General features: G+C 68.4%; 83 protein-coding genes and 2 tRNA genes (1 of these 85 only partly in view). 36 read left to right on the forward strand and 49 right to left on the reverse strand.

All coding sequences use genetic code 11. The features are described from left to right. The 6 genes from ACT6XY_RS00240 to urtA form a co-directional block, all read right to left on the reverse strand. Positions 1 to 452 carry the 5' portion of a gamma-glutamyltransferase family protein gene (locus ACT6XY_RS00240; RefSeq protein ID WP_444746341.1) on the reverse strand. The gene continues 1,147 nt to the left of window position 1, outside the view, so only the first 452 of its 1,599 coding nucleotides appear in the window; its start codon is at positions 450 to 452; the stop codon falls past the left edge of the window. Between the two features lie 87 nt (positions 453 to 539). Next, positions 540 to 1,235, reverse strand: coding sequence for an urea ABC transporter ATP-binding subunit UrtE (gene urtE / locus ACT6XY_RS00245; protein WP_444746342.1), 696 nt, complete (start codon positions 1,233 to 1,235; stop codon positions 540 to 542). A 2-nt stretch (positions 1,236 to 1,237) separates the two neighbouring features. Beyond that, positions 1,238 to 2,032, reverse strand: coding sequence for an urea ABC transporter ATP-binding protein UrtD (gene urtD, locus ACT6XY_RS00250; RefSeq protein WP_444746414.1), 795 nt, complete (start codon positions 2,030 to 2,032; stop codon positions 1,238 to 1,240). A 26-nt stretch (positions 2,033 to 2,058) separates the two neighbouring features. Further along, positions 2,059 to 3,201, reverse strand: coding sequence for an urea ABC transporter permease subunit UrtC (gene urtC, locus ACT6XY_RS00255; RefSeq protein WP_444746415.1), 1,143 nt, complete (start codon positions 3,199 to 3,201; stop codon positions 2,059 to 2,061). Beyond that, on the reverse strand, positions 3,201 to 4,751 hold the full coding sequence (gene urtB / locus ACT6XY_RS00260; RefSeq protein ID WP_444746416.1) for an urea ABC transporter permease subunit UrtB: 1,551 nt from the start codon (positions 4,749 to 4,751) through the stop codon (positions 3,201 to 3,203). The genes urtC and urtB overlap by 1 nt, the downstream gene beginning before the upstream one ends. 148 nt (positions 4,752 to 4,899) lie before the next feature. Further along, positions 4,900 to 6,144 carry an urea ABC transporter substrate-binding protein gene (urtA, locus tag ACT6XY_RS00265; RefSeq protein ID WP_444746417.1) on the reverse strand — a complete coding sequence of 415 codons (1,245 nt, stop codon included), beginning with the start codon at positions 6,142 to 6,144 and terminating at the stop codon, positions 4,900 to 4,902. Positions 6,145 to 6,527: 383 nt separating this feature from the next. Between urtA and ACT6XY_RS00270 the strand changes: the two genes are divergently transcribed. The 4 genes from ACT6XY_RS00270 (at position 6,528) to ACT6XY_RS00285 (ending at position 10,859) form a co-directional block, all read left to right on the forward strand. Further along, complete coding sequence (locus ACT6XY_RS00270) at positions 6,528 to 7,571, forward strand: acyltransferase family protein (protein ID WP_444746343.1); 1,044 nt, start codon at positions 6,528 to 6,530, stop codon at positions 7,569 to 7,571. A 91-nt stretch (positions 7,572 to 7,662) separates the two neighbouring features. After that, positions 7,663 to 9,048 carry an AmpG family muropeptide MFS transporter gene (locus tag ACT6XY_RS00275; protein ID WP_444746344.1) on the forward strand — a complete coding sequence of 462 codons (1,386 nt, stop codon included), beginning with the start codon at positions 7,663 to 7,665 and terminating at the stop codon, positions 9,046 to 9,048. Continuing rightward, complete coding sequence (locus tag ACT6XY_RS00280) at positions 9,048 to 9,977, forward strand: class I SAM-dependent DNA methyltransferase (protein ID WP_444746345.1); 930 nt, start codon at positions 9,048 to 9,050, stop codon at positions 9,975 to 9,977. Before ACT6XY_RS00275 ends, ACT6XY_RS00280 begins: the two co-directional genes overlap by 1 nt. Positions 9,978 to 10,019: 42 nt before the next feature. Continuing rightward, positions 10,020 to 10,859 carry a 23S rRNA (adenine(2030)-N(6))-methyltransferase RlmJ gene (locus tag ACT6XY_RS00285; protein WP_444746346.1) on the forward strand — a complete coding sequence of 280 codons (840 nt, stop codon included), beginning with the start codon at positions 10,020 to 10,022 and terminating at the stop codon, positions 10,857 to 10,859. 7 nt (positions 10,860 to 10,866) lie between these two features. On the opposite strand, the gene ACT6XY_RS00290 is transcribed toward ACT6XY_RS00285, so the two are convergent. From ACT6XY_RS00290 to ACT6XY_RS00305, 4 genes are all read right to left on the reverse strand, one after another. After that, entirely contained in the window at positions 10,867 to 10,989 is a 123-nt protein-coding gene (locus ACT6XY_RS00290) for a hypothetical protein (RefSeq protein WP_281260364.1), read from the reverse strand. A gap of 161 nt (positions 10,990 to 11,150) precedes the next feature. Then, complete coding sequence (locus ACT6XY_RS00295; RefSeq protein ID WP_444746347.1) at positions 11,151 to 12,038, reverse strand: SDR family oxidoreductase; 888 nt, start codon at positions 12,036 to 12,038, stop codon at positions 11,151 to 11,153. A 32-nt stretch (positions 12,039 to 12,070) separates the two neighbouring features. Then, on the reverse strand, positions 12,071 to 13,183 hold the full coding sequence (gene queG, locus ACT6XY_RS00300; RefSeq protein WP_444746418.1) for a tRNA epoxyqueuosine(34) reductase QueG: 1,113 nt from the start codon (positions 13,181 to 13,183) through the stop codon (positions 12,071 to 12,073). Continuing rightward, positions 13,180 to 13,872 carry a glutathione S-transferase family protein gene (locus ACT6XY_RS00305; RefSeq protein ID WP_444746348.1) on the reverse strand — a complete coding sequence of 231 codons (693 nt, stop codon included), beginning with the start codon at positions 13,870 to 13,872 and terminating at the stop codon, positions 13,180 to 13,182. The genes queG and ACT6XY_RS00305 overlap by 4 nt, the downstream gene beginning before the upstream one ends. Positions 13,873 to 14,153: 281 nt before the next feature. Between ACT6XY_RS00305 and ACT6XY_RS00310 the strand changes: the two genes are divergently transcribed. Continuing rightward, a complete protein-coding gene (locus ACT6XY_RS00310; protein WP_444746349.1) occupies positions 14,154 to 14,957 on the forward strand; it encodes an undecaprenyl-diphosphate phosphatase in 804 nt (267 codons plus the stop codon). Between the two features lie 6 nt (positions 14,958 to 14,963). On the opposite strand, the gene ACT6XY_RS00315 is transcribed toward ACT6XY_RS00310, so the two are convergent. Next, positions 14,964 to 15,926, reverse strand: coding sequence for a complex I NDUFA9 subunit family protein (locus tag ACT6XY_RS00315; protein WP_444746350.1), 963 nt, complete (start codon positions 15,924 to 15,926; stop codon positions 14,964 to 14,966). A gap of 97 nt (positions 15,927 to 16,023) precedes the next feature. Next, positions 16,024 to 16,497 (reverse strand): YqaA family protein, encoded by a 474-nt coding sequence (locus ACT6XY_RS00320; protein ID WP_444746351.1) that lies wholly within the window; start codon positions 16,495 to 16,497, stop codon positions 16,024 to 16,026. A 121-nt stretch (positions 16,498 to 16,618) separates the two neighbouring features. Between ACT6XY_RS00320 and ACT6XY_RS00325 the strand changes: the two genes are divergently transcribed. Together ACT6XY_RS00325 and ACT6XY_RS00330 are read left to right on the forward strand one after the other, a co-directional pair. Then, a complete protein-coding gene (locus ACT6XY_RS00325; protein ID WP_444746352.1) occupies positions 16,619 to 16,969 on the forward strand; it encodes a MarR family transcriptional regulator in 351 nt (116 codons plus the stop codon). A gap of 33 nt (positions 16,970 to 17,002) precedes the next feature. After that, the gene (locus ACT6XY_RS00330) at positions 17,003 to 17,869 is read left to right on the forward strand and encodes a C40 family peptidase (RefSeq protein ID WP_444746353.1); all 867 of its coding nucleotides are present in this window, start codon (positions 17,003 to 17,005) and stop codon (positions 17,867 to 17,869) included. A 3-nt stretch (positions 17,870 to 17,872) separates the two neighbouring features. Here ACT6XY_RS00330 and ACT6XY_RS00335 read toward each other — a convergent pair whose 3' ends face one another. From ACT6XY_RS00335 to ACT6XY_RS00380, 10 genes are all read right to left on the reverse strand, one after another. Then, complete coding sequence (locus ACT6XY_RS00335; RefSeq protein ID WP_444746354.1) at positions 17,873 to 18,565, reverse strand: DsbA family protein; 693 nt, start codon at positions 18,563 to 18,565, stop codon at positions 17,873 to 17,875. Positions 18,566 to 18,664: 99 nt separating this feature from the next. Then, positions 18,665 to 20,758 (reverse strand): methyl-accepting chemotaxis protein, encoded by a 2,094-nt coding sequence (locus tag ACT6XY_RS00340; RefSeq protein ID WP_444746355.1) that lies wholly within the window; start codon positions 20,756 to 20,758, stop codon positions 18,665 to 18,667. Between the two features lie 134 nt (positions 20,759 to 20,892). Continuing rightward, positions 20,893 to 21,843, reverse strand: a complete 951-nt coding sequence (locus tag ACT6XY_RS00345) for a 2-hydroxyacid dehydrogenase (RefSeq protein WP_444746356.1) — start codon at positions 21,841 to 21,843, stop codon at positions 20,893 to 20,895. Continuing rightward, positions 21,840 to 23,474 (reverse strand): ABC transporter ATP-binding protein, encoded by a 1,635-nt coding sequence (locus ACT6XY_RS00350; protein ID WP_444746357.1) that lies wholly within the window; start codon positions 23,472 to 23,474, stop codon positions 21,840 to 21,842. Before ACT6XY_RS00350 ends, ACT6XY_RS00345 begins: the two co-directional genes overlap by 4 nt. After that, positions 23,471 to 23,923 carry a type II toxin-antitoxin system VapC family toxin gene (locus ACT6XY_RS00355; protein WP_444746358.1) on the reverse strand — a complete coding sequence of 151 codons (453 nt, stop codon included), beginning with the start codon at positions 23,921 to 23,923 and terminating at the stop codon, positions 23,471 to 23,473. Before ACT6XY_RS00355 ends, ACT6XY_RS00350 begins: the two co-directional genes overlap by 4 nt. Before the next feature lies 1 nt (position 23,924). Continuing rightward, a complete protein-coding gene (locus ACT6XY_RS00360; protein ID WP_444746359.1) occupies positions 23,925 to 24,152 on the reverse strand; it encodes a hypothetical protein in 228 nt (75 codons plus the stop codon). A gap of 20 nt (positions 24,153 to 24,172) precedes the next feature. After that, positions 24,173 to 25,339, reverse strand: coding sequence for an ABC transporter permease (locus tag ACT6XY_RS00365; RefSeq protein WP_444746360.1), 1,167 nt, complete (start codon positions 25,337 to 25,339; stop codon positions 24,173 to 24,175). A 2-nt stretch (positions 25,340 to 25,341) separates the two neighbouring features. Beyond that, positions 25,342 to 26,436 (reverse strand): microcin C ABC transporter permease YejB, encoded by a 1,095-nt coding sequence (locus ACT6XY_RS00370; RefSeq protein WP_444746361.1) that lies wholly within the window; start codon positions 26,434 to 26,436, stop codon positions 25,342 to 25,344. Between the two features lie 44 nt (positions 26,437 to 26,480). Next, positions 26,481 to 27,032, reverse strand: coding sequence for a glyoxalase superfamily protein (locus tag ACT6XY_RS00375; RefSeq protein WP_444746362.1), 552 nt, complete (start codon positions 27,030 to 27,032; stop codon positions 26,481 to 26,483). Between the two features lie 265 nt (positions 27,033 to 27,297). Beyond that, complete coding sequence (locus ACT6XY_RS00380) at positions 27,298 to 27,957, reverse strand: aspartate/glutamate racemase family protein (RefSeq protein ID WP_444746363.1); 660 nt, start codon at positions 27,955 to 27,957, stop codon at positions 27,298 to 27,300. Between the two features lie 71 nt (positions 27,958 to 28,028). On the opposite strand from ACT6XY_RS00380, the gene hydA reads away from it, so the two are divergent. From hydA to ACT6XY_RS00395, 3 genes are all read left to right on the forward strand, one after another. Further along, positions 28,029 to 29,510, forward strand: a complete 1,482-nt coding sequence (hydA, locus tag ACT6XY_RS00385) for a dihydropyrimidinase (RefSeq protein ID WP_444746364.1) — start codon at positions 28,029 to 28,031, stop codon at positions 29,508 to 29,510. After that, positions 29,507 to 29,950, forward strand: coding sequence for an NUDIX hydrolase (locus ACT6XY_RS00390; protein WP_444746365.1), 444 nt, complete (start codon positions 29,507 to 29,509; stop codon positions 29,948 to 29,950). Before hydA ends, ACT6XY_RS00390 begins: the two co-directional genes overlap by 4 nt. Positions 29,951 to 30,115: 165 nt before the next feature. Beyond that, positions 30,116 to 32,164, forward strand: coding sequence for a M3 family metallopeptidase (locus ACT6XY_RS00395; RefSeq protein WP_444746366.1), 2,049 nt, complete (start codon positions 30,116 to 30,118; stop codon positions 32,162 to 32,164). A gap of 13 nt (positions 32,165 to 32,177) precedes the next feature. Here ACT6XY_RS00395 and ACT6XY_RS00400 read toward each other — a convergent pair whose 3' ends face one another. Then, on the reverse strand, positions 32,178 to 32,993 hold the full coding sequence (locus ACT6XY_RS00400; protein WP_444746367.1) for a S1 family peptidase: 816 nt from the start codon (positions 32,991 to 32,993) through the stop codon (positions 32,178 to 32,180). Positions 32,994 to 33,259: 266 nt separating this feature from the next. On the opposite strand from ACT6XY_RS00400, the gene ACT6XY_RS00405 reads away from it, so the two are divergent. Next, positions 33,260 to 33,937: a response regulator gene (locus ACT6XY_RS00405; RefSeq protein ID WP_444746368.1), complete on the forward strand. Its 678-nt coding sequence runs from the start codon at positions 33,260 to 33,262 to the stop codon at positions 33,935 to 33,937. A 146-nt stretch (positions 33,938 to 34,083) separates the two neighbouring features. Next, the gene (locus ACT6XY_RS00410; protein ID WP_444746369.1) at positions 34,084 to 35,676 is read left to right on the forward strand and encodes an EF-hand domain-containing protein; all 1,593 of its coding nucleotides are present in this window, start codon (positions 34,084 to 34,086) and stop codon (positions 35,674 to 35,676) included. 29 nt (positions 35,677 to 35,705) lie between these two features. On the opposite strand, the gene ACT6XY_RS00415 is transcribed toward ACT6XY_RS00410, so the two are convergent. After that, on the reverse strand, positions 35,706 to 36,533 hold the full coding sequence (locus tag ACT6XY_RS00415; RefSeq protein WP_444746370.1) for a class I SAM-dependent methyltransferase: 828 nt from the start codon (positions 36,531 to 36,533) through the stop codon (positions 35,706 to 35,708). 107 nt (positions 36,534 to 36,640) lie between these two features. Next, positions 36,641 to 37,339, reverse strand: a complete 699-nt coding sequence (locus tag ACT6XY_RS00420) for a winged helix-turn-helix transcriptional regulator (protein WP_444746371.1) — start codon at positions 37,337 to 37,339, stop codon at positions 36,641 to 36,643. A 199-nt stretch (positions 37,340 to 37,538) separates the two neighbouring features. Between ACT6XY_RS00420 and ACT6XY_RS00425 the strand changes: the two genes are divergently transcribed. Further along, positions 37,539 to 38,513: an MBL fold metallo-hydrolase gene (locus ACT6XY_RS00425; RefSeq protein WP_444746372.1), complete on the forward strand. Its 975-nt coding sequence runs from the start codon at positions 37,539 to 37,541 to the stop codon at positions 38,511 to 38,513. Between the two features lie 37 nt (positions 38,514 to 38,550). On the opposite strand, the gene ypfJ is transcribed toward ACT6XY_RS00425, so the two are convergent. Beyond that, complete coding sequence (gene ypfJ / locus ACT6XY_RS00430; protein ID WP_444746373.1) at positions 38,551 to 39,456, reverse strand: KPN_02809 family neutral zinc metallopeptidase; 906 nt, start codon at positions 39,454 to 39,456, stop codon at positions 38,551 to 38,553. A gap of 228 nt (positions 39,457 to 39,684) precedes the next feature. On the opposite strand from ypfJ, the gene ACT6XY_RS00435 reads away from it, so the two are divergent. The 5 genes from ACT6XY_RS00435 to ACT6XY_RS00455 all read left to right on the forward strand — a co-directional run bounded on the left by ACT6XY_RS00435 (position 39,685) and on the right by ACT6XY_RS00455 (position 44,274). Further along, positions 39,685 to 40,845: a site-specific DNA-methyltransferase gene (locus ACT6XY_RS00435; RefSeq protein WP_444746374.1), complete on the forward strand. Its 1,161-nt coding sequence runs from the start codon at positions 39,685 to 39,687 to the stop codon at positions 40,843 to 40,845. 91 nt (positions 40,846 to 40,936) lie between these two features. Beyond that, positions 40,937 to 41,935 carry an efflux RND transporter periplasmic adaptor subunit gene (locus ACT6XY_RS00440; RefSeq protein WP_444746375.1) on the forward strand — a complete coding sequence of 333 codons (999 nt, stop codon included), beginning with the start codon at positions 40,937 to 40,939 and terminating at the stop codon, positions 41,933 to 41,935. After that, entirely contained in the window at positions 41,932 to 43,167 is a 1,236-nt protein-coding gene (locus tag ACT6XY_RS00445) for an ABC transporter permease (protein WP_444746376.1), read from the forward strand. The genes ACT6XY_RS00440 and ACT6XY_RS00445 overlap by 4 nt, the downstream gene beginning before the upstream one ends. Continuing rightward, the gene (locus tag ACT6XY_RS00450; protein ID WP_444746377.1) at positions 43,164 to 43,880 is read left to right on the forward strand and encodes an ABC transporter ATP-binding protein; all 717 of its coding nucleotides are present in this window, start codon (positions 43,164 to 43,166) and stop codon (positions 43,878 to 43,880) included. Before ACT6XY_RS00445 ends, ACT6XY_RS00450 begins: the two co-directional genes overlap by 4 nt. A gap of 64 nt (positions 43,881 to 43,944) precedes the next feature. Beyond that, positions 43,945 to 44,274, forward strand: a complete 330-nt coding sequence (locus ACT6XY_RS00455) for a hypothetical protein (protein WP_444746378.1) — start codon at positions 43,945 to 43,947, stop codon at positions 44,272 to 44,274. A gap of 3 nt (positions 44,275 to 44,277) precedes the next feature. Here the strand turns inward: ACT6XY_RS00455 and ACT6XY_RS00460 are convergent, their stop codons facing one another. From ACT6XY_RS00460 to groES, 5 genes are all read right to left on the reverse strand, one after another. Next, entirely contained in the window at positions 44,278 to 45,849 is a 1,572-nt protein-coding gene (locus tag ACT6XY_RS00460) for a TRAP transporter large permease (RefSeq protein WP_444746379.1), read from the reverse strand. After that, a complete protein-coding gene (locus ACT6XY_RS00465; protein ID WP_444746380.1) occupies positions 45,849 to 46,535 on the reverse strand; it encodes a TRAP transporter small permease subunit in 687 nt (228 codons plus the stop codon). The genes ACT6XY_RS00460 and ACT6XY_RS00465 overlap by 1 nt, the downstream gene beginning before the upstream one ends. Positions 46,536 to 46,628: 93 nt before the next feature. Then, the gene (locus ACT6XY_RS00470; RefSeq protein WP_444746381.1) at positions 46,629 to 47,753 is read right to left on the reverse strand and encodes a TRAP transporter substrate-binding protein; all 1,125 of its coding nucleotides are present in this window, start codon (positions 47,751 to 47,753) and stop codon (positions 46,629 to 46,631) included. Between the two features lie 512 nt (positions 47,754 to 48,265). Beyond that, positions 48,266 to 49,906: a chaperonin GroEL gene (groL, locus tag ACT6XY_RS00475; protein WP_444746382.1), complete on the reverse strand. Its 1,641-nt coding sequence runs from the start codon at positions 49,904 to 49,906 to the stop codon at positions 48,266 to 48,268. Between the two features lie 55 nt (positions 49,907 to 49,961). After that, complete coding sequence (groES, locus tag ACT6XY_RS00480) at positions 49,962 to 50,252, reverse strand: co-chaperone GroES (RefSeq protein ID WP_106749553.1); 291 nt, start codon at positions 50,250 to 50,252, stop codon at positions 49,962 to 49,964. A 219-nt stretch (positions 50,253 to 50,471) separates the two neighbouring features. On the opposite strand from groES, the gene ACT6XY_RS00485 reads away from it, so the two are divergent. The 3 genes from ACT6XY_RS00485 (at position 50,472) to ACT6XY_RS00495 (ending at position 54,017) form a co-directional block, all read left to right on the forward strand. Further along, positions 50,472 to 50,987, forward strand: coding sequence for a MarR family winged helix-turn-helix transcriptional regulator (locus ACT6XY_RS00485; protein WP_444746383.1), 516 nt, complete (start codon positions 50,472 to 50,474; stop codon positions 50,985 to 50,987). A gap of 97 nt (positions 50,988 to 51,084) precedes the next feature. After that, positions 51,085 to 53,433, forward strand: a complete 2,349-nt coding sequence (locus ACT6XY_RS00490; protein ID WP_444746384.1) for a putative bifunctional diguanylate cyclase/phosphodiesterase — start codon at positions 51,085 to 51,087, stop codon at positions 53,431 to 53,433. A 77-nt stretch (positions 53,434 to 53,510) separates the two neighbouring features. Beyond that, positions 53,511 to 54,017 (forward strand): PaaI family thioesterase, encoded by a 507-nt coding sequence (locus ACT6XY_RS00495; protein WP_444746385.1) that lies wholly within the window; start codon positions 53,511 to 53,513, stop codon positions 54,015 to 54,017. A 116-nt stretch (positions 54,018 to 54,133) separates the two neighbouring features. On the opposite strand, the gene ACT6XY_RS00500 is transcribed toward ACT6XY_RS00495, so the two are convergent. The 3 genes from ACT6XY_RS00500 to ACT6XY_RS00510 all read right to left on the reverse strand — a co-directional run bounded on the left by ACT6XY_RS00500 (position 54,134) and on the right by ACT6XY_RS00510 (position 56,329). Next, positions 54,134 to 55,015, reverse strand: a complete 882-nt coding sequence (locus ACT6XY_RS00500; protein ID WP_444746386.1) for a DMT family transporter — start codon at positions 55,013 to 55,015, stop codon at positions 54,134 to 54,136. Continuing rightward, positions 55,012 to 55,791: a TSUP family transporter gene (locus ACT6XY_RS00505; protein ID WP_444746387.1), complete on the reverse strand. Its 780-nt coding sequence runs from the start codon at positions 55,789 to 55,791 to the stop codon at positions 55,012 to 55,014. Before ACT6XY_RS00505 ends, ACT6XY_RS00500 begins: the two co-directional genes overlap by 4 nt. A 196-nt stretch (positions 55,792 to 55,987) precedes the next feature. Then, complete coding sequence (locus ACT6XY_RS00510; RefSeq protein WP_444746388.1) at positions 55,988 to 56,329, reverse strand: DUF1127 domain-containing protein; 342 nt, start codon at positions 56,327 to 56,329, stop codon at positions 55,988 to 55,990. 201 nt (positions 56,330 to 56,530) lie between these two features. On the opposite strand from ACT6XY_RS00510, the gene ACT6XY_RS00515 reads away from it, so the two are divergent. Then, entirely contained in the window at positions 56,531 to 57,412 is an 882-nt protein-coding gene (locus tag ACT6XY_RS00515; protein WP_106749546.1) for a LysR substrate-binding domain-containing protein, read from the forward strand. Positions 57,413 to 57,852: 440 nt separating this feature from the next. On the opposite strand, the gene ACT6XY_RS00520 is transcribed toward ACT6XY_RS00515, so the two are convergent. Continuing rightward, a complete protein-coding gene (locus tag ACT6XY_RS00520) occupies positions 57,853 to 59,223 on the reverse strand; it encodes a glutamate--cysteine ligase (protein WP_444746389.1) in 1,371 nt (456 codons plus the stop codon). A 287-nt stretch (positions 59,224 to 59,510) separates the two neighbouring features. On the opposite strand from ACT6XY_RS00520, the gene ACT6XY_RS00525 reads away from it, so the two are divergent. From ACT6XY_RS00525 to hisS, 3 genes are read left to right on the forward strand one after another with little or no spacing between them, the layout of a single operon-like run. After that, positions 59,511 to 60,164 carry a hypothetical protein gene (locus ACT6XY_RS00525; protein ID WP_444746390.1) on the forward strand — a complete coding sequence of 218 codons (654 nt, stop codon included), beginning with the start codon at positions 59,511 to 59,513 and terminating at the stop codon, positions 60,162 to 60,164. Further along, a complete protein-coding gene (locus ACT6XY_RS00530) occupies positions 60,161 to 60,886 on the forward strand; it encodes a hypothetical protein (protein ID WP_444746391.1) in 726 nt (241 codons plus the stop codon). The genes ACT6XY_RS00525 and ACT6XY_RS00530 overlap by 4 nt, the downstream gene beginning before the upstream one ends. Positions 60,887 to 60,919: 33 nt before the next feature. Then, positions 60,920 to 62,491, forward strand: coding sequence for a histidine--tRNA ligase (hisS, locus tag ACT6XY_RS00535; RefSeq protein ID WP_444746392.1), 1,572 nt, complete (start codon positions 60,920 to 60,922; stop codon positions 62,489 to 62,491). Between the two features lie 313 nt (positions 62,492 to 62,804). On the opposite strand, the gene ACT6XY_RS00540 is transcribed toward hisS, so the two are convergent. From ACT6XY_RS00540 to dnaN, 5 genes are all read right to left on the reverse strand, one after another. Then, positions 62,805 to 63,425 carry a trimeric intracellular cation channel family protein gene (locus tag ACT6XY_RS00540; RefSeq protein ID WP_444746393.1) on the reverse strand — a complete coding sequence of 207 codons (621 nt, stop codon included), beginning with the start codon at positions 63,423 to 63,425 and terminating at the stop codon, positions 62,805 to 62,807. 5 nt (positions 63,426 to 63,430) lie between these two features. Next, entirely contained in the window at positions 63,431 to 64,039 is a 609-nt protein-coding gene (gene grpE, locus ACT6XY_RS00545; RefSeq protein WP_444746394.1) for a nucleotide exchange factor GrpE, read from the reverse strand. 81 nt (positions 64,040 to 64,120) lie between these two features. Beyond that, positions 64,121 to 65,149, reverse strand: coding sequence for a 2-dehydropantoate 2-reductase (locus tag ACT6XY_RS00550; RefSeq protein WP_444746395.1), 1,029 nt, complete (start codon positions 65,147 to 65,149; stop codon positions 64,121 to 64,123). A gap of 11 nt (positions 65,150 to 65,160) precedes the next feature. Then, the gene (gene folD / locus ACT6XY_RS00555) at positions 65,161 to 66,060 is read right to left on the reverse strand and encodes a bifunctional methylenetetrahydrofolate dehydrogenase/methenyltetrahydrofolate cyclohydrolase FolD (RefSeq protein WP_444746419.1); all 900 of its coding nucleotides are present in this window, start codon (positions 66,058 to 66,060) and stop codon (positions 65,161 to 65,163) included. 14 nt (positions 66,061 to 66,074) lie between these two features. Next, complete coding sequence (gene dnaN / locus ACT6XY_RS00560) at positions 66,075 to 67,193, reverse strand: DNA polymerase III subunit beta (protein WP_444746396.1); 1,119 nt, start codon at positions 67,191 to 67,193, stop codon at positions 66,075 to 66,077. Between the two features lie 251 nt (positions 67,194 to 67,444). On the opposite strand from dnaN, the gene ACT6XY_RS00565 reads away from it, so the two are divergent. After that, entirely contained in the window at positions 67,445 to 67,849 is a 405-nt protein-coding gene (locus ACT6XY_RS00565; protein ID WP_444746397.1) for a hypothetical protein, read from the forward strand. 12 nt (positions 67,850 to 67,861) lie between these two features. Here ACT6XY_RS00565 and dnaA read toward each other — a convergent pair whose 3' ends face one another. From dnaA to rpsT, 3 genes are all read right to left on the reverse strand, one after another. Continuing rightward, a complete protein-coding gene (dnaA, locus tag ACT6XY_RS00570; RefSeq protein WP_444746420.1) occupies positions 67,862 to 69,268 on the reverse strand; it encodes a chromosomal replication initiator protein DnaA in 1,407 nt (468 codons plus the stop codon). Positions 69,269 to 69,423: 155 nt separating this feature from the next. Beyond that, the gene (locus tag ACT6XY_RS00575) at positions 69,424 to 69,870 is read right to left on the reverse strand and encodes a rhodanese-like domain-containing protein (protein WP_444746398.1); all 447 of its coding nucleotides are present in this window, start codon (positions 69,868 to 69,870) and stop codon (positions 69,424 to 69,426) included. 729 nt (positions 69,871 to 70,599) lie between these two features. Beyond that, a complete protein-coding gene (gene rpsT / locus ACT6XY_RS00580; RefSeq protein ID WP_106751058.1) occupies positions 70,600 to 70,866 on the reverse strand; it encodes a 30S ribosomal protein S20 in 267 nt (88 codons plus the stop codon). 206 nt (positions 70,867 to 71,072) lie between these two features. On the opposite strand from rpsT, the gene ACT6XY_RS00585 reads away from it, so the two are divergent. The 4 genes from ACT6XY_RS00585 (at position 71,073) to ACT6XY_RS00600 (ending at position 75,144) form a co-directional block, all read left to right on the forward strand. After that, on the forward strand, positions 71,073 to 71,966 hold the full coding sequence (locus ACT6XY_RS00585) for a DMT family transporter (protein ID WP_444746399.1): 894 nt from the start codon (positions 71,073 to 71,075) through the stop codon (positions 71,964 to 71,966). Between the two features lie 502 nt (positions 71,967 to 72,468). Then, the gene (locus tag ACT6XY_RS00590) at positions 72,469 to 74,040 is read left to right on the forward strand and encodes a 2-isopropylmalate synthase (RefSeq protein ID WP_444746400.1); all 1,572 of its coding nucleotides are present in this window, start codon (positions 72,469 to 72,471) and stop codon (positions 74,038 to 74,040) included. 10 nt (positions 74,041 to 74,050) lie between these two features. Next, positions 74,051 to 74,965 (forward strand): ROK family protein, encoded by a 915-nt coding sequence (locus ACT6XY_RS00595; protein WP_444746401.1) that lies wholly within the window; start codon positions 74,051 to 74,053, stop codon positions 74,963 to 74,965. 103 nt (positions 74,966 to 75,068) lie between these two features. Then, a tRNA-Lys gene (locus tag ACT6XY_RS00600) sits at positions 75,069 to 75,144 on the forward strand. A 113-nt stretch (positions 75,145 to 75,257) separates the two neighbouring features. On the opposite strand, the gene ACT6XY_RS00605 is transcribed toward ACT6XY_RS00600, so the two are convergent. Then, entirely contained in the window at positions 75,258 to 75,896 is a 639-nt protein-coding gene (locus ACT6XY_RS00605) for a hypothetical protein (protein WP_444746402.1), read from the reverse strand. Between the two features lie 195 nt (positions 75,897 to 76,091). Between ACT6XY_RS00605 and ACT6XY_RS00610 the strand changes: the two genes are divergently transcribed. Beyond that, positions 76,092 to 76,709, forward strand: coding sequence for a GbsR/MarR family transcriptional regulator (locus ACT6XY_RS00610; RefSeq protein ID WP_444746403.1), 618 nt, complete (start codon positions 76,092 to 76,094; stop codon positions 76,707 to 76,709). Between the two features lie 88 nt (positions 76,710 to 76,797). After that, positions 76,798 to 77,661, forward strand: coding sequence for a helix-turn-helix domain-containing protein (locus ACT6XY_RS00615; protein ID WP_444746404.1), 864 nt, complete (start codon positions 76,798 to 76,800; stop codon positions 77,659 to 77,661). A gap of 6 nt (positions 77,662 to 77,667) precedes the next feature. Here the strand turns inward: ACT6XY_RS00615 and ACT6XY_RS00620 are convergent, their stop codons facing one another. Both ACT6XY_RS00620 and ACT6XY_RS00625 read right to left on the reverse strand, forming a co-directional pair. Then, on the reverse strand, positions 77,668 to 78,447 hold the full coding sequence (locus ACT6XY_RS00620; protein ID WP_444746405.1) for a DUF1365 domain-containing protein: 780 nt from the start codon (positions 78,445 to 78,447) through the stop codon (positions 77,668 to 77,670). Then, positions 78,444 to 79,811, reverse strand: a complete 1,368-nt coding sequence (locus ACT6XY_RS00625; protein WP_444746406.1) for an NAD(P)/FAD-dependent oxidoreductase — start codon at positions 79,809 to 79,811, stop codon at positions 78,444 to 78,446. The genes ACT6XY_RS00620 and ACT6XY_RS00625 overlap by 4 nt, the downstream gene beginning before the upstream one ends. Positions 79,812 to 80,010: 199 nt before the next feature. Between ACT6XY_RS00625 and ACT6XY_RS00630 the strand changes: the two genes are divergently transcribed. From ACT6XY_RS00630 to ACT6XY_RS00645, 4 genes are read left to right on the forward strand one after another with little or no spacing between them, the layout of a single operon-like run. Next, positions 80,011 to 80,550 carry a sigma-70 family RNA polymerase sigma factor gene (locus tag ACT6XY_RS00630; RefSeq protein ID WP_444746407.1) on the forward strand — a complete coding sequence of 180 codons (540 nt, stop codon included), beginning with the start codon at positions 80,011 to 80,013 and terminating at the stop codon, positions 80,548 to 80,550. Between the two features lie 2 nt (positions 80,551 to 80,552). After that, positions 80,553 to 81,179, forward strand: a complete 627-nt coding sequence (locus tag ACT6XY_RS00635) for a ChrR family anti-sigma-E factor (protein WP_444746408.1) — start codon at positions 80,553 to 80,555, stop codon at positions 81,177 to 81,179. Then, positions 81,176 to 81,985, forward strand: coding sequence for a DUF1295 domain-containing protein (locus ACT6XY_RS00640; RefSeq protein ID WP_444746409.1), 810 nt, complete (start codon positions 81,176 to 81,178; stop codon positions 81,983 to 81,985). The genes ACT6XY_RS00635 and ACT6XY_RS00640 overlap by 4 nt, the downstream gene beginning before the upstream one ends. Before the next feature lie 5 nt (positions 81,986 to 81,990). Next, positions 81,991 to 83,022: an SAM-dependent methyltransferase gene (locus tag ACT6XY_RS00645; RefSeq protein ID WP_444746410.1), complete on the forward strand. Its 1,032-nt coding sequence runs from the start codon at positions 81,991 to 81,993 to the stop codon at positions 83,020 to 83,022. Between the two features lie 7 nt (positions 83,023 to 83,029). On the opposite strand, the gene ACT6XY_RS00650 is transcribed toward ACT6XY_RS00645, so the two are convergent. The 3 genes from ACT6XY_RS00650 to secA form a co-directional block, all read right to left on the reverse strand. After that, complete coding sequence (locus ACT6XY_RS00650) at positions 83,030 to 83,443, reverse strand: DUF2177 family protein (RefSeq protein ID WP_444746411.1); 414 nt, start codon at positions 83,441 to 83,443, stop codon at positions 83,030 to 83,032. A 108-nt stretch (positions 83,444 to 83,551) separates the two neighbouring features. Next, positions 83,552 to 83,627 (reverse strand) — tRNA-Ala (locus tag ACT6XY_RS00655). A gap of 123 nt (positions 83,628 to 83,750) precedes the next feature. After that, a complete protein-coding gene (secA, locus tag ACT6XY_RS00660; protein ID WP_444746412.1) occupies positions 83,751 to 86,540 on the reverse strand; it encodes a preprotein translocase subunit SecA in 2,790 nt (929 codons plus the stop codon). Positions 86,541 to 87,020 lie beyond the last annotated feature (480 nt).

Genomic DNA, 87,020 nt, shown 5'->3' on the forward strand with positions numbered 1-87,020 from the left:
AGGCTGGCCTGGGAGCGGCTGACCTTGTAGCCCTCGCGTGCGGCGCGGATGGCGGGCTCCAGCATGACGGAGCGCGGCAGGGTTCCGCCGGAAGCCTTGGCCATGGCGTTGGCAAGGCGCCAGCCGCCGACGGCGCCCGGCACGGTGAGGGCCGCCAGCGGTCCGCGCGCGGGGATCTCATAGTGCCCCTTGTCGAGATAGGACTTGAGCGTCGCCCGCTCGCCCGCGAAGCCGCAGGCCTCGATGCCGTGGACGCGGCGGCTCGGCTGGTGGATCAGCCAGAACCCGTCGCCGCCGACATGGGTCATGTGCGGATAGACCGCCGCGATGGTGGCCGCCGCGGCGATCATCGCCTCGATGGCATTGCCGCCCTCGGCGAGGATCTGCCGGCCCGCCTCGGCGGCGGCGTGAGGCGCGGCGACGACGCCGCGCGAGAAGGGACCCTGAGCCATCTATGCATTCTCCATGGCGGCACGATAGACGATGCGCCCGGGACATTGAATCGGCAAAGGGACGGATCGTGCAGCGGCGGTGGAGGGTCAGATCGCCATGCTGCGGTGCAGGGCGTCGCGGTCCACCTGGCCCTTCAGCCCCTCGACCACGACGCGGCCGCGCTCCATGACGTAGAAGCGGTCGCCGAGCGCCTCGGCGAAGTCGAGATACTGCTCGACCAGCAGGATGCCGATGTTGCCCTTGCCGCGCAGGTAGTCGATGGCGCGGCCGATATCCTTGATGATCGAGGGCTGGATGCCCTCCGTCGGCTCGTCCAGCACGATGAGGCGCGGGCGGGTGACGAGGGCCCGGCCGATGGCGAGCTGCTGCTGCTGGCCGCCGGAGAGGTCGCCGCCGCGTCGGCCGAGCATCTCCTTGAGCACGGGGAAGAGCGAGAAGATGTCGTCGGGGATGGTGCGGTCGGCGCGCTTCAGCGGTGCGAAGCCGGTCTCGAGGTTCTCCTTGACCGTCAGCAGCGGGAAGATCTCGCGTCCCTGGGGCACATAGGCGATGCCGCGGCGTGCCCGCTCGAAGGGCGGCATGCGGGTGATGTCGCGGCCCTCCCACAGGATCTCGCCGCCCGAGATCGGCTGATGGCCGATGATGGCGCGCATCAGCGAGGTCTTGCCGACGCCGTTGCGGCCGAGCACGCAGGTGACCTTGCCCGGCTCGACAACGACCGAGACGTCGCGCAGGGCCTGGGCCGCGCCGTAGTGCAGGTCGACGTTCTTCACTTCAAGCATGGTCACCGCCCAAGATAGACCTCGATCACCCGTTCGTCGGAGCTGACCTGGTCGAGCGTTCCCTCCGCGAGGACCGAGCCCTCGTGCAGGCAGGTCACCTTCACGCCGAGCTCGCGGATGAACCCCATGTCGTGCTCGACCACCACGACGGAATGGGTCTTCGCGATGTCCTTGAGGAGATCGGCGGTGGCGCCGGTCTCGACGTCGGTCATGCCGGCTGCCGGCTCGTCGACGAGGAGGAGCTTGGGGTCCTGCGCCAGCAGCATGCCGATCTCCAGCCACTGCTTCTGGCCGTGGGAGAGGTCGCCCGCGAGGCGCTTCCTGTGGTCGCCGAGGCGGACGATGCCGAGGAGCTCGTCCACCCGGCGCCAGATCTCGGCGGAGTGGCGCGAGAACAGCGTGCCGAAGACGGTGCGGTCGGCCTTCACCGCCATCTCGATATTGTCCTCCACCGTGTGCATCTCGAAGACGGTCGGCTTCTGGAACTTCCGGCCGATGCCGAGATTGGCAATGGCCGTCTCGTCGAGCTGGGTAAGGTCGACCTGGCCGTCGAAGATGACGTCGCCGGTGTCCGGTTTGGTCTTGCCGGTGATGATATCCATCATCGTCGTCTTGCCGGCCCCGTTCGGGCCGATGATGGCGCGCATCTCGCCGGGGGCGATGATGAGCGAGAGATTGTTGATGGCGCGAAAGCCGTCGAAGCTCACCGACACGCCGTCGAGATAGAGCAGCGACTGGGTCACCACCTGCGGCCGCTCGATGGCCTGGACCGGATCGGCGGGAAGCTGGGTTTCCATCGGATCGATCAACATGGGGCCCATCCTCACTCGGCCGGCTGGCGGGCTGGCGAGGCGGCCGGCGGCTCGCGGCGCTCGCCGCGGCGTTTCCACCAGTCGGTGAAGGTGCCGAGGATGCCCTTGGGCAGGAACAGGGTCACAAAGATGAAGAGGCCGCCGAGGGCGAAGAGCCAGCCCTGCGGGAAGGCGCCGGTGAACCAGCTCTTGGCGAAGTTGACGAGGCCGGCCCCGAGGGCTGCGCCGACCAGCGTGCCGCGTCCGCCCACCGCCACCCAGACGATGGTCTCGATGGAATTGGCGGGGGAGAATTCGCTGGGATTGATGATGCCGACCTGCGGCACGTAGAGCGCTCCAGCGATGCCCGCCATGACCGCCGAGACGGTCCAGACGAAGAGCTTGAAGTTCTCCACCCGGTAGCCGAGGAAGCGGGTGCGCGCCTCGGCGTCGCGGATGGCGATGAGGATCTTGCCGGCCTTCGAGGTGACGATGGCGCGGGCGACCAGATAGCCCGTCATCAGGGCGAGGACCGAGAGCGAGAAGAGCACCGCGCGCGTCACCTGGCTCTGGATGTTGAAGCCGAGGATGTCCTTGAAGTCGGTGAGGCCGTTGTTGCCGCCGAAGCCCATGTCGTTCCGGAAGAAGGCGAGCATGAGCGCATAGGTCAGTGCCTGGGTGATGATGGAGAGATAGACGCCGGTGACGCGCGAGCGGAATGCGAACCAGCCGAAGACGAAGGCGAGGAGGCCGGGGACGAGGGCCACCATGAGCATGGCATAGGGGAAGGAGGAAAAGCCCCACCAGGTGACCGGCAACTCCGTCCAGTTCAGGAAGACCATGAAGTCGGGCAGGACCGGGTGGGAGTAGACGCCGCGCGGGCCGATCTGCCGCATCAGGTACATGCCCATGGCGTAGCCGCCGAGGGCGAAGAAGGCGCCGTGGCCGAGGGAGAGGATGCCGCAATAGCCCCAGACCAGATCGACCGCGAGGGCGAGCAGGGCATAGGTCATGTACTTGCCCCAGAGCCCCACGGCCGTGTTCGACACGTGGAACATGGAGCCAGGCGGCACGGCGAGGTTCAGCACCGGCACGAGGACAGCGGCAATGCCGAGCAGGACCAGGAAGACCCAGCCGGCACGGTCGATCTTCTCGAAGAGGAAGCGGGTCAGCATCATTCCACCGCCCGGCCCTTGAGGGCGAAGAGGCCCCTGGGACGCTTCTGGATGAACAGGATGATGAAGACGAGGAGCAGGATCTTGCCCAGCACCGCGCCGGCATAGGGTTCGAGGAACTTGTTGGCGATGCCCAGCGTCATGGCGCCGACGAGGGTGCCCCAGAGATTGCCCACCCCGCCGAAGACCACGACCATGAAGCTGTCGATGATGTAGCCCTGGCCGAGGTTGGGCGAGACGTTGTCGATCTGGCTCAGCGCGACGCCGGCGAGGCCGGCGATGCCCGAGCCGAGGCCGAAGGTGAAGGCGTCGACCCAGTTGGTGCGGATGCCCATGGCGCCGGCCATGCGGCGGTTCTGCGTGACGGCGCGGGTCTGCAGGCCGAAGGGCGTGCGCTTCAGGAAGAGCAGCAGCGCGGCGAAGACCATGGCGGCGAAGATGATGATGGCGAGGCGGTTGGCGGTGATGGCGAGGTGGCCGACCTCGAAGGAGCCGGACATCCAGGAGGGCGTCGTCACCTCGCGGTTGGTGGGGCCGAACCAGGAGCGCACCGCCTGCTGGAGCACGAGGCTGACGCCCCAGGTGGCGAGCAGCGTTTCAAGGGCCCGCCCGTAGAGATGGCGGATGATGAGCCGCTCGATGGCGACGCCGATGGCGCCGGCGACGAGGAAGGCCATGGGCAGGGCGATGAAGAGCGAGGCATCCATGAGGCCGGGAGCGACCGACCGGATGGTCTGCTGCACGACGAAGGTCGTGTAGGCGCCGATCATCACCATCTCGCCGTGGGCCATGTTGATGACGCCCATGACGCCGAAGGTGATGGCGAGGCCGATGGCGGCGAGGAGCAGGACCGAGCCGAGGGAGATGCCGTACCAGACGTTCTGGCCGGCCTCCCAGACCGCCAGAGTCCGGCGGATGGCGACGGAGGCGCTCTCGGCCGCCTCCCGCACCCGCGGCGGCGCATCGGCCGGCAGCGAGCCGAGCATGGCGAGCGCGTCCTGGTCGCCGCGGCGCTGGATGATGCCGATGGCGGCGATGCGGTCGGCTTCGGCGGCTTGCGGGTTGGCGACGAGAATGGCGGCGCGCGCCTCTTCCATCAGCGTCTTGATACGGGCGTCGCGCTCCTGGCCGATGGCGGTCTCCAGCGCGGCGAGGGCCGTGCCGTCACGCGACTTGAACACCGCCTCGGCGGCGCTGGTGCGGCGGGCCGGGTCGGGATGGAGGAGGGAGAGGGCGCCGACGGCCGCATCGATGGCGCGGCGGACATTGTTGTTGAGGCGAACCGGGCGGGTGGCGCCGACGTCGGAGGCGGGCTCGCCGGTGAGGGCGGAGACGAAGGATCCGTCGGGGCGGCGGATGAAGACGGTGCGGTCGGCCTGCCGGTAGACGAGGCGACCGTCGCGCAGCGCCTCGATGACGGGGGCGGCGCGCGGCGAGCCGGAGGTGGCGAGCCCGTTCACCGCACCGACGATGTCGTTGAAGCCCTCGGTGGCGAAGCGCTGGACGAGAGGTCCGGCGTCCTGCGCCCGGAGGGGGCTGGCGAAGAGCATGAGGGCGGCGAAGACCGCCGTGACGAGGGCAAGCTGCCAGGGGCGTCGGATGGTCTGGTTCAAGCTCGGCCCTCGTTCCGAAGCACTGCGGGGGATCACGAGGGCGCGCCGCGGACGGCGCGCCCTCCGGTTCGTCGGGACGAGAGACTCAGCGCTGGGCGCCGCCGCAACGTCCGGTGCGGACGTTGAAGTTGCCGCAGCTCATCGGCGGACGGTGGTCGGCGATGAGGTCGCGCGAACCCTCGAGGTGGGGCGACCATTCCTGCGCCACCACGGTGCCCGGGGTCTGCCAGACCGTCTGGATCTGGCCGTTCTCCTGGATCTCGCCGATCAGGACCGGCTTGGTGATGTGGTGGTTCGGCATCATGGTGGAGATGCCGCCCGACAGGTTCGGCACGGCGATGCCGATCATGGCGCGGCGGACCGCGGTCGGATCGGTGGTGCCGGCGGCCTCTACGGCCTTCACCCACATGGCGAAGCCGATGACATGGGCCTCCATGGGGTCGTTGGTCACGGCCCGCTCGTTCTTCTTGAAGGCGCGCCAGCGGGCGATGAAGTCGCGGTTGGCCGGGTTGTCGACGGACTGGAAGTAGTTCCAGGCGGCGAGGTGGCCGACGAGCGGCTTGGTGTCGATGCCGGCGAGCTCTTCCTCACCCACGGAGAAGGCGACGACCGGGATGTCGGTGGCCTTCACGCCCTGGTTGCCGAGCTCCTTGTAGAAGGGAACGTTGGCGTCGCCGTTGACGGTGGAGACCACCGCGGTCTTCACGCCGGTCGAGCCGAAGCGCTTGATGGCCGCGACGCGGGTCTGCCAGTCGGAGTGACCGAAGGGGGTGTAGTTGACCGAGATGTCCTCGGCCTTGATGCCCTTGGAGAGCAGATAGGCCTCGAGGATGCGGTTGGTGGTGCGGGGATAGACGTAGTCCGTGCCTTCCAGCACGAAGCGCTTCACGCCCTCGGCGAGGAGATAGTCGATGGCGGGGATGGCCTGCTGGTTCGGGGCGGCGCCGGTGTAGAAGATGTTCGGCGAGGATTCCTCACCCTCGTACTGCACGGGGTAGAAGAGGATCGAGTTCAGCTCCTCGAAGACCGGCAGGACCGACTTGCGCGACACCGAGGTCCAGCAGCCGAAGGTCACCGCGACCTTGTGCTGGGCGATCAGCTCGCGGGCCTTCTCGGCGAAGAGCGGCCAGTTCGAGGCCGGGTCCACCACGACGGCTTCCAGCTTCTTGCCGAGAACGCCGCCGCGCTTGTTCTGCTCCTCGATGAGCATGAGCATCACGTCCTTCAGCGTCGTCTCGCTGATGGCCATGGTGCCGGAGAGCGAATGCAGGATGCCGACCTTGATCGTCTCCTGCGCCTTGGCCGGCGCGGCGAGGACGCCGGCTGCCATAGCGGCGCCGGCGACGAGGCCGAGCACTTTTGATTTGAGGTTCAACATGGAGAGTTCCCGTTACTGGTTCCGCCTCGGGCCTCGGCAGCCAGACCATTGCCCGATGGCCAAAGTGCTGTCGCAACAGCCGTGCCAGCGTCGGTTGTGGGGACCAATCCTTTGACTCTGTTTTCGAATCATCCCGGACCCTGCCGCAGGGGCATGTCGTACCCGCTGTCGTCGCCCGGACCGCGATGCAATACGCCTAAAAAATAGGCAACAGCGATTGCCTCCGATTGCGGCAGATGCAACGGTCTCCCGCGACGGTGGGATTAGCGAATGGGAAGGGGTTGCCGCGCTAGGGTTCGCGCCGGTGCGGCACCGGCCGCTCACCGGGATTGGTCATGGTTTCGCCCGCCCTCGCAGCCCAGGGACATGGTCAGGAGGCCGCCGGCCCGGCGAGCCCCGCCCGCGCGCGTCTCCTCGACATCGACACGGCCAAAGGGATCGGCATCGTGCTCGTCGTGGTGGGCCACGTCGTCTCCCAGCAGGTGCCAGCGGGCCACGAGTGGTACCAGCAGCTGAAGACGGCGATCTATCTCTTCCACATGCCGTTCTTCATGTATCTGAGCGGCTACGTGCTCGGTTATGCCGGCAGCGACCGCAGCGAGGGCGCCGGCCGTTTCATCGCCCGGCGGGCGGACCGCCTGCTCCTGCCCTTCTTCGCCTTCGGGCTGCTGATCATCGCGGGGAAGGTCGTCTTCTCCCAGATCGTCCACGTCGACAACACGCAGGACAGCCTCCTCGCCTATCTCGACGGGCTCTTCATCCATACGAGCCGCAGCCCGGCGACCTCCGTCTGGTATCTCTACGCCGCCTTCGTCTATGCGCTGCTCTTCCGCTTCGTGGTGGTGCCCTTCCCGCGCACGCTGCCGGTGCTCATCGCCGCCGGGCTGGTGCTGACCCAGCTGGAGGTGGAGAGCCTCCTCTACGCCGACCGGGTGCTGCGCCATGCCGCCTTCTTCTTCATCGGCGTCTGGGTGGGTCAGCGCCGCGGCGTGATGGCGGAGTTGCTGGCGCGCCGGGGGTGGATCGCGGTCGCATTCTTCGCCGCGCTGCTCGGCCTCGCACAGTGGCTGGCGAGCCCGCTCACCGGCCTCGCCGTGGCGCTGGCGTCGATCCCCGCCCTGCATTTCGCGGCGACCCGGCTCGCCGCGGCGAACGATCCGGTCTTCCTGTTCTTCGGCCGCTACACCATGGCCATCTATCTCTTCAACACGATCTGCATCGGCCTGGTGAAGGGCTTCGGCTTTCTCGTGGTGAAGTGGGACGGCAACGCCTTCTATGCCTATTTTCTGGTCCTGACCCTCGCCGGCCTCTTCCTGCCGGTGCTGATCCGCCTCGTCGTCGAGCGCGTGACGCCCGGCCTCGCCCGCTACATCAAGTAGGCTGGACGGCCGCTCCCAGCCGCGCCATTGAGGCTTCGTTAACCATGATCGCGTCACCTGCCTCCATGGGGCGGAGATCGCGGAGGACGAGATGAGCACGGGTCAGGCCGCGGCCGAGCCTGCCGCTCCGGCGAAGCGCAGCTGGCGCGAGGCGGCGGGGGTCTATCTGCGCCGCGACGTCCTCGTTGTGCTGTTCCTCGGCTTTTCCGCCGGCCTGCCGCTGGCGCTCTCCGGCTCCACCCTGCTGGTCTGGATGGCCGAGAGTTCGGTGAACCTCTCCACCATCGGCCTCTTTGCCCTGGTCGGCACGCCCTACACGATCAAGTTCCTCTGGGCGCCGGTGGTGGACGCGCTCGACATTCCCATCCTGTGCCGCCTGTTCGGCCGCCGCCGCGGCTGGCTGATCTTCAGCCAGATCATGCTGATGGCGGCGATCGTCTTCCTCGGCTTCCAGAACCCCGACGTCTCGCCCTTCATGATCGCGCTCGGCGCGGTGCTGGTGGCGCTCGCCTCGGCGACGCAGGACATCGTCATCGACACCTATCGCGTCGAGAAGCTCGATGTGTCGGAACAGGCCGCCGGCGTCGGCGCCTATGTCGCCGCCTACCGGATCGGCATGCTCGTCTCGACGGCGGGGGCGCTGTTCATCGTCTCCTTCTTCGAGAAGGTGCAGGGCTTCGACAAGGCGACCGCCTGGACCTTCGGCTACATCGTGATGGCGGCCTTCGTCGCGGTCGGGATGGTGACGACGCTGATGGCCCGCGAGCCCGCACGCTCCCAGGAGGCGGCCAAGGTCCTCACCGGCGAGAACCAGCTCGCGCGGGTCTGGAAGGCCGCTGTCGGCGCCTTTTCGGAATTTCTCACCCGCGACGCCGCCCTCGCGGTGCTGGCCTTCGTCATCCTGTTCAAGCTCTGCGACGCCTTCGTCGGCGCCATGACCGGCCCCTTCGTCATCCGCGGCATGGGCTACACGCGGGAAGAATATGCCGCCATCGTCAAGGGCCTCGGGCTCGCCGCGACCCTCGCGGGCGGCTTTGCCGGCGGCTTCGTCGCGCGCGGCCTCGACCTGCGCACCAGCCTCTGGCTCGCCGCCTTCCTGCAGATGGGCTCGAACCTCGTCTTCGCGCTGCAGGCGGTGGTGCCGGCGAGCTATGGGATGCTCGCCTTCGTCATCGTTGCCGAGAACTTCACCGGCGCCATCGGCACGGTCATCTTCGTCGCCTATCTCTCCGCGCTATGCCAGTCACCGCTGCACACCGCGACGCAATATGCGCTGCTCTCGGCCCTCTCGGCGGTGGGGCGCACCTATATCTCGGCGCCTGCCGGGTTCGTTGCCGCCGAGACCGGCTGGTTCTGGTTCTTCGTGCTCTCCTGCCTCACCGCGCTGCCGAGCCTCGCCCTCCTCTGGTGGCTACAGAGCCGCGGCCATTTCGAGGCCCTGATCCGGCCGACGGGCAAGCTCTCGGCCGACGACTGATGCTTCCCCCGGCCTTCCGCTCCTCGGGGGACCTTCTCGCCGACCGCCGCTACGACTACGCCATGGCGGCGAAGGCGGACGGCGATCTCGCCGCCGCGGCCGACCTTCTCGTGCAGGCCCTGGAGATTGCGCCTGGCTGGGCCGCCGGCTGGTTCACCCTCGGCGAGGTGGAGGCGGCGCGCGGCGCCGTCGAACCTGCGGCGCAGGCCTTGCGGCGGGCGCTCGCCATCGACCCCGCCGACACGCTCGGCGCGCGGCTGATCCTTGCCCGGCTTGGGCTGGGCGATCCCGTGGGGGCGATGAGCCCCGCCTATGTCACCGCCCTCTACGAGGACTACGCGCCGCGCTTCGAGGAGGCGCTGCGCCGCCGTCTCTCCTACCGCGGGCCGGAAAAGCTGCTCGACGCGGTGACGCGCGCCTGTGCGGCGGCGGGCCTGCCGCTGCGCTTCGGGACCATGCTGGATCTCGGCTGCGGCACAGGCCTCGCCGGAGAGGTTTTTGCGCCGGTCGCCGGCTTCATCGACGGTGTCGACCTGTCGGAGCGTATGGCTGCGCAGGCGCGCCGCAGGAGTGCCTATCGCAGCGTCGAAGTCGGCGACCTCGGCGCCTTCCTTGGCGCACGGGACGGCGCCTCGGCCGATCTCGTGGTCGCCGCCGACGTCTTCATCTACTGCGCCGACATCGCGGCGATCCTCGGCGAGGCCGGGCGCGTCCTCTCGCCCGGCGGCCTCTGCACCTTCACGGTGGAAACCCATGGCGGGGATGGCGTCGTGCTGGGCGCTGCCTTGCGCTACGCCCATGGCGAAGCAACGGTGCGGGCCTCGCTCGCCGCGGGCGGGCTGCATCCGCTGCTGGTCGAACCGGCGGCGATCCGCAACGAGGCCGGCGAGCCCGTTCCGGGGCTCGCGGTGGTGGCGGCAAAGGGATGAGTCGTTGACCGCGGCGCGATTGCCGGTCACAGCCTGTCGCCCATGAACTATCGCCACGCCTTTCACGCCGGAAACCCGGCCGACGTCATCAAGCACGCGGTGCTCGCCTCCATCCTCGCGCACATGATGCAGAAGGAGCCGCCGATCCGTGTTGTTGATACCCATGCCGGCATCGGCCGCTACGACCTCACCTCCGATCCGGCGGAGCGGACGGGCGAATGGGTGGAGGGCATCGGCCGCCTGTGGGGCAAGGAGCTGCCCGAGGCGCTGGCGGATTTCCTCGACCCCTATCTCGACGTCGTCGCGAGGCTCAACCCCGACGGGCGGCTGACCCATTATCCCGGCAGCCCGGAGATCGCGCGGCTGATGACCCGGGCGACCGACGGGCTCACCTTCTGCGAGCTGCATCCGGAGGATTCGCGCACGCTCGCAGCGCTCTATGCGCGGGAGAAGCGGGCGAAGGTCATCGAGATCGACGGCTGGCTGGCGCCCAAGGCCTTCCTGCCGCCAAAGGAGACCCGCGGGCTCATCCTGATCGATCCGCCCTTCGAGCGGCGCGGCGACTACGACCGCTTGGCCGAGGCGCTGGCCCAGGGCGTGCGCCGGTTCGCCACCGGCGTCTTCGTGCTCTGGTATCCGGTGAAGGACCCGGTCGAGGTGAAACGCTTCCACCGGATGATCGCCGAGCTCGCGATTCCGAAATGCCTCACCATCGAGGCGACCTGGCGCGTCGTGGACGGACAGCGGCTGTCGGGCGCCGGTCTCGTGACCGTCAACGCGCCCTACACGCTCGCGCCTCAAATCCGCGCGGCCGGTCAGTTGCTGTGGAACGCCCTGAACGTTCCCGCGGGCCGGCTTCTCGTGTCCGGCGACGCGTCCTGATCCGAGCTTACGGGTCGGTGCGCAGGTTCATCTGCTTGGCTGTGTCGACGACGAAGAGCGCGAGAGCCGCGCCGACGCCGAGACCGATGAGGATGATGGCCAGGTCTGCAATGCCGATGTCGATCATCATGACATACCCCTAAGGCTCGGGTGACGGTCGTCATCCGCTGCACCGGCCGTCGGGAGGCCTGCGGCTGACGATCGAGGGGTATGGTTCCGTGATTTGTGCGTCGCAGCAATACTGTCGTGGCTATGCTGCAATGCAATAACAAGATGACTCTGCGGAACTCCCTAGCGCCTGCCGTCGCCCCCGGCGGCCAATGCCCGGAGCGCCGCCTTGAAGTTTGGATGCAACAGCTTAACGAAGAGTTCACCCTTCAGCCTCATGTTGCTGACCCTTTTGCACTCGCCATAGAAGCTCCGCCCCATGGGCGACAGGCCGCTTTCCTCGAAGGGCACCTCGGGCGGCGGGGGTACGCCCATCAGTTCCGCCGCATAGGCGATGACGTCCTGGGGCGGCGAGGGCTCGTCGTCGGTGACGTTGACGATGCCGTCATAGCCGCGGGCGAAGCTCGCCAGCACGGCCTGGGCGATGTCGTCCACGTGGATGCGGTTGAAGACCTGGCCCGGCTTGATGATTCGCCGGGCCGTGCCGCGGGCGAGGTTGACGAGCGCGTTCTGTCCCGGCCCGTAGATGCCGGAGAGGCGCAGGATGGCCACCGGCACGCCATGCGCCGCGCCATAGGCTGCCCAGGCGCGCTCCGCCTCCAGCCTCTCGAAGCTGCGGGGGCTCGCGGGCCGCGGCTCGGTGGTCTCGTCGACCCAGCCGCCGGCGTGGTCGCCATAGACGCCGACGGTGGAGAGATAGGCGACGGATTTCGGCGGATGGGCGGCCAGCACGCCGGCACAGGCCTTCAGGACGGGATCGCCGGAGGCGTCGGGCGGCGCCGAGACCAGAATGTGGTCCGCCGTGGCGACGGCTTCTGCGAGGGCCTCCGGCATGGTGGCGCCGTCGAAGGGCAGCACGGTCACGTCGCGTCCCTCCACGGGGGCGGCGGAGAGGGCAGCGGCACGCTCGGGCGCGCGCACGGTGGCGGTGATGCGGGTGATTCCGGGCGGTGTGGCCCGGACGACCGCGCGCGAGGAGTAGCCGAGGCCGAAGATGAGGAGATGCGTCATGGATGGGCTTGCCGTTGATGTCCTGGCGAAGCTTACGGGCTCTGCCGCCATTCGGCGAGCACGTCCGGATCTGTTTCACCGCCGGGAGGGGAGGCGGGAAGGCGGCCGGGGTCGAGCCGCCTGAGCGCCCAGACGGCTGCGCCGCGCACGACCGGCGCGGGGTCGGCGAGGAGATCCGCGGCGACGGGCGCCAGGCCGGTTTCCCCGCTGTTGCCGATGGCGATCAGGACATTGCGCACGAAGCGATCGCGGCCGATGCGCTTCACGGGGCTCTTCGTAAACAAGGCCCGGAAGGCGGCGTCGTCGAGCTGCGCCAGGTCGGCGAGGGCAGGACGTTTCAGGTGCTCGCGCGCCGCGAGCTTCATGTTCCGGCCGGTCTCGGCGAACTTGTTCCACGGACAGACGGCGAGGCAGTCGTCGCAGCCGTAGATGCGGTTGCCCATGGCGGTGCGGAATTCCCTGGGGATCGGACCCTTGTGCTCGATGGTGAGGTAGCTGATGCAGCGCCGCGCATCGAGGGCATAGGGGCGTGGGAAGGCGTCCGTGGGGCAGGCCGACAGGCACGCCGTGCAGGAGCCGCAATGGTCCCGCTCGGGCGCGTCGGGGGCGATCTCCAGGGTGGTCATGACGGCGCCGAGGAAGAGCCAGGAGCCGAAATCGCGGGAGACGAGATTGGTGTGCTTGCCCTGCCACCCGAGGCCGGCGGCCGCCGCCAGCGGCTTTTCCATGAGGGGCGCCGTGTCGACGAAGACCTTGAGCTCGCAGCCGGTCTCCTCCACCAGCCAGCGGGCGAGGGCCTTGAGCCGGGCCTTGATGATCTCGTGATAGTCGTCGCCGCGGGCATAGACAGAGATGAGGCCGCTGGCGGGGTCCTCGAGCCCGTCGAGCGGGTTCTCGTCCGGCCCGTAGTTGACGCCGAGCATGATGAGAGTGCGCCCCTCCGGCCACATGGCGTTGGGGTGGGAGCGGCGCTCCAGAGTCTCGGCCATCCAGTCCATGGAGCCGTGGCGTCCGGCCGCGACGGCCTCGGCCAGGCGCGGGCCGGCTTCGGCGATGGCGTCAGGCCGGGTGAAGCCGACGGCATCGAAACCCTCGGCGCGCGCCTGTGCCGCGATGGCCTCCCTCAGGGCGGAGGGATCGCTCAGAAGTCGAGATCGGCGTAGCTCGCGCTCGGCTGCATGCCGACCACGCGGTCGTTCAGCAGGGTGCGGAAGGACGGCCGGGACTTCACCCGCGCGTACCAGTCCCTCGCCGCCGCGTCGTCGTTCCACGGAACCTCGCCCAGATAGTCCACCACCGAGAGATGCGCGGCGGCCGCCAGATCGGCGTAACTCATGGTGGGGCCGGCGAGCCAGTCGTTGCGCGCGGCGAGCCAGCCTACATAGGCCAGATGATAGCGGATATTGGCGCGCGCCGCGCGCAGCGCCGTCGTGTTGGGCGCACCGCCGCCATATTCGGCCGGGATGAAGCGCTTGTCGATCTTCTCCTCGACCAGCGGTCCCGAGACCTCCTCGAAAAACTTGCCGTGGAACCAGCGCATCAGCCGGCGCACCTCGATGCGGTGAGCGATGCTCTCCGGCATCAGGCGGCGACCGGCGGGAAGGGTGTCGGTGTCGTCGAGCCAGCCGGCGACGCCGTCGGGGCCGGGAATGGCGACGCCGTCCGCCAGTTCCAGCACGGGCGTCGTGCCTTCGGGATTGATCCTGAGGAAATCGGTGCGCCGCTCCCAGGGCCTCTCCTCGACCAGGTCCGCCTCGAAACCCCGCTCGGTGAGCACGAGGCGCACGAAGCGGGAATGCGGGCAGAAGTAGCGATGATGGAGGATCAGTCCCATGCGCTCCAGACCTGAAGGGCCCGCAATCGAGGGCCCCGATATGGTTTTTCGATGACAATGCGGGAGGCGGGTGCATAGCGCCATGAGGGCGGCGAAACAACCGGCGGATTCAGCGGAGAGCCTTCACGATCCGTCATGGTTGATGGAGCGTGAACGCCGCCTCCCGCTCCGGGCCTCAGCATTTTCACGGAGGCGCATGCTTAACCGGACATGAAGACAGTCGCGCCTATGACACGAGCAGAGGCCGGCGTTCCGGCCGTTGTGAGGCGACCGGGGTCATCATGGACATCGTCAATCTGGCCAAGGCGCTGGTCCTCGGCGTGGTGGAGGGGGCGACCGAGTTCATTCCGGTCTCCTCCACCGGCCATCTCATTCTGATCGGCCATTTCCTCGGCTTCGAGTCGACGGGCAAGACCTTCGAGGTGCTGATTCAGCTCGGCGCCATCCTCGCGATCCTGCTGGTCTATTTCTCCCGCCTGCTCGGCGTCGTGCTGTGCCTGCCGACCGATGCCTGGGCGCGGCGCTTCGTCGTCTCCGTCATCGTCGCCTTCCTTCCGGCCGCGGCACTCGGGGCGGTGCTGCACAGCCGCATCAAGGCACTGTTCGAGCGGCCGGACCTCGTCTGCGTCGCCCTCATCCTCGGCGGCATCGTGCTGCTGGTCGTCGACCGGCTGAAGCTCGAGGCGCGGGAGGACAACGCCTTCCGCTTCTCGCCCTGGCTGGCGCTGAAGATCGGCCTGTGCCAGTGCGCCGCGCTCTTTCCCGGCGTCTCGCGCTCGGGTGCAACGATCGTCGGCGCGCTGCTCATGGGCACGACCAAGCGCGCCGCGGCCGAGTTCTCCTTCTTCCTCGCCATGCCGACCATGGCGGGGGCCTTCGCCTACGATCTCTACAAGAACTACCGGGTGCTGGACTTTTCCGACGTCACGACGATCGGCGTCGGCTTCGTCGCCGCCTTCATCTCCGGGCTCTTCGTCGTGCGCTTCCTGCTCGATTACGTCAGCCGCCACGGCTTCACGCTCTTCGCGGTGTGGCGGATCGTCGTCGGCTCGGCGGGCCTCGCCGGGCTCTACCTGATGCGCTGAGGCCGGTCAGGCGACCGGGGCGGTGAACTGCCCCTGCCTTCGGAACCGCCACAGATAGGTCGGCACCACCGCCTCCACCGACTGGGCGTGAATACCGAGACCGTCCAGCGTCCGGCCCTCCGCCTTCGCCGTCTCGCCGACGACGTTGTCGTGGCGCAGCAGTTCCACCTGATCCTCGGTCAGCAGCGGCTTCGGCAGGAGCTGGAGGACCTTGGCCTGCAGCGTCGCGAGGCCAAAGGACAGCGGCACCAGCAAGCGCTTGCGCTGGGTCGTCGCCAGCACGAACTCCATCAGGTCGCGGAAGCTCTTCACGGCGGGACCGCCGAGCTCATAGACCGCCCCGGGCTTCGTCCGGCCATCCACGGCGGCCATCACGGCCTCGGCGACGTCGCCGACGAAGACCGGCTGGAACTTCGTCTCGCCGCCGCCGACGAGGGGGAGGACCGGCGACATCTGCGCCATGCCGGCGAAGCGGTTGAAGAAGTCGTCCTCGGGGCCGAACACGATGGAGGGCCTGAGGATCACCGCGTCCGGCACCTCCTGCAGCACGGCGGCCTCGCCGGCCGCCTTGGTGCGGGCATAGACCGACTCGCTCTCGGCATCGGCGCCGATGGCGGAGATGTGGATCAGGCGGGCGCCGGCCTCGGCCGCGGCCCGTGCCACGGTCGCCGCGCCACGCGCCTGGACGGAATCGAATTTCTGCCGGCCGGTCTCGTAGAGGATGCCGACGCAGTTGATGACGATCTCGGAGCCGGCCGCCGCCTGGCGCACCGAATCCGGGTAGCGCAGGTTTGCCTGGACGGCGTGGATCTGGCCGACCATGCCGAGCGGCTGCAGGTGGCCGGCGAGATCGGGGCGGCGGACGGCGACGCGGATGCGGAAGCCGCGCCTGGCGAGGGCGCGGACGATGTGCCGCCCGACGAATCCCGAGCCGCCGAAGACGGTGACGAGCCGGTCGTAGGTCTGCATCGCGATAGCCTCTCGCAGTCACGGGGAACGGGCCGTGATTAGTGCATTTCAAAGGTGAGGTACAGGGGCCGCGCCGCGGGCCGGGGGCGCGATCGGCTCATCCCCACCAGGCGATGACGCCGGCTGCCGCGGCCCAGACGGCGGCATAGCGCAGGGTGCGTGCGAAGCCGGTGATCAGCACCGTTGGCAGGGCGGGATAGCGGGCCATGCCGGCGACCAGCGTGACGGGATCGCCGATCACCGGCATCCAGCACAACAGCAGGGTGGCCCAGCCCCAGCGCGTGAAGAGCCGCGTGGCGCGGGCGAAGCTCTCCGGTGGCAGGCGGAAGCGCCGCATCCAGGCATGGCCGCGCTCGCTGTCGGCACCCCGGGCGATCTGCGTGCCTATCCACCAGCTGGTCATGCCGCCAGCCGTGTTGGCCAGAGCCGCCACGACGAACAGCGCCCAGGGATCGGCGGTGCCCGCCGCCAGTAGCGCAACGAAGACGGCCTCGGACCCTCCGGGCAGAAGGGTGGCGGCGGAAAAGGCGGCGAGCGCCATGGTGGTCAGCGTGGCGAGGTCGGCGACCACGGGGCGCTCCGGGTTAACCCTCGCCTCATGCCATGGCAGGGCGAGCTTGCACAGTGGGCCGGGGGGCCGTTTAATACGGGTCCGAAACGAGTTCCTCCCGCGTCTCCCGGTTGCGTTCCCCATGGCCGTCGCGTTGCGCCCGTCCCAGGCGATGAAGCTGATGCACGACGTGTCGCTGGCCCTGGTGCGCGACGGCGAGCCCGACCTGTCGTCGCGCCAGCTCGCCATCCTGCTGACCATCTATCTCGAGCCGCCGCCGCACCATGTGCGCGATCTCGCCAGGAAACTCGGCGTCACCAAGCCGGTCATCACCCGGGCTCTCGACAGCATGGGCAAGCTCGAGCTCGTCTCGCGCCGCCGCGACGAGAACGATCGCCGCGACGTGGTGATCCAGCGCACGGTGAAGGGCGCGCTCGCCGTCGAGAGGCTGGGAGACCTCGTCGCCCGCCAGGCTGGCCTGCTGCCGCCCTGAGCCGTTAACCGCCGCCGTGATAGCATTCGACCCATGACCTTCGCCCTGCCGCCCGGCCTCGACCGCCGCCTCACCCCCGCCCGCGCCGACCTCGCCGCCGCCCACCTGAAGGGACAGGTGGAGAGCGCCCGCTTCGTCGAGGGGCGGCCCATGCGCGTCGAGCTCCCGCTGGTGCCGCTCGCTCCCTCCCGGCTGATGAACGCCGCGCGCGACAGCGAGCTGCTGCTCGGCGAGGAGGTCACGGTCTATGACGAGGACGGCGGCTTCGCCTATGTGCAGTCCGACCGCGACGGCTATGTCGGTTATGCCATCGCCGGCGCTTTCCGGCCGCGGCGGGGACCTGCCACGCACAGGGTGAAGGTGGCGCGCACCCATCTCTATCCGGGGCCCAGCATCAAGCTGCCGCCGAACTGGGCGGTCCATCGCAACAGCCTCCTGACCATCGAGCGCGAGACCAGCGAATTCGCCGTCACCGACACCGGCGCGCACGTCATCGCCGCCCATCTCGCCCCCATCGGCGAGGTCGAGAAGGATTTCGTCGCGGTGGCGGAGACCTATCTCGGCACGCCCTACCTCTGGGCCGGCAGGACCACGTTCGGCATCGACTGCTCGGGCCTCGTGCAGACGGCGTTCGAGGCCTGCGGCACACCCGTGCCGCGCGACACCGACATGCAGGAGAAGGCGATCGGAACGCCGCTTCCGTTCGCCGGCGACGTGGCGGCGCTCTCCCGCGGCGATCTCGTGTTCTGGAAGGGCCATGTCGGCATCGTGTCGGGCCCCGACGAACTCCTCCACGCCAACGGTCACCACATGATGGTGGTGAAGGAGTCGCTGAGCGGAGCCATCGCCCGCATCCGCGACAAGTCCTACGGTGAGGTCACCAGCGTGCGGCGGCCCTGACCGTCAGCTGCAGACCGGCTTGTCGCAATCGCGGACAGCGGCGACGATCCGCTCCATCGTCGGTCGTCCGGGCCAGCCGATGACGGCGGTGCCGGCGACCAGCCAGGATGGCGTCGCGGCAAGGTTGCTGGCATTGGCGAGGCGCACCGCCCGAGCCACGACCTGACCGGTTTCGGTGCGGTCGGCCATCTCCTCCACCTTCGCCCGGTCGAGACCCATGTCGGCGGCGAGCTCCAGGGCGCGGCGGCCGTCGAGAACGCCGCGGATCCTCATCGAGGCCTCGTGGAAGGCGCGGGCCTTGTCCGTGCCGCCGAGCAGCTTCACGGCGAATTCCACCCGTGCTGCCAGGACGGAGGCGAGGCCGAGGCTCGGCGCGTTGATCACCGTGACGGCGAGTTCGCGGTCGCGGGCGATCATCTGCTTCATCTCGCCCACGGCCGTGCGGCAATAGGGGCAGTTGGAGTCGTAGACCTCGATCAGCGTCAGATCGGCCTGTCGGGCGCCGAAGGTGACGGCGTTCTCCAGCGCCATGATCTCGGTCTGCAGCTCGATGGGCACGCGGAAATTCTGGATCGGCCGGCCGGCCTCGTCCTTCAGCGGATACCAGCCCTCCTGGGCGCCGAGCGGATGCAGGCCGGCGAGCCCGGCCAGGGCGGCGACGCCCCCGAGGGCGACGGAACGGCGCGTGATGGCCATGGACGGTCTCCGACATGCGATCGGCCGCACCATCGTGGTGCGGCCGTCCCATGGACAATCAAGCCTGCGTGACGGCAGGCCCGCCCGACGCGAAAATCGTCAGGCGGCCTTCACCGTCTCGATGAACCGCGCAACCTCGCGCTGCAGGATCTCGCTCTCGCGGGAGAGGGACTGGGCGGAGCTGAGCACCTGGCTCGAGGCCGAGCCGGTCTCGGCGGCGCCGCTGTTGACGCTGGCGATGTTGCTCGCGACCTCGGCGGTGCCCTGCGCGGCTTCCTGGACGTTGCGGGAGATCTCCTGCGTCGCCGCGCCCTGTTCCTCCACCGCTGCGGCGATGGCCGCGGCGATGCCGGCGAGATGGTCGATGGTCGAGCCGATCTCCTTGATGGCGGACACCGAGTCCTGCGTCGCCGCCTGCATGGTGGCGATCTGGGCGCCGATCTCCTCGGTGGCCTTCGCCGTCTGGGTGGCGAGCTGCTTGACCTCGGAGGCGACGACCGCGAAGCCCTTGCCGGCCTCGCCGGCGCGGGCCGCCTCGATGGTCGCGTTGAGGGCGAGGAGATTGGTCTGCTCGGCGATGGCGGTGATCAGCTTCACCACGTCGCCGATGCGGCCGGCGGCAAGGGAGAGCTCGGCGATGCGCTGGTCGGCCTTCTCGGCCTGCTTGACCGCCTCGCCCGACATGCGGCTGGATTCCTCCACCTGACGGCCGATCTCGCTGACCGAGCTCGCCATCTCCTCGGCGGCGCCGGCCACCGACTGGACATTGGCCGAGGCCTCGTCGGAGGCGGAGGCGACGACGGCGGCGAGGCCCTGGGTGTTCTCGGCAGTCTTCGACAGGCTGGTGGCGGCGGCCTCCAGCTCCGCGGAGGCGCGTGAGACGGTCTGGACGATGCCGCCCACCGTGCCCTGGAAGGCGTCGGCGAGCTGGAGCATGGCGGCGCGGCGCTCGGCGGCGAGGCGCGCTTCCGCGGCGCCCTGCTCGCTCCTCAGCCGCTCGGCCTCGAGCATGTTGTCCTTGAAGGTCTGCATGGCGCCGGCAAGGGCGCCGATCTCGTCACGGCGCGAGGCGAAGCGGCTCTCCACCGTCGTGTCGCCATTGGCGAGACGCAACATGGAGTCCTTGATCTCGGTCAGCGGTCCGATGACCCGGCGCGACACGAGGACGAGAGCGCCGATGGCGAAGGCGAGCGCGAGGCCGAGGGCCGTCACCTGCATGACGAAGCTGCGGAACGCGGCCGTGCGGGAGGCGTCCGCATGGCTGCGGGCGGTGTCCAGGGCGGCGTCGGCGGCGGCCAGGATGGTGCCGAGCTTGGGGACCGCCATCAGCGACCACTGATTGGCCGTGAATGCGGGCTGCTGCTTGTTGATCAGCGCGTTGAGCGTCGCCAGGCGGACCTTGCCGAACTCGGGATCGAGGAAGCCGCTGCGGGCCTGCTGGAGGGCGGCGTTGAAGCTCGGCGGCAGGGCAAGGCTCGCCGCCAGCTGCTCGACGCCGGCCCAGGCGGTCTCCATGCGCGTCGTCAGGACGGTGTAGCCGACCAGCGGGTTCTCGGGCAGCGGCAGGCCGGCCAGCGGGTTGGAGATGAAGACCGAGGTATCGCCGGCCGCCTGGCGGGCAATCCAGGCGTTCTGCTTGATCTCCATGAGCTGGTCGATCAGCGAGTCATCGAGCTTGATCAGCTTGGTCAGCTCGCCGGACAGGCGGTCGAGGAGGTTGATCGCGCCGTCGGTGAGGTTGAAGTACTCGTCGGCGATGCCAGCCCGGCGCTGCGCCTTCGGCTGGGCCATGGCGCGGGCCGTCTCCGCCTGCATCTCGTCGATACGCTTGATCGTCTGGTCAAGCTGGGAGATCGCGGCGGCGGCGCCGGGATACTCGATGGTCCGCAGCGTGGCGAGCGCCGCGCGCAGCGCCGGCATCTCCGCCTCGCGGTGCGGCGCGATGGTGCGCGGCACGGTCGGGTGGACGTCGTCCAGGATCAGGGCGCGCCGCGAATTCGACCGGTCGACGCGCAGATTGTGGAGCGCGGTGAACATGTGGGTCGTGGTATCGACCACCGCCGCGATGCGCTCAGACTTGCGATACTGGGTCCAGGACGACCACGCCCCGTACGACAGCTGGGCGACCAGCACCAGCGCGAGGACGGACACAACGGCCCTGACGAGGCCGCTGACGGTGAGGCGATTGAGCACGGGTGATCTCCGGGACGACGGCGTATTGCCGATCACCATCTGAGACCTGCGTAAATTTACTCCTAAGGTATTATGTGGCGCTCAGAAAAAACCGTTCTGGAACGGCATCTTAGCTTACCTTAGGGAAATTTGTATCAATAGCCGTGCGCGGGGTCGACGACGTTCACCAGCGGCTGGCCGTCCATATGCGCCTTGATCTGGGCCGCGACATAGGCGGCGATGGCCGGCGGCGAGGAGATCGCCGAATTGTGCGGCGTCACCGTCACGTGCGGGTGCGACCAGAGCGGGCTGTCCTCGGGCAGGGGCTCCGTCTGGAAGACGTCCAGGATCGCCGTGCCGAGGGTGCCGCTCTCGAGGGCTGCGAGGATGTCCGCCTCGTTCTGCAGGCCGCCGCGGCCGACATTGATCAGCACGGGTCCGCCGATGGCCTCCGCCTTCGGCAGCCTGGAAAAGAGCTTCGCGTCGAGGATTCCCGCGGTGTCGGCCGTCAGCGGCATCATTGCGACGAGGATGTCGGAGGCGGCGACGAGCGCGTCGAGGCCCTCCGCCCCGTGGTGCATGGCGACGCCCGCAACCGCCTTCGGCCGGCGGCTCCAGCCGGCGACCTGGAAGCCCATGGTCTTCAGCTTGGCGGCGGCGTCCTGGCCGAGCACGCCCATGCCGAGCAGGCCGACGCGGATGTCGCTGGCCTGCGGCTGGTCGCGCAGGTCGATCCATTTGCGCTCGCGCTGGAAGCCGTCATAGACGCGCACGCGTCGCAGGGCCATCAGGCAGTGCATGACGACATATTCGGACATGCGCGTGGTGAGGTCGGGATCGACGACACGGACCACCGGCACGCCCTCAGGCAGCCGCCGGTCCTTGAACAGGTGGTCGACGCCGGCGCCGAGGGAGAAGATTGCGTCGAGCAGCGGCAGGTCTGCAAAGGTGCCCTCGGGCTGCTTCCAGGCCGCGGCATAGCGCACGGCGCGGCGGTCGAAGATCTCCCCCGGCAGGACCACCTGCCAGCCGGGGAGCACCGCCTGGAAACGGGCGCGCCAGGGTTCCGGGTCCCAGGCGCCGGTACCGAGAAGCAGCGTATTCACGTCGACGGTCTCTCATGCGTTGTGGCGGCGAGGTCGAAGGCCGCCGCGAAAAGTGCCTTGGTGTAATCGTTCTGCGGCGCCTTGAACACCCGCTCGGCCGCACCGCTCTCCACCACCTTGCCGCCCTTCATGACGATGATGTCGTCGGCGAGCGCGGAGACGACCTTCAGGTCGTGGGAGATGAAGAGATAGGTGAGGTTCCGCTTCGCCTGAAGGTCGCGCAGCAGGTCGACGATCTGCGCCTGCACGATGCGGTCGAGGGCCGAGGTTGGCTCGTCGAGCAGGACGAAGGTCGGCTCCAGCACCATGGCGCGGGCGATGGCGATGCGCTGGCGCTGGCCGCCGGAGAATTCGTGCGGGTAGCGGTGGCGGCTTTCCGGGTCGATGCCGACATCGCGGAGGGCGGCGACGACCCGCGCATCGCGCTCCCCGGCGTCGAGGCCCGGGTGGTGGACGGCGAGGCCCTCGGCGACGATCTCGGCCACCGACATGCGCGGCGACAGCGAGCCGTAGGGATCCTGGAAGACCACCTGCATGAATCGCCGGTTCGGACGCATCGCCTTGAACCCCAGCCCCTGGATCGGCCGGCCCATGAAGACGATCGGCCCGTCAGAAGCGATGAGACGGAGCAGGGCGAGGCCGAGCGTCGTCTTGCCCGAGCCGGATTCCCCGACGATGCCGAGGGTGTGGCCCTCGCGAACGGCGACCGAGATGCCGTCGACCGCCTTGATGTGGCCGACGGTGCGGCGCAGGAGGCCGCGCCTGATCGGGAACCAGACCTTGAGATCGTCGGCCTGCATGATGGTGCCGGCCTCGGGGCGCGTGGTGCGGGTGCGGCGCTGCGGCTCAGCCGCCATCAACGCGACGGTGTAGGGGTCCTGCGGCCGCTCGAAGATGTCGGCGACGGCTCCCTGCTCGACGATGTGGCCGCTCTTCATGACGCAGACGCGGTCGGCGAGGCGGCGGACGATGCCGAGATCGTGGGTGATGAACAGGATCGCCATGCCGAGCTCGCTCTGCAGGTCCTTCAACAGGGCGAGGATCTGCGCCTGCACGGTCACGTCGAGGGCGGTGGTCGGCTCGTCGGCGATGAGCAGGTCCGGCTCATTGGCGAGCGCCATGGCGATCATGACGCGCTGGCGCTGGCCACCGGAGAGCTGGTGCGGATAGGCGTCGAGCCGGCCGGCGGGATCGGGAATGCCCACCTTGCCGAGGAGCTCGATGGTGCGCGTGCGGGCGGCCTCGGCCGTCATGCCACGGTGCAGGATCAGCGTCTCGGCCACCTGCTGCCCGATCGTGTGCAGCGGATTGAGCGAGGTCATCGGCTCCTGGAAGATGATGGTGACGGCATTGCCGCGCACCCGCCGCATCGCGGCCTCGTCGGCGGCCAGCAGGTCCTCGCCCTTGAAGAGGATTCGGCCCGAGGGGTGAGACGCGGCGGGATAGGGCAGGAGCTTCATCACCGAGAGCGCCGAGACGGACTTGCCCGAACCGGATTCGCCGACGATGGCGACCGTCTCGCCGCGGTGGACGTCGAAGGAGACCCGGTCGACGGCGAGCGAGGCCCGGCCGCCCTGGGTGAAGGCGACGGAGAGGTCCTGGACGGAGAGGAGGGGCGTGTCTGCGGTCATGGGATGGCCGTCAAGTATCGGTCGACGTCGACGTCGTTGTCCGGATCGATGACGAATGGCGCGTCGGCGATCCGCAACCGGCGGTCGCCAGACACGAAGACATCGCAGTCGGCCTTCTCCGCCGAGGCGAGATGGACCGCATCGGGAAGCTTCAGGGCCGGCCAACGGGCGCGCAGCCGCGCGGCGGACGTCAGAACGTCTACGCTGACGTCGATCAGGGTGATGGGCACCATCTGGCCGGCGAACAGGTCCTGGTAGGTCATGACCAGCCCGTCTTCCTGGTCGCGCATCGGTACGACGAGGACCTCGCCGAATGTCAGCCAGCTTGTGACGACAGAGATCCGGCCAGCCCCTGCCAAGTCCCACAGGCGCTCATGCCCCGACAGCGTGTGGCCGGGGCTTTCGACGATGCGGATGAGAAAGTTTGCGTCGAGATAGGCCAGGGTCACGTCAGATCGGCCCGCCGTCCCGAATGCGACGGACGCGCTCCACGGCTTCCTCGGTCGAGCGGACGCGCTTGAATCCGAGCTTGTCCACCCGCTCCCGCAGACGCTGTGAAGCGGTCGTCGCGGCGGCGACTTCCTGCACGATCTCGACGGGGCGTGCCGGGTCGAGACCCGCCCGCAGATGCTCCGGCAGGTCGGCAACCGAGACGATCTTCCTGACGACCTCGTTCATGCCCGGACCCTATCACGATCTCACGCGAAGGTCTTGCGCGGGTCGAAGGCGTCGCGCACCGCCTCACCGACGAAAATGAGCAGCGAGAGCATGACGGCGAGGGTGCAGAAGCCCGTCAGCGCCAGCCAGGGCGCCTGCAGGTTCGACTTGCCCTGCTGCAGGAGCTCGCCGAGCGAGGGCGAGCCGACCGGCAGTCCGAAGCCGAGGAAGTCGAGGGCGGTGAGGGTCATGACGCTGCCCGACAGGACGAAGGGCATGAAGGTGATGGTGGCCACCATGGCGTTGGGCAGGAGGTGGCGGACCATGATGGTGGAGGAGGCGATGCCCAGCGCCCGGGCGGCGTTGACATATTCGAAGTTGCGGGCGCGCAGGAACTCGGCGCGCACGACGGCGACCAGCGTCACCCAGGAGAACAGCAGCAGGATGCCGAGGAGCACGAAGAAGCTCGGCGCCAGCACCGAGGAGATGATGAGCAGGAGGTAGAGAGAGGGAATGGCGGTCCAGATCTCGATGAAGCGCTGGAACAGGAGATCGGTCCAGCCGCCGAAATAGCCCTGGACGGCGCCGGCGGCGATGCCGACCAGCGACGAGATGATGGTCAGGGCGAGGCCGAAGAGAACCGAAATGCGGAAGCCGTAGATGACGCGGGCGAGCACGTCGCGGCCCTGGTCGTCGGTGCCGAGCCAGTTCCAGTTGCCGAGCTCGCAGTAGCTCGCCCCTTGCGGTCGCTCGCCGCGCGGTTTCGCGCGTGCCGCCGCGCAATCGGGAAGCCGCTCGCGCTGGGCCCATGTCGGGGCCGAGGGGAACGGCGTCACCGGGTCCTTCACCGTGGAGGCGTAGTTGTGCCGCACCAGCGGCCAGAGGATGAAGGCCTGCTTCGCGTCGAAATGGTCGAGCAGGAAGGGGTCCTTGTAGTCCGCCGGCGTCTCGAACTCGCCGCCGAGCTGGTTCTCCGAATAGCTGACGAGCGCGGGGAAGAAGTTCTGCCCCTCGAGCCGGATGAAGAGCGGCCGGTCGTTGGCGATGAGCTCGGCGAAGAGGGTCACCGCGAACAGGACCAGGAAGAGCCTGAGGCTCCACAGGCCGCGCCGGTTGGCGCGGAAATTGGCGAGGCGGCGCTGGTTGAGCGGCGACAGGAAGGGGCGCGGCGGTGCGGCGGCGGCCTCCCGCAGGACGGCGGTGCTCATCGTCAGACCTCCCGCGCCTCGAAGTCGATGCGCGGATCGACCCAGGTGTACATGAGGTCCGAGATGAGGTTCACCACGAGGCCGACGAGGGAGAAGATGAAGAGCGTGGCGAAGACGACGGGATAGTCGCGGTTGAGCACGCTCTCGAAGCCGAGGAGGCCGAGCCCGTCGAGGGAGAAGATCGTCTCGATCAGCAGCGACCCGGTGAAGAAGGCATGGACGAAGGCGCCGGGAAAGCCCGCGATGACGATGAGCATGGCGTTGCGGAAGACGTGGCCGTAGAGCACCTGGGTCTCGTCCAGGCCCTTGGCGCGGGCGGTCATCACGTACTGCTTGCGGATCTCGTCGAGGAAGGAGTTCTTGGTCAGCAGCGTCATGGTCGCGAAGGCGCCGAGCGCCATGGCGGTGAGCGGCAGGGCGAGGTGCCAGAGATAGTCGAGCAGCTTCTGGCCGAGGCTCAGCTCCGCCCAGTTGTCCGACCACAGGCCGCGCAGCGGGAACCAGTCGAGGAAAGACCCACCGGCGAAGAGCACGATCAGCAGGATGGCGAAGAGGAAGCCGGGGATCGCATAGCCGATGATGATGATCGCCGAGGTCCATACGTCGAAGCGCGAGCCGTCCTTCATCGCCTTGCGGATGCCGAGCGGGATGGAGACGAGATAGGTCAGCAGCGTCAGCCAGAGCCCGAGCGAGATGGACACGGGGAGCTTCTCGCCGATGAGCTGCAGCACCGAGACGTCGCGGAAATAGCTCTTGCCGAAGTCGAAGCGGGCGTAGTTCCAGATCATCAGAAGGAAGCGCTCGTGGGCCGGCTTGTCGAAGCCGAACTGCTTCTCGAGCTGGGCGATGAACTGCGGGTCGAGCCCCTGAGCGCCGCGATAAGTGCTGTTGGCGGCCTCCGCCGCGGTTGCCTGGGCAGCATCGGCGCCACCGCCGGAGACGCGCTGCGTCGCCGACACGTCGTTGCCGGTGAGCTGGGCGATGACGCGCTCCACCGGCCCGCCCGGCGCGAACTGCACCACGAGGAAGGAGATCAGCATGATCCCAAGGATGGTGGGGATCATGAGGAGGATGCGCCGGATGATGTAGGTCAGCATGGCGGCAGACTCGTGCGTGCGGAGTCTGCCGTCAATAGCCGCCGTCAGACGCCGTGGGCGTTCTGCTCGCAGAAGCGGATGCGGTTGCCGAAGGGGTCGCTCACCGTCACCTCCAACCCCCAGTCCATCTGCTCGAGCCCGGGCCGGTTGTAGCGGTACTGTTTCGCCCGCAGCTCCGCGTGGAACTCCCGGATGCCGCTCATCCGGACGAAGCAGGTCGCCCCGGGGCTGGCGTCGCCGTGGTGCTCGGTGAGGTGGATCAGCAGATCGCCGCGCGAGAGCTGCATATAGAGCGGAGCCGAGGGGTGGGCGCGGTAGTCCCAGTCGACGGCGAGGCCGAGGAAGTCGCAGTAGAACTCGCGCGCCTTGGCCTCGTCGAAGGAGCGGATGACGGGAATGGCGGGGCGGATGGCGATGCCCGGAGGCTCGCCGCCGGGCGCCGGATCCACCCGAGCCGACAGGGTGTTCCAATCGGCGAGGCCGAACTGTTTCGCCACCAGTTCGAGGGCGAGGGCATGGGGAATGTGGATCGACCGGGCGGAGAGCTCCTCGCGGAGCGACCTGGCCATGGCCTTGGCATCACGGAACGAACGCATCGTTGCCGATCCTTCTCACATGTTCAGGCGATCGGGGTCAGGGCTCGCATTGCCGACGCTTCGCCTGTCCGCGGAGGGATCGGGAAGAGCGTTCGGTCGTCGATACGTTCACCGGACCCTGGGACGGGCGCGAGCGGCAGGCCGTATCAGCCTGGCGCCTGTCTAGCCGCGCTCCGGGCCGCATGCAACAGCCTCCGGGCGATGCGTCAGCATCGACCGGCGGCGAGCCTCGAAGGAGGGGCTTGCCGGGCTGCAGGGCGCCCGTTCACCCCACCGCCAGCGTGCCGATGGCCATGGTCACAGCGGCTTGCGTCGGGTCGATCACGGGGATGCCCAGCGCGTCCTCCAGCGGCTTCCTGTGCCGCGCCATGCCGGCGCAGCCCATGACGATGGCGCCGGCGCCGTCGAGGTCCTTCAGCTCGCGGCCGATGGTGATCATGCGGGCAAGGGTGCCGTCGCCCGAGGCGGTCTCGGCCACCGACATCTCCAGCGGCCGTTCGCCGGCGAGGCGTTCCATCAGCCCCATCTGGCGGAGATAGCGGATGTGGCGGGGAATGGAGCGCGACTTGATGGCGATGACGCCGAAGCGGTCGGCGCGGGAGAGGGCGGTCAGCACACCGCATTCGGCGATGCCGAAGACCGGTCGGCTGGTACCCTCGCGGGCGACGAAGAGGCCGGGATCGGAATAACAGGCGATGATGAAGGCGTCGGCGTCGTTGGTGGATTCCACCTTGCGGCGCAGCGGCAGGGTGACGCTCTCCACATGCTCCTGCGTCTCGACGCCGAAGGGTCCCTCGGCCAGCGTCTCGCAGACGATCTCCGGCCCGTCGGCATAGGTCAGTGGCTTCACCGCCTGGCGCAGGCCCTCGGTGACGGCCTCGTTGGAATTGGGGTTGATGACGAGGATACGGGGTCTGCGTGCCATGAGGTTCCGCTTCGGCTCTGGGTCGGTCTATTGTCGGGCCGGAAATTTCTCCCGTCCAGCCGGAGCACGACATGCCTGCCTCGCCCTTCGACCTCGTCATCCGCGGCGGAACCGTCGGGGCGGCGAGCGGACGCTATACGGCCGATGTCGGCATCCGCGACGGCAAGGTGGCGGCGATCGGCCTCGGCCTCGATGCCGGCGCCCGCGAGATCGACGCGACGGGCAAGTTCGTGCTGCCGGGCGGCATCGACACCCACACCCATATCGAGCAGGTTTCCGCCGGCGGGCTGCTCAACGCCGACACCTTCGAGAGCGCCACCACATCGGCGGCCTTCGGCGGCAACACGTCGGTCATCTCGTTCGCCGCCCAGCACCGCGGCAAGGACCTGCGCAAGGTCGTCGACGACTATGCGGTGCTCGCCGCGCGGGGCTCGCTCATCGACTACGCCTTCCACCTGATCGTGGCGAACCCCGACGAGAAGACCATCACCAAGGACCTGCCCGAGCTGATCGGCGAGGGCCACGCCTCGGTGAAGATCTTCATGACCTACGACCTCATCAAGGTCGACGACGAGCCGCTCCTCGACGTGCTGCTGACCGCTCGCGAGAACGGGGCGCTGGTCTGCGTCCATGCCGAGAACCACGGCATGATTTCCTGGATGGGCAAGCGGCTGGTGAAGAAAGGCTATGTGGCGCCGAAGTACCACGCCATCAGCCACCCGCGCGGTTCGGAATCGGAAGCCTTCACGCGGCTCGTCGCGCTGTCGGAACTGATCGACCAGCCGATCATGATCTTCCACGTCTCCACCGCGGAGGGCGCGAAGGTCGTGCGCGACGCGCGGGCGCAGGGCCTGAAGGTCTTTGCCGAGACCTGCCCGCAATACCTGTTCATGACGCGCCACGACCTCGACAAGCCGGGCATGGAGGGCGCCAAGTGGATGTGCTCGCCGCCGCCGCGCGAGAAGGAAGACCAGGACGCGCTCTGGCAGGCCCTTGCCCTCGGCGACCTGCAGACCGTGACCTCCGACCACGCGCCCTACCGCTTCGACGAGACGGGCAAGCTCTCGGCAGGTCCGGACGCCAACTTCAAGGCCATCGCCAATGGCCTTCCCGGCCTCGAGGTGCGCCTGCCGCTGATGTTCGACGCCATGGTCTCGCAGGGCCGGCCGGAATTCTCGGGCCGCGGCCTCGAGGCCTTCGTCGCGCTGACCGCGACGCAGCCCGCCTCCATCTACAACCTGCCGGGCAAGGGCCAGATCGCGCCCGGCTTCGACGCCGACATCGCCATCTGGGACCCGCAGAAGTCGGTGACCATCACCGATGCCCTGATGCACGACCTGACCGGCTATACCCCCTTTGCCGGCCGCACCGTGCAGGGCTGGCCGGAGACGGTGCTGGTGCGCGGGCGCGAGGTGGTCTCTGCCGGCGCGCTCGCCGGCAAGCCGGGCGATGGCCGCTGGATGAAGCGCACCGGCGGCTGGGCCGCCGCACCCACCGGCAAGCTCACCGCCGACATGGACCCGGCGCGGAACTTCGGCGCGAAGGTGCTGTGAGCGCAGTCTGGACGCCTCCACAGCAGATCAGCGTGAAGGTTCTGGGGCTCGCCCGGCGCGGCGAGCGACTGCTGGCCGCCGAGGTCACGGGGTCGGACGGCCGGGTCAAGGGCATCAGGCCGCTGGGCGGCTCCATCGATTTCGGGGAGACCCGCGAAGAGGCTCTGCATCGCGAGTTTCGCGAGGAACTCGGCTGCGCCATCGTGATCCGTGGGCCGTGGCATGCCCTGGAGAACCTGTTCCGGCATGAAGGGGCGATCGGCCACGAGATCGTCTTCGTGGCCGAGATCGACCTTCTGGATGAGGCGCTCCACGCGGCCGGACCGATCACCTTCACCGAATCGACCGGCGAGGCCTGCCGGGCCGATTGGTACAGTCTCGCCGATCTCGCGGCCCGTGGATGGGACCTCTATCCGGTGGGGCTCGCCGAGATCCTGTGACGGCGCGGATGCCGATACGGTGCCATCTCAACTCGCCACCGTTCTCGTCCTGAGGTGCGAGCGGCAGCGCGCCTCGAAGGACGCACTGCGGCCGGGCAGGGTCGTGTGCGGCGGCCTCTCGCATCCACCCTTGCCGACATTCTTCCGCACCGCCACATTGCGCCGATGACCCAGAGCACCGACAACCCGTTCTTCCGCCCCTGGACCACGCCGTTCGGGATCGCGCCCTTCACCGAGATCACGATCGACGACTATCGCCCTGCCTTCGAGCGGGCGCTGGCGGAGCATCGCGCCGAGGTGGAGGCGATCGCCACCAATCCGGACGCGCCGAGCTTCGCCAATACGATCGACGCGCTGGAGACCGGCGGCCACGCGCTCGACCGGCTGTGCGGCGTCTTCTACAACCTCGCCGGGTCTGACGCGACGGAGGCCATCCAGGCGATCCAGCGCGAGATGGCACCGCTGCTGGCGCAGCATTCCAACGCCATCACCCTCGACGCCCGGCTTTTCGCCCGCGTCCGGGCGCTCCATGAGCGACGCGACCACCTCGGGCTGAGCTCCGAGCAGATGCGGGTGCTGGAGAAGACCTACAAGAACTTCGTGCGTGGCGGTGCGGCCCTCGACGCCGAGGGCAAGGAGCGCATGCGCGCGGTCACCGAGCGCCTCGCCACCCTCGGCACGGCCTTCGGGCAGAACGTGCTGAAGGACGAATCCTCGTGGTCCCTCGACCTGTCGGAGGCCGACGTCGCGGGCCTGCCGGACTTCCTCAAGGCGGCGCTGGCCCAGGCAGCCAAGGACCGCGGCCGCGAGGGCTACGTGATGACCCTCGGCCGCTCCATGGTCGAGCCCTTCCTGACCCTGTCGCCGCGCCGGGACCTGCGCGAGACGGTGTTCAAGGCCTGGGTGAAGCGCGGCGAGATGGGCGGAGAGACGGACAACCGCGCCATCGTCGCGGAGACCGTGAGGCTGCGTATCGAGCGGGCGAAGCTGCTGGGCTATCCGACCTTCGCCGCCTTCAAGCTCGACGAGACCATGGCCAAGACGCCGGATGCCGTGCGCGCCCTGCTGGAGCGCGTCTGGAGCCGGGCCGTGGTGCGCGCCGGCGAGGAGAAGGCGGATCTGTCCGCCATCGCCCGCGGGGAGGGCATGAACGAGGCGATCCAGCCCTGGGACTGGCGCTTCTATGCCGAGAAGGTGCGCCAGAAGCGCTACGCCATCGATGAGGCGGCGCTGAAACCCTATTTCCAGCTCGACCGGATGATCGAGGCGGCCTTCGCCGTGGCGACGAAACTGTTCGGCGTCACCTTCCGCCGCCGCGACGACGTGCCGGTCTACCACCCCGACGTGCGCGCCTACGAGGTGCTGCGCGGGGGCGAGCATGTCGGCCTCTTCCTCGGCGACTATTTCGCGAGGTCCACCAAGCGCTCGGGTGCTTGGATGAGCGCCTTCCGCAGCCAGGAGAAGCTGTCGGGTCCCGTGCGGCCGATCATCGTCAACGTGATGAACTTCGCCAAACCCCCGCAGGGCCAGCCCGCTCTCCTCTCCTTCGACGATGCGCGCACCCTGTTCCACGAGTTCGGTCACGGGCTGCACGGCCTCCTGTCGGACGTCACCTATCCGCTGCTGTCCGGCACCTCGGTGGCGCGCGACTTCGTCGAGTTCCCCTCCCAGCTCTACGAACACTGGCTGGAGCGCCGCGAGGTGCTGTCCGAGTTCGCCGTCCATGCCGAGACCGGCGAGGCCATGCCGCAGGCGCTGATCGACAAGCTCACCGCCGCCCGCACCTTCAACCAAGGCTGCGCGACGGTGGAATATGTCTCCTCAGCCCTGGTCGATCTCGGCTTCCACTCGCTGGATGCGGCGGAGGGGATCGACCCCATCGCCTTCGAGGCCGAAGAGCTGAAGCGCATCGGCATGCCCGAGGGGCTGGTCATGCGCCACCGCACGCCGCATTTCGCCCATGTGTTCTCGGGCGACGGCTACTCGGCAGGCTACTACAGCTACATGTGGTCGGAGGTGCTGGACGCCGACGGCTTCTCGGCCTTCGAGGAGACGGGCGACCCGTTCGATCCGGTCCTCGCCCGGCGTCTCGGCGATTATGTCTACGCCGCCGGCAACAGCCGCGATCCGATGGAGGCCTATGTGGCCTTCCGCGGCCGCGAGCCGGATCCGGAGGCGTTGCTGGTGAAGCGGGGGCTGGCGACGGCGGCGTGAGCCGGCGCCTCGCCTATTGCCGCATCTCGACCGCGCCGCCGAGCGGCGCGTTCCAGCCGGCCGCGGTCTCGCGGACCCAGGAGACGTAGTCCTTCACGGGCACGAAGATCGGCGTCGAGGTGCACTCGCGGCCGGGATCGGTGGTGCCGCCCTTCAGCACGCCGACCACCGTGAAAGTGCGGCCGGTGCGCCGATAGACGGGCCCGCCGGAATCTCCCACGCACATCCCGGGGCGCTGCTGGCCGTCCTCGCCGGTGAGGCCTGCGAAGCCGCGGCCGGGAACGCTCGGCTCCGAAGTGCGCATCAGGGCCTCGCGCAGGACGCCGTCGCGCGAGCGCGACCGCTCCGTCGAGCCGAAGCCGGCGATGATCAGTTCCTCGCCCGTGGGCCGTCCTGCGAACCAGGCGACGCCCCATCCGGACGGGGGCAGGGCAGCGGGCCGCGCATCGGCGCCGAAGGGGCGGGCCACCTGGATCAGGCCGACGTCGTCGGAGGCGAAGCCATGGCGGGGGTCGAAGCCGGGATGGGCGGCGGTGCGCTTCACCGCCACCGCGACGCGGCGGAAGGAGCGGTCGAGGTAGCGCACCCGGTAACGGCCGCCGGCCGAGACGCAGTGCGCCGCCGTCAGGACCAGGTCGGCCCCGACGATGGCGCCGGTGCAGATGCCCTCCGGCGTCTCGATGAGGACGGTGGAGCGGCGGGTGCCGTTGGGGTCGCGGGCAGGCTCGCCGCGCATGACCGCGGCCGCCTCGCCGACGCCGGCGAGAAGGGCGACAGCCGCGAGTGCTGCGATCGCCCGTCGGGGACTAACGATACCGAGCCGCACCATGAAACACCTCTTCAGGTCGCGCCCCCCGGCCCCTTCGCCGGTCTGCTCATCCTTAACAGACCCCTGCGTCAGGCCCCGTGTCAATCGGTGGTTGCCGCACCGCATCTTTTTTCCCGCGCGGGCGTCGATGCCAGGGCGCCGGCGGGCGAGGTCGCCGTCGATCCGTCAGCCTCATTGCGGCCTTGTGTTGTGGCGGGCAAGGGGCGACAATTCGTCCGAGGCGGCGCGCCAGAAAGCCGCAGTGAGGCAACACCGGGGTGAGCGGCGTGGACACCGCACTTTCGACCTATCGTATCGTCATCGCCGACGACCATCCCCTGTTTCGCGGCGCCCTGCGGGAGGCCGTGGCCGGCCTGCCGCGCCAGCTCACCATCGCGGAGGCGGGCTCCTTCGCCGAGATGCAAGAGATCGTCGGCGCCGATCCGGACGTCGACCTCGTGCTCCTCGACCTGACCATGCCGGGCGTCAAGGGCTTCTCCGGGCTCATGTACCTGCGGGCCCAGCACCCCGGCGTGCCCGTGGTCATCGTCTCCGCCACCGAGGATCCGGACGTCATCCGCCGCTGTTTCGAATTCGGCGCTTCGGGCTTCATCCGCAAGACGCTGGGCACGGAGGAGATGCGCCAGGCGGTGCAGACCGTGCTGGACGGCGGCAGCTTCGTGCCCTCCGACGTCGATCTGTCGGCGAGCCGGGACTCGGAGAGCGCCAAGCTCGCCGCTCGCCTCGCGAGCCTGACGCCGCAGCAGGTGCGGGTGCTGATGATGCTGTCGGAGGGGCTCCTCAACAAGCAGATCGCCTACGAGCTCTCCGTCTCCGAGGCGACGGTCAAGGCCCATGTCTCGGCCATCCTGACCAAGCTCGGGGTCGACAGCCGCACCCAGGCGGTCATCGCCGCCTCGAAGATCGCCGGCGAGGGCTGGCCGGGGCAGGCGCTGAACGGCTGAACGGTTCCCGCCGCCCGTTTCGCGCAAAACCGTTTGCCATCGGGTAACGACCTCACGAGGTCTGCTCGCCCCGGTCGTATTCGGGCAAGGGGATCGCGTCATCGTCCTCTCTCGCGCGGCGTGGGTCCGCGGCAGGGAGATGTGCGATGCGCATGGGTGTCTTGACCGCCGTCGTGGGGGCCGTGGTTCTCGCGGGCCTGGTGCGGGCACAGCCGCTGCGCCTGGCTCCGGAAATGCTTCCGATGGTTCTGGCGCCCTTCGTCCAACCGGGCGCGTCGGTCGGAACGATACGGCAGCGCACCCCGCCCGCCTTCCGCCACCTGGACGCCAACGGCGACGGACGGGTCGACGCGGCCGATCTCGCCCTGCACGACGCCTCGTACCTGGCGGCCGTGCGTGCGGCGGCCGCCAGCCGGATGATGCAGGCCGATCTCGACGGCGACGGTTTCGTGACCGAAGCCGAGCTCGCGACGAAGCTCGCCTTCGAGCAGCGCCTTCTCGACGGTCCCCGGCGCGCGCAGGTGGAAAGGCAGCGGGCGGAAAGCCTGCGCCAGTGGACCGCAGCCGACAAGGACGGCGATCGTCGCGTCAGCTGGAGCGAGGCCGCCGCGGCGGTGCCCCAGCGACCGGCCGCGACCTTCCCGGGCACCGCTCAGGTGGGTGGTCTGCTGGCGGCGGTCGGCCGAACCGGCGGCGCTCTCACGGAGGAGGAGTTCACGACCCTCGTGGAGACGGCGGTGCGGACGGTCGATACGGACGGTAACGGCACGATCTCCCAGGAGGAGTTCGCCGCCTATCAGCGGCAGGCCTCCGAGGTGCGCCGACGATCCGCGCCGACGCAGGCCGGGCCGGCCTGCAACCTGCCACGGGCGAGCGAGGCCGCCGAAGTGATGTTGATCTCCGGTTACGAGGGTGACGCCCTCTCCACCGCGACCATCGGATCGCAGGACGTGGTGACCCGCACCGCGGCCATCCATGTCGCGCCCGGTCGCCAACCGCTCTACCTCGTGCTCGCGACCCACACGCCGACGATCTGGCGCTTCACCGGCGCCGTCGACCGGCTGGAGCGCGTCGTCCTGTCGTCGAACAGAGCCGCGGCCCCCCAGGCGGCGCCTCTCGTAGGGGCGGTCGGTCTTTCGGCTGACCGGGTCACCTTCGTCGCACGCGTGAACTGTCTGCGGTATTTTTCGGAGCTTCCCTCCGGACAGGCGGCCGTGGCGGCTGCGGTGGTGCGGGCCGAAACGGGCAAGGAGCCGGGCGTCGTGGCGGGCCGCTACGCCATCTCCCTCGTCGACCTGGCGTCGGGGACGTTCAGGAGCGCGGCGCCGCCGCCCAGCGAGGAAATCATTCGCGAGTGGGCGGGATCGCCCGGATCCGACGCGCCCGCCGGCACGGCGGCGATCGCTGCGGTGCGCCGCGAGTTCGACCGGTTCTACGGCGGCGGGCTCGTGCGGATCGACCCGGCGCAGACAGTCTCCAGCCTGCCGGCCGCGCCCTATGAGGTGCTCCCTGCGCAGGCTGGCCTGATGCAACTGCTGATGCGCGGCGCGCTGGGCACGAACGGCTCCCGGGAGTTCCTGATCCGCGAGCGCATCCGGTTTCCCGCCGGGCTGCACGGCGGGCATTCCGTCCGTTTCCTCCTGCTGCGCGGCGTGCCGGTGCCGGAGGGCAGTCCCGGCCATTCCTGCGTCATCAGCGAAGAGACGGGTGCGACCACCAATGGCGGGCCCCGCTGCTGAGCGCAGGTGGGCCTCCGGCGGCCTTCCGCCTATCGCCTGATGACGACGACCTCGAGATAGTCGCTGGGGATCACGACCGTGCCGTCGTCGGCGACATTGGCCCTCCCAACGAGGGCGAGGAGGTCGGCGGCGAGCGCCGCCTGGCCCTCGGCCGGCAGGGCGCCGAAGGCCTTGAGCACGGGGCCGTACCAGGTGCGGAACACGTCCAGCCAATGGGCCGGCGAACGGTAGCGGAAAGCGAAGGTGCGCTCGGCGATCCGCACCTCGCCCTCGGCGCCGAACAGCGTCTCCAGCCGTGCGGGCGTGCCCCACAGGGCTGGCGAGGGCGCGCCGGCCGGCGGCGGAACATGGCTGCCGATCACCTTGAACACCTGTCCGATGAAACCCGACGGCGTCCAGTTGGCGAGGCCGATCCGACCGCCAGGCTTGCAGACACGGACGAGTTCCGCCGCCGCCTTCTCCTGATCGGGTGTGAACATCACGCCAAAGGTGGAGATCACCGCGTCGAAGGCGCCGTCCGCATAGGGAAGGTTCTCGGCGTCTGCCGTCTCGGTGCGGATGGTCATGCCTTCCGCGACGGCGCGCAGGTGGGCCTTCTGCAGCAGGTCGGGGACATAGTCGGTCGCGGTGACGTCGCACCAGCGGCGGGCCGCTGCCAGGGACGCGTTGCCGTTGCCGGCGGCGACGTCGAGAACCGTGCTGCCGGCGCGCAGATCCATCGCCTCGCAGAGCGTCTCACCGACGATCTGCAGCGTGGTTCCCACCACCGCATAGTCTCCCGACGACCAGGCGGCCTGCTGCCGGGTCTTCAACGCGGCGAGGTCGAGCACGACGGGCTGGGTCAATGTCGCTTGCATGATGGCGGTCCTCCGGACGGATGCGACGGTGATGGTGCGTCGCGCCTCAGAAGGCCGTGCCCTCGGCCGGGCCGCCTAGTGTAGAAACTGGAGTGCTCCGGTACAGATTATGGAGCGGCCGGGCAGGCGCCGGCATAGGAGCTGCGCACCATCCAGGCGGAGATGGTGCGGCTGAGCTCGGGCGCGCCGACTAGGGTGATCCTCTCGCGCGCCACTTCCGCCGCAAGGCTGGACAGGCCCATCCAGGCCGAGGTCATGGCCTTCAGGTCGGCGGTGACGAACAGGTCGACCGCATGGCCCGGGTCGGTGGAGCACAGGTCCACGGGCCGGTCGGGCTTGGCGACGAGCCAGTAGTTGCGCTCCTCGCGCGGCAATTCGGGATAGACGAACTGGATGACGCTGCGCCGGTCTGGCGGGAGGGCGCCGACCTCGATCTTGCGGCGCATGTTCCACATCAGGAGGCGCGCATCGAGCTTCTCGAGCGTGACGTCGGCGTCGAGGTTGCGGTGCGCCCATTGCCCGAAGGCATGGACGATCGGCTCGAGCTCCCGGGCGACGGCGGTCGTGGTGTAATGGATCTCGCCGGTCGCCGCGTTCTTCTCGCGCAGCACCAGTCCGCGCTGCTCCATGTCCTTGAGCCGCTTCGACATCAGGGTCGGCGACATGCCGGGGACGCCGCGGCGGATCTCGTTGAAGCGGGTCGAGCCTGCCCACATCTCGCAGAGCAGGAGAAGGGTCCAGCGCGGTTCGAGCAGTTCGCAGGCCTTCGCCACCGGACAGAACTGGTTGTAGCCGTCGCGGGTCATGGTGTGCTCCCGCCCGGAGGCTGCGCCCTAAACGACCGCAAGTCGAGGCCCGGGTGGTGGCGTCGCACCGGGCGGTCCCCATCCCGCGTTCGGCGGATGGCTGGCCTGTGCCTTCGCGCTTGCCACCCTCAGACAGCTCCTACCACAATGCCCGACCGCCCCGGTGGAGGGCGGATCCAAGACAATTCGGGAGGATATGATGCCTGGTCTTCAGTCCAGACGCGACGCACTGTCTTTGGGCCTCGGATTCGCCGCCGCGGCGGCCCTGCCGGCGGGCTCCGCCGTCGCGCGGGCGCCCAAGCTCAACAGCCAGGCGCCCTATTTCTACCGCTTCGGTTTCGGCGAGGCGGAGGTCTCCGTCGTCTCCGACGGGCCGCTGCCGCTCGGCGATCCTTCCGAGTCCTTCCTCGGCGTGCCGAAGGAGGAAATCCGCGCCATGCTGAGCCGGAATTTCCTCAATCCCACCGCCGTGACGCTGGAGCAGAACATCCCGGTGGTGAATTTCGGCGACCGGCTCGTGCTGTTCGACACCGGCATGGGCACATCCCAGGCCTTCGGCCCGACGACGGGGCGGCTCATCAAGTCGCTGGGCGAAGCAGGCATTCGCCCCGGCGACATCGACGCCATCTGCTGTTCCCATGCCCATATCGACCACATCGGCGGCATCGTCGGTGCCGACGGCAAGCCGCTCTTCCCCAATGCCGAGGTCTGGCTGGCGCAGTCCGACTTCGACTTCTGGACCGACGAGGGCAAGCTCGGCTCGCCGGCCAAGGCCTTCGTCGAGCACGCCCGCAGGAACCTCCTGCCGGTGCGCGACCGCATCAAGTTCTTCCGCGACGGGCAGGAGTTCCTCCCCGGCATCCAGGCGATCGCCGCGCCCGGCCATACGGTCGGCCACACGATCTTCATGATCTCCTCGGCGGGAAAGCAGTTCTGCTTCATGGGGGACCTCACCCATCACCAGATCCTGCTGCTCGAGAAGCCGCTGATGGAGTTCGCCTACGACAGCGATCCCAAGCAGTCGGCGCAGACGCGCGTCAGGCTTCTCACCATGCTGGCGGAGAAGCAGGTGCCGGTGATGTCCTATCACTTCCCCTGGCCGGGCTTCGGCCACCTGGCGAAGGCCGGCGACGGCTTCCGCTACTTCGCCGAGCCGATGCAGATGGTCAGGTGAAGACCGGGGCGGCGAGGGGTGTGAGCGCGCCTCGCCGTCACAGCTCCCGCGCCTGGAAGGTGTTGCAGCTCGACACCTGGCCGCTCCTGAGGCCGGTCATGAACCAGCGCTGGCGCTGGGCCGAGGAGCCGTGGGTGAAGCTGTCGGGCACCACATAGCCCTGGGAGCGGCGCTGCAGCATGTCGTCGCCGATGGCGGCGGCGGCCTGCATGGCCTGGCGCACGTCCGCTTCGTCGATGAAGCGGTACTGCTGCTGGGTGTGGTAGGCCCAGACGCCGGCGAAACAGTCGGCCTGGAGCTCGACGCGCACCTGCAGCGCGTTGCTGTCGCGCTCGCTGCCCGAGGCGCGCTGGGCCTGCTGCACGCGGGTCAGCACGCCCATCAGGTTCTGCACGTGGTGGCCGACCTCGTGGGCGACGACATAGGCATAGGCGAAGCGACAGGCATTGTCGCCGCCGGTGCAGCCGCGGAACTTCGTCGCGAGCTCGCGGAAGAATGAGGTGTCGAGATACACCTTGTTGTCGTTCGGGCAGTAGAAGGGGCCCATCTCCGACTGGGCGGCTCCGCAGCCCGAACGGGTGCGGGCGTTGAACATGACGAGGCCCGGCGCCTGATAGCGGCGGCCCGCCTCCTGGAAGATCTTCTGCCAGGCGTCCTCGGTGGAGCCGAGGACGGCGGCGACGAAATCGCCCATCTGGTCGGTGGGACGGCCGCCCTGCCGGGCGGGAGCCTGCTGCTCCACCTGGCGCTGGCTGCCGCGGGTGACGGCCTCGTAGCCGCCGACGAGGACAGCCGGATTGATGCCGGTGATGTAGGAGATGAGGCCGACGACGATCATGCCGCCGATGCCGATGCCGGCGGGGCCGCCGGGAACGCCGCCACCGCCACCCCCGCCGCGACGATCTTCGATGTTGTCGGAACGGCGCAGATCTTCCCAACGCATGGTGTCAACCCCTCACATGCGGCGATCATGCCGCTGCGGTCCGGGAGGTGCAACTCCCGGCGCGGGCGCGGGTTTCACGGCTGCGTCCCCCGTTGCGGGACGCCATGTTTACCAATCGGTGACAGAATAATTCGGCAGTCGAGGCCGTGGTTTAAGTGTCCCTTTACTCTACCGGGCCAATCTCGCGGGCGTTGCGACACCCTAGTTTTGCGTATCGAGTGCCGCCTGATGCTGTTGACGTCGAACGGAACTGCCCGATCTGGTGACCGCGTACGGGCGGTCCGTTCGCCTTCGCTCGCCCCGGACCAGGGGCTCGGCCTCTCGGGCCGGATCATCCTCGGCGATTGCATCGCCGCGCTGAACGACCTGCCGGCGGCCTCCGTCGACATGGTCTTCGCCGACCCGCCCTACAATCTCCAGCTGCAGGGCGAACTGCACCGCCCCGACGACAGCCGCGTCGACGCGGTGACCGACGACTGGGACCAGTTCGAGAGCTTCGCCGCCTACGACGCGTTCACGCGCGCCTGGCTCACCGCCGCCCGGCGGGTGCTGAAGCCGAACGGCTCCCTCTGGGTGATCGGCTCCTACCACAACATCTTCCGCGTCGGCACGGCGCTGCAGGACCTCGGGTTCTGGGTGCTCAACGACGTCATCTGGCGCAAGGCGAACCCGATGCCGAACTTCCGCGGCCGCCGGTTCACCAACGCCCACGAGACGCTGATCTGGGCCTCGCGCGACGCCAAGGCCCGCTACACCTTCAACTACGAGGCACTGAAGGCCGGCAACGAGGACGTCCAGGTCCGCTCGGACTGGTTCATCCCGCTGTGCACTGGCGAGGAGCGCCTCAAGGACGAGGCCGGCCGCAAGGTCCATCCGACGCAGAAGCCGGAGGCGCTGATCGCCCGGGTGCTGCTCGCCTCGTCCAAGCCCGGGGACGTCGTCCTCGATCCTTTCTTCGGCTCCGGGACTACCGGGGCCGTTGCCAAGCGCCTCGGCCGCCGGTTCATCGGGATCGAACGCGATCCCGCCTATGCGAGAGCGGCCGAGGCGCGTATTTTGTCCGTGGAGCCGCTGGCGGAGGCCTCGCTCGCCGCCTTCACCACCGCGCGGGAGGCGCCGCGTGTCGCCTTCGCCTCGCTTGTCGAGCGCGGCATGGTGGCGCCGGGAACGGTGCTGACCGACGAGAAGGGCCGTTTCCAGGCCATCGTCCGCCCCGACGGCTCGCTGATGGCGGGGCCGCAGGTCGGCTCCATCCACAAGATCGGCGCGCTCGTCCAAGGCGCCCAGGCGTGCAACGGCTGGACCTTCTGGCACGTCAACGACAACGGCCGCCTGTCGCCGATCGACGCTCTTCGCGCGCGCATCCGCGAGGAGATGGGCGCCTCCTGACCCGCATCGCCCGATCGACCTGACGCCGATCAAGGCGGGACCCCATATGGTCCTGCTAGGATCACCTTCTGTGTGGTCCGGAAGGCTTGCGATGAAACTGCGCTCCTGGTTGATCCTGCTGCTGATCGCGGCCGCCATCGGCGGTGCTGTCTTCTGGCGCTATGGCCGTGGGGCCGAGATCCAGCTGCAGGCCGTCGGGCGCGGCACGGCCGCCGAGATCGTCTACGCGACCGGCGTCGTGGAGCCGGTACGCTGGGCCAAGATGGCCTCCATGGCGCGCGAGCGCATCGTCGCCCACTGTTCCTGCGAGGGGCAGACGGTGAAGGAGGGGGACATGCTCGCCCGCCTCGACGACCGGGAGGTGCGCGCCAATCTCGCCGAGCAGCATGCCCGCCTTGCGCTCGCCCAGCGCGAGGTGGACCGGGTGAGCCAGCTCATGCAGCGCGGCGTCTCCACCCAGCAGGCCTATGACAAGGCCACCGCCGACCTCGCGCAGATGCGCGCCCTGGTCGCGGCCACCAACGAACGGCTGGGAAACTACCAGATCCTCGCGCCGCGCGACGGCGTCGTGCTGCGGCAGGACGGCGAGGTCGGCGAGATCGCTGACGTCGGCCAGATCCTCTTCCGTGTCGGCGACCCGCGCCCTCTCCAGGTGACCGCCGACGTCGCGGAGGAGGACATTCCCCGCGTCAGGACCGGCCAGGCGGTGCTGCTGCGCACCGATGCCTTCCGGGACCGGCCTCTCGCCGGCACGGTGCGCGACATCACGCCGATGGGTGACACGGCGACCAAGACCTTCCGCATCCGCATCGCCCTGCCCGACGACACGCCGCTGCATTTCGGCATGTCGGTGGAGGCCAACATCGTCGCCCGCGAGGCGAAGGACGTGCTGCTGGTGCCGAACGAGGCGATCATCGGCGGCGCCGTCTTCACGGTCGATTCCGGACGCATCGTGCGCCGCCCGGTGCAGACCGGCATCCGCGGCACGCGGCTGACCGAGGTCCGCTCCGGTATCGCCGAGGGCGACCGCATTGCGGTGCCGGCCGAGGCGCGCTGGCGCGGCGGCGAGCGCGTGCGGGTCAGCCCATGAACCTCGTCGTCGACATCGCCTGGACGCATATCGCGGCGCGCCTCCGCCAGACGGTCGTCGCCGTGCTAGGCGTCGCCATCGGCGTCGGCTTCTCCATCATGATGGCGGCCCTGATGCAGGGCTCGCAGGATGATTTCGTCCGCACCCTCGTCAATGCCATGCCGCACGTCGCCATCAACGACGAGCGGCGCGAGGCGCCGCGCCAGCCGGCGGAGGAGGCCTTCGACGCGGCGCAGATCCGCGGCCTCACGCCGGCGACGCGACGGCGCGGCATCAACAATCCGATCGCGACCATCGCGGCGCTGGAGAGCTGGGTGCCCGGTGCGGTGACGCCTTCGGTCCAGGCGCGCGGCATCCTGCGCTACGGCGGCAAGGACGTGACCTCGGTCATCGTCGGCATCGACCCGGTGCGCGAGCCCCGCGTGTCGCAGCTCGTCAACCACCTCCGGCAGGGCTCGCTCCCGGCCCTCTACCGCGCCACCAACGCCATCATCCTTGGTGACCGGCTGGCCGAGAAACTCGGGGCCCGCATGGGCTCGAACATCTCCATGTCGGCCGGGACGGGAAAGGTGATGACCGGCCAGGTGGTCGGCATCTTCCGGTCCGGTGTCAGGGCGGTGGACGAGGGCACGTCCTATGTCCTCATCAAGACGGCGCAGATCCTCGCCGAGCAGACCGGCCTCATCAACGAGATCCGCATCCGCCTCAACGACCCGATGAGCGCCAGAGCGGTGGCCGACCGGATCATCGCCGACACGGGGCTTAAGACGATCTCGTGGCAGGAGGCCAACGAGGACCTCATGTCGGCCTTCGTCGTCCGCAACATCATCATGTACACGGTGGTGGGCGCCATCCTTCTGGTCGCCTCCTTCGGCACCTACAACATCATCTCGACCATCACCTTCGAGAAGAGCCGCGACATCGCGATCATGAAGTCGCTGGGGCTGACGCAGTCCACCGTCCGGCGCATCTTCATCCTCGAGGGTCTCGTCATCGGCCTCGCCGGTGCGATCGCCGGATCTGTGCTCGGCTTCGCGCTGACGCAGCTCATGCTGTCCATCGAGATCCGCACCGGCTTCACCGACGCCACCCGGCTGCCGCTGATCGTGGCGCCGCTGCACTACGCGATCGCCGGGGGCATTGCCCTCGCCTCGTCCGCCATCGCCGGCTTCTTTCCGGCGCGCAAGGCTGCCCGGGTCCATCCCGTCGAGATCATCCGGGGCGCGACGTGACCGGCCCCCTTATCGAGACGCACAAGGCGACCCGTATCCTGGCCGGAACCGTGCCGGTGACCCTGGTCGCCGACATCGACCTCGCCATCCACGAAAAGCAGTTCGTGGCGATCACCGGGCCTTCCGGCTCCGGCAAGTCCTCTCTCCTCTATCTCCTCGGCCTTCTCGACGTGCCGACCAGCGGCGAGGTGCTGGTGAGGGGCGAGGATACCAGCCTGCTCCACGACGACGACCGCGCCAGGATCCGGCTGGAGACGCTGGGCTTCATCTTCCAGTTCCACTTCCTGCTGCCGGAGTTCACCACCACGCAGAACGTCATGCTGCCGATGCGGGCGCTCGGAAAACTGACGGCCCGGCAGATGAAGGAGCGGGCGGAGGGGCTTTTGGCCTCCCTCGGCCTCGAGGACCACCTCGCCAAGCGGCCCGACCAGCTCTCGGGCGGTCAGCGCCAGCGGGTGGCGGTGGCACGGGCACTCGCCAACGATCCGCCCGTCATCCTCGCCGACGAGCCCACCGGCAGCCTCGATTCGAAATCCTCCGAGCAGGTGTTCCAGATCCTGCGCGACCTCGTCGACCGTGACGGGCGTTCCGTGGTGGCGGTGACCCATGCCATCGACCTCGCCGAGCGGATGGACCGCCGCGTCCACCTCGTGGACGGGCGGATCGTGTCCGACGAGATGCGCGCCGGGGCGCCGGTGCGAGAGCCGGCCTGAGGGCCGCCGGCATGATGGCGCCACGGTTCGCGGCTAGTCGGGCAGGGCTGAACAGGAGGTTTCCATGCGTCTCGCCCTCTTCTCCACCGCCGTCGCGGCCGCGCTCCTCGTCGCGGCTCCGGGCCCGTCGGGCAGTGCTTCGGCGCAGCAGCCGCCGCGAGCGACAGGCCCCTCCCATCCCGCCTTCCAGGCGGCGATGCGGCGTTGCCGTCGCGAACTGCCGGTAGCGCGGCGCTTCATTGGCCTGCCGCGGGAGACGGTCGAGGCGCGCTACCGCGCCCCGCGTGCCCTGATCGTGCGCTACTGCGCGGTCTGCACCCGCGACTACCGGCCGAACCGCCTGACATTCGGCCTGGACGAGCGGAGCATCGTCCGCGGTGCCTCCTGCGGCTGACGCCTAGCGGTAGAGCACCGAGGGCAGCCACAGCGCGATGCCGGGGAAGGTGTAGACCACCACCATGCAGCCGACGACGATGAAGATGAAGGGCATCACGCCGGAGAAGATCTGGTTGATGGTCACGTGCGGCGGCGCGACCCCCTTCAGGTAGAAGGGCGCCATGGCCACAGGTGGCGACAGGAACGACGTCTGGATGTTCAGGGCAATGAGGATGCCGAAGAACAGCGGGTCGATCTTGAACGTCTCGAGGAGCGGCAGGAAGATCGGCACGAAGATCACGATGATCTCCGTCCATTCCAGCGGCCAGCCCAGCACGAAGATGATCACCTGCGCCAGGATCATGAACATGGTCGGCGACAGGTTGAGCATGGCCACGAAGGCCTTGATCGGCTCGTGCCCGCCGAGGATGGCGAAGATCGACGAGAAGATGAAGGAGCCGACGAAGAGCCAGCAGACCATGGCCGAGGTGCGGGCGGTGAGGAACACCGATTCCTTCAGCTTGACGAAGCTGATGGAGCGGTAGGCGGCGGCCAGCAGGACCGAGCCCATCGCGCCGACGGCGGCGGCCTCGGTCGGCGTGGCGATACCGAAGAAGATGGCGCCGAGGACCGACATGATGAGCAGGGTCAGCGGGAAGAAGCTGCGCGCCAGTTCCTTGAACACCGCTTTTCCGAGGATCAGCAGCAGCACGAAGCCGATGGCGCCGGCGCCGAGGATCACGTGGGGCAGCCTGTCGGGAACGGTGTAGTCGATCTCGCGTGGTGTCGCGCCGGCCGGCGTGGTCATGACGCGGAACATGTTCAGCAGCCATTCCAGACCGTAGACCACCGCATAGGCGACCGGCACGGCGAGCAGGATGATGGCCACGTACTTCACCAGCGCCATCTTGTCCTTCTCGAAGTCGAAGCCCAGCGGCATGCGCTGTTCCTTCGGCAGCTTCGGCGCCAGCGACGGGTTCATCATGCAGCGGACGATGACGTAGAGGATGTAGAGCGTGGCAAGCAGCAGGCCGGGCAGGAAGGCGCCGGCATAGAGCTTCGGCACCGAAACGCCGGCCGTGGCACCGTAGAGGATCAGCATGACGCTCGGCGGAATGAGAATGCCGAGACAACCTCCGGCGCAGACCACGCCCGCGGACAGGCGCTCGTCATAGCCGGCGCGCAGCATGGCGGGGAAGGCGAGCAGACCCATCAGCGTGACCACCGCGCCGACGATGCCGGTGGCGGTGGCGAAGATGGTGCAGGTGACGAGCGTCGTCACGGCGAGCGAGCCAGGCAGTCCGCCGATGGCGAGCTGCACCGAGTTGAACAACCGGTCGAGGATGTTCGCCCGCTCGATGATGTAGCCCATGAAGATGAAGAGCGGGATGGCGACGAGGACGTCGTTGGTCATCACCGAATAAGTGCGCTGGACCACGAGGGCGAAGACGATGTCGCCCTGCGCCGCGTAGCCGAACATCACGCCGAGCGCCATCAGGGTGAAGGCGATGGGGAAGCCGAGCATGATGAAGATGACGAAGAGGACGAGCATGAGCACGCCCAGTTCGGGATTTCCGATGGTGATGCCGAACATCAGGCGGCCCCTTTCGTCTTGGCCGCCTCGGCCTGCTCGAGAATGATCTTTTCGGTCTCCTCCACGTCGTGAAGGCGCGGAGGCCAGTCGCCGGTGCGGATGCACAGCACGCAGCGCACAACCTCGGCGAGGCCCTGGATCAGCATGAGGCCGCCAACGAGGGGAATGAGCGACTTGAAGGGGAAGACGTAGGGGCCGTTCGGCGAGTTCGCCGAACGCTCGAAGATGAACCAGGAGAAGTTGGCGAAGGTGAAGCCGGCGTAGCAGAGCGCGAGGATGCCGGGAAAATAGAAAATGAAGTAGAGGGCGAGGTCGAGCTTCGCCTGGGTCCGCGGCGGCCATTCCCGGTAGAGGAAGTCACCGCGCACATGGCCGTTGCGGGCGAGCGCATAGGGCCCTGCCAGCATGAACAGCACGCCGTAGAGCATGTAGCTCACGTCGAAGGCCCACATGGTCGGGGCCTGCAGGATATAGCGGGCGAAGACCTCGTAGCAGATCGCGAGGGTCAGGACGACGATGGACCAGGCGGCCGTCTTGCCGATGATCGTGGAGACGTCGTCAACGGCGAGAAGCAGGGCCATCAGCCGGTCGGTACCGGCGCGGCGCATCATCAGCCAGAGGATCGCAGCGCAGGCCAGCACCCAGCTGCCGAGCAGCATGGAGAGAAAAAGCGGATTGGGCGCCATCGGTATGTCCAGGCACGGTGCAGGAAGGGATGGCGACCAGCGCCGCCGACGACGGGGAGGCGGCGGTGGTCCGCCGCCTCCGCGCGCTGCGGATCAGGAACCGCCGAAGAAGTGCGTGTAGGACATCTCGCGGGACGGGGTGTTGACCCGCTCGTATCCGACCGTGCGCTGGGCCCAGGCGCGCTGGCTGTCGATCACCTTCTTGAAGAAGGGGTTCTCGGCCGAGAGGCGCGCCACGACCTTGTCCCAGGCCTCGAGCTGGGCCTTCAGGATAGCGTCCGGCGTCTTGATGACGTTGACGCCACGGCCGCGCAGGGCGGCGAGGTCCTTGGAGTAGCGGTCGAGCGCCTTCCAGTACATGTCGGAGGAGGCGGACTCGGCGGCGTACTTGAGGATCGCCTTCTGCTCGGCGCCCATGGCGTCGTACTTGGCCTTGTTGAAGATCACCTCGAAGGCCTCGGCCGACTGGTGATAGCTCTGCAGCATGTAGGTCTTCGACACGTCGGCGAAGCCGAGGATCGAGTCCGAGCTCGGATTGTTGAACTCGGCGCCGTCGATGAGGCCGCGCTCCAGGGCAGGCACGATCTCGCCGCCGGCGAGGATGGTGACCGCCGAGCCGAGCTCGTTGAACAGGTCCGCGGCGAGGCCCACGGTGCGGTACTTGAGGCCCCGAAGGTCGCTCGCCTGGGTCAGCTCGCGCTTGAACCAGCCGAGCGGCTGGCACGGCATCGGGCCGGTGAGGAAGCCGACGACGTTGACGCGGGTGATCTGGGTCAGCAGCTCGTTGTAGAGGTCGTAGCCGCCGCCGTAGTTCATCCAGCCGAGGAAGTTATGGGCGTCCCAGCCATAGGCGGGCGGGGTGCCGAACAGGGAATAGGCCTTGTTCTTGCCGAACCAGTAGGCGGTGACGCCGTGGCCGCCGTCGAGAATGCCGGCATGGACCGCGTCCTGGAGCTGGAAGGCGGGAACGACGGCGCCGGCCGCGAGCACCTCGAGGCGCAGGCGCCCGCCGGAGATGGCGTTCACCCGGGTGGCGTAGTCGTTGCAGAACTCGTGGAAGATGTCGCGCTGCGGCCAGGTGGACTGGAAACGCAGCGCCACGGTCTGGGCGTTGGACACGTTCGGGGCGGCGACGGTGGCCGCGGCGGTGGCGCCGGCGAGAGCGAGAAAGCGGCGGCGGTCGGACTTCGGCGTCGCCGAAGCAGGGGTGTCAGTCATGGGGCGTCTCCTCTTGCGACGTCATGCCCTTATGGACGGGCGCGTTTAGTGTCGCTGGGAGCAGAGACTGATGCACTGCGTCAAAAGGTCAAGTGCAAGCTTCGACGCAGCCACCCCTGTCTTGTGTCCCGGCCGCACAGGACTTTCTCCGTCCTGGACAGGAAACGGCTGGCTGCCGGCTGGGGCCGGTATCGTGGTGGTGGCGCGGATGACCATCGAGACGGGCGCCGCGCCGCGCGCCTTCCGTAACGGATCCCTGTGCGGGGATCAGACTTCCGTGCGGCCTGCTCGCGCCGGGCTTTCTCCCGCCAGGTCGCGTGACGGGCGGCACCAACGAAAAGGGGCGCCTCGCGGCGCCCCTTCCGACAATGAGCCTGGATGGCTGGATCAGAAATCCATGCCGCCCGCGCGCGCCGGGCTTGCCCGACTCGCGCCGCTTCAAGCCATGGGCGGCACCAACGAAAAGGGGCGCCTCGCGGCGCCCCTTCCGACAATGAGCCTGGATGGCTGGATCAGAAATCCATGCCGCCCATGCCGCCGCCGCCGGGCATGGCCGGAGCAGAGGATTCCTTCTTCGGCGACTCGGCGATCATCGCACCCGTGGTGATGAGCAGCGAGGACACCGAAGCGGCGTTCTGGAGAGCGGTGCGCACGACCTTCATCGGGTCGACGATGCCGGCCTCGAACATGTCGACATACTCTTCGGTCTGGGCGTTGAAGCCGAAGGTGGGCGACTTGTTCTCGAGCACCTTGCCGACGACGATCGAGCCCTCGACACCGGCGTTCTCGGCGATCTGGCGGATCGGAGCCTCGATGGCCTTGAGCACGATGTTGATGCCGGCCTGAACGTCGGCGTTCTCCGACTTCAGCTTGGCGACCGCCATCTTGGCACGCAGGAGAGCGATGCCGCCGCCGGGGACGATGCCCTCGAGGACAGCCGCGCGGGTCGCGTTGAGAGCGTCGTCAACGCGGTCCTTCTTCTCCTTCACCTCGACCTCGGTCGAGCCGCCGACCTTGATCACGGCAACGCCACCGGCGAGCTTCGCGAGGCGCTCCTGCAGCTTCTCACGGTCGTAGTCCGAGGTGGTCTCCTCGATCTGCGCCTTGATCTGGCCGATGCGGGCCTCGATGTCCTTCTTCTTGCCGGCGCCGTCGACGACCGTCGTCTTCTCCTTCTCGATCAGCACCTTCTTGGCGCGGCCGAGCATGGCGAGGGTGACGTTCTCCAGCTTGATGCCGAGGTCTTCGGAGATGACCTGGCCGCCGGTGAGGATCGCGATGTCCTCCAGCATGGCCTTGCGGCGGTCACCAAAGCCCGGCGCCTTCACGGCGGCAACCTTCAGGCCGCCACGCAGCTTGTTGACGACGAGCGTGGCGAGAGCCTCGCCCTCGACGTCCTCGGCGACGATGATCAGCGGCTTGCCGGTCTGCACGACGGCCTCGAGAACCGGCAGCATGGCCTGGAGGCCAGCGAGCTTCTTCTCGTGGATCAGGATGTAGGCGTCCTCGAGGTCGGCCACCATCTTGTCGGCGTTGGTGATGAAGTAGGGCGAGAGGTAGCCGCGGTCGAACTGCATGCCCTCGACGATGTCCACCTCGGTGTCCAGCGACTTGGCTTCCTCGACGGTGATGACACCCTCGTTGCCGACCTTCTGCATCGCGTTGGCGATCATCTCGCCGATCAGCGCGTCACCGTTGGCGGAGATGGTGCCGACCTGGGCGACTTCGGCCGAGGACTTCACCTTCTTGGCCGACTTCTCGAGCGCCTTGACGACCTCGAGAACGGCGATATCGACGCCGCGCTTCAGATCCATCGGGTTCATGCCGGCGGCGACGAACTTGGCGCCTTCCTTCACGATGGCCTGGGCGAGCACGGTGGCGGTGGTGGTGCCGTCGCCGCCGAGGTCGTTGGTCTTGGAGGCGACCTCACGGACCATCTGGGCGCCCATGTTCTCGAACTTGTCGGCGAGCTCGATCTCCTTGGCGACGGTGACGCCGTCCTTGGTGATGCGCGGGGCGCCGAAGCTCTTCTCGATGACGACGTTGCGACCCTTCGGGCCGAGCGTGACCTTCACGGCCTCGGCGAGGATGTCGACGCCGCGCAGCATCTTCTCGCGCGCGTCCTGGCCGAATTTCACGTCCTTGGCAGCCATTGTGGCTTACTCCTGTCGGAATGAATGGAATGGGTGGGGAGGAGCGGTTCGCGACTTACTTCGCGATCACGCCCATGATGTCGCTCTCCTTCATGATGAGGAGGTCGACACCGTCGATCTTCACTTCGGTGCCCGACCACTTGCCGAACAGCACCTTGTCGCCCTTCTTGACGTCGAGCGGGACGAGCTTGCCGGCCTCGTCGCGGCCACCCGGGCCAACCGCCAGGATTTCACCCTCCTGCGGCTTCTCCTTGGCGGTATCCGGGATGATGATGCCACCCTTGGTCTTCTCTTCGCCCTCGAGGCGGCGGACGACCACGCGGTCGTGCAGCGGACGGAACTTCATGGATCTGGTGTCCCTGACATGAGCGGCCCCCGGGGCCGCGGAAATGTTTGGCGGCCCGTCGGCCGGGGCTGTTAGCACTCACCTCACGTGACTGCTAATGCCCGCCGTCGAGATAGTCCGGGAGGTATCGGGAGTCAAGGACCGAACGATCTATGGTTAAACGGGCAGCCCGACCCCACATGTCTTGACGCGGGACCTCTCGCGCCGGATCGTGACACCATGACGACGGTGACCAGCCAGATGCACAAGCCCACACCCGCCTCCGGGCCGGCGCCCTGCGGCGCTCCCGACGAGGCGACGGTCAACCGCATCGCCAGGTCCTGCATCTGCTACCAGACGCGGATGACGGCCCATGCCGTGACGCGCGCCTACAACCGGGCACTCGCCCCCCTCGGGCTCGAGGTGACCCAGTTCAACATCCTCGCCGCCCTGGCGGTGGCGAAGACCAACTCGGTGACGGCGCTGTCGGAGGCGCTCGCCCTCGACCGGACGACGATGACGCGCAATCTGAAGCGGCTGGAGGCGGCGGGTCTCGTCAGCGTCTCCACCGGCCAGGGACGGGCGGTGCGCCCGGCGCTGACGGAAGGGGGCGCCGCGCTGCTCTCGGCCGCCATCCCCCTGTGGGAATCCGAGCACGTGAAGATGGAGGAGGCGGTGGGTGCCGACGTCTGGGGCCGCACCCGGGACGGGCTCCGTGCCATCCGTCGATCCGTGACGGACGGTCGCTGCGGCTGACCGCCGGCACCGGGCAGCAGTCCGCAATCGTTTGAGTGTTTCTTAAGTGCCGTTGGGTCAGGGTGCTGGTGGTATTTTGCTGCCGCCGGAGACCTGTGTGACGCCCTCCTCGTCCCTCACCCATATCCGCGACGCCTGGGAGGGCTGGCGCAAGGACGTGCCCAACGAGCCTGCTTCCGAGGGGCGGATCCGCGCGGCGCAGATCCATGCGGTGGCGCGGTTCTCGCCGCTGACCATGGCGGCCAACCTGATCAACGCCGGCGTCGTCGTCTTCCTGGTGCGGGAGGAGGCCAACCCCTTCGTTCTCGCCGCCTGGGCGCTCACCATCCTGGCGGTGGTGGCGACGACGACCCGGGCGTGGTTCCTGCGGCGCGGCCGGAAGCCGCGGATGCACGCCTCGGCCCGCGCGATCCGCCGGGCCACCTATCACGCCGCGGCCCTGGCGGCGCTCTGGGCCGTCGTCCCGGTCCTCTGGTTCGGAAGCGTCTCGGCCGAGGACCAGCTGGTCATCGCCTGCCTCGTCACCGGCATGATCTGTGCCGGTGGCTTCGCGCTGGCGACCATTCCCTCGGCCGCCTACGCCTATGTCGGCATCCTCGCGGCCGGATCGGTGGCTGCACTGCTTGAGACCGGCAACGGCTACGTCATCTTCCTCACCCTGCTGCTGCTCGCCTATGCCTGGATCGTCGTGCAGAGCGTCGCCAACTCCTCGCGTCTGTTCAGCGAGCGGTTCCGGGCCGAGGCGAGCCTGAAGGAACGCGGCGAGATCATCGAGCTGCTGCTGAACGAGTTCGAGCAGCACGGATCGGACTGGCTCTTCGACACCGACGCCGGGTTCGCCGTGGTGCAGCACTCCGCCCGCTTCGGCGAGGTCGCGGGGGTCGACGGCCAGTCGCTGGTCGGGCGGCGCATCGTCGACATGGCCGATGAGGAGACCGGCCAGGCCCTGCGCCTCGCCATCGCGAAGCGGCAGCCCTTCCGCGACCTCGACATCCAGGTGGAGATCGCCGGCGAGCCGCGCTGGTGGTCGCTGACCGCCAAGCCGCTCGTCGACGAATCCGGCTGGCACGTCGGCTGGCGCGGGGTCGGTTCCGACATCACCGACCGCAAGCTGGCGAGCCAGAAAGTGGTCTGGATGGCCCGCACCGACATGCTCACGGGGCTGCCGAACCGCACCCGCTTCCGCGAGCTGGCGGCGCTTCGTCTCGAAACGGCGCGGCGCAACGGCAACAGCTTCGCGCTGGCCTGCCTCGACCTCGACCAGTTCAAGGCGGTGAACGACACGCTGGGCCATCCCGTCGGCGACGCCCTTCTGATGGCGGTGTCGCGCGACCTCGGCGACCTCGCCGAGCAGGGCGTGGTGTTCGGCCGCTTCGGCGGCGACGAGTTCGGCATGGTGATGAGTGATTTCGCCCGCCGCGCCGACGTGATCGAGCTCGCCCGGCGCATCATCGCCCGCATCAGCCGCTCCCGGACCATCGACGGCGCGCGCATCACAGTGGGCGCCAGCATGGGCATCGCCTTCGGATCGGGCGAAAACGATACGGTCGACGACCTCATCCGCAATGCCGACCTCGCGCTCTACCGGGCGAAGGACAACGGCCGCGGCGTGGTGGCGGTCTTCGACGACACGATGCACCAGGAGGCCGAGGAGCGTCGGCTGCTGCAGGAGGACCTGCGCGCGGCCCTCGACGGCAACCAGCTGCGGCTCGCCTACCAGCCGATCATCGACATCCGCGCCGGCGCCATCGTCGGCTTCGAGGCGCTCCTGCGCTGGCAGCACCCGCAACGTGGTCTTCTCTCGCCGGACGCCTTCATTCCCATCGCCGAGGAGTCGGGCCTGATCGAGCCCATCGGCGCCTGGGTGCTGAAGCGCGCCTGCCTCGACGCCGCCGCCTGGCCGAAGCCGATCCGGGTGGCGGTGAACATCTCCCCGGCCCAGTTCGGGTCCGCCATGCTGCTCAGCCACGTGGCCCAGGCGCTGGCGGCCAGCCATCTGCCGGCGGACCGGCTGGAAGTCGAGATCACCGAAGCCCTGTTCATGAACCAGATGGCTGAGAGCGGCCGCTTCCTCGCCGACATGCGCACGCTCGGCATCCGCATCGCGCTCGACGATTTCGGAACCGGCTTCTCCTCGCTCGGTTACCTCACGCGCTTCCCCATCCAGAAGCTGAAGATCGACCGTTCCTTCGTGTCCGGCTCGGCCGATCCGGAGAACCGCAGGGCGGTGGTCGAGGCCATCGTCGGCATCGCGACGAGCCTCGGCTTCGTCACCACCGCCGAGGGCGTGGAGACGGCGGCCGATCTCGCCTGGGTGCGCGAACTCGGCTGCGACCAGGCCCAGGGCTACTATTTCGCGCGGACCCTGTCGGCCGAAGCCGTGTCCGGCTTCATCGCCGGATTTGCCGACGAGTTCGGCGGGGTCGGCAGCCAGGCGGCGGCCTGAGCCCCGGCCGCCCCGTTGACCCCCACGGTTCCGCCTCGTATCGTGCAATTACACGATGCGATCCCTGGAGACCGACCATGACTGCCGCTGCCCCCGCTCCCGCCCTGCGCTACGGCGTCGTCGACATGGCGGAGGCCACGGGGCAGGACGGCATCGATTTTCTGCGCGGCATGCTGGAGCAGCGCTATCCGGCGCCGCCCATCGCACGGTCGATGGGCTTCATCCTGACGGAAGTCGCGCCGGGCCTTGCCGTGTTCGAGGGCACGCCCACCGCCGACTTCTTCAACCCGCTCGGAACCATCCACGGCGGCTGGACGGCAACGATCCTCGACTCGGCCCTCGGCTGCTGCGTCCACACGCTGGTCAAGGCGGGGCAGGGCTATACGACCGTCGAGATGAAGGTGAACTACGTCCGGGCACTGATGCCGCAGACCGGGCTCGTGCGCTGCGAGGGCAAGGTGGTCCATGCGGGATCGCGCATCGCCACGTCGGAGGCGCGCCTCGTCGACGGGAAGGGCCGGCTCATCGCCCATGCCACCGAGACCTGCATGATCTTCGAGGCACGGGTGCCCGCGGCGTCATAAAGACCGTCGCCGGCATCGTCTTCGTCATGGCCGGGACGAGCCCGTCCGTGACGCGACATCCGTCGCGCCTTGGTGCCGCATTCCGCAGATCGCGGAGGGTGCGGGTCGGGCCATCGTCAGGTCCGTGACCGCCGCATGGCGGTGAGGCAGGCGAAGATGATGAGCGCGGCGCCGGCCCAGGTCGTCCAGGCGGGCACTTCCGAGAAAGCGAGATAGCCGAGGCCGGCGCTCCAGATGAGGGCGGTGTATTCGATGACGCCGAGCGGCCCGGCGGCGGCATGCTTGAAGGCCCAGGCCATGCAGAGGTGGCCGGCGAGCCCGAAGGCGCCGATGCCGAGGAAGATCCACCAGGACCGCGCCTCCGGCACCTCCCAGACGACCCAGGCGAAGGGGGCGATGATGAGGAGGGGGAAGAGGTTCTGGAACAGGATGATGAGGCCGAAGGGATCGGTCTGGGCGCGCTTTCTCAGCAGCACGAGATTGGCGGCATAGGCCAGCGCCGAGGACACCGCTGCGGCGATGCCGAGGACGCGGATCAGATCGAACTCCCCGCCGCCGACCTTGCCGGCGACGATGATCGCCATGCCGACGAAGCCGACGAGAATGGCGATGAGCACCGGCTTCTGGATCGCCTCCTTGAGGATCAGCGAGGCGAGCACCGCGAGGAACAGCGGCGACAGGAAGGCCAGCGTGATCGCCTCGGCCAGCGGCAGGGTGGCGAGCGCGTAGAAGAACAGGAAGGCGGTGATGGTGACGAGCACGCCGCGCAGGAGATGGGCGCGCACCATCTCGCCGCTCGGGGCCGGAGGCCTCGTCCACAGGAAGAAGGCGATCGCCCAGGGCATGCCGCAGGCATAGCGCATGAAGACGATCTGGGCCGTCGGATGGGCATTGGCCACGCCCTTGATCAGCGCGTCCATCACCGACAGCAGGAAGATGCCGAGGGCGGCGACGATGAAGGGCGCGAAGCGGTGGCCGGCGAAGGTCGAGGGGGTCATGGCCACCACAGGGCGCGCGATGCGTCGAAGAGGAGCTTGGTGCCGGCGAGGCCGACGAGGACATAGCAGAGCGTGAAGAGCTGCTGGCGGGGCAGGGCGTCGTGGAGGCGCCGGCCAACGAGGACGCCGATCGGCACGACCGGTGCGAGGGCGAGCGCCTTGACGAAGACGCCGGGCTCGCCGAGGCCGGAATAGACGTAGCCGGGCAGCTTCACGACGTTGCCGACGGTGAAGATGGCCACTGTGGTGGCGGCATATTCGGTCTTCGTCAGCCCGCGCCGCAGCAGATACATGGCCATGGGCGGCCCGCCGGCATGGGCGATGTAGGTGGTGAAGCCGGCGCCGGCCCCGGCCGCATTGGCGAGCAGCGGCGAGACGGGCAGCACCTTCACGGCAGCGCCGCGTCGCATGAAATAGTCGAGGGTGAAAGCGAGCGTGATCAGCGCGATGCCCAAGGCGACCCAGCGGCGGTCGACATATTCGAAGACGAGGAAGCCGAGGAGGAGCCCGCCGAGGAAGCCCGGCATGATCCAGGTGAGGTCCGCCTTCGACCAGGCCGTGCGCGGGAAGGACGCCAGGGCGAAGACGTCCATGAAGGCGACCAGCAGTGCTGTGACGATGGCCGCCTGGATCGGATCCATGACGAGTGCCAGTAGCGGAATGCCGAGAATGGCGAGGCCGCCGCCGAAGGCGCCCTTGCCGAGCCCCATGAGGAAGGTGGCGAGGCCGCCGACGGCGTAGAAGGTCCAGTCTGCGGGGAGGCCTGCAAGGGTCATGGATTCGCGCTCGGGGTCCGTTGCTCTAGCGGGCCCGCGCCCCGCCGCATAGGGCAGGGGTCCCCGTCGTGGCAGCAGGCCACGAAAAAAGAGCCGCCGCGGGGCACGCGGCGGCTCGAGGTTGTCAGGGAAGCGAACGCGAGGGGACGGCTTCTTCCCGGACAGGCTGTGGGTCGTGAAGGGCGCGGGCGCGCCCTCACATGGAGGGAACGGTGCGCGACAGGGCGGCGCCGACGTCGGGCACCAGCGGCGGACCGCTGAGCTGGCGGGCCGTACCGAGGCCGGAGCGGCGGCCCTGGCGCTCGCTTGCACGGGCGGCGATCACCTGCGTGGGATCGCCGAAATACCCGGCCGCCGTGGCGTCTCGAAGGTCGCTCCGCGTCAGGCCGAGGTCATGGAGCGTGCGCTCGTCCATGTCGCAGAGGGCGGCGTAGCTCTCGCGGGCCTCGCGCCAATTGCGGAAAGCCACGATCTGGCGGCGCACGACAGCGGCCACCGAGAGGACGGTGGACGAAAGGGTGGCGGCGAACATCGGCATGGGGGCTCTCCTCGGCGGGTCGGACGTCGGCACGCCTGTCCCCTCGCCGGCGTCGGGTGACGCAAACGTCCGGGTGTGTCACCCGGTCCACGGGGGCATGTGCCGATGAGGACAGAATGTCACAGGCCAATTGATCATTGAAGCGAATGTTTTTAATCTCTATCATCAGCGTTGATGATGTGACGTCTCGGGGGCGCGCCAATGGCCATTCTTCTCGATATCGACCAGCTGCGCACGTTCATGGCCATAGCCGACACCGGCAGCTTCACCCGCGCCGCGGACGTGGTGTTCAAGACCCAGTCGGCCGTTTCCATGCAGATGAAGCGGCTGGAGGAGCGGATCGGCAAATCCCTGTTCGAGCGCGACGGCCGCGCCTCGCGCCTTACCGAGGACGGCGAACGGCTGCTCGACTATGCCCGCCGCATCGTCAAGCTGAACCTCGAGGCGGTTTCCGCCTTCGCCACCGCCGAGCTGACGGGCCGCGTGCGCCTCGGCGTTCCCGACGACTATGCCGACCGCTACCTGCCGGAGATCCTGGCGCGCTTCTCGCGGTCCAACCCCCGTGCCGAGGTCACCGTCATTTGCGAGCCGTCGTCCATGCTCGCCGAGCGGATCCAGGCGAACGAGCTCGACATCGCCATCATCACCCACACGCCGCAGAAGGGCCCGGCGCTGGTCTTCCGCCGCGAGCAGCTCCTGTGGGTCGCGTCCGCCCGCTCCTCCGTGCACTGCGACGACCCCGTGCCGCTCGCGGTCGGGCGGCCGACCTGCGACTGGCGCCGCGCCGCCACCGAGCGGCTGGAGGGGGCCGGGCGCTCCTACCGCATCCTCTATGCCAGCTGGAACGCAGCCGCCGTCGGTGCGGCGGTCATGGCGGGCCTCGCTGTTTCGGTGCTGCCGGAATCGGCGCTCCGGCCCGGCATGCGGGTGCTGCAGCCCTCGGACGGCTTCCCGGCGCTGCCCTCGGTCAGTGTCGCGCTGCTGCGCAATCCGCATGAGATGTCCCAGCTCGCCGAGGCGCTGGCGGATCACGTGGTGTCGAGCCTCGACAACCTCACGGAGCACGCCCAGGCGGCGGAGTGAGGAGGGGAGGCGTGCGGTGCGGTGGACTTGCCACCGCCTTCGCCGCGTCATGCCCGGGCTCGTCCCGGGCATCCACGACTTGAACACCACGGTCACAAGAGAATGCGTGGATGCCCGGCACAAGGCCGGGCATGACGCACAGGTGGTGGGGCAGGCAATCGCCTGCACCCATGAAGTGCGTCCTTCGAGGCTCGTCACCGGACGATGCTGACGCATCGCCGGGGCCTCGCACCTGAGGATGAGGATCGTGGTGACCGGCATCAGCGTGGTGGGCCGCTCGACCACATCCGCGTCATCCAGCCGAAGTGCAAGTCACCACCCACCTCATCCTGAGGTGCGAGGGCCAAGCCCGAGCCTCGAAAGGCGCACTTCGCCGATGCAGGGTGCCGTCGCGCACGGTTCAACCCCGGGCAACCGGACAGTCAGACAGCCCGCCAGCCTCAGTACGCCTGTTCCTCGAAGACCCGGTCGATCTGGCCCTGCCAGGGACCGAGATATTTCTCGATCAGCGCCTCGGCGGCGGTGCGGCCGTCGTCGACGATGGCCTGGATCGGATCGAGATAGCGCGTCTCGTCGCAGCCGTTCATGTCGAGCCGGTCGCGGCGGCGCAGGCCCGTGCGGGCCAGCGTCAGCATCTCGCGGGCGAGTTCGCCCACCGTCAGGCCGCGGATCTCCGCCTTGAAGCCGAGCTTCGGTACGTCGTCGCGCAGCTTCTGCCGCTCTTCCGCCGTCCAGTCCTTGACGAGGTCCCAGGCGGCGTCGAGCACGCCGTCATCGTAGAGCAGGCCGACGAAGAGCGCGGGCAGCGCCACGATCCGCGACAGGGGGCCTGAATCGGCACCGCGCATCTCGAGATAGCGCTTGAGACGGACCTCCGGGAAGATGGTGCCGACATGGTTCACCCAGTCGGAGAGCACGGCCCGCTCGCCGGGGGCCGCCGGGTTCTTCCCCGCCAGGAGGTCGCGGAAGGAGGAGCCGGCGACGTCGATATAGGTGTCGCCGCGCTTGATGAAATACATCGGGACGTCGAGGGCGTAGTCGACATAGCGCTCGAAGCTCATGCCGTCCTCGAAGGCGAAGGGCAGCATGCCGGCGCGGTTGTTGTCGGTGTCCATCCAGACGGCCGAGCGGAAGGAGAGGTAGCCGTTGAGCTTGCCCTCGGTGAAGGGCGAATTAGCGAAGATGGCGGTGGCCACCGGCTGCCAGGCGAGCGACACACGCAGCTTCTTGACCATGTCGGCTTCCGAGGCGAAGTCGAGGTTCGCCTGCACGGTCGAGGTCCGGTACATCATGTCGAGGCCGAGCGTGCCGACCTTCGGCATGTAGCGCGTCATGATCTGGTAGCGCGACTTCGGCATGACCGGCGTCTCGGCCCGGGTCCATTTCGGGCTCATGCCGAGGCCGAGGAAGCCGATGCCCATGGGGTCGGCGATCTCGCGCACCTGGGCGAAATGGGCGTGGGCCTCCATGCAGGTCTGGTGCAGCGTTTCAAGCGGCGCGCCGGAGAGTTCGAACTGGCCGCCCGGCTCCAGCGAGATGGCGCCGCCGCCGGTGACGTCGGCGAGGCCGATGATGTTCTCGCCGTCGAGGATCGGCTCCCAGCCGAGAAGTCCCTCCATCCCCTCGAGGATGGCGCGGATGCCGCGCGGCCCCTCATAGGGCACCGGGCTGTTGTCGTTGCGGTAGAAGCCGAACTTCTCGTGCTCGGTCCCGACGCGGAACCTGTCCTTCGGTTTGACGCCCTTTTCGATCCAGGCGACCAGTTCGTCGCGGGATTCGATGGGCGTCAGGTCGACTGTATCGCGGGCCATGCAGGGGTCCTGATGCGGATGCGAAGGCGAGGGGCGGGGAGCAAAGCACGCCGCTCCGGCCCGGCATAGTCCGGGGAGATAGCGTTCGACAGGCGGTTACGGAAGGGGCTGGGCCACCGTTACGCCCGGCTGCCGACACATTGCCGCCATGCCGCCCCTGCGCATCCCGACGGTATTCCGATGTCTTGCCAAGCGTTTGGACCGGTTTTTCGCGGCTCTTGCGGCTGCGGCGGGGCGGGTCCGGGCGGCCATGCTATCCTGCCGGTCGATTCGTCCGGAGGAGCCTCGTGTCCATGCGTTCGCCCGTTTCGATCCCGGTCCTCGCCGCGCTCGCCCTCTTCGCCGCCCTCCCCGCCGCGGCCCAGACCCAGCAGGTGACGCCCACCCAGCAGGCGCCGGACCGGGTCGCGCCCGCCCCGCTCGGCCCGACGCCGACCGACATCTCCGCCGAGGCGCGCCGCGCACAGGAGGCCGCCGCCGCAGGCCGGGCGGTGGAGGCGCTGGACGCCCTCGACGAGGCGGCCATCGCCATTTCCGAGAAGATGCCGCTGACGATCCGCCGTGCCACCTTCGTCGCCGAGGAGCCGCAGGGCTACGGCGTCTTCAACCCGCGGGATTCCACGAGCTTCGAAATCGGCCAGCCGCTGCTCGTCTATGCCGAGCTGGCGGGGCAGGGCTGGCGGCGCTCCGGCGACATCTTCCGCACCGACCTGGTGCTCGATTTCGAGCTGCGCCGCGCCGACGGCCAGTCGCTGGTGGCCCAGCAGGCCTTCAACACGATCGCCACAGCCAGCCGCCGCCGCAACCGCGAGTTCTTCCTCTATGTGACCTATTCCTTCTCCGGCCTCGAACCCGGGGACTATGTGGTGCGCACCACGGTGCGCGACCGGGCGGGGAACAAGCAGACCGCCTTCGATCTCACCTTCGCGGTCCGCCGGTGAGGCTTGCCGGCCTCGTCCTGGGGGGACTGATCGCCGCCGGCCCCGTGCTGGCGCAGGACTTTCCCGGCTTTGCGCGGCAGGCGGCGGGCGGCGGCCACGCCGTGATGGAGGTGGCGCAGCCCCACCCGGTGCGGCTGCCGGGCGTCGTCACCACCCGCTTCGAGCTCAGGGCGGGCGAGTGCGGCGCGCCCTGTCCGGCCGATACGGAACGGGCGGAACTCAGCGAGGCGGGCCCCGGCATCGCGCCGGGCACAGAGGCCTTCACCGCGCTCTCCCTCTTCATCCCGCGCGGCACGACGGCGACGCCCGGGATCACCGTGACGCTCGCAAAGCTCGTGCAGGGCGAGCGCGTGCTTCTCGCACTGGACTGGCGGGAGGCGGGCCTCGTCGCCTCGGGGCCTGCGGCCGGCGGCGAGGTGGTGGTGGTGCCGGCGAACGCCCTCACCCAGCGCTGGCACGACGTCTTGATCGACCAACGCTGGTCGGCCGGGGCTGACGGCCGCCTCGCCCTCTGGGTCAACGGCCAGCGCCTGGTGCAGCGCACGGGCGCGAATGCCGCAGCGGGCGGTCCCGTGCGGCTCGTGCACGGCCTCTCCCGCGCGCCGGTCTCGGCCTGGACGGCGCGGTTCGGCGCCCGCACGCCCACCCAGGTGGTCTATTTCGCCCATGTCCGGCGCGACCCCGACCGGGCCGCGGTCGACATCGACCTGAGGGTGCGCTAGCAAGCCGCCTCACGTTACTGCCGGAAGACCGCCATGTCCGAGACCCCGAAGAAGAAGCCCGGCACGCTCGCCCGCCTGCCGCGCGGCTTCGTCGACCGCGACGCCGCCGAGATCGCCGGCGTCAACGCCATGCTGGACACCATCCGCGGGGTCTACGAGCTCTACGGCTTCGAGGCGGTGGAGACCCCGGCCATCGAGTTCACCGATGCGCTCGGCAAGTTCCTGCCCGACCAGGACCGGCCGAACGAGGGCGTCTTCTCCTTCCAGGACGACGACGAGCAGTGGCTGTCGCTGCGCTACGACCTCACCGCGCCGCTCGCCCGCTATGTCGCCGAGCATTTCGACGCGCTGCCCAAGCCCTATCGCAGCTATCGCGCCGGCTATGTCTTCCGCAACGAGAAGCCGGGACCGGGCCGCTTCCGCCAGTTCATGCAGTTCGATGCCGACACGGTGGGCTCGGCCTCGCCCGCGGCCGATGCCGAGATCTGCATGATGGCGGCCGACACGATGGAGAAGCTCGGCATCGCCCGCGGCGACTACGTCGTGCGCGTCAACAACCGCAAGGTGCTCGACGGACTACTTGAGGCGGTTGACCTCGGCGGACCGGAGAATGCGGGACGTCGGCTGACAGTGCTGCGGGCTATCGACAAGCTCGATAAATTCGGTCCCGAAGGCGTGAAGCTGCTGTTGGGTGCCGGGCGCAAGGACGAGAGTGGCGACTTCACCAAGGGCGCGGGCTTATCGCCGGAAGCAGCGGACCATGTAATCGGTTTCCTGCAGACAGAGACCTATCACAATCCCAGCGCTGCCATTGTTCCTCGCGACAATCCAGAACTCGCGGGAATGAAGGGGGGCATTATGTTCTCTGCTCCAACGAATGCGCTTTTTTCCAACGCCCTTTGGTTGAACGAGACTTTCCAGGAGGGCTTACGTGAGCTGAACGAAATCCGCTATTTGGTTGAACGAGCTGGCTACGGTGCGGATCGTATCAAAGTAGATATGGGCATCGTTCGCGGCCTCGAGTACTACACCGGCCCGGTCTACGAGGTGGAGCTGACCTTCCCCGTCACCAACGACGACGGCCAGGTGGTGCGCTTCGGCTCGGTCGCCGGCGGTGGGCGCTATGACGGGCTCGTCGCCCGTTTCCGCGGCGAGGAGGTGCCGGCCACCGGCTTCTCCATCGGCGTCTCGCGCCTCGCGGCGGCCCTGAAGTCCCTCGGCAAGCTCGGGGCGGAAAAGCCCGTCGGTCCGGTCGTCGTCCTCGTCATGGACCGCGACCAGATCGCGCACTATCAGGGCATTGTCTCAGACCTCCGGAAAGCCGATCCGCCCATTCGCGCGGAGATGTATCTCGGTTCCTCAGGCATGAAGGCGCAGATGAAATATGCCGACCGCCGCAACGCGCCGGCCGTGATCATCCAGGGGTCCAACGAGCGCGACCATCCCGATGGCGAGATGGTCATGATCAAGGACCTCGTCGCCGGCGCCGAGGCCGCCAAGACCATCACCGACAATGCCGAATGGCGCGCCTCCCGCCCGGCGCAGTTCGCGGCGAAGCGCGGCGAACTGGTGGAGAAGATCCGGGAGCTGCTCGCAGGGCGGTGAGGGGTCAGGCCGGTTTGGCGCACTGCACCGCCGGAGTGCGTCCTTCGAGGCTCGCGCCGGACCATGCTGACGCATGGCCGGGGCTCGCACCTCAGGATGAGGATGGGGGGTGCGTTGCGCGCCGGGTGCCACGCGTCAGGCTTGCCCGATGCCGTAAGCCGACCGTCCTCATCCTGAGGTGCGAGCGACAGCGAGCCTCGAAGGACGCACTTGCGCAGTGCAGATCGCCAGTTCAGCTGCAGTTCTCGAACGTGCCCAATCTCTACCCGAACAGCGTCACGCTGTCAAGGACAATAATCCTATTTGCCGCCCCTCACCCATCCCGCCGGCCATAGGTCGGCAGAGACCAGCCGTGGCGGATGGCGAGACCGCGGATGGCGAAGACCACGACGAAACCGACGAGGTCGTCGAGGTCCGGCGAGACGAAGCGGTTCGCCAGGGCGAAGGCGACGGCGCCGGCCAGCGAGGCCGTGACATAGACGTCGCGGCGCAGCGCCAGCGGCACGTCGCCGGCGAGGATGTCGCGGATGATGCCGCCGAAGGTCGCCGTGACGACGCCGAGCAGCACGGCGGAGATGGCCGGCGCGCCGGCCTCCAGCGCCTTGGCGGTGCCGGTCACGGTGAAGAGCGCGAGGCCGAGGGCGTCCGCCCAGAGGATGACGCGGGTGCGGCCCTCCCGTTCGAAGTGATGGGCGGAGACGAAGGCTGCGAGCGAGACCGCCGCGCAGATGATCACCACCGCGGGGTCGAGGATCCATGGCACCGGCCTGACGCCGAGGAGGACGTCGCGCAGGGTGCCGCCGCCGATGCCGGTGACGGTGCCGAGCAGGACGAAGCCGAAGGGGTCCATCTGCTTGCGCGCCGCCACCAGGGCGCCGGTGAGGGCGAAGACCGCGACCCCTGCCCATTCCAGCCAGGGCAGGAGCCCGGTCATGGCGGTCAGGCGTCGTCGGAGGCGGCGGCCTGCGGGGCGGCCTTCGGACCGCCGGTGGAGACGCCGACGAGGGCCGGGCGCAGCACGCGCTCGCCGATGACGAAGCCGGCCTGAACGGTCTGCACCACGGTGCCCTTCGGCACCTCGGCGTTGGGGATCTCGAACATGGCCTGGTGCAGGTTCGGGTCGAACTTCTGCCCGTCCGGCGCGATCTTCTTCACGCCGTGCTTCTCGAGGGTCTTCAGGAGCTCGCGCTCTGTGAGGTCGATGCCCTCCATGAAGGCCTTGAGCGGACCTTCGGCGGGGCGGGCCTCCTCGGGGAGGGTCTCGAAGGCGCGGCGCATGTTGTCGGCGACGTTCAGCATGTCCCGGGCGAAGGAGGTGACGCCATAGGTGCGGGCGTCGGCCACCTCGCGCTCGGTGCGCTTCCTCAGGTTCTCCATCTCCGCGAGGGTGCGGAGCATGCGGTCCTTCATGTCGCGCGCCTCGGCCTGGGCGGCGGCGAGCAGGGCGGGGCCGGCATCGGCCAGCGTCTCCACGGTCTCGCCGGCCTCGGCGGTCTGGTCGGCCTCGTCGATCGGCACTTCGTCGTGCCCGTTCTTCGGGTTGGTCATGGCATCTCGCCTGTGATGGAAAAGGGTGGCCCGGATATCGAGCCTCCGGCGCCCAAAATCAAGGTTGAAGGCGGCAGGCGGTCAGGCCGCGGTGACGGCTGCGAGGATGTCGCGGCCGCTCATCGCCGCGCCGGGCCGCCGGCCCGAGACGAGCCTGACCATGGCCGCGTTGCGCGGCGCCGTGAGACCTGCGGCCGCCGCGAGGCGCACCACGGCGCCGCAGAGGTCGTCGATCTCGGTCGGCCGTCCCGCGGCGAGGTCGTCGGCCATGGAGGAGCGGGCTGTCGGCGCGATCGTCAGCATGGACGCGGCGATGCGGGAAAAGGCGAAGGTCGGCAGGCGCAGGATGGTCGGGATGAGGCGTGGCGGAGCGGCGCCGATCTTCGCGGGCCGGATGCCGGCGGCCTTCATCACAGCGAGCGCCTCGTCCTGCAGGGCGGCGAGGGCGCGGCGGCAGTCGCGGTCCATCAGTTCGGCGCGCAGCGGGAGGCCGGAGAGGGCGTTGACCGGGTTGTTGAGGTTGAGGAGCAGCTTGCCCCATTGCACCGGTACCATGTCGGCGACGAGGGTAAGCCGCAGGCCCGCCGCGGCGAAGAGCGGCGCGAGGGCGCGGGTCACCGCATGGTCCTCGGCGTGCAGTTCGCCGGACGTGGTCTGCCGGGCGACGAGCCGGCCGCTCTCGTCCCTGTCTAGGGTGACGTTGAACGGCACCATGGCGGCGAGAGCCTGGAGGTCCCGCGCCGCGGCGCGGATGCGGCCGATATTGTCGACGCCGTTCTGGAGCGACAGGACCGGGGTGCCGGGCGCGAAGGCCGCGCCGGCTTCGGCCGCCGCCTCGGCGGTCGCACCGCCCTTGGTGCAGAGGAGGAGGACGGGGTCCGCGCCGTCCATGGTCGCCGCCTCGGCGGCCGCCGCGGCGAGGCGAAAGCGGTCGGGACACAGGAGGCGGGTGGCGCCCTCGAGATCCGTGACGGCGAGGCCATGGGCCGCGAGATCGGCCGAGCGCCGGCCACGGGCGACGAAGGTGACGTCCGCCCCCGCTGCGGCGAGGGCGCCGCCCACCCGGCATCCGATGGCGCCGGCTCCGATCACCACGAAGCGCTGCGCCATCCCGGCCTCCGTCAGGCGCCGAGGGGAGGGCGGGGCAGGCCCTCCCGCAGATGGGCGGCCGCCAGGGTGTTCGCCATCAGGAGGGCGATGGTCATCGGCCCGACGCCGCCCGGCACCGGGGTGATGGCGGCGGCGTGGACAGCCGCCTCCTCGGTCGCGACGTCGCCGACGAGGCGCGTCTTGCCCTCGCCCTTCTCGGGGGCGGGAATGCGGTTGATGCCGACGTCGATGACGACCGCGCCGGACTTCACCCAGTCGCCGCGTACCATCTCGGGCCGTCCCACAGCCGCCACCAGGATGTCTGCCGTGCGGCAGAGGGCGGGCAGGTCGGCGGTGCGGGAATGGGCGATGGTGACGGTGGCGTCGCGCTGGAGCAGGAGCTGGGCGACCGGCTTGCCGACGATGTTGGAGCGGCCGACGACGACGGCGTGCTTACCGGCGAGGGAGGGGCCGAGCACGCTCTCGACGAGGATCACCGAGCCAGCGGGGGTGCAGGGCACGAGCGCCTTCTCGGCGGCGCCCGAGCCGAGCAGGCCGACATTGATGGGGTGAAATCCGTCGACGTCCTTGGCCGGGTCGATGGCGAGGAGGACGCGGTCAGTGTCGATGCCCTTCGGCAGCGGCAGCTGCACGAGGATGCCGTCGATGCCCGGATCGGCGTTGAGCTTCGCGACGATCGCGAGAAGGTCCGCCTCGCCCGTCGTCACGGGGAGCGTGTGCTGCTCGGAGCGGAAGCCGGCGGCCTCGGCCTCGCGGCCCTTGTTGCGCACATAGACCTGGCTCGCGGGGTCCTCGCCCACCAGCACCACGGCGAGGCCGGGAGGGCGGCCCTTGGCGGCGGCGAAGGCGGCGGCGCGCTCCTTCACATCGGCGAGAAGGCGGGTGGCGACGGCCTTGCCGTCGATGCGGATGGCGGCCACCGCCGTCAGACCCGCATCGGCATGAGCACGTAGAGGGCCCCCGGCCCGGCGGGGTCGTGGATGAGGGTGGGCGAGCCCGGATCGGCCAGCTTCAGCTCGATGGTGTCGCCGTCGATCTGGCTGGTGATGTCGAGCAGGTAGCGCGAGTTGAAGCCAATATCGATGCCGTCGGCCTCGTAGGAGACCTCCAGCTCTTCCGTCGCGCTGCCGGAATCGGGGTTAGTCACCGACAAGGTCAGCTTGCCGTCGCCGGCCGAGAGCTTCACGGCCCGGCCGCGCTCGGAAGAGACGGTTGAGACACGGTCGACGGCCGCGGCGAACTCGCCCTTCTCGACGGTGAGGATCTTGTCGTTGGCCAGCGGAATGACGCGGGCATAATCCGGGAAGGTGCCGTCGATCAGCTTGGAGGTCAGCACCGTCTCGCCGAAGCGGAAGCGCACCTTGGCGGTGGAGAGCTCGACCGTGACGCTCGCGTCCGGCGTGTCGGCGAGGCGCTGGACCTCGGCCACGGTCTTGCGGGGCACGATGACGCCCGGCATGCCGGCGGCACCGGCGGGCGCCTCGAACTCCACCTGGGCGAGGCGGTGACCGTCGGTGGCGACGGCGCGGATCAGGCTCTGGCCGCCCTTCTCCACCACGTGGAGGAAGATGCCGTTGAGATAGTAGCGCGTCTCCTCGGTGGAGATGGCGAACTGCGTCTTGTCGATGAGCCGCTTCAGGTGGCCGGCGGGCAGCTGGAAGCTGTGCGACATGTCGCCTGCGGCGATGTCCGGGAAATCGCTCTCGGGGATGGTCTGCAGGGTGAAGCGCGAGCGTCCCGCCTTGACGGCCAGGGTGCCCTTGTCGCCGATCATCTCGAGCTGGATCTGCGAGCCGTCGGGGAGCTTGCGGACGATGTCGTAGATCATGTGGGCGGGGACCGTGGTGCCGCCGGCAGTCGCGACCTCGGCGGGCAGGGTCTCCACCACCTCGATGTCGAGGTCGGTCGCCTTGAGCCGGAGGGAGGCGCCGTCCGCCTTCATCAGCACGTTCGACAGAACGGGGATGGTGTTGCGCCGTTCGACGACCCGGTGGACGTGGCCGAGGGATTTCAGGAGCTGGGCCCGCTCGACGGTGACCTTCATCAATGCTGCTCCAAACGACTCGAGGAGGCGCAGGCGATCCCACGCCCCGAAAACAAGGGGCGTCAGTCAACCCCGCGGCGCAACATGATGCAAGGGCAAGGCCAGCCGCCGTGGGGCTATCCACGGCCTTTTCCGTGTTCCCGGGCGCCGTGGGACCGCGCGCGGCCCGAAACCGGCGATCGCGCCTTGCCTTCGCGGCCCCGAGGCCCGATCTATCGGGGATAGCGCCGGCTTCTCGACGGAGAGACCCCATGCCCACGATCCGCACCCGCCTCAGCGCCGGCCTCGCCGCCGCGGCCCTCGTCCTCGGCACTGCGCTGGCGGCGCTCCCCGTGCAGGCCCAGTTCAACGATGGGGGCGGCCTCGGCGGCGGCCGCGGGGACATCGATTCCCGCAACAACCGCCTCACCGTCTCCATCCGTGTCGTGACGGTGGGGAGTTTCTGCGTCAGGGCGGTGGAGGCGGTGGGCTACGACCCGCGCCTCAACCAGCGGCTCTTCCGCATCGGCTTCGATTCCGGACCCATGACGTCGGTGGGGGTCACGGCCTACGAGAACGCCTTCTCGAGCGCTCGCACCGAGGGAGATGCGGCGGCCGCGCTCGCCGCTGCCCAGCGGGACGCGCAGCCCTATCGCCGCGGCCCGGGCCAGTGCTGACGGCTCGCCGCCTCAATCGTTGAGGCGGCGCTTCAGGGCTTCCACTTCCTCGCTCAAGGCCGGATCCTGGCCGACAAGGCCCTCGATCTTGCGCACGGCGTGCAGCACGGTCGTGTGGTCGCGGCCGCCGAAGCGCCGGCCGATCTCGGGCAGCGAACGCAGGGTCATGGTCTTGGCCAGATACATGGCGATCTGGCGCGGGCGGACCACGGTGGCGGTGCGCCGGGAGGACAGGATGTCCGAGCGGCTGACGTTGTAGTGCTGCGCCACGATCTTCTGGATGTCCTCGATCTTCACCCGCTTCGGCTCGGCGATGCGGACGAGGTCACGGATGGAGCGCTCGGCCATCTCGATGGTCACAGGCTGGTTGGTGAGGCGGTTGGTGGCGATCAGCCGGTTGAAGGCGCCGTCGAGGTCGCGGCCGTTCTGGGTCACGTTCTTGGCGACGTAGCTCATCACCGTCGGCGGCACGTCGAAGCCGGGGTGCTGGGCCCGGGCATGGGCGAGCTTCTGCTTGAGGATATCGAAGCGCAGGTTCTCGTCCAGCGCGCCGATCTCCACGGTCAGGCCGCCGGCGAGGCGCGAGCGGACCCGCTCGTCGAGGTTCTCGAGGTCGGAGGGCGGCCGGTCGCCGGCGACGACGATCTGGCGGCCGGCGTCGATCAGCGCGTTCAGCGTGTGGCAGAACTCGGCCTGGGTCTGCTTGCCCTGCAGGAACTGGAGGTCGTCGATGATGAGGAGATCGATGTTGCGCAGCGCCTCCTTGAAGGCGATGGCGGTCTGGTTCTTCAGGGCGGCGACGAAGCCGAAGGTGAATTTCTCCGCCGTCAGATAGAGCACCCGCCGGCCGCCTGCCTGCGCGGTGCCGGCCACGGCCTGCAGCAGGTGCGTCTTGCCGAGGCCGACGCCGGCATGGATATAGAGCGGGTTGAACAGCACCGCGTCGGACGGCCGCGACTGCGCGACCTGGAGGGCTGCGGCGCGGGCGAGCGTGTTGGAGCGGCCCTGCACGAAGGTCTCGAAGGTCAGGCGCGGGTCGAGCGGCGAGCCGCCGAGCGTGTTCTGGGCCGCCGAGAGGTGAGTCCCGTCATGGCGCTGCGGCGCCGGGGCGGGGGCAGCCGGGCGGGCCGCCTCCTCGACGGGACGCGGGCGGGACACGGTGCGGGCACCGGCCGCCGTGCGGACGATGACCTCGATGGCCACGGGCTGACCGGCTTCCTCGGACCAGCGGGCGATGATGCGGTCCTTGTAGTGATGGTCGATCCAGCTCTTCAGGAAGCGCGTGGGCACGGACAGGCGGACCGCGTCGGTCTCCGCCAGATCGATCTCGATGCTCTTGAACCAGCTCGAGAAAACATCCTCACCGAGTTCGGCGCGCAGACGCCGCCCGACGCGCTCCCAGATCGCTCCTGCACGCATGGAATCGCTCATCGTATCGGTCTTGCCTTCGGTCGGTTCGCGGACACGTTCGGAAGTGGCAAACACGATGGTCTCCAGTCAAAAAGTCCGGTGGATGAAATTTCAGGGGGTGGGTACGCGGGGATCACGCCAGATCGTGATGAGGCCGGCAGCCCTCAGGGCTGGACCCAGGGCAGGCCCGCGGCCTTCCAGCCGGCCTTCGTGCCGCGATGTCCCTGCTCGTCATGCGGGCCCTCGAAGCCGCCGCTGACGTTGTAGCAGCGGGAATGGCCCGCCGCGGTCATGGCAATGGCGGCAGCCTTCGAACGGATGCCGGACCGGCAGAGGAAATAGAGCGGGGCATCCTTCGGGACACCGCGCTCGGCCAGCTTGGCGGCGAGAGCGGTCGCGAAATCCGGGTTGACGCCCATCGCGGGAAATACCTGCCATTCGATGCGGATCGGCTCGCGCCCGACAGCCTTCAGGTCAGGTGCACCGATATAGGCCCACTCCGCCGTCGTGCGGACGTCGACCAACTGGGCGGCGGCGTCCTGCATCAGGGCGTCGAGGCTGTCCTGTGGTGTGACGTCGCCGGCATAACCGGCCTCTTGCACATGCGACATTGTCCACCCACGCGTCCACATCATGGCCGCGCGCCTCAGTTGTTTCAAAGTTGTTCAGCTCAGAGGGGTGCCCCGGCTGCAGTGGGTCGACCGCAGCCCGAAATCTTCACCTCCGGCTTCAGGCCGAATACTGAAGCGGCTGAAGGAGTGAATTGGCCTCGACTGAGGCAAAACTCTCCCATGCCCGATGTTGCGGGCGCCGCGCGTCAGCTCTTCCATGAAGCCCGAGGTGGCCCCCCCGAGTGACCCGATTGATACACAGGGGCTTCGGACCCGGCAACGGAATTCCATTAATAAATGGTTAAGGCCGGTCGCTTGACTCCCCCCGGGATTTGGGTTTGCGGAGACCGGCTTTTCAAGCCCCTGATGAATCGGCCAATTTCAAATCGGCCCTGTCGGGACCCCGGCTGACTCCGGCCTGGGGAGGCGGCCGGGAGGGGGAGCGGCGGACACGCGGTCGCCGCATTTCGGGGCCGGAACGATTCCGTCCCCCGGCTAACCAACTGGAATCTGAATTGTTTTCCTGACGTGCCTTTAGCCGGTTCAGGGTCGCCCTCCCTGCCACGGAAGGGGGCGTGATAAAAAAAGGAGGTTGACGGCCTTCTGTTGCCGAATCGCAACGGCTCCCCTGCGTCACCCTCGTCTCCCGCTGCGCCAACGAAAAAGCCCGGCGCGAGGCCGGGCTTTCGGAACGATGTCGCAGCGCGCTGGGGCGCCGGCGGGAAGGGCTCAGGCGCCGATCTTGGCGATGCGGGTCGCGAGACGCGAGACCTTGCGGGAAGCGGTGTTCTTGTGGAGCACGCCCTTCTGGGCGGCCCGCATGATCTCCGGCTGCGCGGCCTGGAAGGCGGCGGAGGCGGCGGTCTTGTCGCCGGAGGCAATGGCGTCCTCGAGCTTGCGCAGGAAGGTGCGCATGCGCGAGCGGCGCGCCTGGTTGACTGCGGTGCGCCGCGCGATGACGCGGGCGGCCTTCTTCGCGGATGCCGTATTGGCCATGGGTCTTGTCCCGGCGGCTGGCCCCGGCTTGGCCGGGGCACGAGAAAACGAGAGCGGCGGCACGGGGCCGCCACGGATCGGCGTGTATAGTCGCGTGGTTTCGGCGCGTCAACCGCGCAACGGGCCCATCTGCGAAATTCGCACGGGTCCGCCGGCCTTGGCCGGACTAGAAGGTGAGCCCCGCTCGCGATCGCCCCCGAGGCCCGATGACATCCAAGCCGCAGCGCAGCTTCGTCCTCGTCGTGTTCTGGATGGCTGGAACGCTCCTGTCCTTCTCCGCCATCGCCTTGTCGATCCGGGCGCTGCACGGCACGCTCACCGTGTTCGAGATCCTCGCCCTGCGCAACATCGGCGGCCTCGTCATTCTCGCGGCGATGATGGTGGCGGCGCCGGACGCAGGCCAGCGCATCCGGCCGACGAGTCCCGGCATCCACGTCATGCGCAACACGATCCACTTCGGCGGACAGGCGCTGTGGGCCTACGGGCTGACCGTGCTGCCGCTCGCCACCGTCTTCGCCATCGAGTTCACGACGCCGACCTGGGTGGCCATCTTCGCGGTGCTCTTCCTCGGCGAGCGGATGACGGCGGCGCGCGCCGCGGCGCTGGTGTTCGGCTTCCTCGGCGTGCTCGTCATCCTGCGCCCGGGCTTCGACAGCTTCCGCCCGGAGGCGCTGGCGGTGGCGGCGGCGGCCATCTGCTTCGGCGTGCAGCAGACGACGACGAAGTTCCTGACCGCGACCAACTCGACCTGGACCATCATGTTCTGGATGAACGTCATCCAGCTGCCGCTGAACCTCGCCGCCAACATGGTGGTCGGCGAGCCGGCCTTCTTCCTCGGCAAGCTCGCGCTCTCCCAGTGGCTGCCGCTGCTCGGCATCGGGGTCTGCGGCTTCACCGCGCACTACTGCCTCACCAACGCTTTCCGGCACGGCGACGCCATCGTGGTGACGCCCATCGACTTCCTGCGGGTGCCGCTCATCGGCCTCATCGGCTGGCTGGTCTATGGCGAGCAGCCCGAGGCCGCCGTGCTGCTCGGCGCCGCCATCGTGGTGGCGGGCGTGCTGATCAACATCTACGCGGAATCGCGCACGCGCACGTGAGTCTCTCCACAAGCCCCGTTTCGGGACGGGGTCGTTAACGGCACGGCGGATGGCGTGGGGAAACCCCGTGGATCGTCGGCAAGAACGGCCCCTTCGACACCGATTGTTTGACCGGACGGAAGCGGAACACCGGGAGGTCGGCGATTCGGTCATGCTCCGTTCCCGGCCCGTTGCAGGGGTTAACGCCATCGGCCGAACGGCGCGGTTCCTGACTTCACGCTTGCGTCCGACCCCCCGGATCAGCTAGTCAGAACCACCAGCGGCCCTGGAGCCGCCTTTGTCCGAGGATCGTCCGTGCCGATCGTCCGTGCGCCCGCACCGATCAGCCTTCGCGCTTTCAGCGCCACGCCCTCGCTTTCCCTCCTTCTGCTTATCCGCCCCTGAGCACCGGCAGGGCCATATGGCCTTGGCGCTCAGGGGATCACGCCACCGCAACCCGCAACCGGGGGCCTGCGAAGTGAGGCGCTGAACGCCGCCGCGGCCCGCAGCAAGGACGAGACCCATGACCAACACCACCAGCCCGTCCCCCAAGGACCGCGTCGTCATCTTCGACACCACCCTGCGCGACGGCGAGCAGTGCCCCGGCGCCACCATGACGCTGGAGGAGAAGCTCCAGGTCGCCGACGTCCTCGACGAGATGGGCGTCGACATCATCGAGGCGGGCTTCCCCATCGCCTCCATCGGCGACTTCGAGGCGGTCGTCGCCGTCGCCAAGCGGGTGAAGAACGCCGTCGTCACCGGCCTCGCCCGGGCCGGCATGAACGACATCGACCGTGCCGGCGAGGCGGTACGCCATGCCCGCCGTCCGCGCATCCACACCTTTCTGTCGACCTCGCCGGTGCACATGAAGCACAAGCTGCAGAAGTCGCCGGACGAGGTCCTGGCCATGGTGGTGGCCTCCGTCACCCGCGCCCGCAACCTGGTCGACGACGTGGAATGGTCGGCCGAGGACGGCACCCGCACCGAGCACGACTTCCTCTGCCGCTGCGTGGAAGCGGCGATCAAGGCCGGCGCCACCACCATCAACAGCCCCGACACGGTCGGCTACACCGCGCCGCACGAGTACAAGGCCCTGTTCGAGATGGTGCGCGCCCGCGTGCCGAACGCCGACAAGGCGGTGTTCTCGGTCCATTGCCACAACGATCTCGGCATGGCCGTGGCCAATTCCATCGCCGGCGTCGAGGGCGGCGCGCGGCAGATCGAGTGCACGATCAACGGTATCGGCGAGCGGGCCGGCAACGCGGCGCTGGAAGAGATCGTCATGGCGATCCGGACGCGCAACGACATCTTCCCCTATGAGACCGGCATCGACACGAAAATGCTGACGCGGGCCTCCAAGCTCGTCTCGACGGTCACCTCGTTCCCGGTCCAGTACAACAAGGCCATCGTCGGGCGGAACGCCTTCGCCCACGAGAGCGGCATCCACCAGGACGGGATGCTGAAGAACACCCAGACCTACGAGATCATGACGCCGGATTCGGTCGGCGTGAAATCGACCTCGCTGGTCATGGGCAAGCACTCGGGGCGCAACGCCTTCAAGGACAAGCTGAAGCACCTCGGCTACCAGCTGTCCGACAACCAGCTGGAAGACGCCTTCGTGCGCTTCAAGGAGCTCGCCGACCGCAAGAAGGTGATCTACGACGAGGACATCGAGGCGCTGGTGGACGAGAAGATCGCCCATAGCCAGGACCGCATGAAGGTCATGTCGCTGCTGGTGGTGGCCGGCACGATGGGGCCGCAGGCCGCCACCCTGACCCTCGACCTCGACGGCGTCCACAAGACCGTCCAGGCCTCGGGCAACGGGCCGGTCGACGCGGTGTTCAACGCCATCAAGGCGATCGTGCCGCACGAGGCGGTGCTGGAACTCTATCAGGTGCATGCCGTTACCCAGGGGACGGATGCACAGGCGGAGGTTTCGGTGCGGCTGCAGGCGGACGGCAACACGTTTACCGGCAAGGGCGCGGACCCGGACACGCTCGTGTCCTCGGCCAAGGCCTATCTGTCGGCGCTGAACAAGCTGATCGCCAAGCGCGAGCGCCTGCATCCGCAGCACGGCATCGTCGCCGCGGAGTAAGCACCACAGCATGCGCATCGGCATCGACCTCGGCGGTACCAAGATCGAGATTCTGGCCCTGGACGACCAGGGCCGGGAGCTCATGCGCCGCCGGGTATCGACCCCGCGCCACGACTACGGCGCCATCGTCGCGGCCATCGCCGGCCTCGTCACCGGCGTGGAGGCCGAGCTCGGTCTGGCCGGCACGGTGGGGGTCGGCATTCCCGGCTCCCTGTCGCCCGCCACCGGGCTCATCAAGAACGCCAACACCACCGTCCTCATCGGCCATCCGCTCGACAAGGACCTCGCAGCCGCCCTCGGCCGCGAGGTGCGGCTCGAGAACGACGCCAATTGCTTCGCCCTCTCGGAGGCCGTCGACGGCGCTGCCGCCGGGGCCGGGGTGGTGTTCGGCCTGATCATCGGGACCGGTGCAGGATCCGGCATCGTCATCGACGGCAAGGTGCTGCGCGGCCGCCATCTCATCGGCGGCGAGTTCGGGCACAATCCGCTTCCCTGGCCGACTGTCGACGAGGTCGTAGAGGCGCCGTCCTGCTATTGCGGGCAGAAGGGCTGTCTCGAGACCTGGGTCTCGGGCACGGGCTTCGCCGACGACTACCGCCGCGCCACGGGATCGCCCGTCCCGGCCCCCGAGATCGTCGCCATGGCGGCGGCCGGCGACGCGGTGGCCCGCGCGTCCTACGAACGCTACGTGTCGCGCCTAGCCCGCGGCCTCGCCCAGGTCGTCAATCTCATCGACCCCGACGTCGTCGTGGTGGGCGGCGGCATGAGCAACGTTCCCTCGCTCTATGCCGACCTGCCGCCGGCCATGGTGCCCTATGTCTTCTCCGACGCCTGCACCACGCCCATCGTCAAGGCGGTGCATGGCGACTCCTCCGGCGTGCGCGGCGCAGCCTGGCTCTGGCCCGCCGCTAACCCTGCCGCGTGACGGTGCATTGCGCCCGACGAAAAAGTTGGCGGGCGTTCTGGACAGGGCCCCCGGTGTCTGGTAGTCACCCGGCTCCCGCGCAGCCCCTCGGGCTTGCGGGCGTGGGTGATTAGCTCAGTTGGTAGAGCAGCTGACTCTTAATCAGCGGGTCGAAGGTTCGAGTCCTTCATCACCCACCATTCGAACCCTAGCATCTGTGCGTGACCGCAAGCTGGGTTCTGACTGACGGCCGCCTTCCCATAGTAGTTTGTTGCCTCTACCCGAGACGTGTGCGTGCCCTCTGGTTGGCGCGTTATCCGAATTCGCGATCCTCAAAGTATAATGGACTTATCGCAGTGCGGATGGCCCGCAGTATATCTTCAATTTTTGTATCATTCTCATGAGATATATCGAGCGTTAGTAACGTCCCTTTCCGAGTTGTGTTCAACGTTCTTCCATGTAGCGTGGAGCCGATGAAAAGCTCTGATCCCGCTTCTTTTGAAAAGAAAGGGCTGCGCATCTTTCCTTTCAAGCTATTTTTCCGTGCCGCTTTTGCAAGATCGCGTTGGTGGGCTACTGAGTGCCTTATCGCTACCCAATGAGCGAAGTGTTTGCCCATCAGTCGTTTCGCTTCCGCCAATGGGGCGGACCCTAGAAGCCCCGAGCTTGCTAAGGCTTCGTCCAAATCCTCAATCGTCGTGCCGATATCATGCAAGGTCATTGCGGCCTCGTTGGCGGCGGCTCGTAGCCAAGAGCTATAAACACTGCGAGCAGCAACAAAAGCGTCGCGGCTTGCCCTATAAAGTTCGTAAGAGTGCCGAATGTCTTCTGGGTTGCCCTTTGCGGCTGCGGCTTGGGCAATGAGGCTCTCTGTGTGGTCGAATAGAAGAACACAATGGGTAAATTTGTCCGCCGAGCTTGTTAGGCTCGCAAGAAGCGAGAACAGCGGCATGTCTAGTTCTTTATGAGCACCCAACTTACGAGGATCGATTGGTGGAAATCTGGTGTGTGACAAAGCGACCTCGCAGAAGATTTGGGGTGATTAATTCAGCTCCAAGGCAACATCATATCGGACGCGTCGGTCGCGTTGACCCCCTCTGTCGGGGCTGTTACTTCAGAAAATCCTGAAAATTCAGACGGGCGACCCATGAACCTGCCGCCGCTCATCCAGGCCTTCGTGCTGCATTTCGGCGAGATGGGGTCGCGCTGGGGCATCAACCGCACCGTCGGCCAGGTTTATGCCGTCATCTTCCTCGCCAACCGGCCGGTCTGTGCCGACGATCTCGTGGACGCGGTCGGCGTCGCGCGGTCGAACGTCGCCATGGCGCTGAAGGAGCTGCAGAGCTGGGAGCTCATCCGGCTGAAGCACGTGCCCGGCGAGCGCCGCGACTTCTACACGACCCTCGACGACATCTGGGCCATCGTCCGCAAGCTGGTGGAGCAGCGCAAGCGCCGCGAGATCGACCCGACCCTGACCGTGCTGCGGGAGCTTCTGATGCAGAGCCCGGCCTCCGAGGAGGAGCGCTTCGCCCAGGAGCGGATGCAGGAGATGCACGGGGTGATCGAGCTTCTCACCGGCTGGTACGACGACATCGAAAGGCTGGAGACGGAGCGGCTGGTGCAACTGCTCAGCCTCGGCTCGAAGATCGTCAAGGCGCTGGAGTGGAAGGACAAACTCTTCGTCGGGAAGGGTGGCCGCGGCCGGGCGAAGGGCGCGCCGGCCGGCGAGGGAGGCCCCGGCGACGCACCGCAGGGCAAGTCCTGACGCGCGCCGGCCCGGTTCTGATGAATTGACGTCCCGCTGCAAGTGTGAATCAATCTCCCGATATTGATTCTCAGGGATTTATTGCGCCATGCTTCTCAAGCCGTTGAATCCCGACAGCGGCGGCAGGATCGAGCACAGCATTGTCGCGTCCTGGCCCGGTTTTGTCGCAAGGACCAGCCGGCGGAAGACAGACTACAGCATCAGCTATGCCAGCCATCCGTCCGAACATTACCTCGCACTGCATCATTTCTCGCGGCGCGAGGGTGAGACACGGGTCGACGGCCTGCCCGGTTCCTCGCTGAGCGACCTGCGCGGCAAGCTGACCCAGATCCCGGCAGGCTGCGGCGCACAGGGCTGGACGGTGGGTCCCTCGAACGAGGGCCACGTGACCATGATGTTCTTCGATCCGGGCCAGCTCACCTCCGATATCGGCCGGATGTATGCCTCCGCCAGCGTGCGGCCGAAGCTCTATTTCGAGGATCCGGATCTGATCGACGCCATGACGCGGCTGGACCGCGTGCTGACCGACGGCGACGGTCTTACCGATCTCTATGCGGAATCCATCGGCCTGTTCATCGCCGCGCGGGTGCTGGAACTGTCGCGGCTGGACCAGGCGCCGGAGAGAACGGCGCTCGGCACAAGGTCGCGCATGGCGATGCTGGACGACTATCTGCGCGCCAATATCGGCAGCCCGGTTTCCATCGACGACCTGGCGCAGCTCGCGGGCCTCTCCCGCTTCCACCTGATCCGCTCGTTCCGGGACGCTTTCGGAGCGACGCCCTACCAGTATTTCCTGCGGCTCAGGATGAACGAGGCGCGGCGGCTGCTGACCGCGACCAGCCTGCCGGTGGCGCAGGTGGCGACCAAGGTGGGCTTTTCCAGCAGCACCCAGTTCGTGAAGATGTTCCGCGCCATGGAGGGCGTCACGCCCGGCAGCATCCGCCAGCGTTGAGCGGGCTCAGCCGGACTGCCGGCCGACGGTGACGTCGCCCGCTGCCGGGCCGGGATGGCGGATCAGCCGGATGCGCTTGGCTAGCAGCAGCAGGGCGTGCCAATGGATCGCCGCCGTGACCTTCAGCGTGAGCAGCGGGTGGGTCGCGAGCAGGCGCAGCAGGTTGCCGTCGGTCAGGTCCCGCCGTTCCCCGGCCAGCGATGCGAAGAGCATCGGCCCGTCCCCGTCGCTCGCGGCGATCTGCAGCGCGACGTCGTCACCCGGCGGCACGAGGCGGAAGCGATAGGCCATGTCGCGGGTCAGGAAAGGCGAAACGTGGAAGGCCTTGGCGCTGTCCTGCACGATGGGGCGGGCCTCGCCTTCCGCGGCGATCAGGTAGGAATGGATCTCGCCGAAGGTGTTGTGCACCTCGTAGATCGTCGCTGCGAGCGCGCCGTCCGGCCGGTGGCAGAAGAAGACGCTGATCGGATTGAACCCGTAGCCGAGCACGCGCGGCATGGTGAGGAGGCGGATGGCGCCGCCGCCGGTGTCGATGCCGGCCTCGGCCAGTCGCGCCTCGATCTGCGGCCTAAGCGGCCGGCCGGAGCGGTCGCCGTAGTCGGCGGTGCGGAAGGAAAAGAGGTTGCGGCGGTCGCGCGAGAAGACCTTCAGGCGGCGGTCGAGCGTGTCGATCTCGTCGACGTCAAGCAGCATCCAGAAGACGCGGTAGGACAGCGCATGGGGGCGCGGCCGGATGCGGCGATGCTCCACCCGGCCGACATAGAGCGCCGAGGCGGGGGCGGTCACGCCACCTCCGTCAGGGGGAGGGCCGGCGGGCGGCGCACGATGCGGCCGGAATCGTCCGCGACCGACCAGGGCCGCTTGAGGCCACCGAGGTCCTCGGCGACGGCGAGGCCCGCCTGCAGCCCGTCCTCGTGGAAGCCGGCGCCGAAATGGGCGCCGCAATACCAGGTGTTGCGCAGGCCCTGCAGCGACCACAGGCGCGACTGCGCGGCGATGGCGGCGCTGTCGAAGAGCGGGTGCTCGTAGGTCTCTGTGCGCAGCACGGTCTCCTCCCGCGGCGGCCGCGGAGGATTGAGCGTCACGAAGAACTGCTTGTCCATCGGCAGGTGCTGCAGCCGGTTCATCCAGTAGGTGACGGCGCAAGGCTCGTCCGGTACGCGGCGGTCGCCGATGTGGTTCCAGCTCGACCAGGCCGCACGGCGGCGGGGCATCAGCGCCTCGTCGGTGTGGAGCACCGCGACGTTGCGGCTGTAGCGGAAGGCGCCGAGCAGGGCGCGCTCCTCTGCGGAGGGATCGGCCAGCATGGCGAGCGCCTCCTTGGCATGGGTCGCTACCACGACCTGGTCGAAGCGGCGGGACCAGCCATCCTCGCCGTCGAGGATGACCCCGTCGGACAGGCGCCGGATGCGGGCGACCGGCATGTTGGAGCAGACCTCGCCGGAGAAGGCTTCCATCAGCTTCGCCACATAGGCGCGGCTGCCGCCGGTGACGGTGCGCCAGGCGGGGCGGCCCGACAGCTTCAGGAGCCCGTGATTGTCGTGGAAGCGGATGAAGGCGCTGGCCGGGTAGGAGAGGATTTCGGCGCAGGGCGCGGACCAGATGGCGCCGGCCATGGGCAGCAGGTGGTCGTCGCGGAAGGCAGTGCCGTAGCGGCCGGCCTTCAGGTAGTCACCGAGCGAGATCGGATCGTTCTCCAGCTCCGCCGCGTCGCGCGTGGCGCTGCGGTAGAAGCGCAGGAGGTCCTGCAGCATCGACCAGAAGCGCGGGCTGACGATGTTGCGGCGCTGGGCGAAGAGGCCGGCGAGGCCCGTCCCGGCATATTCGAGGCGGCCGCCGTCGAGGGAGACGGCGAAGGACATCTCGGTGGCGAGCGAGGGCACGTCGAGATGGTCGAGGAGGGCGCAGAAGTTCGGGTAGGTCGCCTCATTGAAGACGATGAAGCCGGTGTCGACTGCGACGTTCTGGCCGCGGGCGCCTGGCACCGTGACGGTGTTGGCATGGCCGCCGAGCCGGCCGTCGCGCTCGTAGAGCGTCACGTCATGGGCCTGCGACAGGAGCCAGGCTGCGGACAGGCCGGAAACGCCACTCCCCACCACCGCGATGCGCTGCTGCCGACCACCACCCGATTGCATGCCGTATTCCTGCATTCCGTTGTCTTGGTTATGTCTACGCCAGCGAAAGCCCGCCGGTTCAGCCTAAGGGGCCGCATCCGAAAAGGAAGCACCGCGACTGATCCGGTGCCGCGGATGCCGCGTAGAGGGCGACATGATGGTTGCTCTTGCGATACATTCTGAAATGTCGGTCCCGCTCTCCCGCGGGCCGCGCAGACGTGCCGGTGCCGCCCTGATGGATGCCAATGCCCTGATCCAGTCGATTGCCCAATCGTCCGACAGGCAAGCGTTCGTCAAACTGTTCGACCATTTCGCGCCGCGGGTGAAAGCCCTGCTGATGCGCCAGGGCACCCCGGCGGACCTCGCCGAGGAGCTCGCGCAGGAAACGCTGCTGATGGTCTGGCGGAAGGCGGCGCTGTTCGACCCCACGCGTGCGGGGGCCTCGACCTGGATTGCGGCGATCGCCCGCAATCTGCGGATCGACGCCGCCCGGCGCGAGAAGCGGTCGCGCCTGCCGGACGTCCTCGACATTCTCCAGGGTGAGGAGCCCGAGCAGCCAGACCAGGTCTTCGACGGGAGCGAACGCGACTCCCGTGTCAGGGCCGCCCTCACCTCCCTGTCCCCCGATCAGCTTCGAGTCGTCCAATTGGCATTCATGGAAGGTCTCAGTCATCAGGACGTGGCCAAACGCCTGTCCATCCCGCTCGGCACCGTCAAGTCGCGCCTGCGCCTCGCGATGGCGCGAATGCGCGGCTCCCTGGAGGATCTGCGATGAGCATGTCCCATCGTCCGTCCGACGAAACCCTGGCGGCCTTCGCCGCCGGCCGCCTCGACGAGGGGCTGGCGCTGGTCGTCGCCGCCCATGTCGAGATCAATCCGCAGACGCGGCGTGATCTCGCGGACATCGACGCGCTCAGCGGCGCCTTCCTCGACGAGATCGAGCCCGAGCCCATGGGCGTCGACGCGCGCAGCCTGTCGATCGCGATGCCGCCGCGTCCCGCCGAGCGGCCGAAGCGTCCGGCCGCGCCGCATGACGCCGCCGGTCTTGCCGTGCTCGCCCCCTACACGCTGGGACGCTGGCAGAGCGTCGGCCGCGGCGTGGCGTTGCGCCGCGTCGAGGTGCCGAGCTCCGAAGCGCGCGTCTTCATGCTGCGGGCCCAGCCGGGCACCCGCCTGCCTGCGCACCGCCATACCGGGGCGGAGTGGACCACGATCGTCGCGGGTGCCTACCAGCACGAATACGGTCGCTATGCCGCCGGTGATTTCGACGAGGCCGACGACCGCCACGCCCATACCCCCGTGGTCGACCCGCGGGAGGGCTGCACCTGCATCGTCGCGCTCACCGGCAACGTCCGTTTCGAGGGGATGATCGGACGCCTGCTGCAGCCCTTCGTCCGCCTGTGACGGGATTGTCGTTCCTCGCCGCCCTGGTCTTCATCGTCGCCGCCATGAGCGTGATCATGGCGGCGGCCTGGCTGATCGAGAAGCGGACCGGCAATTCCGGCTGGATCGACGTCACCTGGACCTTCGGCGTCGGCGGCACGGCGCTTGCCGCCGCTCTGCTGCCCTTCGGCGCAGGGCCGTGGGAACGGCGCCTGCTCGTCGGTGCCATGGCGCTCGCCTGGGCGCTGAGGCTCGGCCTGCACATCGCCGGCCGGACGCGCGGGATCACCGACGACGCGCGCTACGCCAAGCTCAGGCAGGACTGGGGGGCCGACGCCTCCTGGCAGATGTTCCGCTTCCTGCAGATCCAGGCGGCGGCGAGCGTGCCGCTGGCGCTCGGCATCGTGCTCGCCGCCCACCGGCCGGCACCGCTCGGCTGGCAGGATGCGCTGGGGATCGCGGTCTTCGCTGCGGGCTGGGCGGGCGGTGCCATCGCCGACCGGCAGCTCGCCGCCTTCGTCGCCGACAAGAACAAGCGCGGTCCGATCTGCGACGTCGGCCTGTGGCGCTACTCGCGCCATCCCAACTACTTCTTCGAATGCGTGCTCTGGGCCTCCTACGCGGTCATGGCGCTCGCCTGGAGCGGCCATCCCTTCGGCTGGTTCGCGCTGCTCGCGCCCGCCTTCATGACGCTGCTCCTCACCCGCATCTCCGGCATTCCTCCGCTCGAGGAGCACATGCTGCGCAAGCACGGCGCCGCCTTTGCCGACTACCAGGCGCGCACCAGCGCCTTCATCCCCTGGCCGCCGGGCAAGACGAAAGGCTGAACGCGGTGTCCCTTCTCGCAGGCCTCATTGCCTGGGGCGAACGCGCCCCTGTCCCCGATGCGCTGACCCGCGCCGCCATCGCCTGGCTGGTCGGGCGGACCGACCGGAACCTGTCTTCCGCCACCGCGGCCGACGACGTGGCCTTCGCCGCCTCCATGGCGGGCTATCCCGTGGCGGTGCACACCGACGCCGCCAATGCCCAGCATTACGAGCTTCCGCCGGACTTCTTCGTCCGGACCCTCGGTCCGCAGCGGAAATATTCGTGCTGCTACTACGAGGGCCCCGAGACCACCCTCGCCGAGGCGGAGACGCGGGCACTCGACCTCACCATGGATCATGCCGGCCTCGCCGACGGCCAGCGCATCCTGGAGCTCGGTTGCGGCTGGGGCTCGCTCTCCCTCGCCATGGCCCGCCGCTTTCCCCGCGCCTCGATCACCGGCGTGTCGAATTCGCACGGCCAGCGCCGCTTCATCGAGGCCGAGGCGGCCCGCCTGGGGCTCGCGAACCTCACCATCGTCACCGCCGACATGAACGGTTTCGCGCCCGAGGGCCGCTTCGACCGGATCGTTTCGGTGGAGATGTTCGAGCACATGGCGAACTGGCGCGACCTGCTCACGCGTGCCGCCGGCTGGCTGGAGGCGGACGGGCGGATGTTCATCCACGTCTTCACCCACCGCACGGGCTCCTATCGCTTCGACAGCGCCGACAAGACCGACTGGATCGCCCAGCACTTCTTCACCGGCGGGCTCATGCCCTCACACGGCCTCATCCGCCGGTTCGACGATCTCTTCACGGTCGAGGAGGAATGGCGCTGGAGCGGCGAGCACTATCGCCGCACCGCCGAGGACTGGCTGGCCCTGTTCGATTCCCGGCTCGACGAGATCGATCCGATCCTCGCGCGTGTCTACGGCACCGACCAGCTCGCCCTGTGGCGGCGGCGCTGGCGGCTGTTCTTCCTCGCCACCAGCGGGCTGTTCGGCCATGCCGGGGGGCAGAGCTGGGGCATCAGCCACTACCGCCTGAAGCCGGTGCGCTGAGAAGCGCCTAGATCCAGCCCGCCGAGGCGAGGAGCCGCAGGGCGGCATAGGCGCCGCCGGCGACGAGGGCTGTCGCCACCGCGCCATAGACGATGTCCACCAGCGTGAGCGTCAGCGTCCAGACGCGCAGGGTGGCATAGTTGGTCAGGTCGTAGGTCGCATAGGCGAGGAGCCCGAGAAAGCCACCATTGACCAGCGCCATCTGCAGCGAGCCCGCCGCGTAGGCCGGCAGCACGGCGAAGTGGACGACGCCGACGGGGAACAGGAAATAGAAGACGAGGGCCGGGGCCCAGCGCAAGTTGTCCAGCATCAGGCTGCCGAGCGTCGGCCGGTAGAGCACCCGGCCCATGATCGAGAGCCAGACGGCGTCGAGAATGCCGAAGACGATCAGCGCGGCCGCATAGGCCGAGAGAAATTGCATGGTCCGGATCCCCGATGAATATAGAGGATACGACGAAAGGAGGGCGTGCGGTTCACGCGAGGCGTTCCGTTAGGGAGACGAGGCAATGGGACAGGCAGAAGAGCGGGCTGGTGGAGCTAGGGGGATTCGAACCCCCGACCTCTGCAGTGCGATTGCAGCGCTCTCCCATCTGAGCTACAGCCCCGCCCGCGAGCGCGCCTTTTAGGGCGTGCCGGCATTCCGGTCAAGGCGTTCCGCGCGCCGCGCTGCGGCTTTCGGCGGACGCGCCCGGACGCGAAGGGCGCCGCACCCGGCGCCCTTCCTCAACTCACACATACTGCCCGTGGCAGTGCTTGAACTTCTTGCCCGAACCGCAGGGGCAGGGGTCGTTGCGGCCGACCTTGCCCCAGGTGGAGGGATCGTTCGGATTGCGCTCGGCGGTAGGCGCGCCGCCGCCCTGCGCCTGGAACGATCCGCCGGAGGCGGCCCCCATCTGGGCGAACTCGTCCATGCCGGTCATCGGGTCGATGTGATGGGCGGTCATGGGCGGCAGGTCCGGCATGGGCGGCGGCTCCTGCAGTTCGACGAGGGCGAGCTGCTGGGTCGTCATCTCGCGGAGCTTGGCCATCAGCCCCTCGAAGAGCTGGAAGGCCTCGGACTTGAACTCGTTGAGCGGATCGCGCTGGGCATAGCCGCGCAGGCCGACTACCTGGCGCAGGTGGTCGAGCTGGACGATGTGCTCGCGCCAGAGATGGTCGAGCACCTGCATCACCACCGCCTTCTCGATCTGGCGCATGATGTCGGGGCCGAAGCGGGCGGCCTTGGAGGCCATCATCTCGTCGGCGGTCTTGGTGATGCGCTCGATCACCTCCTCGTCGGCGATGCCCTCTTCCTTGGCCCATTCGTCCACGGGCAGGTCGAGGTTGAGGACGCGGTAGATCTCCTCCTTGAGGGTCGCGGTGTCCCACTGCTCGGCATAGGCGTCCGGCGGGATGTAGGTGTGCACCAGGGTCTCGATGACGCCATGGCGCATGTCCTGCGTCATGTCGGAGAGGTCCTGCTGGCTCATCAGCTCGATGCGCTGCTCGAAGATGACCTTGCGCTGGTCGTTGGCGACGTCGTCGTACTTGAGGACGTTCTTGCGCAGGTCGAAGTTGCGGGCCTCGACCTTCTGCTGCGCCTTCTCCAGTGCCCGGTTGATCCAGGGATGGACGATGGCCTCGCCCTCCTTGAGGCCGAGCTTGGTCAGCATGCCCTCCATGCGGTCCGACCCGAAGATGCGCATCAGGTCGTCCTGCAGGGACAGGTAGAACTTGGAGCGGCCGGGGTCGCCCTGGCGGCCGGAGCGGCCGCGCAGCTGGTTGTCGATGCGGCGGCTCTCGTGGCGCTCGGTGCCCATGATGTAGAGGCCGCCGGCTTTCAGGGCGCGCTGCTTGAGATCGGTCACCTGGCGGCGGATGGCCTCCGCCTTCTCCTGCTTTTCCGGACCGTCCTCCATGTCGGCGAGCTCGGCCTGAATGCGCATGTCGGCATTGCCGCCGAGCTGGATGTCGGTGCCGCGTCCCGCCATGTTGGTGGCGATGGTGATGGCGCCGGGAACGCCCGCCTGGGAGACGATGAAGGCCTCCTGCTCGTGGTAGCGGGCGTTGAGCACGGCGAAGACGCGCTCGCCCGCCGTGCCCTGGTCGCCGTCATAGAGCGGCGCGAAGGCCTGGGGGTCGTCGAGGTCGACCTGCTTGAAGCCGGCCTGCTTCAGCATCTCCGCGAGGGTCTCGGACTTCTCGATGGAGGTGGTGCCGACCAGCACCGGCTGGCCCTTGGCGCGGGCCGCCTCCACCTCGGTGATGATGGCCTGGTACTTGTCCTGGACGGTCTTGTAGACCTCGTCGTCCTCGTCGAGGCGGGCGATGCCGCGGTTGGTCGGGATCTCGACCACCTGCAGCTTGTAGATGTCCATGAACTCGTCGGCCTCGGTCAGCGCCGTGCCGGTCATGCCGGCGAGCTTGCCGTACATGCGGAAATAGTTCTGGAAGGTGATGGAGGCGAGCGTCTGGTTCTCGGGCTGGACCTGGACCCGTTCCTTGGCCTCGAGCGCCTGGTGGAGGCCTTCCGAATAGCGGCGGCCCGGCATCATGCGGCCGGTGAACTCGTCGATGATGACCACCTCGCCGTTGCGGACGATGTAGTCCTTGTCGCGCTGGAACAGCTTGTGGGCCTTCAGCGCCTGGTTGACGTGGTGGACGGTCGAGACGTTCTCGACGTCGTAGAGGTCGCCCTTGACGTAGCCGGCCTCGACGAGGGCCTTCTCCATCTTCTCGTTGCCGCTCTCGGTGAGGGAGGCGGTGCGCTGCTTCTCGTCGACCTCGTAGTCCTCCTTGTTCAGGACGGGGATGAAGCGGTCGATGGTGGCGTAGAAGTCGGAGCGGTCGTCGAGCGGGCCGGAGATGATGAGGGGCGTGCGCGCCTCGTCGATGAGGATGGAATCGACCTCGTCGACGATGGCGTAGAAGTGGCCGCGCTGGACCATCTCCTGCACCGTGTACTTCATGTTGTCGCGCAGGTAGTCGAAGCCGTACTCGTTGTTGGTGCCGTAGGTGATGTCGCAGGCATAGGCGTCGTGGCGCTGCTGGTCGTCCATGCCGTGGACGATGGTGCCGGTGGTCATGCCGAGGAAGCCGTAGACCTTGCCCATCCACTCGGCGTCGCGCTTGGCGAGGTAGTCGTTGACGGTGACGACGTGGACGCCCTTGCCGGCGAGCGCGTTGAGATAGACGGCGAGGGTGGCGACGAGAGTCTTGCCTTCGCCGGTCTTCATCTCGGCGATGGCGCCCTCGTGGAGCACCATGCCGCCGATCAACTGAACGTCATAATGGCGCTGGCCGAGGACGCGCTTGGCCGCCTCGCGGACGGTGGCGAAGGCGGGGACGAGCAGGTCGTCGAGGGTCTTGCCGGCGGCGAGCTGCGCCTTGAAGGCGTCGGTGCGGGCACGCAGGGCCTCGTCCGACAGCGCCGCGAGCTCGGGCTCCAGCGCGTTGATGGCATCGATCCGCGGACGGTATCCCTTGATGCGGCGATCGTTGCCGTTGCCGAAGATCCTGCGGGCGAGCGCGCCGAGCATGTGCGTTCCTTACACTTGGGCGGGAAGAGAGAGGCATCGAAACGGTTGGTCGCACCGTCCGTTCCGATGGTTCACGCAAGCCCTTCAGCCCCGTCAGGCGGTCTCGGAGCGCCCCGTGCGCCCCGTCCTCCGGTCCCGGCGGGATCATCGTCGACGGACGCACGGATTTCCGCAGCGGCCCGGCAACCCGCGACAGATATGGACGGTGCCAAGGGTTGTCAATTCAAGCCGAAACGGGCATTGCTGCGGCAACCGGCGGGATCCGTCAGGAGTTGTGCACGCGTCAACCGCCCCGTGCTTTCGCACCGTCTTCCTTCAAAGCGCCACACGTGCCCGTCAAGCACGCCCTCCCGTGACAAAAGGCTCGACCCTTCCATGACCGTCCGCTCGCTCCTGTCCCTCGCCGCCTTGACGCTGGCGCTCGCCGGACCGCTGGCCGCCCAGACCCCGCCGGCTGCGACGCCCGCGCCGGCTCCGGCC

Origin of the sequence: Phreatobacter sp. (genome assembly GCF_052440005.1) — a bacterium.
Taxonomy (GTDB): domain Bacteria; phylum Pseudomonadota; class Alphaproteobacteria; order Rhizobiales; family Phreatobacteraceae; genus Phreatobacter.

Excerpts from the sequence above, each read along its gene's own strand:
- ACT6XY_RS00395 (WP_444746366.1), top strand. The coding sequence starts at position 30,116 with ATGACCCAGAGCACCGACAACCCGTTCTTCCGCCCCTGGACCACGCCG.
- ACT6XY_RS00565 (WP_444746397.1), top strand. The coding sequence starts at position 67,445 with ATGCCCACGATCCGCACCCGCCTCAGCGCCGGCCTCGCCGCCGCGGCC.
- hisS (WP_444746392.1), top strand. The coding sequence starts at position 60,920 with ATGTCCGAGACCCCGAAGAAGAAGCCCGGCACGCTCGCCCGCCTGCCG.
- ACT6XY_RS00425 (WP_444746372.1), top strand. The coding sequence starts at position 37,539 with ATGCCTGGTCTTCAGTCCAGACGCGACGCACTGTCTTTGGGCCTCGGA.
- ACT6XY_RS00540 (WP_444746393.1), bottom strand. The coding sequence starts at position 63,425 with ATGACCGGGCTCCTGCCCTGGCTGGAATGGGCAGGGGTCGCGGTCTTC.
- ACT6XY_RS00590 (WP_444746400.1), top strand. The coding sequence starts at position 72,469 with ATGACCAACACCACCAGCCCGTCCCCCAAGGACCGCGTCGTCATCTTC.
- ACT6XY_RS00635 (WP_444746408.1), top strand. The coding sequence starts at position 80,553 with ATGTCCCATCGTCCGTCCGACGAAACCCTGGCGGCCTTCGCCGCCGGC.
- ACT6XY_RS00605 (WP_444746402.1), bottom strand. The coding sequence starts at position 75,896 with ATGCCGCTGTTCTCGCTTCTTGCGAGCCTAACAAGCTCGGCGGACAAA.
- ACT6XY_RS00510 (WP_444746388.1), bottom strand. The coding sequence starts at position 56,329 with ATGCCGATGTTCGCCGCCACCCTTTCGTCCACCGTCCTCTCGGTGGCC.
- ACT6XY_RS00350 (WP_444746357.1), bottom strand. The coding sequence starts at position 23,474 with ATGACCGCAGACACGCCCCTCCTCTCCGTCCAGGACCTCTCCGTCGCC.
- ypfJ (WP_444746373.1), bottom strand. The coding sequence starts at position 39,456 with ATGCGTTGGGAAGATCTGCGCCGTTCCGACAACATCGAAGATCGTCGC.
- urtE (WP_444746342.1), bottom strand. The coding sequence starts at position 1,235 with ATGCTTGAAGTGAAGAACGTCGACCTGCACTACGGCGCGGCCCAGGCC.
- ACT6XY_RS00650 (WP_444746411.1), bottom strand. The coding sequence starts at position 83,443 with ATGCAATTTCTCTCGGCCTATGCGGCCGCGCTGATCGTCTTCGGCATT.
- ACT6XY_RS00285 (WP_444746346.1), top strand. The coding sequence starts at position 10,020 with ATGAACTATCGCCACGCCTTTCACGCCGGAAACCCGGCCGACGTCATC.
- urtA (WP_444746417.1), bottom strand. The coding sequence starts at position 6,144 with ATGGCAGCCGGCGTCCTCGCCGCGCCGGCCAAGGCGCAGGAGACGATC.
- ACT6XY_RS00380 (WP_444746363.1), bottom strand. The coding sequence starts at position 27,957 with ATGGCACGCAGACCCCGTATCCTCGTCATCAACCCCAATTCCAACGAG.
- ACT6XY_RS00365 (WP_444746360.1), bottom strand. The coding sequence starts at position 25,339 with ATGAGCACCGCCGTCCTGCGGGAGGCCGCCGCCGCACCGCCGCGCCCC.
- ACT6XY_RS00610 (WP_444746403.1), top strand. The coding sequence starts at position 76,092 with ATGAACCTGCCGCCGCTCATCCAGGCCTTCGTGCTGCATTTCGGCGAG.
- groES (WP_106749553.1), bottom strand. The coding sequence starts at position 50,252 with ATGAAGTTCCGTCCGCTGCACGACCGCGTGGTCGTCCGCCGCCTCGAG.
- ACT6XY_RS00515 (WP_106749546.1), top strand. The coding sequence starts at position 56,531 with ATGGCCATTCTTCTCGATATCGACCAGCTGCGCACGTTCATGGCCATA.
- ACT6XY_RS00445 (WP_444746376.1), top strand. The coding sequence starts at position 41,932 with ATGAACCTCGTCGTCGACATCGCCTGGACGCATATCGCGGCGCGCCTC.
- ACT6XY_RS00575 (WP_444746398.1), bottom strand. The coding sequence starts at position 69,870 with ATGTCGCATGTGCAAGAGGCCGGTTATGCCGGCGACGTCACACCACAG.
- ACT6XY_RS00325 (WP_444746352.1), top strand. The coding sequence starts at position 16,619 with ATGGCCGTCGCGTTGCGCCCGTCCCAGGCGATGAAGCTGATGCACGAC.
- ACT6XY_RS00550 (WP_444746395.1), bottom strand. The coding sequence starts at position 65,149 with ATGGCGCAGCGCTTCGTGGTGATCGGAGCCGGCGCCATCGGATGCCGG.
- ACT6XY_RS00270 (WP_444746343.1), top strand. The coding sequence starts at position 6,528 with ATGGTTTCGCCCGCCCTCGCAGCCCAGGGACATGGTCAGGAGGCCGCC.
- ACT6XY_RS00460 (WP_444746379.1), bottom strand. The coding sequence starts at position 45,849 with ATGTTCGGCATCACCATCGGAAATCCCGAACTGGGCGTGCTCATGCTC.
- ACT6XY_RS00420 (WP_444746371.1), bottom strand. The coding sequence starts at position 37,339 with ATGACCCGCGACGGCTACAACCAGTTCTGTCCGGTGGCGAAGGCCTGC.
- ACT6XY_RS00585 (WP_444746399.1), top strand. The coding sequence starts at position 71,073 with ATGACATCCAAGCCGCAGCGCAGCTTCGTCCTCGTCGTGTTCTGGATG.
- ACT6XY_RS00615 (WP_444746404.1), top strand. The coding sequence starts at position 76,798 with ATGCTTCTCAAGCCGTTGAATCCCGACAGCGGCGGCAGGATCGAGCAC.
- ACT6XY_RS00465 (WP_444746380.1), bottom strand. The coding sequence starts at position 46,535 with ATGGCGCCCAATCCGCTTTTTCTCTCCATGCTGCTCGGCAGCTGGGTG.
- rpsT (WP_106751058.1), bottom strand. The coding sequence starts at position 70,866 with ATGGCCAATACGGCATCCGCGAAGAAGGCCGCCCGCGTCATCGCGCGG.
- ACT6XY_RS00310 (WP_444746349.1), top strand. The coding sequence starts at position 14,154 with ATGGACATCGTCAATCTGGCCAAGGCGCTGGTCCTCGGCGTGGTGGAG.
- ACT6XY_RS00455 (WP_444746378.1), top strand. The coding sequence starts at position 43,945 with ATGCGTCTCGCCCTCTTCTCCACCGCCGTCGCGGCCGCGCTCCTCGTC.
- groL (WP_444746382.1), bottom strand. The coding sequence starts at position 49,906 with ATGGCTGCCAAGGACGTGAAATTCGGCCAGGACGCGCGCGAGAAGATG.
- ACT6XY_RS00360 (WP_444746359.1), bottom strand. The coding sequence starts at position 24,152 with ATGAACGAGGTCGTCAGGAAGATCGTCTCGGTTGCCGACCTGCCGGAG.
- urtC (WP_444746415.1), bottom strand. The coding sequence starts at position 3,201 with ATGCTGACCCGCTTCCTCTTCGAGAAGATCGACCGTGCCGGCTGGGTC.
- ACT6XY_RS00410 (WP_444746369.1), top strand. The coding sequence starts at position 34,084 with ATGCGCATGGGTGTCTTGACCGCCGTCGTGGGGGCCGTGGTTCTCGCG.
- ACT6XY_RS00500 (WP_444746386.1), bottom strand. The coding sequence starts at position 55,015 with ATGACCCCCTCGACCTTCGCCGGCCACCGCTTCGCGCCCTTCATCGTC.
- ACT6XY_RS00400 (WP_444746367.1), bottom strand. The coding sequence starts at position 32,993 with ATGGTGCGGCTCGGTATCGTTAGTCCCCGACGGGCGATCGCAGCACTC.
- ACT6XY_RS00440 (WP_444746375.1), top strand. The coding sequence starts at position 40,937 with ATGAAACTGCGCTCCTGGTTGATCCTGCTGCTGATCGCGGCCGCCATC.
- ACT6XY_RS00485 (WP_444746383.1), top strand. The coding sequence starts at position 50,472 with ATGACGACGGTGACCAGCCAGATGCACAAGCCCACACCCGCCTCCGGG.
- ACT6XY_RS00415 (WP_444746370.1), bottom strand. The coding sequence starts at position 36,533 with ATGCAAGCGACATTGACCCAGCCCGTCGTGCTCGACCTCGCCGCGTTG.
- urtD (WP_444746414.1), bottom strand. The coding sequence starts at position 2,032 with ATGGAAACCCAGCTTCCCGCCGATCCGGTCCAGGCCATCGAGCGGCCG.
- secA (WP_444746412.1), bottom strand. The coding sequence starts at position 86,540 with ATGCTCGGCGCGCTCGCCCGCAGGATCTTCGGCAACGGCAACGATCGC.
- ACT6XY_RS00375 (WP_444746362.1), bottom strand. The coding sequence starts at position 27,032 with ATGCGTTCGTTCCGTGATGCCAAGGCCATGGCCAGGTCGCTCCGCGAG.
- ACT6XY_RS00305 (WP_444746348.1), bottom strand. The coding sequence starts at position 13,872 with ATGGGACTGATCCTCCATCATCGCTACTTCTGCCCGCATTCCCGCTTC.
- ACT6XY_RS00625 (WP_444746406.1), bottom strand. The coding sequence starts at position 79,811 with ATGCAGGAATACGGCATGCAATCGGGTGGTGGTCGGCAGCAGCGCATC.
- ACT6XY_RS00595 (WP_444746401.1), top strand. The coding sequence starts at position 74,051 with ATGCGCATCGGCATCGACCTCGGCGGTACCAAGATCGAGATTCTGGCC.
- urtB (WP_444746416.1), bottom strand. The coding sequence starts at position 4,751 with ATGCTCTTCGCCAGCCCCCTCCGGGCGCAGGACGCCGGACCTCTCGTC.
- ACT6XY_RS00315 (WP_444746350.1), bottom strand. The coding sequence starts at position 15,926 with ATGCAGACCTACGACCGGCTCGTCACCGTCTTCGGCGGCTCGGGATTC.
- ACT6XY_RS00280 (WP_444746345.1), top strand. The coding sequence starts at position 9,048 with ATGCTTCCCCCGGCCTTCCGCTCCTCGGGGGACCTTCTCGCCGACCGC.
- ACT6XY_RS00470 (WP_444746381.1), bottom strand. The coding sequence starts at position 47,753 with ATGACTGACACCCCTGCTTCGGCGACGCCGAAGTCCGACCGCCGCCGC.
- ACT6XY_RS00495 (WP_444746385.1), top strand. The coding sequence starts at position 53,511 with ATGACTGCCGCTGCCCCCGCTCCCGCCCTGCGCTACGGCGTCGTCGAC.
- grpE (WP_444746394.1), bottom strand. The coding sequence starts at position 64,039 with ATGACCAACCCGAAGAACGGGCACGACGAAGTGCCGATCGACGAGGCC.
- dnaA (WP_444746420.1), bottom strand. The coding sequence starts at position 69,268 with ATGCGTGCAGGAGCGATCTGGGAGCGCGTCGGGCGGCGTCTGCGCGCC.
- ACT6XY_RS00335 (WP_444746354.1), bottom strand. The coding sequence starts at position 18,565 with ATGGCCATCACGCGCCGTTCCGTCGCCCTCGGGGGCGTCGCCGCCCTG.
- ACT6XY_RS00370 (WP_444746361.1), bottom strand. The coding sequence starts at position 26,436 with ATGCTGACCTACATCATCCGGCGCATCCTCCTCATGATCCCCACCATC.
- ACT6XY_RS00505 (WP_444746387.1), bottom strand. The coding sequence starts at position 55,791 with ATGACCCTTGCAGGCCTCCCCGCAGACTGGACCTTCTACGCCGTCGGC.
- hydA (WP_444746364.1), top strand. The coding sequence starts at position 28,029 with ATGCCTGCCTCGCCCTTCGACCTCGTCATCCGCGGCGGAACCGTCGGG.
- dnaN (WP_444746396.1), bottom strand. The coding sequence starts at position 67,193 with ATGAAGGTCACCGTCGAGCGGGCCCAGCTCCTGAAATCCCTCGGCCAC.
- ACT6XY_RS00630 (WP_444746407.1), top strand. The coding sequence starts at position 80,011 with ATGGATGCCAATGCCCTGATCCAGTCGATTGCCCAATCGTCCGACAGG.
- ACT6XY_RS00275 (WP_444746344.1), top strand. The coding sequence starts at position 7,663 with ATGAGCACGGGTCAGGCCGCGGCCGAGCCTGCCGCTCCGGCGAAGCGC.
- ACT6XY_RS00290 (WP_281260364.1), bottom strand. The coding sequence starts at position 10,989 with ATGATGATCGACATCGGCATTGCAGACCTGGCCATCATCCTCATCGGT.
- ACT6XY_RS00295 (WP_444746347.1), bottom strand. The coding sequence starts at position 12,038 with ATGACGCATCTCCTCATCTTCGGCCTCGGCTACTCCTCGCGCGCGGTC.
- ACT6XY_RS00330 (WP_444746353.1), top strand. The coding sequence starts at position 17,003 with ATGACCTTCGCCCTGCCGCCCGGCCTCGACCGCCGCCTCACCCCCGCC.
- ACT6XY_RS00520 (WP_444746389.1), bottom strand. The coding sequence starts at position 59,223 with ATGGCCCGCGATACAGTCGACCTGACGCCCATCGAATCCCGCGACGAA.
- ACT6XY_RS00435 (WP_444746374.1), top strand. The coding sequence starts at position 39,685 with ATGCTGTTGACGTCGAACGGAACTGCCCGATCTGGTGACCGCGTACGG.